4 protein-coding genes (1 of these 4 running past the window's edge) are annotated in these 115,343 nt (G+C 73.0%); all 4 read right to left on the bottom strand.

What is annotated here, in order from left to right:
• The coding region (locus ABEB12_RS35860) for a rhomboid family intramembrane serine protease (protein ID WP_345703437.1) at positions 1 to 70,759 on the bottom strand (70,759 nt) is incomplete at its 3' end.
• 1,003 nt (positions 70,760 to 71,762) lie between these two features.
• Complete coding sequence (locus tag ABEB12_RS35865) at positions 71,763 to 72,374, bottom strand: trypsin-like peptidase domain-containing protein (RefSeq protein ID WP_185063166.1); 612 nt, start codon at positions 72,372 to 72,374, stop codon at positions 71,763 to 71,765.
• Positions 72,374 to 73,036 carry a hypothetical protein gene (locus ABEB12_RS35870; RefSeq protein ID WP_185063165.1) on the bottom strand — a complete coding sequence of 221 codons (663 nt, stop codon included), beginning with the start codon at positions 73,034 to 73,036 and terminating at the stop codon, positions 72,374 to 72,376. The genes ABEB12_RS35865 and ABEB12_RS35870 overlap by 1 nt, the downstream gene beginning before the upstream one ends.
• Before the next feature lie 66 nt (positions 73,037 to 73,102).
• Positions 73,103 to 115,343, bottom strand: the 3' portion of a protein-coding gene (locus ABEB12_RS35875; RefSeq protein ID WP_185063164.1) for a DUF4781 domain-containing protein. The gene runs 9,911 nt beyond the window's last position; only the last 42,241 of its 52,152 coding nucleotides appear in the window; its start codon lies off the right edge, out of view — the gene reads right to left on this strand; its stop codon occupies positions 73,103 to 73,105.

A 115,343-nucleotide genomic window follows, 5' to 3' on the forward strand; every position in this document is an offset into this window, starting at 1 on the left:
CCAGGTCCCGGTCCGCCCAGAAGAACCCGACCAACCGCTGCGGCAGATCGCCCAGCCCGGCCGCCGCCAGCGCGTCCAACACCGGTCCGACCAGGGGAAGCTCCACGAACCCGTCGCGCTCGACCCCGTAGGCGAGCAACTCGGGCATGATCTGCTCGAACGCGGCCAGCTCGCCCGGCCGCTCGTTTTCGAGCACCGCCCCGCTGTGCTTCGAACCGCCCCGCTCAGCCTCGGCCATCCAGCGCAGCTCGGCAATGATCACCGATTCCGGGTGGTAGTACAGGTAGCCGGTCTGCCGGGGGTCGGCCTCGGTGGGGGAGCCGTGCCGGTCGGCGGCGGTGTCCCGGTGCGTCGCGTCGGTGATCACCGAGCGCAGCACCTCGGGCAGGTGCCGCGCCTGCGCCTCGGTCAGCTCGGGGAAGTGGGCCAGGATGTGCCGGACCAGCAGCATCATGGCCAGGCCCTCGGCGAACCGCTCGTTCTCCAGCTCGGTCGCGTCGGTCAGGCTGCCAAGCGGCAGCGCCATCGGCACGGACAGCCCGGCGGCGAAGGCGCCCTCGGCCAGCTGGTCGGGCAGGTCGTAACGGATGAAGTCGAACCCGTCCAGCAGCACGTGGCCGAACTCGTGCCAGAGCACCAGCCGCAGCGCGAAACCGAGCGCCTCGTCCTGCCCGATCGGCCGGCCGAGCAGCTCGAACACCTTGCCGATGTCGGCGGCCACCAGGGGCAGCGGCGCGTCGGCCAGCCACATGCGCATGTCCGGCAGGTCCCGGCCCTCGGCCCGGTCGGCCACCCGCCATGCGCCGCTGGTCAGGCCGGGCACCCAGTAGCTGTGCGCCAGCACCCAGGGCACCTGGTCGTCCAGCACGGCGCGCAGTCTCGGTCCCAGCGGCAGCCCGCGCAGGTGCTCCAGGAACTCCCGGCCGGCCGCGCGCACCCAGCCGCCGCGCGGGTCGTCCGGCTCGATCGGCGTCTCTTCGCCCTCGGGCGTCTCGGCCCCCTCGGGGGCCGGCGCCCCGGCGGTGTCGCCTTCGAGGGCCACCGCCGGACCGCCGTCCACCGGCTCGCGCGCCACCAGCCAGACCACCGTGCCGGCGCGGTCGGCGCGCAGCCCGGGATGTGCCTCGATGGCGTCGCGCACGGCGGCAACCAGTGCCGCCGAACCCAGCTCCTGATGCAGTTCGGCCAGTTCACGGGACTGGTCCGGGCGCTGGCCCAGATCCTCGATGAGCAGCCCGGCGACCTCGAAGGCGACCTGCAACCGGGTGTCCGGGGAGTGCTCGCGGGCGGGGGACACGACGGCGTGCCGGGCCAGCACCTCGGCGATCCGCCGCGCCAGCCCCGGTGGGGCGGACGGGTAGAACTCGTCGAACCAGGCCGGCGCGGTCACCCCGGCGTCCAACAGCGAGGCCACCGCGTCGGGGGTCGCGCCCCGGCCGAAGCGGTCCAGCAGCGCGAGCAGCGCCTCGAGCTGCTCGAGGTGCACCTCGCCCCTGGCCTGTGCGGGCCAGCGGGCCAGCGCGTTCGCCACCGGACCCCATTCGGCGCGCAGCCCGGTGGGGTCGGCCGCCGGGTCCGCCAGCACCGCGCGCGCCCGGTGGACGAAGCCCAGCTCGGGGCGGGCCGCGCCGACCCGCGCGGCGATCTCTGCGCCGGCCAGCCCCGGCCAGCGCCCGGACGGCGCGGCCATCAGCCACTCCAGCACGGCCAGCACCACCGGTTCCGGGTGGTAGTGCAGGTAACCGGGTAGTTCCGGGTCGCTCTGGGTGGGCGAGCCGTGCCGGTCCTCGGCCGACTGGTGGTGCGTGACGTCGGTGGTGACCGAGCGCAGCACGTCCGGCAGGTGCCGGCGCTGTGCCTCGGTGAGCTCGGGGAACCGGGCCAGCACGTGTCGGACCAGCAGCATCATGGCCAGCCCCTCGGCGAACCGTTCGTCCTCCACCGAGGTCGGGCCGGTCAGCGCGTGCAGCGCGGTGATCAGCGGGACGGACAGCCCGGCGGCGAAGGTGTCCCTGGCCAGCTGCTCCGCCTCGCCGTCCCGCGCCTCGTTGTAGATGCCGGCCAGCAGGTGGGTCAGCTCATGCCAGACCCCCAGGCGGACGCTCAGCTCCACCGCCTCGGCGTGGCTGATCGGGTAGTCGAGCAGGTCGAACACCCGCCCTATGTCCTCGGCAATGGCGGTCATGGAGGAGCGGGAGATCCACAGCCTGGGCGGCTCGGTCGGGTCCTCGGCGGGTTGCAGGAAGGTGTAGGCGTTCGGGGACCAGTAGCTGTGCTCCAACACCACCCGGGGCACCAGGTCCAACAGCCCGGCCCGGGCGTCCAGGCTGGTCGGTACTTCGGCGATGAGCTCGAGGAACTCCACGCCCGCCGCGCGCACCGAGGCGCCGAGCGGGTCGGCGGGGTCGATGCGCCGCGCCTGCTCGGGCCGCTGCCGCACGTCCCGCAGCCCGTCCAGGGCGTCCGCCGGGTCCATCGGCTCGACCGGCACCGCCGGGCCGCCGTCCACCGGCTCGCGCGGCACAAGCCAGACCACCGTCCCCGTGCGGTCCGCGCGCAGCCACGGGGAGGTGTCGATCGCCCGGCGCACCAGCTCGGCCTGTGCCGAGTCGAGCACCCGCAACAGCTCGTCCAGCGGGCGGGCCTGGTCCCGCCGCGCGCGCAGGTCATCGGCCAGCGCGGCCGCGACCTGGACGGACATCCGCAGGTCGACGTCCAAGCCCTGGTCGGTGGCGTGCCGCTGCCGCACGTCCTCGATCCGGCCGACCAGCAGCCGGTCCCGCCGGGAGACCGGGCCGAACACCCCGGCCATCGCGTGCGCGACGTGCGGATCACCCAAACCGAACAACGCGGCCAACAGGACGGTGCCGGCCACCACCAGGGCGGTACCGCCGAGGTTCCGGCGCGCCTTCCGCAGGTGGGCCTGGACGAACGCGTCAACCGCCTCGCCGGGCACGGCCACTCTGACCGTCCCGTTCCGCAGCCGGCCCCGGTGCAGCCCCACCAGCACCTCGTCGGCCTGGTCCTCGGCGCCCGGCACCGGAAGCAGTAGCGGGCCGCCGGAGACGCCCGCGCGGGCGGCGACGGCGCCGGTGTGATCGAGGGTGAGCTCTCGCACCCTGGACCCGCGCCCGGTGACGTCACTGATCACCAGGGGCGCCGAGCTGGGGCCGAGCACCGGATAGCCGATCAGGCGCAGCCCGGTCGGTTCCGCCGGCGCGGCGCCGATCGGGATCCGCGGCAGCGCCAGCTGGTTGATCACTGGGTCGGTCAGCTGGCCGATGGCCAGGTCGAGTGTCCGCACGGCGCGCTCGAGCCGCTGCGCGTCGAGCCCCGGCGCGACGTTCCGGGCGGCGAACCAGGCGATCAGTTCCGCCGGGTCCAGCGGATCCCAGGCGGTGGCCCGCATTCTCAGCTGGCCATCGGGGGTGGACAGGTGCGCCCACAGGGTCGCGGTGTCGCCGGCCACGTGATCGTTGGTCAGCCATACCGCGTCCGGGCCGGCGGTGAACAGCACGATGCCGGTGCCGGCGACGAACCGTCCGTCGAGTTTTCTGCCGGTGAACTGCAGGACCCGGTGGGTGTTGGCGGGGACCGCGATCCCCGACTCGCCCGTCTGCCAGCCGCCCAGGCCGTACCGGTCGAAGACCCGGGTGAACGGGCTGGTCAGTTGCCGGTCGCCGACGCCCAGCCACGGCACCGTGAACGACGCGACCAAGGTGGTCCCCAGGGCCGAGTGACCCAGCACGGCGAGCACCAGGACGACCGCGGCCGCCACCAACGCGACCCGCAACCAGGCCGGCGGCGCCCGTGACCCGAGGACGCCGTCGGTATCACCGGAGTCCGCCGCCGGACCCGGGTCATCGGCGAACTCGTCGCCGTTGCGGACCGAGGTGAACCAGGCCGGCGGGTCCGCCCCGGCGCCCAGCAGCTCGGTCACCGTCTGTTCGGTTGCGCCCGGACGGACCAGGTCCAACAGGGCGAACACGGCGTCCAGCTGCATTGTGTGCAGCCAGCTCCTTGCCTCGTCGGGCAACCGGGCCAGAGCCCGCAGCACGGTCCGCAGATTGGCCGCCAGCTCCTCGGTCAGCTCGGCCGGCTGGTCCGCGTGCAGTGCCCACATCCGGTGCACAGAGCCGAGTTCGGGGCGGGCGAGGGCGACCTTGGCGGCGGTTGCCGCGTCGGCCAGCGGGGGCGGCGCCGCGCCGCCCACCGACCTTGCCAGCCACTCCAGGATGGCCAGCAGCACCGGCTCGGCGTGGTAGTACAGGTAGCCGGCGGTCCCGGGACCGGCCTCGGTGGGGGAGCCGTGCCGGTCACCGGCGTAGGCGTGGTGGGTCGAGTCGGTGAGCACCGAGCGAAGCACGTCCGGCAGGTGCCTACGCTGCGTGTCGGTCAGCTCGGGGAACCGGTCGAGGATGTGCCTGACCAGCAACATCGCGGCCAGGCCCTCGGCGAACCGCTCGTTCTCCAGGTAGGTCGCGGTGGCCAGCCCGCGCAGCGGCAGGACCAGCGGAACGGACAACCCGGCGTCGAAGGTGTCCGCGCCCAGCTGCTCCGGGAAGTTGCTCCCGCTGGCCTGGTAGGCCAGCTGCAGCACGTGGGCCAGCTCGTGCCAGGCCAGGAACCGCACCGCCAGGTCGAAGGCCTCGTCGGGGTCGAGCGCCAGCCCGAGCAGCTCGAACACGTCCGCGATGTTCCGCGCGAACCCGGGGACCGAGGACTCGGCGATCCAGAACCGCGCGTCGGGCAGGTCCAGCCCGTCCCGGCCGGCGATCCGCCGCTCGGTCGGGTCGACGAAGCTGGCCCCGGTCCGCGACCGGTAGGTGTTCGCCGGCAGCCGGGCCATGATGTCTTCCAGCGCGGTGAGCGTGCGCGGGTGCAGCGGCAGCCTCCTGGCGTGCGTCAGGAACTCGCCGAACGCCTCCCCGAGCCGGACACCGAACGGATCGCCGGCGAAGTCGATTCGTCGGTCGTCGCTGGCCGGCTGGTGCAGGCCCAGCTCCTCACCGGCAACCTCGGACGGCGGGGCCGAACCGGTCACGAACGGTTCCGCCGGCACCAGCCACAGCACGGTGCCCGCCCGGTCGGTGCGCAGCCGGGGGTGTGCCTTGATCGCCAGCTCCACCGCCATCCACACCGAGGAGTCGCCGAGGGCGCGCCACAGCTCCTCCAGCACGATGGCCTGGTCGCGCCGCCCGCGCAGGTCGGCGGCGAGCACCGCACCCACCGCGAATGCCACCCGCAGGTCCACGTCCGGGGTGTAGTCCTCGGTGAACCGGCCCTGCACCTGCACGATCCGGGCGGCCAGCGACCGGGTGCGCCCCGCCCCCGCGTCCGCCGCCGGGTGGAGCACCGCGCCGAGGACGACGGCGGTCAGCGGGGTCAGGTCGGGCAGCTTGGGCAGCCGGTGGTGGGGTTTGCGCTGGTGGCGGGGGAGTCGGGCGTTGGCCACCTCGGCCAGCTCGTGCTCGAACAGCATGCGCAGCGCCGCCGGCGCCAGCGCGCCCGCCCGCAACGCGGCCAGCACGGCCGCGTCCAGGTACAGCCAGCCGTCCGAGGCGGCGAAGACCACCAGGTCGTCCGGGCCGCCCTTGGCGTGCAGCGCGGCGTTGAACCCGGTGGCCACCCGCACCCCGTGGATGCCGGCGGCGGCGCCGGGGCGCAGCCCGGCGAACCGTTCCAGGTCGGTGGGGGTGAGCGCGACCGTCCAGGTCAGCCGCGCGATGACGCGCAGGATCAGCCCCAGCAACGCGTCGGAAAGGCCGGTCCGGGAGATCAGTGCGGGGCCGCCGCGGCCGTGCTTCGAGCCCTGGCCGGCGGGCGGCAGGGTGGCGTTGACCTCGCCAAGCTCGTTCACCAGGCCCTGGCAGGCCTGGCACTGGGCGACGTGCTCGGTGGCCTTCTGGTGCGCGCGCTGGCGCAGCGTGCCGCGCACCAGGCCGGCCAGGTCGCCCCGGCAGGCCAAGCACTCCTCGGGCGTGCCCTCCTGCCGCGCCGGGAGGTGCATCTCCAGGTAGCCGCGGCGCAGCGCCTCGCGCGCCCGGTAGGCGAGCACCCTGGTCGCGTTCGGGGAGAGACCGAGCAGGTCGGCAGCCTCGGTCGGCGTCATCCCCTCGACCTCGATCAGCCACAACACCGCGCGCTGGCCCTCCGTCAGAAAGCCCCGAGCCCCCGCCGCCAGCTCGGCCTCCAGCCCGGCGACGGTTCGCTCGCCGGGGCCGGGGGCCGGGTCCACGACCTCCGGCTGCCGGTCCAGCGGGGCGTTCCCCGGCTGGGGCGCCGCGCCGGGGAACCGCAGGTGCCGGACGGTGGTGTTCAGGTAGGCGCGGAGGTGCTCGATGTCCCGGCCCTTGCGGACCTGCTTGAGCAGGCCGGCGAACGCCTGGTCCACCAGGTCCTCGGCGTCCTCCTGGTTCCGGGTCAATCCGCGCGCGAAGGCAAGCACCGAGGGCCGGTGGCGCTGGTAGAGCAGTGCGAGCCCGAGCGACTCGCCCGCCGGGTGCCGCCGCATCAGGGCCAGCAGCTCGGCATCGGGCATGTCGGCTCTCGGGGCGGCGCCGAGCAGCGCCAGCCGGTGCTCGAAGCCCACCCCGTGGTCCGCCCAGACGGCCAGCTCGGCACGGTCCGGGTGCCGCACGTGGGTCAGCTCGTGCGCCTCCATGGCCTGCCGGACGTGCAGCGGCAGCGGACGGACCCGCTGGTCGAACAGCTGCCGATCGGCGATCACCAGCCCGGCGCTGGGCAGCACCAGGTAGACGATCACCACCGGATCCAGGTCGGCGGCGGCCAGCCGTCCGGCCAGCGCCGCGTTGAACCGCCCGGCGAACGCGAGCTGCATCCCGCGCTCCGCCCAGTTGCCGGTCGGGCTGGCCGTGTGCAGGTCATCGGCGTCCGCCGGGGTCAGCCGGCCCGCGTCGATGAGCTCCCGCAGCAACCCCCAGATCTGCGTGAACCGGGGCAGATCCAGCTCGACCGGGTCCGCGGTGATCGGGTCCAGCGCGATGGCGTGCGGCCCGTCCGAGGGGCCGTCCCAGTCGCCGTCGAGCTCGCTGGGCAGGCCGAACGCCTCCGCCGGGAACTGGTCGGCCGGGCCGATCCAGGCGTCGCGGCGCTGCTTTTCCCAGGTCTTGCCGGTGATCCGGCCGTGCTCATCGATCTCCCGCAGCCGGGCGACGGCGTCGGCGATCTCGTCCTCGCCGAGCCCGGCCTGGTGGCGCAAGCGAGCGGCCAGTCGGCCCCAGTTCAGCGCGGCGATGTCGGCAAGCTCGTCCTCGGTGAGCGAGGGCGCCCGGAGCTGTTCCGACACGAACTCGGACCGGATGACCTGGCGCTTCAGCTCGGTGGCCAGATCCTTGCCGCTGGGGAAGGTGGCGCCGTGGTCGATCAGCCACAGCTTGATCCGTTTCGGCAGGCGGCCGAAGCCCCGGTAGTTGCCCTTGTTGCGGTCCCGGTTGGCCATGGCGTAGTCGGCGACCGCCGCGCGGCGCCGGTCGCCCGGCCGGTAGACGGTGATGTCGTAGTCGCCCTCGTCGGTGCCGTGCAGCCACTCCTGCGCGGAGCCCTGGCCGCGCTTGCCGGTGTACCCCGCGGTCGGCGGCGCCAGGTCACGCCAGCGCAGCTCGTCGAGCAGGATGTCGGCGGCGATCTCCCGGGCCGGTTCGCCGTCCTGCCACCGCCGGTACGGCGCCAACACCTTGTAGAGCGCGACCCGCCAGCCGAACACCTCGACGGCGTACGGGCTCCCCGCCGGCGGGCCGCCGGTGTGCGCGTCGCGCGGCTGGGCACCCTCGGTGGCCAGGTCCTCGAGCAACTCCCGCTGGTCCCGGTGCAGCGGCCCGGTTTCCGGTGCGGCCGGTGCGGTCGCCGGCTCGAGCTCTCCGGTGAACTCGTCGCTCGGCCGGAACGCCTGGCCCGGGAACCGGTCCGCCGGGCCGGTCCAGGCCGCGCGGCGCTGGTTTTCCCAGGTCTTGCCGGTGATCCGGCCGTGCTCGCCGATCTCCCGCAGCCGGGCGACGGCGTCGGCGATCTCGTCCTCGCCGAGGCCGGCCTGGTGGCGCCAGCGGGCGGCCAGCCGGTCCCGGTTCGACCGGCGCACATCGGCGACCTCGTGTTCGGTCAGCGACGGGGTCCGCAGCTGTTCCCACACGAAGTCCGAGGTGATGACCTGGTGCGCCAGGTCCGCGCGGCGGGGGAAGGTGCCGCCGTGGCCGAGCAGCCGCAGCTTCATCCGGCCCCACAGGCCGCCCACGCTCCGGTACTGCTCGGCGCCCCGGTTCCGGTTGGCCATGGCGTAGTCGAGGGCGGCGGCGCGGCGGCGTTCGCCCGGCCGGTAACCGGTGATGTCGTAGTCGCCCTCGTCGGTGCCGTGCAGCCACCGCTGTGCGACGCCCTGGCCGTGCGGTCCGTCGAATGCCACGGCCGGCGGCAACATGTCGGCCCAGTCCAGCTCGTCGGCCAGGATGTAGGCCGCGAGGTCCCCGTCCGGCTCGCCGACCCGGTACGTGGCGACGCGCCAGCCCCGCGCTTCGACGGCGTATCGGCCGGGCTCGAGTTCCCTATACTCGTGCGGCCCGGCGTTCAGGTCCTCGAGCAGTTCCCGCTGCTCCCGGTTCCACCCCGGCACCACCGCCGCGAGCGCCGCTCCACCGGCGTGCGCCGCGAGCTGCGCGACCCCGATCGGGTGCCCGGCGACGGCCAGGTGCGCGGCGACGGCGAACGCCAGCGCCACCAGCGCGACAACGACGACCCAGACCGGCGGCGCGCGCGCCCACCGCCCGCCGGGCGCTCCCGGCACCACCCTGGCCGCCGCGAGCACCGCCACGACCGCGACCAGAGCAAGCGCCGCCAACGCGGCCCAGCCGGTCAGCAGACCGTGCCCGGCCAGGGCGACCAGCAGCGCCGGCAGCGCCACCGCCAGCGCGCCGTCCGGCCCGGTACCCGGCGTGCCCCCGGTACCCCAGCCGAACGGCGTCCACGGCCCGCCCCGCCGACCTGACCACCCCGGTCCGTCCTGTTCACCCCGCCCGCCCGGCCGGGTCGGCTCGGCGGTGTCGGCCCGGCCGGCGCGGCGGATGACGAGCGCGCGGCCCTCGGAACCCACGGACAGCTCGGAACCCGGCACACCGGTCGCGTCGACCAGCAGCGCTTCGGGCGTCTGGAGGGCCGCGGCAAGCGCGTTCAGCGACATCGACTCGTCGGGGTCGAGCACGCTCAGGACCTCCGCGTACAGCCCGGCGAGCGTTTGGTCGGTGCCTAGCCGACTGATCAACCCGTTGACCCGCTCGCGCAGCGCGGCCAGCTCCGCACCCGCCGAGGCGACCAGCGCGGCTCCGCCGGGCAGTGGGCCGGCGGCCAGTGCGGCGAGCCGTTGGTCCAGCGGCGCCAGCGCGAGGGTCAGCAGCAGGTAGAGGCTGGACCTGGCACCGGCGGACTCCTCGACCGCGACGTACAGCTCGGCCTCTTCCAGCTGTCTGGCTGCGCTGCGCAGGCTCTCCGCGACCTGCTCCTGGGCCTCCGCGAGCCGCCATTGGCCGATCAGCTTCGTCTCCTCGGCGGTGTCCCCGGCGAACTTGCCGTCCGGCCGGTCGGACTCGATGTGCCCGGCCTCGTGCCCGCGCACCTCGTCCCGCCAGTCCGCCGGCAGCCAGCCGCGCTCGATGCGGTGCGCCGAGGTGGTCAAGACCCAGTTCGGCACCAGCACCACGCCGTCGCCCAGGATCAGCGCCAGCACGGGGTCGGCCCAGGCGAAGGCGAGCAGCGGCCTCGGCCCGTTCACCCAGCCGAGGCCCAGCTCGGCCAGCGTCGCCCTGGCCGCCCCGGAATCGGTGTCCCAGGCCAGCACCGGGTAGCCGCCGTACTCGCCGAAGGGGGTCTCCGGGTCGCTCAGGAAGGGCAGCAACTTGCGCAGCCCGGCGAGCAGGTCGGCCAGTTCCCGGTCGGTCATCCCGCCCTCGCGCAGCGGCCCCCCGCGCGCGCCGCCGTCCCCGGGTTGCTCGAGCCGCCGGCCGTAACGACGTTCGGCTTTCGCCAGCAACGCGGCAATGCCGGCGCCGGCCCGCCACAGCCGCCGGTATTGCTCGAGGACCTTCGCCTCGGTCTCCCCGGTGATCATCCGCGCACGCAGCTCGGCGACCGCCTCGGTCAGTTCGAAGCCGACCAGCGCCGACCACAGTGCGCTCTCGAACTCCTCGCGGGCGGTGGCCACCGCGTCTGCAGCCCCGGGCCGCTCGGCCAGTTCCCCGTGCGCGGCGGCCCACAGCTGGTATGCCCGCCACACCGCGGCCCACAGGTCGTCCAACCCGGCAACCAGGTCGGCCGGTGCGGTCGGTGCGGTCGGTGCGGGATCCACCTGGCCCGGCTGTGCGGCCCGCCAGGCCGCCACCAACAACGCCAGCAGCGGTTCCTCCGCGCCCACCACGTGGTGCCGGCGCACCAGCGGGTCCAGCACCTGTCGCGCCGTGTCCAACTCGCCCAGCCATCCACTCAGCTCGGCCGCCAGCTGGTCGGTTCCGGCGTGCGTCACCACCGTCCACAACGCCTCGGTCCACTCGTCGCCACCGGCGCCCTCGACACCCCTGGCCGAGGCGACCCGCCGCAGCAGCTCCAGGTCGGTGAACCATTCCGGCTGCTCCTCGGCCAGATGCCGGTTGGCTCGCAGTACCCGCCACCACACGGCCGGCTCGGACTCCGTCAATCCGGCCGCGCCGGTGGCCTCGCGGGTAGCGACCCGCCGCGCGGCAGCCAGTGCCTCGGATGCCTCGTTGAGGGTGGTCAGCGCCTCGTTCAAGCCACGAACCGCCGCCTTGAACCCGAGCCGCTTCGCCAGCGCGGCGACGCTGGGACCAGGCCGATCCCCGAGCTCGGCCAGCTGTTCTGCGTACTGCCGCTCGGCCCTGCCCAACACCTCGGCGACACCGGCACCGGCCCGCCACAGCCGCCGGTACAGCTCGACCAGTGACGCCTCGGCCGCCACGGTGATCATCCGCGAGCGCAGTTCCTCGACCGCCGCGTTCAGCGCCTGCCTCGGTGCGTCGCCGGTCAGCTCGGGGCCCTCCAACGCGAGCCGGACAGCCACCAGCAGCGGGGTCTCGAACCGCGCGCGGGCAACCGCCACCGCGTCCGCCGCCGAGGACCCCTCGGCCAGCGCCCGCCGCGCCGCGACCAGCTCCTGGTAACTCCGCCACACCGAGATCCACGGCTCACCCAGGCTGGCGATGAACTCGTCCACCGGCGGCGGCGTCGCGTTCGCCCGCGCCGGCCGGTCCGCCCGCCACGCCGCCACCAACAACGCCACCACCAGCGGCTCGTCCGCGTCCGCCGGATGGCGACGCACGACCGGGGTCAACACGAACGCCCCCGCGTGCACCAGCCCCAGCTGGTCGCGCAGCTCGGTGGCCAGCGGATCGGTGCCGGCATGCGCGACCACCGCCCACAGGGCCTCGGCCAGGTCGTTGTGCTCGGTGTCCGCGCTGCCCCCGGAGGCGATCCGGCGCAGCAGGTCCAGGTCGGTGAACCACTCCGGTTGCTGGTCACCTAGGTCCCGGTAGAGCTGAAGCGCTCGCCGCCATGACCACAGTTCGGCGGCTGGTTCCGGCGTGTGCGGCCCAGCCAGCTCATCCGTCGTCAGGTTCCGGCCGGCGATCTTGCCCAGTGCGCGCTGCGCCCCGGCCACAGCCTCCCGCGCCGCGTCGGCCGCCGCTTCGGCTTCGGCCACGGACATCACCTTCGACCCGGTAACCACGCCGGACGGCCACTCGACAACCGGCCCGTGCGCCGGTCCGCCGCTCCCGACGGCGGTCGTTCCGCCGGACCGCTCCGGCTCGGATGCGCCCTCGGTCGCCTCAGTGCCGGCCGATCGAACGTCGCTCGCCTCGACGGTCGCCGCATCGTTCGTGCCGCCATCCGGTGCTTGGGTGTGAGCGGCCCGCTGCGCGGCTCGCAACGTCCCCACAGCCCGGTGGTAGGCGTCCCATGCCCGGTTCAACCGGCCGGCCGCGTGCCGGACGCCGGGCCGCCCGGCCAGTGCCTCGGTGTCACTCCCCCGGAGCTCACGGAGCTGGTCGGCGTGGCGTTCCTCGGCCTTGCTGAGCACCTCGGCGATACCGGCGCCGGCTTGCCACAGCAGCCGGTACTGCTCGACGATCTTCGTCTCGGCCGCCTCGGTGACCATCCCCGCGAGCAGTTGCTCTGCCGCCCTGTCCAGTGCCTGCCTCGGCGCGTCACCACCCAGTTCGGGTCCGGCCAGAGCCAGCCGCAACGCCATCCACAGCGGCGTCTTGAAGCGAGTCCGGGCGGCGGCCACACCGTCCATCGCCGCTGGCCGTTCCGGCAGCTCCCGGTGCGCGGCGACCCACGCCTGGTGCGCCGTCCAGAGGGTGCCCCACGGCTCGCCCAACTGCTTGATCAGGTCGTTGGGCACCGTCGGCGGGGTGGCGTCGGCCCGCTCCGGCCGCGCGGCCCGCCATGCCGCCGCCAACAATCCCATGACCTGTGGTTCCTCCGCGCCGGCGGTCCGGCTCCGGAGCAAGCGGTCCAGCACCTTCCCCTCGGTGTCCAGCTGGCTCAGGTGTTCGCTCAGCTCGGCGGCTAGCGGGTCGGACCCGGCGTGCGCGACCAGCGCCCACAACACCTCGGCCGGTTCGTCGCCCTCGGCGCCCTCGATGCCCCCGGCCGAGGCGATCCGCCGCAGCAGCTCCAGGTCGGTGGACCAGGCGGGTTGTTCCCCGGCGGCCCGTACCTCGGCCAGGTTCCGGTAGACCCGCAACGCCCGCCCCCACGGCCCGGACACCACTTCGGCCGCGCTCGCGGTGAGCCCGCCGGCCCCGGCCTCCGGGCTGGCGACCTCCCCGAACGCGCGCTGTGCCTCGGCGACCTCCGCCAACGCGACCGCCACTGCCTCTTGCGCCTCGGCCACGGGATCCGGCTCACCGGCCGCGCCGGCCGCCGGGCCGGGGCCATCGGCGGGCCGGTTGTCAGCGGGGACCGTCTCGCCGGAGCCACCAGGGCTGGGCGTGCTGGGACCGGACGCGCCCGGGCCGGGGCCGGCGGTGGGGACCGGCGGGGCGTCGTCCGGCGGGGACAGTCGCCAGACCAGCAGCTCGACGGGCTCGTCCCGGGAGTGCCGCTCGCCAAGCAGGTCGGTGTAGGAGCGGCCCAGCTCGGCGCGGTCCGGCAGCAGGTAACTCGCGGTCACCTGCGTGGCGCCCGCGGGGATCGGGATCTGGTGCAGGGGGCCGGAGAGCTCGGTGAACGCGACGCCGATGTCCAGGTTGGCGCGCAGCGCGGCGGCGAGCCGCTTCAGGTAGTCACGGAACAGGTGGCCGAGGGCGAGGTCGGTTCCGGTGTACACCCGGCCGGCGACCAGCAGCGATCCGTCCAGGACGAGGCCGTTGGTGTCCGCGATGGGGGTCCCGCCCCTGGCGCCGTCCACGTCGTCCCAGGCGAACACCACGGGCTGGTCGGGGTCCTGCATGAAGTCCTGGGCGTACTCGCGGTGGCTGCCGGTGATGCAGTGCAGGCAGTTGCCCCGCTCGTTCATGCCCAGCTGGAGGAGCTCCAGCGGGTCGCGGGACATGCCGATCCGGACGCGCCGGCCCACGCCGTTCGGCGTGCGCACCGTGCGCACCAGGTCCGCCGGGGCGAGCTGGAAGACCGCGTCGGCGCGCAAGCCCAACTCGTCGGAGAGCGCCTGCCAGTAGGCGTCGATGCCAGCTTGGCGCCTGCCGGTGCTGTGCCATTCCCGCAGGTAGTCGCCGATCAGGTAGCGGGTGCGGTCGGTGGCAACCGGGTGGTAGGAGATCAGGACCTGCCACAGCCGGTCGCCCGGCCGCACCGGCGGGCGGCCCTGGAAGTCCACGCCGTACAGCAGGCCGAGCTCGTTGGCGCTCCAGCCCAGCCAGCGGGCGGTGAACTCGGCGAGCGGGGCGAGTCGGTCCTGCTCGCCGGGCAGACCGGTGATCCGTTCGGCCAGCTCCGCCAGCTCGCCGAGCAGCCGGTTGTGGTGATCACCCCGCACGACCAGCGGGTGGATCTGCGCGAGCGTGGTGGCCAGTTGCGCCCACTCGCTCCGGAACTGCCCGCGCAGCGCCACCTGCTTGCGCGTGCTCTCCCCGGGCAGGCCCCGGAGCAGGGCGAGCAGCAGCTCCCGGTACTCGTCGGTGCGCGGCCTGGTGCCCATCCCGGTGCCGGGCTGGGGATCGACGAACCAGTGCAGCAGCTCCTGCACCCGGCGTTGGTCACGGAACTGGGTGGGCAGCTCCCGCACCAGATCCTGGTGCTCCGCCCCGACGGCCGCCGCGAACAGCCGGCGCAGTATCAGGTCGATGTTCGACGCCCGGCCGGCCCCGTCGAGCAACCACGCGGGCGGCGCCGGCCCGTGGGCGCCCACCCAGCCGAGCCGGCGCAGGAAGTCCCCCGGTGCCCCGCCGGACCACGGCTGCCGGGCCACCGCGAACGCGTCGCGCAGCAGCTCCCGCTCGAACAGCAGGTGTTCCGCGCGCGGGGTGTTGGCCAGCCGGGGCAGCACCAGCTCGGCCCGCCGCCAGTACTCGGCGTCGTTGCGCCGGTGCGACATCACCCAGCGCGCCAGACCGCTGTGCAGCCCCACCCGCGCCCGGTTCAGATACTTGGCGACACCGTCGTCCAGGGCGATTCCCCAACTTGGCAGGTCGGTCAGCAGCCCGATCAGCATGCCGGCGGTGGCCACCGCGGACTCGGTCCGCCGGGTGTTGTTGCCGCGCAGCCTGCCCAGCGCGTCGGCCACCTCGGCGGCGAACCCGCGCTGCGCCTCCGGGTCGCGCAGCACCGCCAGCAGGCCGGGGTCGCCCGCGATGGCGGCGGCCACCCCGAGCCGCAGCGCGGCGTGCACCAGGGCCGGCGGCCACTGCTCGCCCGGCACCCGCAGCCAGCCCGGCTGGTCCAGGAAGGACCAGTCCTCCCGCTCGTTTACCCAGTGCCGCAACGCCCGCTGGGCCAACCCGACCAGCACGTCCCACTGCGCCGTCGGCAGCTCCACGCCGGTGGCCAGCTCGCCGAGCAGCGGCCACAGCGACCGCCAGAACGCAGCGTCCACCCGGCCCGCCCGCTCGGCCTGGACCAACGCGGTCAGCTCGCGCAACCGGGCCAGCTCGGCGACCAGCCCCGCGTGTTCCTCGGCGAGCAGCTGGTCGTGCCGCAGCAGCTGGCCGCCCGACGGGTCGGGCCGCCGCGCGGCCAGCTCGGCGGCCAGCCCGTCGATCCGGGTGTTCGCCGCCTCGGCGGCCAAGCCGGGCAGCTCGGCGTACACCGCGGCCAGGTCGTCCCGGATCCGCCGCAGCTTGCCGGCCAGCCGCGCCGCCTCCGGATCGGGCAGGCCGGCCATGTGCCGCAACACCCTCCCGTGCGGCAGCGGCAGCGCCGCCAGCACCGCGGCGGAGAGATCGGGGCGCAGCGCCATCAGGTTCTCGTGCACGCCCATCCGGTCCGCCCTGGCCAGCACGTCGGCAAACCGATCGGGCAGTGCCGCGTCGGAGAACACCACCGGGGTCGGGTCCAACGTCCGGATCAGCAGCACCTCGATGCCGTCCAGTCGGTGCGCCAGCGCGTCGCGCAGACCCTGCACCGGCAGGTAGACGACCCGCTGCCGGCCGAACACCAGCCGATAGCCGGGGTGGCTGTGGTCCAGCGGTGCCGGGTCGGTGGCCAGTACCAGCTCGTCGATGGTGTCCCGCACGACGGCCCGCTGCTCGGGGGGCAGCGCCAGCTGGTGGCCGGTGTGCGGGTCGATCGCCACCGCCACCTCGCCGGTCCGCCACCGGCCCGGCGGGAGAAACGCGGCGGCCAGCAGGCCGGTGCCGCCGGTCAGCAGGTGCGGGAACGCCGCCAACCCGAAGTGGAGGGCCAGGCCGGCCGCCACCGCCAGGCCCAGGTAGGCCAGCGCGCGCAGCACCCGGCCTCGGTCCGTGCGCTGGTCCCGTGTGCCGGGAGCGTCAACTCGGTGTGCTGAGACCGCCGACTCGCGGGAAAGAGGAAGGAGGGTGCGGACGGCTTCGTGGGTTTGTTTGCGGTAGAGGGCAGAGTTGGTTTTGAGGAGGGTGGCCAGTTCGGTCAGTTGCGCGTTGGTGGGGGCGGCCAGGGCGGCGAACAGCTCCCTGGCGCCGTGCGCCGGGGCGAACCCGTCGGCGGACTTGACCAAGATGCCAAGGCCGACCAGCACGTTGAGCGTCTTGACCACGGTCTGGCGCTGCTTGCCGGCGGCCCGGTGCAACTCGGTGACCGTCCGTCCGTCGAGCACCCCGATGACCAGGTCGTACAGGTTCAACCCGGCCGCACCGGCCGGCGCGGCGGCCCGCGCGGCGGACCGGGACGGCGCCGCCGGCGCCTTCGGGTCCAACGCCAGCAGCCTGGTAACCGCCTCCGCGAACGGCCGGGAGTCGCCCTCGTCCAGCGGCGACACCACCCGGATCACGTTGCCGAACGCGATCAGCGCCTCGCGCAGCGCCGGCCCGCGCACCTGTTCCGGGTGTTCGGCCAGGTCCAGCCAGTCCAGCACCCGTCCGGCCAGGGTGTGCGGCCGCTTGCCCACCCGGTCGGTGGACTCCAGCATGCCCAGCCCGGCCAACCGGTTCAGCCAGCCGCGCAGCCCGCCCTGACGCAGCGGGAGCAGCCGGACCAGCTCGGGCACAGTCCGGCCCGGGTGCGCCCGCAGCGTGTCCAGCAGGTCCGCGACGGTGAACCTGGCCGCGGCGACCGGCATGCCGAACAGCGGGCTGCCGGTGGTCTTGGTGAGCCGGGTGAAGCCGGCCAGGATCGGCGCCACCGGCCGGTCCAGAGCGAGTTGACCGTGCAGCTTGATGGCATCCCGCAGTTCGACCAGCGCGGCCCGGTAGGCGGGTTCGGCCACCCGCTCCGGGGCGCGCAGGTCGGCACTCACCTGGCGCAGCTCCGGCACGGGCAGGTGGCCGCTCGACATCAGCCGGTGCCGGACGGTCGTGGTCAGGCCCGCCGACTCGAACAGCTCCAGCCACATCCACAGCGCGTCGAACGCCACCGAGTCGGCCCGGGCCAGCTGCGCGCGGACCAGGTGCACCAGCGCAACCTCGGGTTCGGCGAACAGGTCGTCGATCAGCGCCAACACCGTGTAGGGCGGCTCACCCGGCCCGCCCAGGCGCTGCCCGTAGAGCGGGCTGCCCCACAGCCTGCGCAGCCGGTCCACCGCGCGCTTGGTCTCCAATGCGCCTCGGCCCCTGGTCAGGTCGCGGGTGGCGGCCAGCCAATCGGTGAGCTCGATCAGCGCGCCGCCCAGCTCGGTGGCGTCGCTGACCGGCCCTCGGAGCGTGGCCAGCAGACGGGACGCGGCCGGCGTGGTCCGGTAGCGGATCGGCTCGCCACCGCCCCCGTGGCCGGACAGCAGGCCCCAGCGCTCCAGCGGGCGTAGCAACATCCGCACCGAGCCCGGGCGCTGTCCGGTGATCTCTGCCAGCTCCTCGGTGGTGCGCGGCCGGCCGTCCAGCCGGTACAGCAGGTCCAGCGCGAACCAGCCGCGGTCCACCGGCTCGTCCAGGTTGCGGTTGGTGTGCACGGCAAGGGTCATGGCAATCAGCTCTCCTTGGTGATGGGTGTTGGAAAGGTGGAAGGGCACGTGCTGGGCGAGCGCCCAGCCGAGGGCGCCGAAGGCGAGGCCGGCGGCGGCCCAGAGCAGTGGCTGCCCGGCGGGGTTCGCGCGGAGCAGCGCGCCGGCCAATAGCGCGAGCGCTACGCCGGCGCCGGCCAGTGGCAGGCCGGCCACCCCCGCCAGCACGGCGCCCAGCACCGCACCGGCCAGGCCGGCCAGCCATGCGGCGGGTGGCGCGTCCGGCAGCACCAGCCGCCCGGCGTCGCTCGCCCGACCGCCCGGGCTGCCGGGGCCGTCGTCCGGCCGCCGGGGGTCGCCCGCCCGGCTGCCGGGGCCGTTGTCCAGCCGGCGGACCTCGGTCAGGAACGCGCCCACCAGCGCCGGATCGTCGGCGGCGAGCTGGCGGGCGTCATCGGCCGGGTCGGCCGGGTCGGTCCAGGAGGTGACCGGGGCCAGGTAGCCGCCGTCCGCGCCGACCAGCGCGGCACCGGGCGGCGCCACCGGGAAGGCCGCATTGGCGATCAGCTGGGCGGGCAGCCGCAGGCCGGCGAGCGTGTCGCCGGGCACGGCCGGGGCGAGCGGCGCGGCGGTGGCCAGCGCCGTACCCAGCACGAACACCCGGGTGCCCTCGGCGGGGATCGCGCCGGCCAGCGGTGCCCGGCCGAACCCGGCCAGCCCGGGCACCACGAGCACCGCGATGTCCAGGCCGGCGAACTCGTCCAGCCCCGCCGACCCCGGCGTGACGATCCGGGCCACCGGATGGCCGGCGACGGTCAGCGCCCCGGCGGGCAGGTTGCGCACCCATTCGCCCCGGGTGACCACCAGCCGGTCGGCGTACCGGAACCCGTCCTCGGTCCGCCCGCCCGGCCCGGTCACCGGCACCACCCGGCTCCGGGCCGCCGCGAGCGCCGCCGGGTCGGGCCGGGCGCCCGGCTGGGACACCTGGTACAACCCGGTGATCAGGTTGCGCCCGGTCGCCTCGTCCTGGCTGACCACCAGCTCCCACTCGCCGCCGTGGGCCGGCGCCGGGCGGATGCGCAGCAGGGTGACCGGGCCGGTCCGGTCCACCTCGATGTCCGGCCGGGCCAGCGCGCCGGCGAGCAGCTCGGCCAGCTCGAGCACGTCGCTCGCCGCCAGGACGCCCGCCGGCAGATCCTGGTTGAGCTGGACGAGCAGCGAGATCAGCGCCCGCTCCGGGGTGTCCCACACCCGGAACGGCCCGGTCGCCGCGCCGTGCAGCTCCCAGTCCCAGAGCGGGCCGGCCAGCGGGAAGTCCCGGACCATCGCCCGCAGTTCGGCGAACTCGCGCGCGTCGGTCTCCGCGTCGGTGTGCCGCGCCGCGACCGTCGCTGGGATACCGGGGAAGGCGCCGGTGATGCTCAGCTCGCGCAGCTCGGCCGGCAGGCCGGGCGCGGTGAGGGTCAGGTAGGGGATCGGGCCGTCGAGATCCCGGCGCAGCGCCGGGTGCGCCGTACGCAGCCCGAAGATGCCGATCCGGCTGTTCCGCCGCGCCAGGAAGGACGCCGAGTCGACCGCCGCGCCCAGCAGCTCCCGATCCGCCTCGGCCAGCTCGGCGGCGACGGCGGAGGCGGGCAGCACCGGGTGGCCGGAGCGCAGCAGGATCCGGGTGGTCAGGAATGCCACCCGGGCCAGCTCGGCCTCTCGATCGCGCGGTTCGTCCCCGGGTCGGCGCGCGGCCCAGCCGGGCAGCGCCATGGCCAGCGCCGGACCCAGCGCCGGTGCGAGCGCCAGCCAGAACAGCGCGCCGACGCCGATGCCGAGCGCGCCCCAGCGGAGCGGCTTCACCCAGCGTCGGTCGGCGGCCGCCCGCCCGATCAAGGCGCGCAGTGCGCGCAGCGCGTCCGCCAGCACCGCCGGCGGGCCCCGGGCCAGCGCCGCGTCGATGCCGCGCGGCAGTACCGCGAGGAACGGGGGAATCAGTGAGGTGCCGGCGACCATCAGCACCGAGACCCCGGCGATCGGCCAGCCCACGCCGGTGAGCTGGCTGGCCGCCAGCCCCATCGCCACCCCCAACAGCGCCGTGGTCAGCGGCCCGCGCTCGACCCGCCGCCCGGCCCGGCGGAGGGCCTCGTTCAGTTCCCGCTCCGCGTGCTCCTGCTCCTGGCGGGCCGCCGTGACCTCGGCCTGGGCGGGGGCCTGCCCGTCCCGGTACCGGGAGAGCTGGTCGCGGGCGGCCTCGGTGACCGCCAGTTCCTCGGCCCGCTCCCGCAGCAGCCGGTGCCAGCGGTCGGCTTCGCGCAGCGCGCGCACCCGGGTGTTGTGCCTGGCCAGGCCGGTGTGCGGTTCCGGTTGCGCCGGGTTCAGCAGCGCCTCCAGCAGGGCCAGCTCGCGCTCCATGCCGAGGATCTCGACCAGCCGGCGGGCCAGTGCGGCTGGCGCGTCGTCCAGCGGAAGCCAGGCGTTCGCGGCGTCCAGGTCGCGTTCCAGCAAGTCCCGGTGGGCCAGCAACTCGGCCGGGCTCAACGTGCCGAAGGCGTCCAGCGCCAGCACCGCCCGGTGTCCCAGCCAGACCTCCCGAGCCGGCGGTTCCGGGGCCGCGCGGGCAGCAGTGGCTTCGTCGGCTTCGGCCTGCCGGTGCACCGCTTCCAGCAGCACCTCCACCAGCCGCTCCGCGACCAGCCACGGCGCCTGGAACAGCTCGGCCAGCGCCAGGTCCCGCGCCGGATCGGCCAGCTCGGCGCGCAGCTCGCCGGCCAGCTCACCGACCACCCGCCAGGCCTCGTGCGGCTGGAACGGGTGCGTCTCCAGCGCCGCTCCCAGCCGGGTGTCGAGCAGTTCGTGCAACGCGCGCAGCAAGTTCGCTACCCCGGGATGCCAGCGGTTCCGCAGCCGTTGACGCAGGTCGACCAGCATGCGTTGGACCGCCACCACGGCCCACCAGCTCCGGCTGGCCGGTGCGCCCGGCATGGCGTCGTTGGCCGCGTGCACCGCCGCGACCAGCCGCCGTTCCGCCGCATACGAGTCGTCCCCGACCGCCGGTGCATCGGTCACGTCGAGGGCCACGGCGAACGTCGCGTCGACCGCCGCCGCTTCGGCCGCGTCCAGCAGCGCCGCAGCCACCTCCGCGTCGGTCAGGGCCTGGCGCAGCTCCCGGTAGGTGTCGGCCAGCTCGGCCGGCCCGTCCTCGGCGAGCATGCTCAGCAGGTCTCGCACGGCAACCAGCTGCTCGTGATCACGCGCCTGCTCGGCAGACAGCTCGCCGGTACCTCCGATCAGCCGGGGCGCCAGCGGCTCCCGGTGCCAGTCCGGCGTCTCGGCCAGCGCCGCCAGGGCATCGCCCAGCTCGCTCCACAACACGTCCGCGACCCGGTGCGCGTTGATCGCCCCGGCGAGTGCGGCCACGTCGGCCGCCCCGGCGGCCGAGGCCACCTCGGTCAACGACCACAGCCCGGCCAGCCGGTGCTCGGCCAGCCCTGCCACCGCCGCGTCGGTGCGACGCTCCGCCTCGGCCAGCCGGGCCAGCGCGCCGCCCACCTCGGGGTGCCGGTCGGCGGCCTCGGCCAGCCACCGGGCCAGCTGGGCCAGCCGCCGATCCCGTGCCCAGCCCCACCGGGTGTCCGCCGGGTAGCGGCGGGAGATCCGCAGCGCGTCGTCCAGCAGCCCGAATGCCCCGAACGCCCGCGCCGGGTCGATGACCAGGGCTACCCGCCGGGTGCCGTCGGCGTCCCGCCAGCCCACGGCGGTGACCGAAGCGGCGATGCGGGCCGCCCGGTCCACGTCGATCAGCTGGGCCAGCCGGTCGGCCAGCACGGCGGCCGGCACCTGCCGCCAGCCGCCGTTCGCGGGGCCAGCCGAACGATCCGAGCCGTCCGAGCCCCAGGTCCAGCCGCCCAGCCAGTGCAGATCCTCCTCGGCCAGCCCACGCAACGCCCGCGCTGCCAGCTCCAGATCCTCGTTCCGGTCCGGGCCGCGCGGGTCGAGCCAAGGCAGCGCGGCGGCCAGCAGGGTGACCCCGCCGAGTTGGTGGGCTAGCCAGCCGATGAGCAGGTGCAGCAGGGGTTCGAGATGTCCCAGCAGGGCGCCGACCAGCCAGGCCGCAACCACCGCCAGGGCAGCCGCCGCCACCGGGTCGGCCAGGTGCAACCGGAATCGGGGGGCCGGCCCGTCGAGCGCCAGGTATCCGATGTCGGTGAGCCGGTAGCCGGTGTTGGCCTGCTCGTCGCCGAACCGGGTCTCGGTGAGGTCGCCCTGCGCAATCAGTTCGGTGAGCAGCGCAATGATTTCGGCCGCACTGGCGTCCAGCACCAACTCCAGCTGCGCCAGCGTGATGTTCGGCCGCCGGACGGCCTCCCGCAGCACCGTCTGCCGGGTGAGCGGCCGGAGGCCACGCAGGTCACGGAGCGCGGTCTTCGCGACCCAGCGCAGCGCCTCCCGCTCCGCCTGCTCGGTGAGCGCGCCCCGGCCCTCGAGCAGGTCCGCCAGCGCGTTGAGCGTGTTCTGGACCCGCTCGGGGTGGTTGCCGATGTTGTCCAGCGCGTCGGCCAGTTCCTCGGTGTGTGCCGGTACCCGGTAGTGCCACTCCCAGCCACCGGCCGGGGTAGCCACGCGCTCCCGGTGCAGCAGGCCGATGCGCACCAGGCCGATCAGCCGGGTCCGGGTCCAGTCCGGGTTGAGCCCGATCTCCTCGGCGATCTCGGCGCGGATGCGACCGGCCGGGCCGGTGCCGACGGCCCGGATGGTGGCCAGGATGTCCCCGCCCTGGTGCCGCTCGGCCGGCCCGTCCGCCGGCAGCTCCGGGACCAGCTCGCGGGCCTCGGTCAGCAGGTCCCGCATCCGCTCGGTGCGGGTGGAGTCGGGCGCCACGTACGGCGGCCGGTTGAACAGCTGGCCCAGCTCCTCGCGCAGCGTTTCGGGCAGCGCCGAGGCCGGGACGTACAGCTGGTCCAGCAGCGCCTCCGCGCCGGCGCGCGGGGTGTAGACGTGGTTGCCGCCGACGCCCGCCTCGGTCACCCGGCTCTCCCGGTCGGCCAGGCCGAGGTCGAACAGCAGCTGCAGGCGGATCTGCGCCGCCGGCCGCTTGACGCGGAGGTGACCAGCCAGGTCGTTGACCACCACGCCGGCCCGGTTGTCCAGCAGGTACCGCAGCGCGCCGTGCATCGACCTCGGGTTCACCGGCAGCGCGGCGGCCAGCAGGGTGGCCCCGCCGAGCTGGTGGGCCAGCCAGCCGATGAGCAGGTGCAGCAGGGGTTCGAGATGTCCCAGGACGACGCCGAGCAGCCAGGCCGCGACGACCGCCAGCACGGCGGCCGCCATCGGGTCGAGCATGCGCAAACCGTCCCGGCCGTCCTCCGGGTCGACGCCGTCCAGCAGTGCCCGTAGCTGCGCGGCCTGCGCGGCGCCGAAGGCCGCCCGTGCCTCGGCGGTCGCCGCGTCGTAGCGGGCCAGCTCCGCCGCCACCCGCGCGCGGGTTTCCTCGGGCAGCTCGGCCAACAGCGCCTGGCGGTGGTTGACCAGCAGCTCGTGCCGCTGCAGGGTGCCGCGCTCGACCAATTCGGCCAGGTCCACCGGTCCCGCACCGGCCCGTTCCGCCAGCCGCCTGGCCAGCCAGGCTCGGTAGTCGTTGACCTGGGCCGTGGCCAGCAGGTCAACCACCGCGCCCACGGAGAGCCCCGGCTCCATCAGGTCGTTCTGGTTCTCGCGGTAGGCCGCCTCGGCGGCGGCCGGGAGCGCCCGGAGCACGTCCTGGCCGTCGACCCGGACGAGTACCACCGCGGTCCGGTGGTAGGCCACAGCCATGTCCAGCCGGAGGAACCGCTCGACCAACGAGCCGGCGGGCGAGTCGAAATCGGGCAGCTCCTCGAGCAGCCCCACCAGCTGCTCGGCGTGCCAGCCGGACAGTTCGCTCAGGGCCTCGACCAGATCGTCCCCGGCCATGCGCAGGTTGAAGAACGGGTCGGCGAGGTCCCCTTCCTCGGGGGTGTGCTCTGCCAGGTTCGCGACCAGCCTGGCCAGCGCCCCGGCGGACCGGCGGGAAGTCCGGTCGGTGACCGGCACCTCGGCCCCGGAGGCCTCGCGTAGCGCCATGTCCAGGCCGTGCCGAGCGTGGTCCGCGTCGTCGGTGTCGTAGCCGTCCCACTGCACACGAAGCGCCTCGTAGGCGTCCAACAGCGCCTGCCAGGGCTCCCACACCGCCTCGGCCAGCGCCCGGTCCCAGGTGTCCGCGTCGGCGAGCGCGGCCCGGTCCAGGACCAGCACCTCGCGGATGACCTCCAGGTCGGCCCGCAGCGTGGCCTCCGCGCGCGCCGCGTCGACCAGCGCCTGGAACGCCTCCCGGAGCAGCCCGACTTGCGGTCCCTCGGCGGGATCGGGTTTGGCGCGCGCCAGCTCGTGCAGCGCCCGGGCCAGCGCGACGACCCCGTCGACCCCGTCGACCGCCGTCCCGGCCAGCGTCCGGAGCCCGCCGATGTCCGACTCCCACCCGTCGTCGGCGCCGGCGAGTACCCGCCACGCCATCACCACCCGCCATGCGGCGAGCAGCCCGACCTCGTCGGCGCGCAGGCCGTCCCGCCGCAGTTGCTCGGCGGCGGTGCGCAGCTCGTCCAGCAGCGGGTCGGCCGAGCCGATGGCCTTGGCCAGGCCGCCCCGGGGCAGGCCCAGCGGGTCACCGGCGAACGGGTCGGTGACCAGCAGTTCGCGCAGCGCGGCAGGCAGCTCCGCCGTTGCCACCGGCAGGTAGCGGCGCCAGCTCGGGTCCTCGGCGGCCTGCGCCTCGGTGAGCAGCCCGTCCCGGATGGCCTCGAGCACGCCGACGCCGATCACCTCGGCCAGCTGCGGGGGGCCGACGAACCGGCCGCCGCCCAGCTCCTCGGTGGCGGTGTGCACGCCGACCAGCAGCGGCCCCGCGAACAGCGGGGCGCCGGAGTGGCCGGGGCCGGTGACCAGCATCGCCTGCCCGCCGCGCAGCGGGCCGGCGACGTCGTGCATCCGGCCACCGGGGTGGCCCACCTGAAACACCACGGTGCCCTCGGCGGCGGGCACGGTGGCCGCCTCGGCAATCGCCGGACCCTGGCCCTCGCCGTAGAGGTCGTCCAGGTTCGGGTGCACCACCAGCGCGAGGTCCACGGCGTCCTCGCCGTACAGCTCGGCCAGCGCGGCCCGCTCCGGGTCGCTGAACTCGTCCACCCGCAGCGCGACATAGCCGGCCGCCCGGGCATACCAGTGCGGCCCCCGGCCGACCCTCAGGTTCCGCATCGGCCGGCCGTCCGACCGCTGCACGACGTGCAGCGCGGTGAGGGTGAGGTAGCGGCCCACCCGTACCCCGGTCGCGGACATCCCGAGTGTGTGCACGAAACCGTCGTCGTTCGGCGCCGGCTCCTCGGCCACCACGTGCAGCGCGGCTCGCCGCGCCTTCGCCAGCCCGGCCGGGGCGTCCACCGCGGCGCCGGGGTAGAAGTTCTCCACCCGGAGCAGGCCGCCGGCACCACTGCGCACCAGCAGCTCGAGCCCGTCGGGGAACAGGCGCGCCCAGTCCCCGCGCAGGGTCACGTGCCGCAGGAACAGCTGCCCGTCGACCGGCCGGAACTCGCCCAGCTCGCCATGCTCGACGGCGTGTGCCAGCGCGGCGAACACCACCTCGCCGTGCGCCGGACCGGCCCAGCCGGCCGGCGCCGCCCACGGTGTGTTCAGCGCGCGCAGCCGGCGCAGCAGGCTGGCCAGGTTGCCGCCGTGCCGGGTGGGCGCCCAGCCCTCCAGCAGCGTCGGCCGTTCCCCGCCCTGGCCGGGCATGGTCAGCATCGGGCGTCCCCGCACCGTGAGCGGGCTCAGCCCGGCGGCCAGCGCGGCCGGGTCCACCGTCGGCCCCTCGGCCGCGCGGGTCTCGCGCAGCCGGCGCAGCGCGGCCGGTGCGGACTCCGCGTCGAGTGCTGGCGCGCCGGACAGCAGGGCGAAGTCCCGGCGCTGATGTAGGTCGGCGGCGTCGAAAGACCGGTGGGTGGCGGCATCGATCACCAGCCAGTCGCCGATCCGGACGTAGACCAGGCCCTCCGGCACGTAGATCTTGTGGGCGCGCGCCTCGGCGACCAGCCGGTCGTGCAGCCCGTCCATGATCAGCAGGCCACGCAGGCCGGCCGGCGGCTCCGCCAGACCGGCCCAGGCGGCCAACCCGGCCCGGCCCAGCACCCGGGTCACCCGGCTCGCCGCGGCGGCCGCCCGGATCGCCCGCTCCTGCTCCGGCCGCAGCGGTTCCTGATCGGCCTGGGTGATCCACAGGCCGAACACCGGCAGCGCCGGGTTCAGCTCGGGCAGGTAGCCGCGGTGCGGGTCCACCGGGTCGAACCCGGGCATCGCGGCCCGGGCCGCGCGCAGCGTCGCCAACCAGGCCGAGGCCGCCGCCTCCCACTCGCGCTTGCTGCCGAACAAGGTCAGTGCGGGGCCGTCCCCGCTGGTCGCAAGGCCGGCGGCCGCGTCGGTCAGTGCGCCGGACCACAGCGCGGCGGCGTCCACCCCGGTGAGCCGCCCGGCGGCGACGTGCCCGGCCAGCTCCTCCTGCCGCGCCCAGGTGGTGAACGCGACTCCGGCCTCGGCCACCGGCACGTCGAGGTCCCGCCAGCCGTAGACGAACGCCTCGTCCAGCGCAGCGGCCACCTCGGCCAGGCCGGCACCGCCCAATTCGTTGTCCCCGGCCAGCTCGGCCAGCGCCAGCCGCTCGTCCAGCACCAGCAGCCCCGGCACGCTCGGGTGCGTGGTGAAAAGGTGCGCGACCCTGGGCAGCACCCGGCGCAGCGCCTCGGGCGGACCGCGCGGCCCGATGCCGGGCACCAGCGCGGCGGCCACCAGCGCGTGGCCGGCGGAACCGCCGCCGAGCAGCGTGGCGGTCAACCCGCCAAGCAGCGCCACGGCGAGCACGGCGGTCACCACCCGGAAGAAGAACCTGAGGCCGCCGAGCAGCACCCGGTCGTCGGCGGACAGCCGGACCTCACCGATGACCTGCCGGCCGTTGACCCGGGTCACACCGGTGCCGGTGAGCGCGCGCAGGTACCAGCCATCCGGGCGGCGCTCGATCCGGGCGTGCTGGCCGGCGAGCGTCGGCTCCTGGATGGCCAGGCCGCCAACCCGGCCGTAACCGGCCGCCAGGCCGCCGAACGGGTCCCGGCCGACGATCATGGTGTCGGCGTCGATCGGGTACTGGCCCGGGTCGTCGGCGTGGTCCAGCCGCGCGGAACCGGTCACCCCGACAGTGGTGGCCGCCGCCTCCAGCCGCCCGGCCAGCCGCAGGAACTCGGTGGTCTCGTCCCGGGTGTACGGGCTGTCGTAGCCGGGCTCCTGGCCGCGCGCCATCTCCTCGGCCAGCACGGTGATCAGGCGGTCGACCCGGGTGTCGGTAAGGCCGGCCACGGCCGGGCCGAACATCGCCGCGCCGAGCAGTACCCCATGGCCGCCGGGGAGCACCCCGGACAGCCCGGCCAGAGCGAGCACCACCAACATCGCCGGCAGGCCCAACCGGACCAGCAGCTCCCGGGTACCCTGCCGCAGGGGTCCCGGCCCCAGCGCCGACGTCACCGGGTCGGCGGCGCCCCACGGGCTGACATCACCGAGAACCACGCCGGCCAGCTCACCGGCATCGGTGAACACGAACGCGCCCGGCTCGGCGGCCGCCCCGGCCAGCCCGATGTGCAGCTCGCCACCGAGCCCGCCGACCACCAGCCCGGGTACCCAGATCGCCCGGTCGCTGCGCCGCACGATGGGCCAGACCCGCTCCCACGCCGGGTACGCGAAGGAGCGGTGCGTCGGGGGCGGCTCGACGAACGGGTACTGCGGGTTGCGGTGCCACAGCCGCACCCACACCCGCTGGCCCACCCGCACCGAGTCGGCCAGCGCGGCCCGCCCGGCCGGCACCTCCGCCGGCGTTTCCGACTTGCTGAACCGCACGGCGGACAACGACGCGCCGTCCGGTTCGACCCGGACCGTGGCGTACCGCCGGCCGAGTTTGGTCAGCCCGGCGGGGTCGGCCACGGTGAGATTCACCCGCTCGCCGAGCCAGAACCCGGCGGTGGGCACCGTGCTATAGAGCAGCCCGGCGCGCGACGCCACCTCGTCCAGCGCCGCCGGGTCGGCCGGCGCACCGAACGCCGGGTATAGGTTGAGCAGCTCCCGGATGTACCCGTCGCGCAGGATGACCAGCTCCCACTCGACGTCGGAGAGGCCGGGCAGCACGATCCGGTGCACCTCGACGGCGTGCGTACCGTCCTCGGCCACGCTGGCGACCGGGTCGCTCCGGTACCCGGACCACGCGGAGGCGAGCGCGGCCAGCAGTTGCCGCTCGCTCACCGGGTGCTCGACCCAGAACTCCGCCGCGCGGGCCAGCGCCCGCAGCACGGTGCTCAGCGGGGTGCGCTCGTCGGTGGTGAGCAGGTAACGGCCGGTGATGCGCAGCGGCTCGCCGTCCTCCGCCGGCGGTAGCTGGAGGCCGAGCAGCGCCGCCTCCTTGTAGTAGTCCAGGAACGCGGCCTCCGCGCCGGTGCCGGTGGTCCACGCCGGGTCGAGCAGACCGACCCGGCGGCGGTCCGGCCTGAGCAGCAGCTGGTTCGGCCGGCGCCGCACGGCCTGCTCCACCGCGACCCACGTGCCGAGCCTGACCACGTCCCCGGCCGCGTCACCGGTCGGGAGCAGCGCCCGGACCAGCGCCTCGGTGGCCGCCATTTCGCCGCCGGCCGTATGGGCGTCGCCGAGCGTCAGCTCCGCGACGATCGCGTCGGTGACCAGCCGGCGCGCTAGGGCCAGCTCGGCGACGGCCGCTTCGGGGTCTATCGGCAGCCAGGTCAACCAGTCCGCGGCCAGCCGGCCGGCGGCGGCGTGCGCGGCCAGCTCGGTCATCCTCGGCTCGGTGAGGTGGACGGTGACCTCACCGCCGGCCGCCGGGATGGCGATCGGGTCGGCCAGCTCGGCGACGTCCCGTGCGTGCCGGTCGGCGGCCTTGATCAGCTCCGCGACCCGGTGCGGCACCGCGTGCTTGCCGAACGCCTTGCGGTCCAGGTCCTCCGGGTCAGTGACCCCATGGCCGGCGACCCCGGCCTCGCGCAGCCAGTGCGCGCGCAGCGGATCGAGCAGCCCGTCGGCCGAAACCACTCGGACGTCCGGCCGGCGCGCGACCTTCGGCAGCCGCCGCGGCGCGGACTTCCTCGTCGCCTTCGCGCCGGGCAGGACCGCGCGCAGGGCGGCCATCGGGTCCGTCCCGATACCGTCTCGGGCCAGGCGTCGGGAGTCTTGCAGTTCTTGCGCCAGCGCGACCTCGACCTGCTCGCGGGTGCGGCCGTCCAGGGTCGCGGCCCCGTTCACCCGGAAGGCCACCTCGTAGGCCAGCACCCGGTCCAGGTAGGCGGGGCGCATCCGGTCGGCGGCGATGTGTCCGAGGATCTCCGCCACTCGCTGGTCCAGCAGGTACACCGTCTCGTCCACGGTGTAGGCGACGACGTCGTCGAGCACGTTGGCCCAGTTGCCGTAGTGGGTCGGGAGACTGCGGCGGCCGTATCCGTGACCGTCCCCCCTGGTCGGAATGCGCGCCAGCACACTGGCCAGCGAGACCACCTCGACCCGCGCCGCGACCTTCGGCAGCGCGTGTGTGAACCCGCCGACTCGGGACGCTCGCCGCAGGCCCTGCTCCAGCCGCCGCGCGTACAGACCGATATCGCTGAGCGCCAGCGGTCCGTTGTTGGGCTTGCCCGCCTCGGTGCCGGACGCCGCGCCGCGCAGGTGCCGGGACCGCGGCGAAGCGATCGACGGCACCAGTTCGGTGGCGATCTCCCATGCGGCGTGCAGGATCAACAATCCGACGCCGAAGCCGATGACCGGGTCGGCGTAGCGGGCGGTGAGCCCGAGCAGCCCGGCCAGCGCGCCACCGGTGAGTTCGGCGAGTGCCCTGCTGCCCAGCCCGATGCTTGCGGCGGCGATGATCCCCACGCTGGCCAGTGCGTCCGCCGTGGCGTGCTCGCCCTCGTGCTCGAGCTCGGGCACGCCCCACCGGCCACCGGCCCACGTGCGGATCTTGGCGATCCCGAGATTGGCGGCCAGCCCGATCCCGGCGACCAGCAGCACACCCGGTCCGGCGAGTGGCGCGGGGTGGACCAGGTGCTCGCGCGACTCGTAGAACACCCAGCCGGCCGAAGCGACCATCGAGGCGACGATGAACCAGCTCGCGGTCTTGGAGGCCCGCTTGGTGTTCAGCCAGAACCCGATGACCATCGGGAGCGCCGGGGCGACATCACCCAGGTTGTGCAGGATATCGCCCTCGACCGCGGCGCTGTTCAACCGCAACCCGTCGGCCACCCTGGACTGCGACCAGACGGTGGCCAGCAGCGCCAGCGCGGTTCCCGAGGTGACCACCGTGGCCCACCACTTCGCCCCGGACGACAACCGCTGGTGCTCGCCCGCGAGCTCGTCGTCGTTCTCGGGATGCCCGAAGTGGGACGCCCAGAACGCGGCGACCCAGCGCGCTCCGATGACCAGGCCCACCAGCCCGGCGGCGAACAGTGCCCAATGCGTCAGCGGGGTGCCGGCCAGCGTTGGCGAGGGCAGCAGCAGCGCAACCGCGACCACCTCGGTCGCCGTAAGCACCGCCAGCCCGCGCCACAGCACGGTCTGGCCCGGCCAGCCGGTGCGGCTCTTCGGGATCAGCATCGGGATCGGTGCCGACGGGTCCGCCGACGCTGTCAAGCCGTCGAGGGCCGCCGGGCTGGCCGGGTGCGCCGGGCCGCCGCCAGAGGTGCCCGGGGTGCCGGGACCGGCTGGACCAGCGGGGCCGGCGGGGCCGGCGCGGCGGTTGATCACCCAGCGGAGCAGCTTGGGCGTCATGCCGATGGCGATCGCCACGGCGGCGGCGACCCGGAAGTCGACGCCGCCCAGCAGCAGCACCGCGCCGGTGGCCGCACCCACCGAGGTGCCCGCCGTGAAGCCCCGCACGATGAAGGTGTTGATCACCGCGAGCGAGGACAGCGTCACCCACACCAGGTGCGGCGACTGCAGCCACATCAGGCTGGACGCGGCCAGGATCATCACGCCGTCGTCGAACCATCCGGTGAGGTTCGGGCCCGGCATCCGGTAGTTGGGGTCACCCTTGCCGGCGATCTCCCGCCAGTACGCGTGCCACGCCTGGTAGCCGATCGCCGCCGCCATCGAGGTGATCGAGACCAGCGCGAGCAGGTGCGGCAGGCTGCCCGCCGTGGCGGCTGCCAGGAACCCGCCGCCACGGCCGACCGGCAGCGCCAGCCTGATCAGCCAGGACCAGTGGCTCAGGTCGAACAGGGTCAGCGCGAGGAACCTGGTCCAGCGCCGCGCCGGGTTGTTCTTGCTGCGCAGCGGTTCGCTGTCCGCCCAGGCCACCCGGTGCAGGTAGCCGCCATAGATGAACCCGACGTGGGAAAGCGCGAAGCCTACCGTCTCGATCGCGGCCCAGGCCAGGTACGGCGCGCCCGGGATGTTGGCGTGCACGCTCATCACGAAGGTGATCAGCCGCGCGGCCAGCAGCCCGATCATCAGCGATGGGGTGGCCGCCAGCAGCCGCAGCCACGGCGAGGCCTGCAGCGCGCCGATGTAGCCGCGCAGGAGCATCGCCATGTTGCTGGTGTACGGCGAGATCTGCCCGCGCAGCAGCCCGATGCCCACCGCGAGCCCGGTGACCAGCCCGGTCGCCGCGCCGATCGCTGTCCGGGCGAAGCTCCTGGTGAGCCAGCCGGCGATCCGGTTCGGCCCGATCCGCGCGATCCCCGCCAGCGCGGTGAACCCGAGCATGGCGCCGGTTACCGCCCCGAGGAACGTGTGCGGCCCGGCGGTGAGCCAGATGTTGGCCAGCCCGTAGGTGGCCAGACCCACGTTGTCCAGGTTCCGGCCGACGATCTCGGCGACCTTGCCGTAGCCGGTGTAGCGGGGCCACAGGCCGAACTCGTCGTGCAGCGCGTGCCGGACCTGCTCGAGCAGGCCCAGCGTCATCATGACCATCGACCAGAGCACGACCCCGCTGGCCACGGAGGCGTACGGGTCGGCCATGGCCAGGTAGGCGACGAACATGCTTGCGCCGGTGGTGAACACGCTGAGCGCGGTGAACCGGATGACCCGGCGCGCCAGGCTGTCCCTGGTCGCGTCCCGGGCCGGATCGCCGGCGGCCGCCGAGCGCGGGATCGTCGAGCCGATCAGGAACCCGGCGTGTGCGGTGATGAACGCCGCGTTCACCCAGAACCCGAGGGTGTCCGGTGCCCAGGCCAGCGGGGTGCTGTTGTTCAGGTTCACCAGCCAGGTAGCGGAGAGGATCACCGGGATCGCCCCGGTCACCACCGGACCCACCCGCTTCGACCACGGGGTGTCCGCGAACACACCCAGCGCGCCCCGGGTCAAATGGAACAGGTTGTTCACCCAGCCGGCGATCACCACGCCCCACCACGGGCCGCCCAGCAGGGCAAACCCGATGGCCAGGTAGCCGGCGCCCTTCACCAGTACCCGCGCCTTGCCGGTCGGGGTGGCCCAGGCGGCGCGGATCGCGTTCGCGTTGGCGTGCAGCGCGGCCCCGGCCAGGATGGCCACCTCGACGCCGAGCCCGGCGGTCTCCTGCCAGCCCATCCCGGTCAGCCGGGAGGCAAGGAAGCCGACCGCCGCGCCGGCGTATCCACCGGCCGCGAGGGTCAGCAGCCGGGTACGGCCGGACGGGCTGCCCAGCAGGCTGCGCAGCGCCGCGCGCTGTGTCGGGGTGCCGAGCCGCACGGCCAGCACCAGCGCGGCCAGCGGGAGGGCGGTCGCCGCGAACGCCACCGAGTGGTCCAGCCACAGCCGCATCAGGCCGTAGAAGGCCAGCGACTCGAACACCACCCGGCCGGCCAGTGCGGCGCGCGGGCCGACCTTGCCCCGGATGCCGCCTGTGGTCAGGTAGGCCAGGCCGAGGAACAACGTGGCCAGCGGCGCCGCCGCGACCACCGCATGCAGGCCGACCAGCTGCCAGAACAGCAGCGCCACGCCAGTGGTCAGCGCGGGGAAGCCGACCCAGCGCTTCAGCCACGCCACCCGGCTCGCCACCGCCGAGGAGAACCCGCCGAGCGCCACCACGAACAGCGCCACGTCGGCGACGGTGAAGGACCCCATCACCCAGAGCGGGAACGTGCCGAACGCGGCCCAGCCGCCGGCCGCGAGCAGCCCGTACAGGTAGTGGGCGTGCCAGGTCAGGTGCACCAGCCAGCTGCCGGCGATGACCGCCGGCCACCGGTTGAGCGGGCTCAGCACGCCGCGCACGCCGAACCCGGCGAACCCGATCGCGTCCGGCAGCACGACCACCGGCGCCACCGCGTTGCCGACCGCCGCCGCCAGCCCCAGCGCACCGGCCGCGACCACCCCGGTGGTGCGGGCCGTGTCCGCGCCGCTGGAAGCCTTGAACCGCTGCCAGCCGCGCACCGCGAGCACGGCCAGGCCGAACAGCGCCGTGGCGATGCCGCCGAACAGCAGGGCGCCCTGCCCGATGGCCAGCCACCAGGGCGGACCCCGGTTGCCCGGCCCGCCGTCCTCACCCGGGCGGGCACGCCCACCGCTGCCCGGCGACGCGGTGTCGCTCGGCTGCGGCGTCGGGTGGGACTCGCTCGGCGACGGGCCGGCGGAGGGGTTCCCGCCACCGGTCTCGCTCGGCCGGGGCGACGGCTTCCCGGGCTTCCCGGGCTTCCCGGGCTTCTCGGGCTGGCCCGGCTGACCCGGGTTGTTCGGCTGGCCCGGCTGGTTCGGGTTGCCGGGCGTGTTCGGCTGCGCCGGCTTGACGATGATCACTCGCTGGCCGCGGAAGAGCAGGTCGAAGTTGGTCGGGCTCAGGCCGGCGCGGGGGTCCTCGGCCAGGCCCGGGTTCAGCTTGGCCAGCGCCTGCCAGCCGTCCAGCCCGTGCAACGTGGCAATGCCGTCCAGCCCGGCGGCGCCGTCCTCGCGGGTGACCCGGTAGGCCTGGCCGGGTTTGACCGGCACGGCCAGTTCGGTGCCGGCCTCGATCGGCGCGTCGTCCCGTCGGGGGAGCGCGACCCCGGGGTTGGCGGCACGGAGCGCGGTGACGTCCGTCCGGTAGGCCTCGGCGATGCCGGCCAGCGAGTGCCGGCCGTCGGCGGTCAGCGCCCGATACGCCGGTTCGGGGGCCGGGCGCCGTGCCTGTGCACCGGCGACCGCCTCGCGCGCCTCGGCCGAGTGCGCCGAAGTGGCGCCGCCGAACAACGCCAGCCCGGCCAGCCCGGCCGCCGACGCGCCCCGCACCAGGTGTGCCGTCACCCGCGCCGGGCCGGCCTCTCCACGCTCTGCGGGCGGGGTCTGCCGCTCGGCCGAGTACGTGCCGTCGCCGCGCTCCGTCGTCGCTTCCCCGGGCGCCGGCGCACGGGTGAGTTCCAGGCGCTCGAGCACCTCGTCCCGGTCGTAGTAGTACTGGTAACGCGCGGTCGACTGCTCGCTGCCATCCGTCCAGCCGGCGTCGCTGACCAGCTGGATGATCTCCTCCAGGTGCCGGTCCTGTACCTCGGTCAGCTGGTAGTTGGCCCGCAGGTGGTCGGCGAGCAACATCCACCCGCCGCCCTCGGCGAGCCGCTCGGTCTCCACCGATTGCTCGTCGGCCGTGCCCGCTTCGCCGAAGAGCGCGGCGAAGGTGGTCTCGGCGAGCAGCCGCATGTTCGGCTCGCCGTCGCGGTCCATCGCGTAGGCCGCCTGGAGCAGGTGGAACAGCTCGTGCCACACCGCCACCCGCATGGCCAGCGGGACGGCGTCCGCCTCGCCCGCTGTGCCGTTGTCGACCATGCCGAGCGCACGCAGGATCTCCAGCACCTCGTCGGCACTCTGTTCGAGGTGGCTGCGGGAGATCCGGATCCGCACCGCCCAGGTGCCGTCGTCGCGCACGATCGTCTGGGTGACCATCGAGTAGAAGCCCCGCGTGCGCATGCTCCAGGCGTCGCCGAGGCCGGACTTCACCACGCTCAGCTCGCGGGCACCGGGCAGCAGCGCGAGCGCTTCGGCCCGGGTTCCCGCCGCGACGGGCAGGTCCACGAACAGCGTGCCGAACTCGTCCACCGAGGCCTGGAACTGGGCGCCGATCGGGGTTGCCGGGTCGACCCGGGTGCGGGTGGGCGCCGCGGCGCGGGCGAACACCTCGGCCAGCCGGGCGGCCAGCTCTACCACCGGGGCCGGGACCAGCCGTACCAGGCCCAGGCGCGGCCGGGACGACTTCGCCGGCCGCTGGCCACCGGCGGCCCTCCGGAGGTCGCCGAGGTTGCCCAGGACGTCGGCGGCCACCTTGGCCTCGAAGTCCGGGTCGGCGACGCGGCGGGCCTCGGCCAGTTGGGCGCGTACCCGGACCAGCCGCGCGCGGGCGCGCTCGGTGTCCGCCCCGGCCGGGCCGAGCCACCAGTAGTTGTGCAGCCGCAGCCGGGTCTCGGCCCTGTCCAGCAGCTCCTCGGCCGCTACCAGCGCATCCGGCGTGCCGGCGCCGGCCAGCGCCGCCGCCTGGTCGGTCAGCCGCTGGGCCGCCGCGGCCCGACGCTGCTGGCCGCCCGGCCAGCCGAACACGCCCGCCTGCAGCACGCCGGGGTGCCCGCCGGACCCGAGCGCGGCGGCCAGCACCGCCACCCCGCCGAGCAGCGCCACCGCCGCGGCCCCCCAGGCACCGGAGCCGGGCCGCTCATCCGGGCGCCCGATCCGAGCACGCAGGGCATCGGCCTCGGCCCCCACCTGGGTGGCGATGGCGCGGGTGTTCTTGGCCGCGCGCCGGTTCCGCTCCGCCATCTCGGGACTGGAGCTGTAGTAGACGGCCTGGTACACGGACCGAAGCGCCTGCAGCTCGAGGCGTTCCTGCTCAATGACCAGTTCATCGATCCAGCGTCGCGCCGCGTCCTCATCGACAATCTCACTCAGCTCGACGACCCACTCACGCCATTCTTTGTCCCAGCGCACCGTATGACGGGTGAAGGGTGTTCCCGGAATGAATACCAATTCACCTTCGCCCTGGCTCGCGGATAGCGCGGAGATATCGACCCCGTGCGTCGAGTCGATTTCCCACCGCAACGGCGCCCAGTAAAGGCGGTCCTTCTTGGTTGTGCTGATGAAGGCGGGCTCGGTCACGACCTCTAGCTGCTCGTATCGCGAGACCACGTCTTCTGGGCGGGTCGGGTAAGAAATGCGGACATGCCTGCGAACCTTTCCCGGAGAGGGTGGGAGCTGGTTCAGGCCGGAAATAGTGACCCGGAAATATGCGGCATGTTCCGCGAGGGTAGCCGCATCGCTCTGGTATGCGGCCTGATTGATCCAGACCATTTCGCTGGTGGTGTACGCGTAGACGCCGACGAGGTCTTCCTCCGGAATTCCCTGGAGCCGGGGGCTCATGGCGATCTGCCGCCGGATACGGGCTGCCCACTCCTCGTAACGTGGATTGTCGCGGAAGGCCCTTCGGTCGGCCTCGGTCGACCGGAACCCGAAGTCGCGCGGGTGGCCGGCGGTGATCCCCGGGATGACCGCCGCGGCCGCCACAGCGCCACCGGAGTCGGCCATCGCCAGGACCAGGCCCACCCCGAGCACCCCGCCGAGCAGCGCCACCAGGGCGCCCGGCTGGAGGCCGCGCAGCCAGGTCAGCGCTCGCTGCCACCGGGCAGGTGGCGCCCGGGCATGGGCGATGCTCGGCCGCTGCCCGGCGCCCGCCTCGACCCGTCGCTCGACGGCGTCGGCGCTGCCGTGCGGTCCGGCCGGGTCCGCACCCGGCGTGTCCGCCGGGCCCGAGTCACCAGCGGGCCGGCCACCCGAGCCCAGCCCGGCGGCGGTACCACCCGAACCACCCTGGCCCCGGTCATCGTCATCGGTCGGCGTCTCGCCGGCCTGGATGACCAGCGCCTCGTCCCGTTTCTGGTCGATCCTTACGGCGAGCTCGGCCACGTCGGCGGCCAGCTCCGGGTCGTTGCCCGCGCGAGGCAGCAGTGCCTGGGCGTCACGCAGGTAGTCGCCGAGGTAGCCGTCCAGCACCTCCAGTACCTGATCCACGGAGCCCGGCCGCATCATGCCGTCGAACTCCTCGAGCATCGACTCCGCGAACATCAGCGACTCACGGATCCGGTCGGCCGCCTCGGCCTGCTCGGCCTGCTCCGCCGAGGGCTGGGCGGCGGCGCGTGCTTCGCCGGCCTCCGCCGCCCGGGCCAGCGCCAGCTCCACCGCCGCCGGGTGGGCGTTCACCGGCACCACCGGCAGAACCACGACGGTGGCGTTGTCCTTGCTTCCCGCGTCCAGCGCGTGCTGGACCCAGTGGCCGGCGGCCGCGGCCGGATCGGTGAACGCCAGCGCCAGACCGTCGGTGAGCTGCGTGCCGTGGTCGGTGTCGGTCCGGGTCAGGTGCGGGACCAGGGCGTCGGTGGTACCGACCAGCACGCCCGGCCCGTGCAGCAGGAAGGTGACCAGCGAGGGTTCCTGGAGATCACCCACCGCCCTGTCCGGCTGGGCCTTCCCGGTCTGCGGGTCGATGCGCACGTGGTCCTCGGTGAGCTGCACCGCGCCGTCCGGGGTGACCAGGTAGAACCGGCTGTCCCCGATCCAGCCCACGGTCACCCAGGTCTGGTCGCCGTTGCGGGTGATCAGCACGGCCGCCCAGGTGGCGAAGGACTGGCCGACCAGGTCGACCGCCTCGCCCTCGGCGGCCAGGATCGCCTCGCTCATCCGCCGCTCGGCCTCGGCGGTGGCGACCGGGCCGCCACCGAGCAGCAGCCGCACATTGACCTCGGCCACCACCTGTGCGAACTCGGCGGAGTCGGCCTCCGCGTCGGGCGCGTTGCTCACCCCGTCCACCGCCGCAGCGGCGTACCGGCCGATGGCGAACCGATCCTGGTTGCCGCGCTTGCGGCCGGTCCGGCTGTCCGCGCCGGCGCCGAGCACACCCAGCGCCGGCAGACCGGCCGCCGAGCGCCGGCCCTCCTGGTCGGTGCCCAGGGTGACCGGCCCACCCCCGGTCTCGGCGTTGGCGCCGGCCGGCAGCGGGTGGGCCAGGTGGACCGGGGTGCCCGCGCCCAGCTCGTCGACCAACAACCGACGGGCGCCGGCGACCCCGTCCGCCTCGGTCAGCACGCGCACCCAGTTCTCGGTGATCCCGAGGTGCGCGGCCAGTTCGGCGAATGTGGCCGAGCCCCGCCCGCCCAGGTACCGGGCCACCCGGTCGATCAGGTCCCAGTCGGCCGGCGGGATGGCCGCGCCCAGCATCGCCCCGGCGGCCGGGCCGCCCAGCAGCAGCTGCGCCGCCACCAGCACCGCGGCCACACCGACCAGCACGGCCGTCCGGGCCAGGGTTCGGCGGGACGGCAGCCAACGCACGACCCGGTCACCGCTGGAGTTGTCCGGGTCGCGGACGGCGGCGCGCCAGGTGGCGACGGCGGCGGCCGCGCCGGCCACCCCGCCGGCCAGCGCCGCGTCGGCGGCCCCGGCCAGCGGCTCGAGCCCCTGGAACACGGCCAACCCGGACATGACCACCAGGAAGCCGGCGAAGCCGACGAGGCTAACCCGCCCGGTCACGTTGGCCTTGACCCTGGCGGCGGCGGTGCCCGCCGGGAACGACGTGGCCTTGAACTTGCCGCCGAGCAGGCCGGCGATCACCGCCGCCGCCGCGAACGGCCCGATGACCGTCCAGTCCAGCCCGGCCACCAGGCCGGGCCGGGCGGAGAGGCCCGCGGTGGAGGTGATCACGGTGACCGCGAGCACGGTGGCCGCCGCCGCGCTCTCGGTGGCCACGATGCCGGCCGCCAGCAGCGCCGGGATCAGCAGGAACGACCCGCTGATGCCGAACAGCCCGGTGACCGTGCCGGCACCGACGCCGATCACCACGGTGCGGGTCAGCAGCGCCCGCCGGCTCACCGGGGCCGACGTCTTCGCCGCCCCGTCCCGCCAGGCGGTGCGGATCGCGGCCACGGTCATCAGCCCGGCCAGCGCGAACTCGAGCACGCTGCGGTTCAGGGTGACCACCCCGCCGTACATCGCGGTGGGCGCACCGGCCGCGCCGAGCACGGAAATCGTCAGCCAGCCCATCGGCCGGGCGCCGCCGGGGTTGCGCCGGTCGGCGCGCAGCTTCATCACGGTCTTGGCCAGCGCGGTCGCCCCGACGATGAACATTCCGCCGGTGGCGGCGGCCTCCGGCTCCTGGCCGAACAGGTAGGTGAGCATGGGCAGCGCGGTCAGCCCGCCACCGGCGCCGAACACGGCCATCACCAGGCCGACCACCACGCCGGCCCCGGCGGCCAGCGGGTTCGGCAGCCAACCGGTGGCCCAGAACACTCCGGTCAGCCCGGTGCCGACCGCCACGACGAGCAGCGGAGAGCCCCGCCGGGTGAACCAGCCGTGCGCGCCGGGACGGGGGCCGGCCACGGCCTCGAGGCCCGCCCGCAGGTGCTTGGGCAGGGTGGCCGCCAGGGCCGCGGCGGCCAGCCCGGCACGTTCCCTCAGGTTCGTCGTCGCCCGGTGCCGGTCCTCGGCGTCCGGGCCAGCGCTGCCGCCGGTCCGAGGGGCCTGGGCACCTCGGTGCCGCCCGCCCGCGCCGAACAGCAGTGCCCGCACGCCGAGCAGGCCCGCGCCCGCCGCGATCAGCGCGGCCCCGGCGCCCAACGGCCACCACGGGGCGCCGGTGCCGGAGTCGCCGGCCGGCGGGGTGTGGCTCGTCCCCGGCGCCCCGGTCGTCCCGGACGCGCTCGGTTCCGGCTGCGGCGTGCTCGGCTTCGGCGTGCTCGGCTTCGCCGGGGTGCCCGGGTTCGCCGGGAGCTGAACGGTCCGGGTGCCGTAGCCGCCGGCCGGGATGCGCAGGCTCTGGCCGATGTGCAGCTCGTCCTCGTTCTGGTCGGCGAACGTCTCCCGGTTGGCCCGGACCAGCACCCGAGGCTCGGCGTAGCCGTACTCGGTGAACAGGCCGAACCGGGCGAGCAGCACGGTCAGCGACTCGTACCGGTAACCGGTGGCCACGGGCGGCTGGACCTCCCAGCCGCCCCCGGTGCCCTCGGGCAGCAGCAGCCAGGTGCCCGCCGGCAGCGGCGCGTCCAGCCCGCCGGACCAGTCGATGTGGGGGTTGGCCGCCTTCAGCGCGGCCAGCGTGGTGTGCACCGCGTCGATGAACCGGCGCGGGGTGTCGCCCGCCTTGGTGCGCGCCACCCGCAGGGTGACCGTCTCCGGCCGGGGCGCGGTGTGGTGCTCCGGTGCCGGGGCCGAGACGGCGCCCGGCGCGGGTGCCGGCTCCGTCGACCCGGCGACGTCCGAGCCGGACAGGGCGAACAGCCCCACCAGCACGGTCCCCGCAACGCGCACGCCGGTGTTGGCACGCAGCCGCTGCCACCACGGCGGCGCGCGTGCCGGGGCGGTGTGCTCGCTCTGCTCGGTGGCCCCCTGTGCGCCGCGCGTCTCGGGCTCGCCGGCGCCGACCCCGGTCGGGCGCTCCGCGGCCGGCCCGACCGCCGTGCCCGCACCGGTGTGGCCTGCCAGCGCGGCGAGCTCGGCTTCCAGCTCCGCGACCAGGTTGACCAGCGGGCGGCGGCCGGTGCGGGTGAGCGCGTCGTTCACCCAGTCCGCCAGCCGCCACACCACCTCGGCCGGTACGCCCCGATCCGCCATCCCGGCGAGCAGCGCCACCGCGTCGCGCAGCGCGGCCAGCTCGGTGACGTGCAGGTCGCGGGCCGGGCGGTGCACGTTGACCGGCTGGGCGAGCACCCGGTCCCGTTCGGCGGCGAATTCGTCCGCCCGCGTGCGGGCGTGCGCGGCCGCCGACCAGGCCCGTTCGTGGCCGGCCGGGTCGGCGTCCTCCTCGGTGCCGAAAGCGACCCCCTCCCGACGCTCCGCCTCCCGGGTCCACGCGCGGTGTCGCTGGTCCGCGTCGGCGGCCAGGGCGGCGTTGCGCTGGGCCAGCAGGTGGCGCAGGCCGCGCAGCACCGTGGTCAGCTGGTAGCCCGGCAGCGGGGTGTGCCGCCCGGCCTCCCGGCGCGCGGTCCAGGCCGCCGCCACGGCACCGGCCACCCGCCCGAACAGCCGGCCCCGCGCGGCGATCTCGCCCGTGCCGGCCTCGCTTGCGCCGGTCGGCTCGTCGGGGAGCGCGGCGGCGTTCGCCGGGGGGAAGGCGGTGGGCAGTTGGGCCGTGCCGATGCCCCGACCCGGCCGGGGCCGCCCCGCCAGCAATCCGTCGACCTCGGCCAGGTCCGCCTGCACGCCGCCCGCCAGCCGGTACAGCTCCGCCAGGTCGGTGACCCCCCGCAGCTGGACGAGCTGCGCCAGCAACCGGTCGTGCAGCGCGTTCGGGCGGTCGTTGCGCCAGAACGTGCGGCGCACCTTGCGCAGGCCCTCGGTGACGTCTTCGGCCAGTTCGGCGCGCAACCGGGCCAGCTCGGCCCGCTCCCGCTCCGCCTCGGCCAGCTCGGCCTCGGCCCTGGCGGCGAGCGCCTCGCGCTCCGCGTGGGCGCGCTCGGCCGCCGTGACGGCCCGGTCCAGCGCGGCGACGGCCCCGGCCAGCCCGCCCCGGCCGATGCCGCGCAGCCCGTCGTGCACCCGCGCCGCGAGCCGTTCCACCGTCTCCGCCGGCGCGCCCAGCGCGACCAGCCGGCCGAGCAGCTCGACCGCTTCGACCAGTTCCCGCTGGCCGGCGCCGGTGAGCCGTGGCGCGACCGCGTTGTTCCGGCCGAGCAGCGCGTCCAGCTCGGCCAGCGCCTCCTGGGCCGGCGTACGCAGCGGCCGTGCCCAACCGAACGCGGCAGCCAGCAGCGGCCCGGCGTCGACGCCGTGCCCAAGCACGTGCGGCAGCAGTGCCACGCCACCGAACAACGCCACACCTGCCATCGCCAGCCCGCCCGCATCCGGGCCACGCGGCCGCTCGGTGAACCGCGCCCGCAGCTCCTCCGCCGGGACCGCCAGCAGCAGCGCCCGACCTACCACCCTCGGATCCAGGTCCAACCGCTCGGCGATCTCGGAGGCGGTCAGCGCGGGCGCCTCCTGCCACAGACCGACAACCCGTGCGATGACCTGCTGGTTCGCCGCCCGCTCCACCGTGGCGCGCAGCTTGCGCTGCTCAGGCATGGTGCGCATGGGCAAATGCCACTTCTCGAGGTGATAGGCCATGGTGTTGCGCGGTACGCTGAGGTACCGGGAGATCTCCTCCAGACTCCACAGCAGGTCGCGGTACAACCGCCACCAGGTGGCCACCGGCTCGGGCAGCTGACCGAACGAGGCCGCGTTCGGCTCCAGCGTGAGCGTCGGCTCCGCCGCTGCCGGTGCCAGCGCGATCGGCAGCTGGGACGGCGCGGCTGGCAGGGTGGCCCGGTCCGCTTCGGCCAGCCGCCGCATCGCCTCCGGCCAGCTGCCGAACCGGTTGGCCACCCCGTTCGCGGTCATTGGGCCGGGTCGGGTGCTCTTCCGCCACGCCTTGTACCTGGTACTCGTCAGCGGGGCCGGCGCGACCGCGGCCTCGGCAACGGCTAGGTCCGCAAGGATCTCCTCGTCGGTCAGGTTCAGCGGCGGCAGCTCGGCGGCCCGCAGCGCCGCGTCCCAGGTCGGGTACAGGTGGTCGCGCACGTAGGCGTACGACGGCACCCACCCGGTGCGGGTCCACTCCACCGAGGTGGGCGAGCGGCCGAGCTCCACGGCGAGCTCACGCACGCCGGCCAGGAACGCCGAGTCCGAATACTGGTCCCCGTACCCACCGTCCCGCTCGGCGGCCAGCCGGTCACCGGCGATCGGGGTGCGCAGCGCGCCGGCGGCCGCCTGGTCCCGGATCGGCAGCCCCAGCCGCAGGAAGTGGCTGCGCAGTGTAGAGCTGTTGACGCCCACCTGCGCGGCGGCCACGTCGAACGGCAGCGGGGTGCCCTCCGCGCCCCAGTGCAGCCGGTACGCCTCGGTGACCTCCGCCGACGCGCCGGCCTCCGTCAGCGCCGGCAACCGGTCCAGCGGGTGCCGAGGACCGAACGGCAGCGCCATCGCCAGTGCCGGGTGGCCCGTGCCACCGGCCAGCGTCAGCACCAGCGCGATACCGCCGAGCAGCGCCACTCCTGCCACCGCCAGCCCGCCCGCGTCCGGGCCGCGCGGTCGTGCGGCGGTGTCGTCCCCGGTGCCACCCAACCGCTGGCGGACCCGGCGGACCACCGCGCGGGCGACCTGGGTCAGCAGCGCCATGACGACCGCGCCCGCCAGGTAGCCGTATGCGGCCATGGCGGCCAACCGCCATGGCCCGTGTTGGAAGGAGATCATCAGGAAGTTGACGAACTCACCGGCCCGGAACTGGTCGAGGAACGCCGTCCAGGTGATGAACGGGTTGTCCTGGCGGAAGTCCAGCAGCGGCACGGCCAGTGCGAACGGCAGCGCCGCCGCGAGCACCCCGAAGACCCGGGTTCGGGTCTCCGGCCGGACGATGGCCCGGTACCAGGCGTAGCCGATCGCGACCGGCACCGCGTAGCCCAAGGTCATCGCCCAGTCCGGCAGGCCGGCGCCGCCGAACAGCGACGACACCCAACCGACGAACGCGGCCCACACGCCGCGCGGCCAGGACACCGACTCCATGAACCGGGCCGGCCAGGCCAGCCACGAAATCTCCCGCAGCCACGAGCCCACCATGTGCCAGATCGCCGCCAACCCGGCCGACAACATCAGCAACCGGACCGCGTTGGCCACCCGCGCCAGCGCGCCCGCGACCCGCCGGGCGACGGCCCGCGCGCCCTTCGCCGAGGTGGGACCGGTGAACGCCCTCGGCAGCCACTGCCCGGCGGCCACCAACCCCAGCGCTCCGACGGCCAGGCCCGGCCCGCTCGTGACCCCCAGCACGCTCAGCGCCGCGACCGCCGCGTACGACTTCGCCCCGAGCACGAGCATCCGTGAGGCCACCGCGCTCCGGGTACCCGTTGACGCCTGGCCAGCGCCTCGCACCCGCGCGAGGGCAACGACCGCGAGCGCTCCCGAGGCGCCGACCGCGGCGGGCCACCACCAGCGCAGCGCCACCGGGCCGCCACCGAGCGCGACCTGGGCGTCGCCTGCTCCGACGGTCTCCCGGATCCAGTGCAGCTCGTTGGGCACGCTGCCGAACTCGTACCAGGTGCCGGAGTCGTCCGACACGTAGCCGGAGGTCACGCCGACCTGGACGCCGGCGGCGTTGATCATGGGGCCGCCGCTGTCGCCCTTGAACGGCGACCCGTCGAGTCCGAAGGTAACGATCCCTCCACCCGGGTTGCCCGAGGTGGCTGCGTCCACCTGCTTGACCCGCATGGCCGCCGTCTTGAGCAGCGGCGACGGCGGCGCCGACTCGCCCGGTTCGGTCCACCTGGTGCGGCCCCAGCCGTACACCTGGGTCCGCTCGTCAACCCGTGGGTTGCGCACTCCCAGCTTCAGGTAGGTGGTGTCGACCGGCTCCGCCAGACGCAACAGCGCGATGTCCGAGTAGTCGTCGGCGCGGTACACCTTCGCCACCCGGACCATCGCGCCGTGACCCCGGCGGACGTCGCCTACCCGGACGTACATCGCGCCGGCCGGCAGCGGCGGGTCGAGCGACTTGCCGGTCACCGTGGTCACGTGCTCGGCGGTCAGCACCCAGCGGGGGCCGATCAGCGAGCCGGAGCCCCACAGGTCGCGCTGGCCGGTCTGGTAGACCTGCACGCCCCACGGCGCGGAGTCCACCCGGTGGCCGTCGATGATCGCCGACGCCGGGGTCGTCGGGCCGATCAGGCCACCGACACCCAGCGCCACCAGCGCGGCGGCGATCGCGGCCACCCGCTTCAACCAGGCCGGGGGCCCGCGCCGCCAGACCGAGTACTCGAGCTTGTCCGACCGTGCCCGATCGGGCCGGCCGAACGGCAGCGCCATCGCCAGCATCGCGTGACCGCCGCCGCCGGCCAGCGCCAGCAGCAACGCCACCCCACCGAGCAGAGCCACCCCGGCCACGGCGCCGGTCGCCCCTGGTCCGGTGCGGTGCCGCAGCTCGCGGGAGAGCGGGGCGTATTCGGGTCGTTCGCGCACCCATGCGGAGTACGCCGACCAGTCCCACCCGCCGCGGGCGATGTCGGCTGTGGTCAGCTCTCGGGTGTACTCCACCGACGAGTCGGCCAGCCCGATCGCTGCCTGCACCTGCTGCCGGCGCAGCGAGCTGGCGTAGACCCGCAGCTCGAACGTCGCCTCGTTGCTGGTGTTGATCGCCGGCGAGCGTTCCTCACCCGGCGCGCCCTCGGACTTCAGGCCCCGCACGCCCTTGGCGTAGTCCCTGACCTTGCGCCGGTCTGAGTCGGTGAACGCCGCGTATCGGTCGGAGTCCCGCCGTGCCAGGGCGATCACCTGGACCCTGTTGCGGTGCAGCAGCTTCATCCAGCGGTAGACATGCGCTGGCGAGTCGAACCCGGCGCGGCTGATGTGTACGTGCAGGCCGAGGTCCCTTGCATGGGCGCCCTCGTTCCGCAGGTCGGTGAGCATGTCCCACGGGAAGTGCCGGATCGCCCACGAGTAGGACATCGGGTGGGTGACGATCTCGAAACCGTGGCCGATCGAGGTGTCGTGCACCAGGTAGCCCAGGTTTCCCAGGTGTCGGGTGACCAGCTCGATGATCTGCTCAACCGACTCCCGCTGCCTCGGGACGTTGATCTCCAGCTCAACCCCCAGATACACCGGACCCGCCCCGTGAAAGACCGGCTCTGGCCGGTGGTCGGAGGAATGGATGAGGGCGTGCTCTGTCAACCCGGTGTCGGGCGCGCTGACATCCGCCGTCAGCCCGGCGAGCTTCGCCTGGACCCGGTCGAACGCGGAGCTGATGTCGTCCTGAGGCCCGGTGCCCGCGCCCTGTTCGGCAGGCTGTTCCGCCGCCCGCTCGGCCCGGGACCCGGTGGTGTTGCTCGAGACTTCCGACCGAGCGCGGTCTGCACCAGGTGTCTGCGCCCCGTCCAGGAGCCCGCGCAACCAGCCGAAGATCCCGGCGTGCAGCAGGCCGGAGTCGGTCCCGAGCAGCGCCAGCGCGACGGCCGCACCGCCGAGCAGCGCCACCCCGGCCACCGTCAGGCCGAACCCGGCCTCGAGACCACCGGAGTCCGTGCCGTTGGCGGGACCGGAGCTGTCGCTGTTCGTTCGGTGTACCAGCACCTCACGTCCGTCACCGAGCGGAGCACCTGGTGGCACAGGGCTTCCGTTGGCGTCGAGCAGCCGCAGCCGGGGATCGGCCCGTACCAGGTTGGCGAACTGGGTGAGGATGACCCGGCTACCGGCACGCTCAGCGAGGTCGGCGAGCGTGCCGCGGTCGCGGGTGCCCAGCAGCGCCCGGGGTGTCTGCTGGCGAAGTTTCCCCAGCGCGTCGGTCAGGCCCTCGCTGAACCAGCGGACGCCCTGGTTCGGATCCAAGCGCAAGAAGATGCCGAACTCCTCGAGCGCCTCGCGGTAAGCCTCGGGGAAGTTCGGGTTCGAGTTGTTCAGGTGGGCGAGCCACAGTTTGGTCTGCTCCCGCAGGAAGTAGACGTCCTCGTCGCCCTGCCGGCGGACGATGACCAGCTGCCAGCCCTTCGCTTTGACGTTCTTCGTCAGGCGGCCGTTCATGCGGTGACGCACCGTCCCCGCGGTCAGTCCGAGCGCCCGGACCAGCTCACGCTGGGTGATCCCGTTTGGCTCGGCGGCGGCGATAGCCCTGAGCAGCGTTTCGGTCCAGCGCAGCCGGACGTCGGACTCGATGCCGGGGGTGGATGGTTCGGGGCGAGTTGAGGAACGTGGTACGTACACGTTGCGGGGACGGAATGGGTTGTTCGGTAGCGCGTAGACAGCCCGCAGCGTGGTACCGATCTCGCCCGTGAGGGGCGAGTCACCGACGAGGACCACGGAGCTCGTGAACAACTCGGCGAGCCTGCCGAGCAGACGACGGCCTTCGATGTACGGATACGACTCTGGGTCGCGTAGCGCACGCAGGAGCTCAACGGTGTGTGCGGGAAGGAAGTAGAGGCGTTCCCATCGACTCGCGTCCGAGCGGGCGTTGGGCATCCAGTAGACGAGCTTCCACTCCACGAACATGGTGAACGCCTGTCGGATGGCGTCAAGGCTTTCCAACTCGAGCCGGCCCGCGATCTCGTGGACGCCGACCGGGTCGGTAGGAGCAGTGCCCTTCTCGGTGACGGCGGGGACCTCCTCGAGAGCTGCCCAGAGCGAACCCTTCGGGAAGACGCCGGCCAGCGCCGGCCCGGCGTGCCCGCCACCAACCAGCGCCAGCGCGACGGCCACCCCGCCGATCAGCACCACCCCGGCCACGGCGGCAGCACCGCCCCCGCGCAACCATCGCCACGGGCTGGTCGGCCGGCGGTCGGATCCGCTGTCGAGCTGGAATCGGACGTGCCGCTGCATCCTGGCCAGGCCGATCCCGTCACCGGGCTGGAGCAGCCGCTGTTCATCGCGCCCGAGGATCGTGCCATTCAGGTAGGTGGCGTACTTGGATCCCTTGTCGCGCACGACCCACCCGGCGCCGTCGAGATGGCGAATCTCCGCGTGCCAGCGGGAGATCCGCGGCGAGTCATGGATGTGGACAGTGTTGTCCGATGCGCGCCCGATCGAGTAGATCTGGCCGGGCTCCAGTTTGATCTTCTTGCCCGACTCGGGGAATTCCAGCGCGGCCGAGCGCCCGGTGGTGTCGACCAGACCGAAGTCGTCGAGGCTGGACACGACGCGGGAGACACCTTTGTCGTTGGTCCAGTCGATGCGGGTGTTCGCGAAGATCGAGCGCTGCAGGCGCAGTGACGCTTCGTTGCCGGTGAGGACGTCGGCGTTGATCCGCGCGAAACCGAGCTGGGGCAGCCGCTCGCGCAGCTCGCGGTACAGGGCAGTGCCCACTCCTCCGCCCTGCCAGTCGTCCACGACGGCGATCTCGACATACCCGGCCACCCGAGTCCGCCCCCAGAACCAGACGATGCCGATCGTCCGCCACTGGTCAGCACCACCGTCGGGAGCCTCGGCCACCCACGCGACGTTCTTCTGCCCGTCGACGTGCAACGCCAGGTCTTGGATCTCGTCCACGGGCCGGTCGCGGTGCAGCCAGTTGCGCCGGCTGGCTTCGGACATGCCGCGGTAAAGTTCCCCGATCGCCGGGCCGTCCCGCTGGGTCATCTCCCGAATCCGGAACGGCAACGCCATGGCCAGCGCCGGCCCGGCGTGCGCCCCACCGAGCAGCGCCAACGCCCCGCCGATCAGCGCCACGCCCGCCAACGCCATGCCCACCGTCAGGGCGTCGGCACCGCCGTTCGTGGCGCGCTTGACCAACGCCCCGGCGCGGTTCTGCAGCAGGATGTCGCGCCCGGCGTACAGCGGATTGGTGTCGGCCTGGTCGCTGCTGGTGATCGCGTCGAAGCCGTACAGCGTCGCCCACACGCCGAGGTCGTGCTCGATGAGCTCGGCGGCCGCGGTGTGGGGGAGGGCGAGCAGGTCGGCCGCGCGCAGCGCCTCGGTGTCGTCGAAGTGGATCTCGGCGGCGTCCGGGTGCAGGTAGGCGACGATAACCGTGCCGGGCTCGGCGGAGCCCTCGTCCTTCGTGTACAGCCCGCTGGCACGGTCCGGGTTGGTGGTGAAGTTGGTGCCGCTGCCGCTCAGCACGTCACCGTGCCCGACGAAGGGCTTCTCGCCGGTGCGGAACCGCTCGGCGTGCTGTTCGGCGTTGGGCCCGTTGAGGCCGCGGTAGTACGTCACGTACCCGGCGGCGGCCAGCCGGTCCGCCTCGGCGGCGTCGACCGGGGTCGGCCGGCCGGCGAAGCCCTGCGCCGCCCAGATCGCCCGGACCCGATCGGCGTAGTCGGGGACGGCGAGGAACTCCGCCAGCTCCTCCTCCGACCACTGGGCCAGCCCGGCGCGCCGCCCGGCCGGCACCGCGGCGGTCAGGTGAGCGCGCAGCGCGTCGGTCAGCTCGGTCAGCAGCGCCGGAGCCTGCCCGAACTCGGCGTCGGCGAACAGCCGCGCCGGGAAGTCCGGGGCGAGCCGTCTGGCCGCGACCAGATCGTTGATCGTGCGCGCCCAGTAGGCCGGGACGAGGGTCACACCGTCCGGGGCGTGCTCGGGGTGCCGGGCGGTGAATGCAACGGTCGGGTCTCCCATGAGGCTGCCGACGACCACGACCGTCTCCGGGGCGCCGGCCAGCACCGGCAGCCCGGTCTCGCCGCGCGCCCGCGACAAGATCCGTCCCAGCCGACGCAGAGCCTGCTGGGCGGACCAAGTGTCGGTCGCCCCGAGGGTCAGCATCGTGGCGGTGGCGTCCTCGAAGGTGACCCGGTGAACCACCGGCGCCCCGGCCGGGATCTCCGGCCGCTGCCCGAACGGCAGCGTCATCGCCAGCATCGGGTGCCCCGCGCCACCGACCAGTCCCAGTGCCAGCGCCACTCCGCCGGCCAGCGCGACCACAACAGCCCCGGCGGAAGTGAACGGATTGCGCCCACCGGTCCAGCGGACCTGGTCGAGGAACGCCTTGAGCAGCCCCGGCCTGGTCTCGGTCACGCCGACCCCGAGCCGCGCGGGCGTGACGATCCCGGTCAGGTAGGTGTCAGGTCCGGCGGCCGGAACGGACGGCTCGTGCTTGGCCGGCAGAGCGCGGGCAAACCGCATGTACTCCTGAACCAGTTCGGGGGAGACCTCCGCGACGCCGTGGTAGCCGGGAATTGACGCGACGAACCCGCTCAGCCCGCCGGGCACCGCCGGCGTCCCGTCGGCGCTGACCAGCCTGGTCCCGCCGTCCGGCGTCGGCTCGGCCCGCAGTCCGTTCAGCCAGCGGGTCGGGGCGCGCGTGAGAGAAGGCAGCGGCACGGTCACCCGCAGCAGGCCGTTGCCCTGCCGCTGCTCCCGGGCCGTCGCCGGGAACAGCCGCCTGGCCACCGCCATCGTGGCTTCGTTGTTCGACAGGACCAGCCCGTAGAACTCCGTGTAGCCGAGATCGGCGAGGCGCCCAACCATGGCGCGCACCAAGCTGGTCCCTATGCCCATGCCGTGGCGATCGTCGACGACCTCGAAGAAGACCTGGCCGGTTTCCTCGTTGTCAGCCTCGAACCGGACGATCCCGATCGCCCGCCACTCGTCCCCGGCCGGCACCTCGGCGACCAGGGCCACGCGACGGCGGCCATCGATGTTCAGCAGCTCCCGCCGCACCTGCGGCGTCAGCGTCGGGAGGTTCTCGTCGAAGCGGCGGAACCGGCTGGCCAGCGACATGCCGGCGAACACCGTTTCCACCGCGTGGCCGTCGTCACGGGTCATCTCCCGAATCCGGACCTGGTCATGCGGCTCGGCCTGCGGCCGCTGCCCGAACGGCAGCGTCATCGCCAGCATCGGGTGCCCCGCGCCACCGACCAGTCCGAGCACCAGCGTCACCGCGCCGAGCAGCGCCACCCCGGCCACCATCGCGCCGAGCCCCGGCAGACCGAAGCCACCGCGCCGGACGCTGGTGGTGACGAAGGCGCGGACCGCGCCGGCCGGCACCCCGACGCCCAACGCCGAGCCTCGCGGCCCGTAACGGCCGATCGCCAGGCCGACCAGGGCATCCCCACCGTCGCCCTCAATGAACAGCGGGCCACCGGAGCCGCCACCGCTGAACCCGCGCCGCTGGAACACCAGGTCGAAGGCGCCCTCGCCCCGGCGTGCCCCCACCACGATCCGACCGACGACCGGCACGTCGCCGTTGGTCCGCACGCCGGTGCCGTCGGAGCCGGGCCGGGTGCTGTAGCCCTGCACGTACCCGCGGGTACGGTGCGCGGGCCAGCCGGCGACCCGGGGCTCCGGGACGTTCGGCAAACCCGGGTGCTCGATCAACAGCACCGCGACGTCCAGCCCGGCGGCGCCGCTCACGAACGCGGCATCGCTGATCCCGTCCGCGAGGCCTTCGAGGCCCAGCGCGGCCAGCAGCGCACTCATCGACGGGGCGGGCAGCACCGTCGGCACTGCGGTAATCCGGCGATCGGCGGTCCGCAGCATCACCATCAGACCGGGGCGCTGGCGGCCGGTCTCGGGGTCGTAGGCGACGTGCCGGTTAGTGACCACGACGCCGACGCCGTCCTGGGCCTGCCACAGGAAGCCGGAGCCGGAACCGCCGCGGACCTTGACCCGCGCCACCCGACCGGTGCTCGGCGACCGGCCGCCCAACAGCGGGTCCAGCCAGGTCGGCAGCCCTTGCTCGTCGGACACCAGCCGGAACGGGTCGCCCGCCCGGGCTGTGGGCTCGCCGGACGATTCGACCCCGCCGGCCGGTTCGACGCTACCGGTGATGCTGACGACGAGGTCCGCTGCTCCACGCCGCCCGAGGCCGATCGTCATGTCGTTGCGCAGCTCGACCGGCCGGCGGACGCGCTCCCGGCCGAGGTAGGTGCCGTTGGTGGAACCGGCGTCGTGCAGCACCCAGGCGCCCCGGTCGGCGTCGAACTCGATGACGGCGTGCCGGCGGGACACCACCGAGTGGCTCATGTTCACGTCGGCGAGCGGCCAGCGCCCGATGTGCAGCGGCCGTCCGGGGGTCGCGGTGATCTCGCGGCCGTCGTCGGTCCGCAGCGTCAGACTCGGCGCTCCGGCGCTCGGCGCGGGCTCGGAACCGGCCTGGCTCGGCTGGGCGGGCTCGGCACCGGTCCGCTCGCCCCGGGCCCGGGCCAGCCGCTTGCGCAGCCGGTCGTTGTCCGCCCGGTGCGCGAGGTCGTCGAAGCCGGCGTGGGTGCCGTGGTCGGCCCAGCGGCCTTCCCGCAGGTGCTCGCCCTCGTGCCCGGCGATCGCCTCCCAGTCGGCCCTGGTCAGCGGCAGCTCGTTCAGTTCCCGCCAGCGCGGGGCGAACGCGATCGTCTTGCCGTTCGGCGCGAGCACCTCGTGCCACCAGGTGAACAGCTCCAACCGGCCGGGCAGGTCGGCCAGGTGCGCGGGCAGCAGCTCGAGCGCCCGCTTCGGGTCGAGCAGCACCAGCGGGACGCCGGGGAGCAGCCCGTGCGGGAACGTCTGCTCCTCCGGCAGCGCCGCGTGGTACAGCAGCGCCGGCACCAGCGCGGCGAACTCGGCGGCCTCGGCGGCGTTGACGTCGCCCAGCGCGCCGCCGCCGCCGCGGGTGTTCCGGGTGATCATCACGCTGCCCGGGCGGAGGCTGGCCAGCAGGAAGGCCAGGCCGCCGCCGGCCGCCAGGCCGCCCAGGTGCGCGGCGATCGACACGTTCATCACGCCGAGGGCGCTGAGCAGGTAGCCGAATACCAGGTTGGCCGCGATCAGCTTCCAGGTGGCGGTGCGCTCGTTGTTCAGGAACTCGGTCACCGCGAGCGCGCCCTGCACCGCGAACACACCGGCGGAGGCGCCGACCAGTGAGTTGCCGTTCTGCAGGAACCCGGCGCCTTGGTGCGCGAGCCACACGGTAGCCAGCGAGCCGCCGGCGATACCGACCAGGAACGCACCTAGGAACTTCTGCCAGCCCAGCCGCTTGACGGCGAGGCCGCCGATCATCGTCAGGGTGATCAGGTTGCTGGCCAGGTGCAGCGTGCCGCCGTGCAGGAAGCCGCTAGTCAGCGCCTGCCACCAGGCGTGGGCGCCGTACTCGTCGACGTTCAGGGTGAGCCAGTGCGCCAGCCGGTCGGCGGACAGCCAGCGCATGCCGGGCAGCGAAGGCCCGGTGAGCAGGTACATGCCCAGGTCGGTGGCGATCAGCACCTTCACCACGATCGGGATGGAGATCTGACCGAGCAGCTCGAACAGCCTGCCGGCGAAGTGGCCGAGCGTGCGGCTGCCGGTGGCGCCGAACAGCGCGCGCACGGTGTGCCCGATCAGCGTGAGGGTCGCCGCGACCACGGCCGGGGCCACCCCGAAGACCAGCGCGAAGACCGCGCCGGTGACGATCGCGGTCGGCAGGTTGCGCACCGCCGCGAGTAGCACGGTGGTGCTCGGTGGGCCCCGGGTCGACGCGGCGCCCCGCATCGGCGGGATCACCAGCAGGACCAGTGCGGCCGCGACCACACCGAAGAACAGCACCGCCGCGTTGATCGCCAGGCCGGCCGCCAGCAGGCCGCCGGCCGCCACGCCGCCCGTGATCAGGCCGAGCGCCCAGGTGCCGTGGATCAGCGTGCGCCGCCGGTCGCCGCGCGAGCCGGAGCCAGAGCCACCGGAACCGCCGCCACCTCGACCCGGCTCAGGGGCAGGCGCGGGCGTCGGCGTCGGCGCACCCGGGGTCGGCGTGCCGGGCGCCGGCGCACCCGGAGTACCCGGGGTCGGTGTGCCGGGCGTACCGGGCGTCGGCGCACCCGGGGCGCCCGGCGTGCCCAGGGCCGGCGCACCCGGAGTACCCGGGGTGCCGGGGGCCGGGGCGGGGGCGCCGCGCAGGTGGGTGGTCACCGTGTCCAGGGCCAGCAGGGCCGCGTCCCGGGCGTCGTCGGTCAGCCCCGGCATGACCACCGGACCGATGCCCGCGTAGGCCAGCAGCACCGGCAGGTAGTGCGGCCCGTGCGCACCCTCCAGCCGCACCCCGTCCGCGTGCTCGGTCAGCCGGTCCAGCCCCAGGGCGTTGCGCAGCGTCTCCAGCCGCGCCTCGATTACCGGGCCGGGCAGCGTCGGCATGCCCAGCGCCAGGGAGAACGCCGCGAACAGCTCCTGGTGGCCCCACGCGGAGTTCAGCGTGTTGAACAGCGCGTAGCCCCGGTCCACCGACGGACCCCGGGCCGGACCGGAGTCGGCCCCGCGCTCCGCCGTGCCAAGCTCACGCAGCGCGTCCCACAGCATGCTGCGCTGCTCGTCGGTGAACCCGAGGTGGGTCAGCTCGGTGCTGCTCAGCGCCTCGGCCTGGTGCGCCGTGGTGATCCGGTTCTTGATCAGCAGCCGGTACAGCTCGTCGACCTGGTCCGCAGTGACCGACTCGGGCAGCTCGTCGAGCAGGTACTCGATGCTGTCCTCCAGGTTCCACCACAGCTCGGCCTCGATCGGGTGCAGCCCGTTGCGGTACGCCAGCATCCGGCTGTGGATCTCCAGCCACGCCTCCTCGGCGTTCTGGTCGACAACTTCGCGGCGCACCAGGGTGCGGGCCACGTGCTCGGTGAGCACCGACCGGCCGGTGCCGTTGCTGGTGGACAGCGTGCGCAGCGTCTCATCCAGCAGCCATTCGGCGTCGCTGAGGCTGATGCCGAGGGTGCTGGCCAGCGACGCCATGCTGTACCCCTTGGCGTAGTTGACCAGCAGGTACAGCTGCCACTCTTCCAGCTGGGCCAGCCTCAACCCGGCGTCCCGCAGCGACGCGCGCAGGCCCTCGTAGCCCTGGTCCAGCGCGCGCCCGGCCAGCACCAGGGTGGCGATCATGGTGGCCGGGTCCACGCCGCCCCGGTCGATCAGCTCGGCGGTGTTGCGGTAGCTGTCGGCGGAGCGGGCGATCAGCTCGCGCAGCTCCCGGACCTCGGCCTCCATCTTGCTGGTGACGGTGATCGCCAATTCCGGCGGCAACGTGTTCACCAGGTGAGCCAGCCGGTAGAAGGCGTTCTCGTCGTCCATCATGCCGGCCACGTAGTCGGGGTGCTCGGAGGTGCCGCCCGGGGTGGCGCCCATCAGCGCGACGGCGCGCACCGTGGCGATGGCGTTGAGCGCCTCCAGGGCGACCCAGTCCGCGCCGGCCCAGCCCGACCTGCTGATCGTGTCGACCAGCTCGGCGTCGGTGCCGATGCCGTCGAGCAGGGCGATCGCCTCGTCGTAGTGGCCGCTGAGCGCCAGGTTGTGCGCCTCCACCACCTTGGCCACGGTCAGCCGCAGCTCGCGGCCGTCGCCCGGCGTGGCGTCCGGGTCGGCCGTCCGGGCCTTCTCGGCGGCGGCGGCGGCTTCGGCGGCGCCCTCCGGGTCCACCAGCTCCCGGTAGGCGTGCAGCGCGTCGGTCAGCTCCTGCTGCTTGGCGCACATGGCGGTGCAGGTGTCGCCGAGGTTGCCGAGCGACCCCCCGTTCAGCGCGCTGGCCGCCGCGTACGCCGCCTGGGTGTCCTTCAGCTGGTTGTGCGCCCGCTGCGCCCGGGCCGCCGCCTCGTTGATGTCCTTGGCGCGGGCGGCCTCCGGGGTGCCCTCCTTCGGCGCCTGCTTGGTCGTCGTGTGGTAGACGACGTTGGCCGGCTTCTTGAACCACTTCAGGGTGTTCTTCAGGTCCCGCAGCCGCTGCTTGTCGGCGTTGCTCTGGGCCTTCTTGTAGAGCGCCTTGGCGGCGTACCAGTCCTCCGACTTGTACGGGATCTCCCCGTTGCGGTACTTGCCCTGCAGCTCCTCCAGCTGCGCGGCGGGCGCATGGATCACCAGTTCCTCGTCGTGCAGCCCAATGGACTCCCGCCAGCTGCCGCGTTGGCCCTGCCGGCCGAACCGGCCGCCGAACTGCTCCGAGGCCCGCCGGGAACCGAACATATTCAGCATCTCGACGTGCCCGCCGCCCTGGCTGTCCAGCCAGTTGAGCACCTCCTCGGCCTGCGCCTTGGCCAGCTTCTGCAGCCGCAGCGAGGCGTTTTCGGGCAGGCCGAACCTCCAGTCGCCGCCGAGCAGCACGTCAGTGCCCCGGGCCATCTTGCCGGTCACCACGGTGACCGAGTACGGCTCGCCGGCCCGCGCCGTGGCCACCTTCTCGTTCAGCTCGAAGCGGGTGTCGGCGTTGACCAGCCGGGCACTCTTCACCCCGGCCTCGATCAACTGGTTGAAGAACGCGATGCTGTCGATCACATCCCGGATGCCCACGATCCACGGCCGGGGCACCCGCCCGTCGTGCAGCTCCTTGATGTCCTTGATGACCTGGTCCCACAGGTCCTGCTGGTTGCCGAAGAACCGGGGGTCCAGTTCCTGCAGCAGCCGGGGCTTGTTGGTGGGCAGGCTGCGCACGAACAGCCCGTAGACCTTCCCGAACGTCCGCGCGGAGGACTTCGCGGTGCCGGTGACGCCCTGGTAGGAGTGCTGCGCCTTGAGGAACTGGTACAGCGTCTTGCGCGACACGGTGCGCAGGCCCGGCTTGACCGTCTTCAGGTGCATCGCCTCCAGCAGCGGGTGGTGCTCCCACACCTGGCCCTTCTGCCGCTGCCCGCTGTCCCGCTCGATGATGATCACCAAGTCGCCGTCCAGCACGAACTCGCGGCCCAGCCGGTGCCGCCTCGACTCGACGAAGTCGGCGAGGTCCTCGCGCTGCTGCGGGGTCAGCTCGTGGTCCAGCTCGATGCGCTTGGCGAAGTTGTGCGCCTGCTCCTCCGTCATGTACGCCCGGTTGGTCCAGCGGGTGCGGCTGAAGTCGCCCGCCTCCAGCTTCGCGGCCAGCTTGCCGGCCTCGATCAGCTCCGTGGCGTCCCGCGCGGAACCCGGCAGCACGGTGCCCAGCAGGTAGGCGGTGCGCCCCCAGTCGATGGCCAGCATGTCGATCTCGTCCAGGATCATGTGCCGCTTGGGCATGGCCTCGGCCTTGTTGCGCAGGCCGCGCTGCCAGCTGGTCACCCAGTCACGGGCCGAGCCGAACACCACGTCGGCTTCCTGGACGTCCTCCAGGTTCTTCAGCCGCTTTTCGGAGGCCAGGTAGCCGTCCGGGGTGGTGTCGCTGCCCTCGCCCCGGCTGACCTCCGGGCCGGATTCGATCAGTGCCGACTTGGCCCGCAGCGCGGTGAAGAAAGCCAGGGCGTCGTTGTAGGCCTTCTCGGCGAGCGGGTGGGCGTGCGTGGCCACACCGACCTTCTCGCCGGCGCGCACCCGCATACCCGCGGACAGCCGCACCACCAGGGTCTTGCCCTCACCGGTGAGCATCTCCAGCACCAGGCCCTGGGGCATGCGCTTCATCTGTCCGATGAAGGTGACGGTCTCCCGCGCCGTCGCCTTGTTCCGGCTGAGCATCAGCGCGCCGGCCGTCTGCACCTCGTACGGGTCCTCGCCGGTGGTGCGCTTGTGCACCTCGCAGACGTAGGCGCAGCGGACCTCTTCCGGCAGCTTGGCGAACTTCTTGGTGGGCAGCGCGTCCACAGTGCCGAAGTCGTAGCCGTCGTTCTCGTTCCTGCCCGCGTCGTACCGTTCGCGGTAGAGCGTGGCCGCCTCCAGCGTGGCCTGCACGTCCTGGAACTCGGTCGCCATCTTGAGTTCGTGTTCGGCGACGATCTCGTCCCATTTCGCTCGCTCGAGGGCCGCGTCCGCCTTGGGCAGCTCCTCGCGCGGGGCGCGGTTGCGGTTGATCTGCGCCTTGATGTGGGCCGCCCGGGCCGTCTTAGCGGCAGCCTCCGCGCGCTCGAGCCGCGCGGCGCCGGGGTCGGCGGGCTTCGCGGCGGGCGTCGCCGAAGGCCCCTCGGCCACGTGCGGCATCGGAGCGCCGTCGTCGCCGTGCGGCGTGTACGGCAGCGGGCCGTAGTCGCCATCCGGCGTGTGCGGCACCGGAGCGCCGTAGTCGCCATCCGGCGCGTACGGCATTGGTGCGCTGTCGTCGCCCTCGGACAACCAGGGCGGGGAGCCCTCGTCGCCGTCGGACCACCAAGGTGCGCCGTCGTCTTCGAACGACCAGGGCAGTTCGCCCTCGTCGCCGTCGAGCGTGCCGTACGGCGAACCCTCGTCGCCCTCGGACGACCGGGGCCGGGAGCCCTCGTCGGCCGCGGCGGCGGGTCCGTTTTCGAGGTCTGTGGTGGGCCGCGACCCGTCGTGGGTGGACCGCGGTGTGGTGTCGGCGCCCGACACGGCGGTTTCGGGCCGTGACGTGTCGCCGGTGTGGTGAGAAGTAGTGGTTGGGTTCGCGGCGGGATCCGGTGGGCCGTGGATGTCCGTGCCGCTGGTACTGGGCTCCATGGTGTGCGGGTTGTCGCCGTCCACCTGGGGCGCGCGGACCTCGGTCTCGGGTGCGTCGGGGACCAGCTCGCCCTTGCCGGGCTCCGGCTCGGGGCCGACGCCGCCCGAGTCGTCGTGGCCGCGCTGGGTGGTGGCGCCTTCCCGGCCGCCCGCGCCGCGCGGCGGCGCCCACGGGTTCTGCTGGTCATTGCCCGGGTTCGGGGACTGGGGGCGCTCGGGGGCGTGGCCGCTGAGCTCGCCGGAGCCCGAGTGCCCGCCGCTTCCGGCCGCGCCGTCGGCCGAGCCCGCGCCGGTGTCGCCAGGGGGACGCGGGATCTCCGGGGTGGGCGCGGGCGCCGAGTCGGGGCTCGCCGCCGCAGCGAGGGAGTCGGTGCCGGGGCCGGTGTCCGAGCTGCGGGCACTGCCGGCGCCCGGGATGCCGTGCTGCTCGGTGGCCGCGGCGGTGAAGTCGCGCCGAGCACCGGCCGGGCGGACATCGCCACCGACGTTGGCCTCGCCCCTCGGCGCCGCGCCCGGAGCGCCGGTGTCGGCGCCGCCGGTCGCGCGCGGTGCGCCACCGGCGCGAGCCGGGCCGTCCGAGGCCGGCGCGGGGGCGGCACCGGTGTTCTGCGTCGGGCCGGCACCGGTGTTCGGCTGGGCGCCGGAGCCGGTGCCCTGCGAGGCGCCAGCGCCGGTACCGGTGTTCAGCGGCGAAGCCGTACCAGTGGTCTGGCCCGGGACCGGGCCGCCCGCCTGGGCCTGGCCGCCGTTCGGCTGGGCCTGGCCGGCACCGGCCGGGTTCTGGCCGCCCTGGGCCTGGGCCGGTGAGCCGGGGGTGTTGGCGGCGACGGCCGGGCCACCGGCGGCGGCCGTCCCGGGAACCTCGCCCTCCGGCGCGGCCGGGGTCTCGGCGACCGGGTTCTGGCCGGCCCGGCCCTGCTCCGCCGGGGTGGCGAAGGGGCTCTCGCCCCGCGGCTTGGGGGCGCGGAACCGGTTCCACTTGAAGCCGCCGAACGCGTTGTAGCTCTCCGGCTCATCCAGCATCGAGCGGATCTGGTCCAACGTCCCGTCGGTGCGCGCGCCGCGCCCGTTCGTCACGGTGCCGTCCTGGGCGACCTGGAAGTCCGGGTTACCGGCGTTGTTGAGCGCCGTCGCCACGTCCTCCTCGCTCACCCGGATGTGGGACCGGTTGGTCAATTCGGCGGCGATGGAGCTCAGGTGCGGGTCTTCCCCGTGCAGAGCCCGGTAGGCGCGCACGTACTCGAACACCGGGTCGGTGGCGCCGGTGTTCCGGCCGTTCCCGGGGTCGTTGGCGTTGATCGCGCCGGAACCGCCGCCGTACGTGGCGGTCATCTCCGGCCCGGTGCGCCAGTTCGACCTGGCCTGGCGGCCGGGCATCGGGAACATCGGCTCGGGGTTGGTGATCCGGTAGTACGGCGCCCGGAGGGAGAACGGATCCCGGGAGAAGCCGCCGAAGTTGTCCCACTGGCTCGGGTTCGGCCGGGTAGCCGACGACGGGGCGTACCGGGTGATCCAACCGAACTCGGCGCCGACCTGGCCGACGGTCATCGCGGTACCCATGCCCAGGCCGACCCAGCCCATGCCGACCATGACGCCGCCGCTGATCTTGTCGCCCAGGCTCAGGTTGTTCCAGTTGTGGATCAGGTTCCCGGTGGCGTGGTAGTTCTCGTAGCCGAAGATGCCCAGCGCGCCCGCGTTGGCGGTGCTCGCGGCGAGGCTGCCCACCACGGTGGCGGTCCGGGTGCCCACGCCGAGCAGGGACGCCGCGCCGGTGGCCAGCGGCCGCAACCCGGCGCCCACCGCCGGCAGCACCGAGGCACCCATCACCAACCAGTCGGACGCCTGCTGCGGCTGGCCGTGCTTCCAGTGCGAGATGGAACTCTTCGCGGCCTCACCGGCGAAGTACGCGCCACCGACCGTGGCCAGCGCGATCCCCCCGCTCCACAGCGCGGCCGCCAACGGGGTACCCACGCCGGTGGCCGCGGCGATCGTGCCGCCGACGAACATCGCCGCGACACCCACGAAGGTGGCCACGCCCATGGCGCCGTTCTTGAACTTGGTCCAGCCGGAGACATACTTGCCGGACTGGTCGACCAGCTTCAGCCTGCCGCTGGTGGACCCCAGATCCTCCGGCGAGATGATCCGGTCGTGCTCACCGAGGATCTCGTTGTGCTCCCGGAAGTCCTTCAGTGAGCCGTAGTGCGCGCCCTTCGGGTCATAGAACCGGGTGTCGCCACCCTTCTTGACCATGTACATGTCCATCCACTGCCACTTGCCGTCCTTGCGGATCAGCGTGGGCACGCGGTAGACCGCGCCGTCCTTCGACCAGCCCTTGATCTTCTTGCGTAGGTCGACGTCCTCGAGCTGCTTGTCGGCGGCCTTGAGCTGCCCGTCGGTCATCTTGGTGGGCCGGTAGAACCGGTGTTCCAGCTGCTTCGGGTTGCCCAGGGCGGCGAACTGGGCCAGTCGGTCCTTGGCGTCCTTGCCCTCGTAGGGGTCGCCCTTGAAGTGCTTGTGGAAGTAGTCGGCCAGCTTGCCGTCGTACTTGCGCAGCTCGTCGTAGTGCTTGACCGCGTTCTTCGCCCAGAGGAAGTCGGGGCCCTGGCTGGGCAGCTTGTTGGCGCCCAGCGGGCTGGCCTTGCGGCGCAGTGACAGGTCGCGCGCGTCGGCGTTGTAGCCGATCCCGGCCAACCCGGCGAGCGGGTCGATCTGGTTCTTGGCCAGCGCCTTCTCGGTCGTGCGCTTGGTGGCCTTGAGGTCCTTGGAGAAGTCGGTGGCCCGGTTTTCCAGGTCGTTCCACATGCGCAGCCGCTTGTTCAGCACGCTGTCCTTGGACTCGCTGGTGACCTGCATGTCCGCGTTGCGGGTGGCGTCGGTGTTCGGCTTCACCCCGGGCAGGCTGTTCTTCATGCCCTCGACGGTCTCGCCGGCCTTGGTCAGGTTCGACTTTTCGGTCTTGGCGTCCTTCTTGTCCTTGTCCAGGGCCTTCTGCTGGCGGTCCAGCTCTTTCGCGCGGGCGTTCAGCCGGTCGCCCTCGGACTGGCCGCCCTTGCCGGTGCGGTTGAAGGAGTTGATCTCCTTGTTCAGCTTCTCGGACTGGCTGTTCAGCGTCTGCTGCCGGTCACCCAGCCGAATCAGCTTCTCGTCGTTATCCGCCTGCAGCGGGCGCAGCGCCAGCTCGGCGGTCTGCGCGGCGTCGGCCTTGACCTGGTCCTTCTTGGAAAGCTTGCCGCCGGCGTCCTCGAACGTGGTGCCCGGCAGCTGCACCTTGCCGTCCGGACCCAGGCGTGGCTCGTCGAGCTCCTTGCGCTTGAGGCCCATGTCCTTGGCCAGCTGGTCCTGGTCCACGCCGGTGGTGCCCTTGGCCAGTCGCATGTAGTCGTAGTCGACCTTCGGCGTGCCGTCCGGGGTGTAGTTGCTGGGCTTGAACTGGGGGTTGTCGTAGAGCTGGTTGAGGCCGTCCACGATGCCCCAGTCGCGCTGCAGGTCCGAGCTCTGCGCCAACGCCTTGTTGATCGTGTTCGCCTCGTCGGCCAGGCTGCCGCCGGTGACGTTGCCGTCCTTGTCGTAGGTCAGCTCGCTCGGGTCGATGCCGTTCTTGCTGGCCGCCTCGAGCTTGTCCAGCGCCTTGTTCAGACCCGGCACCTTGCCGCTCAGGTCATTGACCTCCTTGCGCAGGTTGCCCTCGGCGGTGACGCCGGCCAGCGTGAACAGCGCGGCATCCGTGTCGGACAGCTTGGTTTCGTTGTCGTATGCCTTGCGGTCCTTCGCGCTCAGCTGGTTGAGCTGCTCCGGCTTGAGCCTGGGCAGCTCGCCGTGCGGCCCCAGCTTCGCCCCGACGTCCTTCAGCGCCGTGGCCAGCTCCTTGTCGACGGCGCTGTTCGTCGGGGTGCGCCAGTAGTCCTTGCCCGCCAGCACCAGCGGGCAGGCCTGGTCGCAGTTGACGTAGTCGTTCAGCTGCGGACCCTTGCCCGTGCAGTTACTGCCGGTCAGGCAGGCCCGGCCTTCGTTGTGGCCGTCCTTGGTCGGGTACAGCAGCACCGTGCCGCAGCCGGCCTTCTCGCAGTTCTGGTACTGGCCCTTCATGTTGCTGCCGTGGCAGTGGCCGCCGGCGGAACCCACCTGGCAGATCGCGCCGCCGCCCTCGCCCTTGGCGTTCGGCATGGTCTGGGTGAAGGTGCAGCCCTTGCCGTCGCAGTTCTGCGTCCCGCCGTTCGCGGTGAGCGAGGTGAACTCGCCGTCGCCGAGCATCTTCACGCGCACGTAGCCGTTCGGCGCCTTGCTGTTGTCCGGGTCGGCGAACTGCTCGTAGATCGAGCAGCGCGCGCTGCAGGCGCGGTACTTCAGCCAGGCGTCGTCGCCGCCCGGCCTGCCGGGCAGCTTGCTGTCGGGGGAGTACCGGGCGCAAGGGCCCACGCAGGCCAGGTGGCCGCCGACGCCGGTGGTAGCGCTCAGGTAGTCGCCGGCGCCGGGCTTCACGACGGTGGTCGAGCCCGGGCCGGCGGCCAGCTTGGTGAGCTCCACGCCCCGGCCGTCGGCCAGCCTGATCGACCCGGTCTGTCCGTAGACGTGGAACTCGCCGGGGCCGTCGATGCCCGGGGTGACCACCGAGCTGGAGTTGGCCAGCGGGTGCTTCTTGGTGGGCTTGCCGTCGCCGTTCGCGGTGATGACGTGGCCCTCGGCGGTGGTGAACTTGCCCTTGCCGTCCCAGGTGGCCTGGGCCGCGTGCCCGGCCGCGTCCCGGGCGACGATGTGCACGTTCTTGGCGTTGTCGAGCTCGACCTTGTCCATCTTCTTGTCGTGGCCGACGGCGCCGGAGCAGCCGTTCGGGCAGCTCGCCTCGAACGAGCTGTGGTGGCTGGCCAGCTTGAAGGAACCGCTGGAGCTGTCCGGCACGTCGATGGTGGAGCCGCTGTAGCCGTCGTGCACGCTGCCGCCGCCGCGCACCTCGGCGGTGTGGTTGCCGGCGCGGTCCTTGGCGATGGCCGCGCGGGTGCCGCCGGTGGCGCGGTCGTCGCTCTTGCTGCCCGGGATGCCCGGGTTGGTCACGGTGACCGAGCGCTTGCCGCCCTTGTCGTGGTAGGTCATGGTCTGGCCGTCGGGGCCGGTGACCTTCTTGCCGTCCGCGCAGTCCCGGCAGACCACGCCGGTGACCGTGTCGTCCTTGCCCTTGGCGCCGGGCGAGGTGAACTGGATCAGGACGTCGTCCTTGCCGTTCTTCTTCAGCTCCGGCGGTGCCGCCATGTCGGTGATCCGGGCGTCCACCCCGGTCTGGCCGTCGCCCAGCTCGTCGGCCGAGACGCGCTTGCCGTCCTTGCCGCTGACGTTCTGGCCCTTCTTGCCGCCGCTCTGTTGCTGTTGCCGCGCGGCGCGTTCCCGGGCGGCGCGCTGCTCGGCCAGCGAGTCCGCGGTCTTGTGGAACACGGCCTTGCCGCCGGCGGTCTGCTTGAAGCCCGAGCAGTCAAGGCCCTTGACGCACTCGGCGCCGCCGCTCTGGTCGTCGGCCCACGCGTGCACCCCGCAGCCGGCGCCGTTGCTGTGGCAGCGGCCGGCGCCGTTGGAGGTGAAGTAGCCGCCGTCCTTGTGCTCGGTCGGCCCGTGGTTGGCGCCCTTGTGGCTGGTCTCGGCGTAGGCGTCGGAGCGGCGGGTGCAGTGCGCCGGGTTGGAGCAGTCGGCCGTGGCCACCGCGTCCACCGATCCGTCCGCGTTGCGGGTGACGCTGGCGTTCGCGGACACCCAGCCGCCGGAGGTGCCCGGGCCGTTGAGGCCGCCGGAGTCGTGCGCGTTGGCCTCGGCCCAGCTCTTCTTCTTGTTCGGGTCACCGGCGAAGTCGTGCGCGTTCACCGACCAGCTGCCGGAGCAGCTGATGCCCCTGCTGCCCTGGCAGCTGATGGACGCGTTCGCGTTCTTGCCGTTGCCGTCGGCCTGGGCGGACACGGTGACCCAGTCGGAACCGAAGGTGCCGGAGGTGCCGCCGTGCACGTTGGCCGATGCGCCGGTGCTTGAGGCGCCCGCGTCCGCGCTGACGGAGTGGTGGCAGTTCGAGCCCTTGCTGCCCTGACAGCTGGAGGAGGCGGAGACCGCGCCACCCTGGACCTGGGCGGTGGCGCTGGTGCCGCACCAGCCGTTGCCGTGGTCGCCGCAGGTGCCGTCGCCCTTGGCCGCGCCGTCGCGGGCGTGGCTGGAGGCGGAGTAGTCGGAGTCGCATTTGCCGCCCTTGGTGGTGTCACACGTGGCGGAAACCTGGGTGCCGGCGGCGCTGGCGGCGACCCGGCTGGAGCCGGCGCACTGGCCCATGGCGCCGGCGGTGCAGTCGGTGCGCGAGTGCGCTGCGTGGGTGGCGTGGGTGGGTCCGTCGGTGGCGCGGGCGTTGCCCGTGGTGTGGGTGTGGCAGCCGGTGCCCGCGCAGCCGGCGTTGATCTCGGCGGTGTCGGCGGCGGTGTAGCCACCGGTGCTGGTCTGGCAGATCCCGGCGGTGGTGCAGTTCGACGTGCCGTTGCCCTTGACCCGCTTGGCGCCGGTGGCGGTGGTCTTGGACTCGGCGTGGGTCTTGCAGCCGGTCTTGGTGCCGTTGTCGCAGGTGGCGCCGACCTGGACGGAGGTGGTTACGAACCGCTGCTGCTTGTTCACGCTCGGCGCGGTGCCGGAGGTGGAGGAGTTGGCGGTGATCTGGGCCTGGCAGGGGCCGGTGCCGTCGCAGGCGGTGTTGCCCTTCGCGTTCGACCGGGTGGCTTGGGTCTTCGGCCCCAGGCCGCCGCTGGTGTTGGCGTTGCCGGTGAGTTTGCCGGTGCAGCCGGCGTCCGGGCAGGCCAGGGTGGAGGTGGCCTGACCGGAACCGGTGTAGCCGGGCAGGTTCTTCGCGTTCTTCTTGGTGCTGGCGGCCTGGCCGGAGTCGCGGCCGGTCTGCGCGAGCACCTCGCTGGCGACGGTGCAGCCGTTCGTGCTGGCGGTGCAGTCGGCCTGGGTGTGTGCCTTGCCGGCGGCGCCGCCGGTGTTGCCGGTGGTGGCGGCCTGGCAGCCGAGCCCCTGGCACTGCGCTGTGGCGGAGGACTGCTCGAGGGTGGCCGGGGCGCCCTTGACCGGCTTGGTCGCGGCCTTGGCGGCGTCCTTCGCGGCCTTCTCGGCCTCGGTGGCTTGCTTGGCGGCCTGGGTGGCTTGCTTGCGCTGCGCGGCGGCGGCGCCGGGCGCGGCGGCGGCCTGCTGGGCCTGGGTGGCGGCCTGCCGGAGCTGCTCGGCCTGTGCGGCGGCGCTCTCGGCGGAGGTCTTCAGGTTTTCGGTGACCACGTCGGCGACGACCTGGCCGGTGGCGGCCGAGGAGTTGGTCTGTGCGACGCAGGCGCTCTGGGCGGTGGTGCAACGTGCGGTGGTTTCGCCGTTGCCCGCCGGGGGGCCGCGGGTCTCTCGTCCGGCGTGCACGTTGCGCGGGCCGTCGGAGCCCTCGGCGTTGCTGCGGGCGGTGCCGGAGCAGCTGGCCTGGCCCTGGCAGTCGAGCAGGGCGGAGGCGATCGACCAGCTGGAGGCGCCCGGCACGGTCGGTCCGCCGGAGTTGGCCGAGGAACCCGGCGCGTTTGTGGGGGCGGTGGCCGGCTGCCCCTGCTGGCCACCGCCGCCCTGCGCCGGGGCACCACCGCTGTTGCCGGAACGGGCGGTCTGGCCTTGCCCGTTGCCGTTGGTGTTGCCCGTGGTCTGGGTGCGGATCGTGGCGTTGGTGGAAGGGGCCTGGATCAGCGGCTTGATGCTGTTGGCGTCCGAGCTGGAGGAGGCGGCGGAGTTGGTGACCGCCTGGCAGGCGCCGCCGGAGGTGCGGTCGCACACGCCGTAGCTGCTGGAGCCGCGCGGGGTGGCCGAGACCGACGGGTTGGTGCCGGTCGCGGAGCTGGTGGCCCGGCCGTTGCACGGTCCGTCGCAGCGCAGCAGCGAACCGGAGACGGACGCTGCGCTCGGGCCGGTGCCGAGGCGCTTGGCGTTCAGCTGCGCGTCGTCACCGGAGATTGCGTAGGCGGCGCCGGGGCCGGTGGTCGCGGTGGACGCCGACTGCACCAGGCAGGACCCGCCGCCAGCTTGGCAGGCCGCGTCGCCGGTGGAGGTGCGCGGCTTGCCGCCGTTGATCGCGCCGTCCCAGGCGGCGGCGGTGGTCTTGATCGAGCCGGAGCAGGTGCTGCTCTGGCAGTCCAGCACGCCGGAGGAGGTCGAGGTGGACGACGGACCCTCGGCCTGCTTGATCACCTTGCCGGTCTTCGGGTCGATCATCACAAAGTCCGGGGCAGAGGAACCGTCCGAGACCGACTGCCCGGAGCAGCCGCCGCCGGTGACGGTGCACTCGAACCCGGAAGACGAGCCGCGCGCGTGCTTCGAGACGGCGGTGTCGAGCGCCTCGGTCTTGGCGTTGGTCTTGCCGCCGCACTTGGTGGAGTCTTCGCACTCGATCACGGCGTTGGCGTGCGAGACGCTCACCGGGCCGGTCTTGGCGTCGCGGTTGGTGACCTCGGTGTTCACGTCGGTGTCGCAGGCTCCGCCGACGCCGTGCACGTCGCAGACGGAGGTGCCGGTGGAGGAGCGGGTGCCCTTGATGTCGCCCGAGGCGGCGCCGGTGGTGACCGTCTTACCGTTGCCCTTGCAGGTCGCGGTGTCGCAGCCGATCCAGGTGTCGCCGGTGCTGTCTGCGGTCAGCGTGTAGGTCACCGTCGGCTCGGCCGGCTTCGCGGCTTTGCCGGTGCTGCCGTTGGCCTCGCCGTCTGCGGTCTTACCGGCGGCGGCCTTGCCCGCAGCGGCCTTACCGGCGGTGGGCTGGCCGTTCGCGCTGGTGGGCTGGGTGTAGGAGGCGAGCTGGGTGGTGGCCGGCTCGGTGATGTGCTGCTCGGCGCGGGCGCGGGAGGTGGAGTTTGCCTGGCACTCGCCGTCGACCATCTTGCAGTCGTTGGTCGAGCCGGTGGTGCGGGTCGCGGTCTTCGCCTTCTTGCCGGAACCGGCGGCGGAGATCTTCGCGGTGGTCTTGGTGGTGCCGCCGCCGGCGCAGTCGGTGCCGCCCTCGCAGTCCACGGTGACGGTGGCAGCCGGCTGGGCGGCAGCGGCGGTCTCGGGCTCGCCGGTGTTGCCGCCCAGCCAACGGGCCAGGTCGTCTCCGTAGTTGTCACTGCCCTGGTCGCGCGCGGCTGTGTCGTCGCTGCCCAGGTTGGTGCTGGCGGTGACCACGCAGCCCCGGTCGTTGCGGGCGTCGCAGTGGCCGACCGCGTCCGTCCCACCGCCGTTCACCGGAGCCTTGGCGCCCTTGCCGGCGATCGGGTTCTGGTTGCCGGTGGCCTCGATGTCGAAGCAGCGGCCGGTGCCGGCGCGGCAGGCGATGTCCGCGTAACCGTCGGTGCGGGCGACCGCGTGGATCGCGCAGTTCTTGGTGCAGTCACCGTCGGCGGTGGTCTTGCGCGCCGCCCCGGCCTGCACGCTGCCCGGCAGCGTCCGGGCGTCGTTGTCGACCTGGCAGCCGTTGACGGCCTGGCAGGTGGTCTCGGTGCCCTCGCTGTTGGCCAGTGCGGTGATGGTGCAGCGCCCGGCCTTGCACTTGTCGGAGGCCTTCTGCTCGTCGTAGACCGCGTTGGTGTTGCAGCCGGTCGCGGTGCACTTCGCGCTGGAGCGGACATCGCCGGAGCCGGCCTTCACGCCACAGCCGGACACTCCGGTCATCGCCACGCAGTGGTGCTCGGTGAGCTCGCCGGTGTCCGGGTCCACCGCGACCGTCGAGCAGGAGGTGAACGCGCCGTCCGCCTGACATCTCGCGCCGGCCCCGTCATCGTTGTTGCTGGCCTGCACCGGCTGGAACCCGATCGCCTCGCGCAGCTCGCCGGACTTCGGGTACACCTTCTGCTGCAACGTCTTGTACGCGGCGGCGTGCTTGTCGTAGGTCGCCTGGGACATGGTGCCGGCGGCGAGGGCCTTCTTGTCCTTGTCCAGCTTGGCGCGGGCGTCCACGACCTGGTACTCGCCCTGGACGGACTCGTTGATCAGCTTGTTGCGCTCGGGGGAGAGGTATGCGGCCTGCGCGTCGACCTCGTCGACCAGCTCGTCGTGTGCCTTGACCCGCTTGGTGTAGGCGGCCTTGGTGAGCGTGCCGGCGGCGACCTTCTTCTTGTCTGCGGCCAGCTTCCGCTCGCTCTGCTCGACCTTCAACCGGCCCTGGAGAACGTCGTTGGTGGTCTGCGCGGAGTCACCACCGAACCAGGTGCTCCACGGGTCTTCCTGGTAGTTGCCGTCGTTGGCGGGGAGCAGCTCCGGGGCACCGGAGGAGGTCACGGCCGCCGGCTTGCGCGTCGCGGTAGCGCCCTGCGCCCGCGAGTCCTGCTGCCCGCCGTTGCCGGTGTTGCCCGCGTTCCCGCCGGTGCCCTGCCCGGTCCCGGTGCCCTGGCCAGTCCCGGTGCCCGTGCCGCCCGTGCCGGTGTTGCCGCCGCCGAGGCCCAGCATCTGCAGCAGCTCCGAGACGAACTGGTTAGTCAGCGCGGTGATCCGGCTCGCCAGATCATTCTGCTGCCCACCGGACTGCTGGCCGCCGCTCTGCTGCCCGCCGGCCTGCTGCCCCGCGCCGGAACCCGACCCACCGGAGCCGCTCGGGCTGCCCCCATCAGCCAGCCCGAGCCGCTCCAGCAGGTCGCCGACGAATCCGTTCGTCAGCTCGCTGATCCGCTCCGCCAGTCCGCTGCCGCCGGAGCCGGAGTTGCCCTGCCCGGAGTTGCCTTGCGAGGCCTGCCCGGCCGAGCCCGTGCCGGAGCCACCGCCCATGCCGAGCTTCTCCAGCAGGTCACCGACGAAGCCGTTGGTCAGCTCGGTGATCTTGCCAGCCAGCCCGCCCTGGTCGCCCTGCGCCCTGCCACCCTGGCCATTGCCGCTCTCGGCATTGCCGCCACCCTGCGCGGCCCCGCCACGCGAGCCACCGCCGTGGCCACCCAGCCCGAGGTCTCCGAACAGATCCTTCAGGAACCCACCGAGCCACCCCAGCAGGCCGCTCTCGTCGTCGCCCTCGTGCCGCCGGTCGCCGTCGTGCTGCCCACGGTCACCGCCCTGGTTCGAACCGGCGGCCGAACCACCGATCTGCTTCACCAGGTCGGACGCGAAGTCGTCGGTCAGCTCGCCGATGTCCTCGGCCAGGTCCTTGCCCCCGGCAACACTCGCCTGCTGCTGCGGCTGGGTTTGCTGGGCGGTGCCGGAACCGGAGTTCGAGCCGCCGCCGAGGCCGAGGGTCTTGAGCAGGTCGGAAACGAAACCCTGGGTCAGGTCGGTGATCGCATCGGCCAGGTCACCGCCAGCGGACTGCTGGCCCTGCGACTGCTGGCTCTGCTGCTGCGGCTGGGTTTGCTGCGCGGCGCCGGAACCGGAGCTCGAGCCACCGCCGAGGCCGAGAGTCTTGAGCAGGTCGGAAACGAAACCCTGGGTCAGGTCAGTGATCTGGCCGGCCAGGTCACCGCCGGCAGACTGCTCCTGGCCCTGCTGCTGAGCGGACTGCTGCTGGCCGGCGGCCTTGGCCTCGGCCATGAAGGTGTCGTAGTAGAGCTTCTCCCAGTAGCCCATGTCCTCCGAGTCAGCGGAGTCTTCGGAGTCGTGCTCCGGGTTCCGGCTGGGGGAGTGCTGGGCGAGCGCGTCGCCGACCTGGTCGAGTGTCTGGTCGAAGGCCTGCTCGAGGATTTCGGGAACGTCTTCGGGGTTCACCGCGGCCTGCGCCTGGTTCTGCGGGGTCTGCGACGCCTGGGGGGCGGAGACGCCGAGCAGCTTGGTCAGCTGGCCGATGAAGTTGTCAACGCTGCTCTGGAGGGTCTCGCGGAGGTTGTTGCCGGCGGCCGGTGGGCCGCGCGCGGCCTGCGCGGTGAGCTCGCTGGACCGGCCCCGGTCGCCGACGTTGCGGCCGAGCTGGCCGGTGAACTCCGGCCGGGTCGGGTCCACGTCGCCGGTGAGGCCGGGCTGGGTGTCGCCGTTGGTGCGCGCCCGCTCGGGCATCGCGGTGAACCGGTCGTCCGAGCCGCCGCCGTTCGCGTTGGTAGGCAGCTTGTTGCTGGCCGCGAGGGCCTGGCTGACCTGGTCGGCGAGGGCAGCGAGGGCCTGGTGAGTCTGGGCGCCGGCCTGCTTGCCGGCGACGGTGGTGACGATGCCGGACACGAGGTCGACCACGCCGCCCATCAGCTGGTCGACCTGCTCGGCCGACGGCGCCTTGGCGCTCGACCGGTTGCTCTGGCTGGTGTTGCCCGGGCTCATATTTGCCTGGCGTGCGTAGGAAGCCGGCTGCGCGGTGTCGCTGTCGGCGGTCTGGTCGGCCAGGCGGCGCAGCTGCTCGACGTCGGTCAGCTGACCGGTCGGCGCCGCCGCCTGGCTGGCTCGCGTGACGGCCTGGTCGGCCCGCGACAGCGCCCGCTCGACGGTCGGCCGCATCTGGGCAACGGCCCGCTGGATCCGTGCGTCGCTCGGGTCGGCCGCACCGTCCCGGGCCACGGCCTGCTTGATCCGCGAGTCGGCACGGTCCACGGCGCGCTCGATCCGGGCGCCGGCGGCGTGCTCGGTGCGGGGCTGGCCGGTGCGTGCGTCCGCGACAGCGTCCCTGATCTGGCTGCCGGCCTTGGCGACCGCGTCCCGCGCGGTGCCGAGCGCCTGGGTCACCTCGCCGGTCGAGCCGGACACGGACTTGCCGATCCGCGCGAGCATGTCCGACACGAACTCGTTCACCGACTTGCCGACCGAGTCGGCCAGCTCGGTGCCGTTCGTCGAGCCGCCCTTCGAACCGGCGGGCGCCGCGGTCGAGCCGGTGGAGGCCGGGGTCGCCTTGCGGGCACGGTCCAGCGCCGACGAGGTCTCCTCCTCGATCCGGCGCTGCACGTCCTCACGGGCCAGGTCCTTCGGAGCCGGGGCGTTCGACGAGCCGTGCGAGTCACCGGAGCGCGAACCCAGACCGGACACGAGGTCCATCACCGGGTCCACGATCGACTCGACCGTCTTGGCCATCGAGTCGGTCAGCGAACCGGCGAACCGCTCCGCCTTCGCGCCGGCGTTGGCCACCGCTGTGGCCACACCCTGCCCGGCCGGCTGCCCACCGTGGCCATTCGCCTGGCCATCGAGCAGTGGCCACTCGGCCTGCTCCGTGACCGGTGCGGTGGCCGCCGATTGGTTGCGCGCCCGGATGTCCGCCAGCGACCGCACCTGAACCGTGGCCATGGTGGCCATCCGGGGGTCGAGGCCGTTGGCCGCCTGGCCGCTGTTGCCGACCTTCGACGGCTTTACATTCCCGCTGCCGAATCCGATCGAGTTGGTCAGATCGGAATCGTCGGCCTCGGTGTCGGAATCCGGCGTGGCGTAATCCACCAATTCGACCGGCGCGGCATTTGCATCGTGCCGCACCGAATTCGAATCAATTGCGCCGGCGCCCATCGAAATGAATGCCGCGGCCATCCACACCAACGCGCCGCCGAGCAAAATCTTCCCGAACGAGAGCGACCCCAGCCCGCGCGCCAACAGCGACACGACGGTGCGCATGCACCGCCTGCCGGCTGAGGTCGCGGTCATCTTCACGGGTGTCGCTCCAAGACGTGGAAGGGCGTGGGGAGTGCCGAGTGAACTGCTGAGGTGATCGGAACCAGCCACGGTCATGGTCACGCGGAGGAACATCCACAGGCGCAGTAGACAGCCTGGTCGATCGATACGTGGGGCTTGCCAACCGGTCGGACGCTGACCACGGTCACATCACGCGGAAGCGCATCCTAAGCCGCCCAAGGCAGCCAGTCGATCAGTTAGCTGACGTCGAGACTAGCAAGCTGATCAGCCCCGCGCCATCATTGTGACCAGCATCACATCATATAAGTTACTCATGAGTAACAATTGAGCACCAAGAGACCTGCCCGCCGACATGCCACTTCACTCACTAAGTTACTTGCCAGTAACATAATCCTAGATCGTCAGAGAGCTTGTCTAAGAAACGCAAAATAATGTTGTCTTGTCTTCGCCGCACACAGGGTGTAAAGAGACGCGCTGGCCCACGACGCGCAATGCGACGGCCATCAACGGTTACCCCGTAAATCCATACCGAGATGTCACCCGGCTTACCTACGGACCGCGGATCCGGCGGTCACGGCAGCCGTCGGTCACTCCGCGCAACCGCGGCCACCGGGCCAGCCAGCGCTGTCCGGCCACCGCGCCGGACGCCGCCGGATGGCCACGGCGCCGCCTTCTTGGATGGCCATTGATATGGCCACTGATATGCCCCCTGATGGCCACGAGCCACCGGACAGTTGGCCACAGCGTGGCCACGGGGTGACCGCGCCAGGCTGAGCTGGCCGCTCCATGTGGCCACCGGCAGCCCGCCTAGCGATTCCGGAAATGGCCGATGAGGCGCCCGTCACCATCGCGCGGCCGGCCCGCCGGTGGCCATTTAAGGACCAGCCGAAAACCCGAAGCCTAAGAGTTCGTAAAGTATGCTTGACCCAGCTCCTCCGGTATGCAGTTCCAAAACATCGTATTAGTACGTGTAAGCGGCGATGGGTCATCCGACCACCGCCTGCAGCTGTTGCAGGAAGGTGGACACCAGTACCGGGCCGATGCACACCGTGGCGGCCTCGTGGTCCAGGGTGACCACACCGGCCAGCCGGTGGTCCCGGTCCAGCGCGGGCGCCCCGCTGGCACCCGGACCGAGCAGCATCTGAACCGCGAAGTCCGCCTCGTCGGCGCCGGTCACCGGCCCCTGGCTGACACACCAGTGTCCGCCCGGATAACCCGGCACGACCAGGTGCTCACCCACCTCGACCGGGGTGGCGCGGGGGGACAGCACCGGGCCGTGCAGTCCGGGCACCGCAAGCAGCACGAGATCCACTGTGCCCAGCGCGACGTCGATGTCGCCGCCGACCAGGCGTTGCGCGCGCCGCTGGGAACGGTGCGCGTGCTCCTGCACCCCGTGGTACTCGGCCACCGGCAGGGTCTCGACCGCGACGACCGGGTAGTTCGAGCCCAGGGACAGCGAGCCCGGACGCTCCGGGGTGATCACATGCAGTGCGGTCAACGCCAGCCCGGGCGCAACCACGGTCGCGGTCCCGATCACGCCGTGCGGATTGCGCACCGGCAGCACGGCCCGGCGCAACGGGCGAGGCGACAGCCGCATCACCGATCACCCCGGCAGGCCGGGATCGGGTAGACGTTGACCAGCTCGTGCCGGTTGGTGACCAACTCCAGCCGGTTCGTCATCGCACCGGCGCTGAACGCGATCGGCGTGTCGAAGCTGGCCCGGTGAATCCCCAACCCGCCCAGGCGCCGGGTGCCCGAAGCGTGCCGCCACGCCTCGGCAACCAGCTCGAACAGATACCTGGCCGGATCGGGGCTGGTAGGCAGCCAGTTTCCCGCCATCAGCGTCAGCCGGCAGACCGTGTACGCCAACTCGCCGGCGCCGATCGTGGTGCCACGCTCGTGAGCCGGGACCGGCCCGACGCGCTGCCCGGACAGCCCCAACGCGGGGCGCAGCCGACACCCGGGCAACCGCAGCAGCATCCGGCCGCCCCGATGCACCGGCACGAAGCCGGCCGCGATCGGCTGCCGGGGCAGGCAGTACAGCACCGGGCCCGTTGGGTCGGGGCAGATGCCCAGGTGTAGCGCGTAGTGCACGGTGGTGCGCAGCTCGGCGGCCGGCACATCGAGGGTGCGGGACAGCCAGACCAACGGCGCGCAGTCGACGCCGTGGTCGGCCAGCGTCTGGCACACCAGGTCGGCCAGCCGCAGGTAGGTCAACGCCAGGTGCAGGTGTACCGGGCGGGCGGTAAAGACGGACATGGGATGTGGTCCTTTCTCGATGGGTTGGGGGAGGACACGCATCGAGAAGGGGCGGGCCTCGGGCGGTCATGGGGTCCTTCCCGCCCGTTGCCGAAGCCGTGCCACGGCGGCGTCGATGTCCTCGAGGGTCTTGGCGCGGCGCAACGGGGAGGGCAGCAGGAACCCCGCGGCAACGGCGGTGAACCCGGCGATGGCGACCGCGGCACCCAGCCTCGGATCCCAGGTGGCCAGCGCCCCGCCCAGCGCGGCGCCGAACGGGACGCCGAAGTCCCCGACCCACCGGTTGGCGGCGAAGACTGAGGTGAGCAGCGGTTTCGGGGCGGTCTGTTGCAGGTAGGTGATCGCGGTGGCCAACCGGACCCGGGTGGCGAACATCGCCACGGTCAGCCCGGCGCCGGCCATGACCACGCCCACCCAGCCGCTCGGCGCGACCGGGTAGAGCAGCAGCATCACCGGGCCGGCCAGGACCGGCGGCACCCAGAGCAACCGGGCGGCGCCGAACCGGTCGGCCAGCCAGTTCGCCCGCCAGGCACCCAGCCAGCCGCCCAGGAACATCGCGGTGGCGACCACCCCGGTGACCCAGGCCGGCGCGTGCAGCTCCCGGATCAGGTACACCACCTGGGTGGCGAAGATCGCGCCGAGGAAGAGCTTCCCGAACCCTTCGAACAGCGCCAGCGCCCGCAGCACCGGATGGCCGAACAGCTCGCGCAACCCGTCCCGGATCGACGCCTTGCGCGCCGGCAGTGGCTGGTCCGGGGTCAGGATGCGGCGCAGCAGCACCACGTTGACCAGGTAGGACACCGCGTCCAGGCCCTGGGTGGCGGCGGCCCCCACCACCTTCCCGGTGGCCGCCCCGAGCGCACCGCCCAGCACGCCGCCCAGCGCGGGACCGGCCGACTGGGCGGTGGACGACCCGACGGTGAGCGATGCGTTGGCCTTCGCCAGCTCGCCGTATCCGACCAGTTCCGGCAGGTAGGCGCCGGACGCGACGGTGTAGAGGATGAACAGCGCACCGGTCGCGCCGGCCACCGCGTACAGCTGCCCGATGCCGAGCACGCCGAACGAGGCGGCCACCGGGATCGAGACGACCAGCACGAACCGGGCCAGGTCGGCCGCGATCATCAGCGGCCGCTTGGCCGCCCGGTTGGCCGCCCAGCCGGCCGGCAGCCCGAACACCAGGCTGGCCCCGTAGGTGAGCGTGGCCAGCAGGCTCACCTGGAACGCCGAGGCACCCAGCCCCTCGGCCGGCAGCGGCAGCACCACGGTGGACACCGCCGACCCGCCGTCACTGATCACCCGGCCCGACCAGAACAGCGGGAAGTCGTGCGCCCGCCAGTACTCGCGCAGCAGCCGCACGATGTCGGCCGCGTCCTCGTCGTGGTCGAAGCCGAGGTCGTTGGCCCGGCCGGCGGTGCGCGCGGCGTCGCGGTGGAAGAACTCCTCGTGCACCAGCAGCCGTTGCCACTGACCGGCCGCCTTCACCCGCCTGGCCATCGGCTCGAACACCACGACCAGGTCGCGTTCGGCCCAGTAGAAGCCGATCATCCGGTTCGGGAGGTCCGCCAGGTCGGCGCCGCGCAGCAGCTTGCGCACCGCCCGGTTGACCGGCAGCTCCAGCACCGAGGGCGGCGTCCTGGCCCGCTTCGGGTCGTGCTCGGCCCGGCGGACCTTCCCGTGCGGCTCTAGCTCGGTCAGCACGCCGTGGAACCGTTCGGCCTCGCCGTCCCGCTCGTCGGCGATCACCCCGCCGGAGTGCGTCCCGGGGTGCGGCGGGGCGACGGTGACGTCCAGCGCCCCGTCCGCGAAGACGTCGTGCAGCCGGACTTCATGGCCGGCCAGGCGCAGGCCGACCACCTCCGCCGGGTCGAGCACGAGCCGCGACCCGCCGGGCAACGGCTCGAGCAACCCGGGGTCGTCCGGCGGTGCCAGCGGCCGGTAGCCGCCCTCCATCGGGTAGCCGACGCGATCCCCCTGTCGCCGTGCGGCTACCAGCGTCCGCGCCACCGCGTCCGGTACCCGTTCGTCGTCGACCACGTCGGCCATCCAGCGCAGCCAGCCGGCCACGTCCGCGCGCAGCCGCTCGTTCGGCATCGCGGCCAGCAGAGGCTCGCGCAGCGCGAGGGCCTGGGCCAGCAACGCCAACACGTGCTCGGCGGTGAGCAGCCCGAACACGGTCGACTGGCTGTTGATCAGAACCGCCGCCTGCTGGGCCGGTGGCAGCGGCCAGTCCTGCATGGTCTTGTCGAAGTCAAACTGCGCAGGCGGGGCCTCGGGGTTCGCCGGGTCGACCAAGAGGTTGTGCTGGCGGGCGCCGTCCCAGTCACGGGCGATCAGCAGCGCGGCGAGCCGCCCGGCGAGGTGGTGGCGCCAGCCCTGCCATTCGTCGTGTTCCGGCGCCCGGCCGGGCAGCACCTCCTGGACCAGCACGAGGTCGCCCTCGCGGACCACCACGTCGGGCCGGTCGGCGCCGGGAACCTGGTACTCCATGTTCCGGGGCGCGATGGCCAGCCACGTCCTCGCCACCGGTATCCCGAACACCCGGAAGACCTGCGCGACCGCGGCCCAGACGACCAACAGGTGCAGCTCGGCGGCGGCCGCCTGCTTCACGTACCGGGGGCGGTTCGCGCCGTCCAGCACGCGCATCAGCTGAGGTTTGCCGTCCACCACCTTCCACGGCTTGACGATCTCCTCGATCCTCCCGACATCCAGCCGCTCCACCGGCAGCCCGGCGAAGCTGTCGGTGGCCGGCGGACCGGGCTGGATGCCCAGGACCAGCCGGACGATGTCGGCGGCGTCCTCGTCGTGGGTCAGCCCCAGCCGGTTGACCCCGCCCCGCTCGTGGTTGCCCTCCCGGTGGAAGAACTCCTCGTGGTACATCAGCCGGTCCCACAGCCCGAACGCGTGCACAAGCCCGGCCATCGGCGTGAACACCACGATCAGGTCCCGCTCCGCCCAGAAGAACCCGACCATCCGCTCGTGGAAGTCCTCCAGACCGGCGTCCGCCAACAGCGCGAGCACCGGCTCGTCCACCGGCAGCTCCAGCACCGCCGGCGGTGCCCTGGTGTGGTTCGCCTTCCTCGGCTGCCCGCGCACCGCGCCGTGCGGCTCCAACGCCGGCAGCACCCCGACGAACCTGTCCCGCTCGCCGTTCCGCTCGTGTGCGATCACCCCGCCGGAGTGCGGCTCGCCCGACCCCGGCTGCCAGCGCGCCAACTTCCAGGTGAACGCCTTGGACAGCGAGACGCTCTCGGTGGGTGCGGCTTCGGAGTAGAACGTGCCGGAGGTAAGGCCACCTTCCGGGAAGTCGATGTCCACCTCGGTCCGGACCGTCGACGCCGGGATGGTCAGCCGGGTCGGCGAGGCGGGCCGCTCGCGGGTCGGCTTGAAGAACTCCGGATAGCCCAGCCACCAGGTCTGGTCCGGGTGGTTGGCCTGTTGGCGCTCCGCCCACCGGTGCAGGTACCGGTCGAACAGCGGCCCGACCGGCCTGTTGTGGTGGTCGAACGGCTGGCTGAGCGGGATCACCACCCGGAGCCGCCGGTGTTGCTGGCTGGTCCGGGGCAGCCACTCGGCGAACACACCGGCATACATGCTGGCCACCGGGTCACCCCGGGAACCGTCCTCGCCGCGCTGCCACACGCGCAGCAGCAGGGTGTTCGGGTGGTGGTAGTCCTGGGCGTGCTCCCGGCGCACGCCGTGCCCGCAGTCCAGGCACTCGCGAGCGGCGAGCAGGATCTCCACCAGGTCCCACTCCACCCCGGCCCACACCGGCACCGGCTCGGGCCGGCCGGGCAGGCGCAACACGGTCCAGAAGTTGGCGGGCGCGTGCTCGCGCGCGAAGTGCTCCGCACCCGGGTAGCGCGCGGCCGAAGCGGCCCGGTTGGCTTCGGCCCGGCTGCCGGTGCGCTGCCAGGTCTCCAGGTAGGTGGCCAGCACCGGCTTGGTCCGCGCGGAGCTGACCTCGTCGTGCGGGACCAGCGCCTCGATCACCTCGGCCATGCCCGGCGGCAGCGGCGGCGCCGGATCCAGCCGAGCACCGAGCAGCTCGGCGAACCGAGGCGGAAGCACCCGGAACCGCAGGTCCTTGGTCGCCTCGTCGATCGCGTCCAGCTGCCGTCCCGGCCGAGCCTTCGGGTTCAGCCCGTCGCGCAGCGCGGTCAGCACGGCCGCCACGTCCCGCCGTGCCTCGGCTTCGTCCAGCACCGGTAGGGCCAGGCTCAGCAGCTGGACCAGCCCCAACATCCGGCCCATGTACTGCGGCCGGAGCCCGCCCTTGGCGGGCGCGCTCGCCAGCAGGTCGCCGACCAGCGTGATCAGTTCGGCGTCGTCGGCCCAGCTCCGCCAGCGCCAGTGGCCGCGCAGCTGCTCGTGCGAGCGGTGGCTGACCGGTAGCTCCACCAACCAGCCCGGTGCGGGCGGCCCCACCGCCGCCACCAGCATGGCCAGCCACCGCACGTCGCGGTGCCCGGCGTGCTTGACGAACCCGGGCAGCCAGGTGGGGGCCGCGCCGTCCGGGCCGGCCAGCGCGTCGGACAGCCAAGCCAGCCGGGCCGTCACGATCTCCCAGCGCACACCGAGCGGGTGGGGGAGACCGAGAGCCTCGGCGATCCAGTCGAGCATGTACGGCGTGCCGGTGTCCCGGTCGGCCACCGGGGTGCGCGCAACTCGCCCCCAGACGTCCGCGGCCCACAACCAGTACGCGGTGTCGTGGTCCCACTGGTCGAGCACGCCGTGCCGCCAGATCAGCTCGAGCAGCCGCTGGCGGGCCACGTGCAGTTCCCGGCGTGAGTCGTGGTCGATGCGCAGCCGCCACACCGGCTGGCCGAGCACCTCCAGCAGCCGGTAGGAGGTGCGCAGCTGATCTTGCGGGCGCACCAGCAATGGGGTCTTGCCCTCGCGCCGCTGCTCGGCGTGCGCCGCCGCTTCGGTGGCGGCCGCCAGCACCGCGGTCAACGCCTCCCGGTCCGGGAGGTTAGCCACGGTGGCCGGGTCGGCCCCCGCCGCCAGCCCGGCGGCCAGCCGCTGCCAGGCGGAAGCGTCCGGCCAACCCTGGAGAACCCAGGGTGCGTGCTCGGCCAGCCAGCCGGGGCCGTCCAGGAAGCTCCAGTCCCCGTCGCCGGCGAGCGGGCGGTCCAGGTTGTCGGACAGCAGCCGGATGATGTCGTCGTGCCCGGCCTTGCGCCACTCCGGGGGCATGATGACCAGGTCGCTGAGCACCGTCCAGGCCAACGCCCAGAACTCAGCGCGCACGGTCGGGTCAGTGTGCGCCGGCGCGAGCCGTTTCAGCTCGCTCAGCTGCCGGGTGGCCCAGTCCCAGGTGGCGATGAAGTGCCCCCGGAGCAGCCGCACGATGTCGGCGGCGTCCTCGGCGTGGGTCAGGCCGAGCGAGTTGCGGCGGTGCTCGTTGCCCTGGCGGTGGAAGAAGTCCTCGTGGTCCATGAGGCGCGGCCACAGCCCGGCCACCCGCACCCGCGCGGCCATCGGCGTGAACACCACGACCAGGTCCCGCTCGGCCCAGAAGAACGCGACCATCCGTTCCGGGAAGTCCGCCAGACCGGCGTCGGCCAGGATGGCCTCGACGGCTTCGTTCACCGGAAGTTCCAGCACCGGCTGCGCCGGCGGTGCCCTGGCCTGGTTCGGGTCCCTCGGTTGCTCGCGCACCGCGCCGTGCGGTGCCAGCTCCGTGAGCACGCCGTGGAACCGGTCCGCCTCGCCGGCCTGCTCGTTCGCGATCACCCCGCCGGAGTGCGGCCCGGACTCATGGTCGCCGTCGTGGAGCAGGCGGCGGATCCGCTGGGGGATGTCGGAGTCCTGCGCCTCGACCAGGGCGTGGGCCAGGGCGTCGGGGGCGATGGTCGCCTGGTCCAGCAGGCCAGCCAACTCGACCCATTCCGGGGTATGCGCCGAGCGCGCCCCGGCCAGCACCGACTCGCCCATCTCGGTCGGCCCGAAGCCGTCCTGGTGGGGTTCGAGCAGGCCGAAGTCCACCAGGACGGCCAGCCGGGCGCCGAGCACGTCGGCCGGAAGGCCGGTCGCCTCGGCCAGCGCGGTGGCGCTCACCGGGCCGGCGGCCTCCCCGATGCGGTTGAGGGTGAACCACCAGGTGTCCGTGCGCGGGACGTTCGCCGGCGCGTCGAGCGGCAAGGCCAGCTCGGACAGCCCGAGGGTCAGGCCGAGCAGCCGGTCCAGCTCCCGCCACCGCCCGTTGCGCCGCCACTGGTCGGCGCCGGCGCCGAGTACGGCGTCCAGCTCGGTGAGCAGCTCGCGCAGCGGACCGGCCGGCAGCCCCGCCCCGGCACCCGCCCGCTGTACCAGCGCGGTCGCCCAGTCCACCGGCCAGAAGTGCTCGCCCTCCGCGTCGGCCCGCACCCAGCCGTGCCCGGCCAGGCGGGCCAGCAGCGCGCCGGCCTGCTCGCCGATGGCCGCGCGCGCCCGGTCGAGGCCGATCCCCGGGTTCCCCGCGACCAGCATCAGCGCCGCACCTATCCCATCCCCGGCGGGTTCAGTGCCCCAGGGGAGCGACCGGGTGATCCGGTGCGCCACGGCCAGCGCCGTGCGAATCTCCGGGTTGCGCTGGGCCGGTGCCGCCGTGCCCGGCCACCCGTCCAGCCCGACCGCCAGCGCACGCAGTGCCTCTCCCTCGGCCCGTGGCTGGCCCGACAACCACAGCACCTGGCGGTGCACCGACCCCCTCTCGGCCGGGTGCTGGTGGAAGTCGATCAGCAACTGGCGGCCCCGCTCGGTGAGGGTCACCCGGCCGTCCTCGGCGACCACCCAGCCGAGCTCGACCAGCAGTTCCAGCCGCCGCCCCGCCGCTGCCTCGGGGAGGCCGGTGATCTCCCGGACGCGCGCCTCGGTGGTGCCGCCGGTGACCTCGAGAACCGTCAGCACGCCCGCGATCGAGCCCGGTTCGGCGTCGAGCACCTCCGCCAGCAGCCACACCGCCCCTCGGTCCTTCATCGGGTCGAAGGGCTCGGTGAGCCGGCCGAGCGCCTCCGCGTAGCCGGGCTGGAGCTCGTCGACCGGGATGGCGAGGTAGGCCAGCAACCGCCGCCCCCGGTCGGTCAGCAGGTAGTAGGAGACCTTGTGCTCGGTGATTCGGTCGACCAGCCCGAGGTCGTGGAGGGCGGCGAGCGGCCGCATCACCCGGGAGTGGTGGACGCCGAGCAGCGCGGCCAGGTCGCTGAGCATGTTCTCCGGGTTCTCGCCGACTACCCGCAGGATCGCCTCGGCCGACGGTTTCCCGGCCGTCGCTGGCATCTGCCGCTGGTAGAGGGGGCTGCCCGGGGTTTCCCGCAGCGCCCTCACCCCGGCGCCGACGGCCGCGAACACGTCGCGCCGCTGGTCGCCGATCGGGGCGCTGAGCAACGCCGGGGCAAGCTCGCGGAGCAGCCGCTGGTAGTCCGACGCCGGCAGGTCCTCCACCCGGTCCAGGTCGTCCAGCAGCGTGTCGACGCCCTCGGCCAGCGTCAGGCTGACGTGCCACCCGTCGGAGGTCTTCACCACCAGGCCCCAGGTTTCGGTCACCCGCTCGAAGTGGGGCCCCACCGAGTACAGCTTTCGGTCCATGAGCCGGGCCAGCTCGCTCGGCCCGATCCCGGGGTTGTCCCGGACCCCCGCGAGCACCGCCACCGTCGACTGGGTCGAGTTCCGGGCGTCGGCCCGCGCCAGTTCCAGCTTGCGCACGATGCGGGCCGCCGCGCGGTCGTGGTCGGGCCAGCCGTGCGCGGGGTGGGTGGCCCACCGGTTGCGGGCGTGCGCGGCCTCGTGGGCATCCAGCTCACGTTTGAAGCTGGGCCGCAGGAAGCCGTGCCGGACGAGCTGGTCGATCTCCTTGCGGACGTGCCCGAACTCGACCCGCCACGGCCGGCCGGCACTGTCGAACACCGTGTAGGCGATGACTTCGTCACCGGCTCCCGGCAGCCGCACGACACGCCCGTCCGGCAACCTGATCTCGGCGAACCGGTCCCGCAGCCGCGACCAGTCGAGCAGCACGGTCCGCCCCCGGCGGCCATCGGGCAGCCGGTCGAGCAGCGGCCGGAGCTCCTGGACGACCCCCCGGTGCTCGTCCGGGGAGTACGGCCGGGTGGTCACCCCACCGCCCGGCTCCCCGGCGTCGAAGCCGGGCGGGCGGTAGCGGACGACCATGCCGCCCGGGGCGTCCTCTGCCAGCTCCAGGAACAGGCCGCCGCCGTCCACCCCGCCGTCGATCGCGGCGAGCAGGTCGGCGAGGTCCACGCGGAGCAGCCACTCTAGGCGGTTCAGCGGAACCGCGCGGTCCTGCTGGCGCAGCAGCACCGCGATCACCCGCCGCGCCAGGATCCGCCCGCCCGCCGGGTCCAACCGGGCGTGTTCGTCGGCGATGCGGACGCGCAGCTCGCCGGCCACCGCGAGCAGGTCGGCCACGCCGGGCAGCCCGCGATGCCGGGTGAGCAGCGGCTCGGCCGCTTCCACCAGCCGCGCCGCCCGGTCCAGCAGGACCAGTGCGTTCGTCGCCGGCCGGTCCGCCCCGAGCAGGGCGGCCGCCTCGGCCAGCCAGCCGTTCGCCCGCTCGATCTCCGCCGCGCCTGGGCGCAGCTGCCCCAGCAGCGCCTGCTCGAACGCGGCCAGCCGCTCCGCGCGGCGCTGTACCTGCTCGTGCAGTCGCTGGAGGGCCTGGTGGGCCGACTCCCACAGCTCGGGGTTCCCGCCCGGGGCGTGGAAGTTCCGGGCGACCAGCTCGGCGGCGTGCTCCAGGAAGACCACCACGGTCGTGCGCAGCCGCTCCGCGCGCAGCTCGTCCAGCCGCCTGCCGAGCTGTCCGGTCGCCTCGTGGGTGGCGTGGGCGCCGAGGGCGATGTCGATCCAGTTCTCCAGGTCGCGCAGCAGGAGACCGCGCAGCGCCCCTTCCAGCCCGCCGGCGCCGGGCTCGGGCGCGCCGGCCAGCCAGCCCTCGAACAGGGCCGCCACCTCCGGCAACACCGCGCGCATCCGAGCCAGGCCGACCTGCTCCGGCGCCGGCCTGCTGGGGTCGGCGACCGCTTGCAAGATCCTGTCCACCAGCCGGCTCAGCCGGACCAGGTGTGCCCGGCGCAGCTCGTTCAGCTCGGCCCGCCGCGTCTCGAGATCGGCCTCGCCACCGGCGTCCAACCCGAGCACGCGGAACAGCAGCTCGTGTTCGGCCACGCCCGCCCAGAAGTCCCGCACCGCCTTGCGCACCAGCTCGGCCTCCTCGCGGGAGACCAGGCCGGCGACCTCGATCATGGCGAGGGTCTCCGCGACCAGTGCCTCGGGCACCACCGTGCGCGGGGAGGATCCGTCGGTGGGCAGCTTGGTGTAGGCGATCTGGTTCGAGGTGCCGTGGCCGGCCGGCCGCACCGCGAACCCGTCCGGCAGCACCGCGCGCTCGGCCTCCGTCGGCTCCCGGAACAGATCCAGCAGCGCGACGATCTGTGCGGCGTCCTCGTCGTGGGTGAGCCCGAGCGGGTTGCGGCCGTGCTCGTTGCCCTGTCGGTGGAAGAAGTCCTCGTGCTCCAGCAACCGGCCCAGCAGTCCGGCCGCGCGCAGCTCGGCCAGCTGTGGCGTGAAGATCACCACGACGCCGTGCTCGGCCCAGAAGAACCCGACCAGCAGTTCGGGCAGGTCGGCCAGGTTCTTCCGCGCCAGCAGCGCGCGGACCTCGGCGTTCAGCGGCAGCTCCAGTATCGGCGGGCCGCGTGGGTAGGCCGGGTCGTGGCCGCGCTCGATGGCGTGCTCGGCCAGCTCGTCCAGCAGCCGGGCGAAGTCGTCCAGCGCCCCGGGTCGGGCGCCGGGCCGCAGCACGGCGCCGCTGTGCGGCCCGGTGTGCCCGGCCGTCCCGTCGCCGGTGGCATCCCGCATGCCCCGGTACTCGTCCCGCAGCCGGCTCGCGGCCTGGGTCAGCTCGGTGACCGAGGCGGTTTCCGGCAGCTCTGTCAGCCGGGCGAGCACCCTGGTCAACTCGTCCACCGCCGTGCCGGGCTCGATGAGGACCTGTTCCCGCAGCTGCTCCGCGCGGGTGGCCGGGTCGCGCGCGGTCAGCAGCTCGAGGGTCCACTCGTTGATCTGCACGAGTTGCTCCGCCCAGCGCAGGATGCCGCGCTGCCGGAGGGTGAGCGGTTGGACCTGGGCGTCGCCGCCGCGCAGCCAGTGGCGGAGGGTGCGCCGGCTGACACCGGCCAGCCGGGCGGCCTCGCGCCGGGTGAGACCGGCGTTCACGGCGGCGAGGGCGGATCGGCGCTGGCTGTCGGACAGGTCTTCGGGGAGGACGGGCAGGTGGCGCAGCTCCCGCCAGTCCAGCCACACCCGGTACGTGTCCACCAGCTCGCCGTCGCGCAGGGCGTAGCGCGGGCTGGCGTGGATGACGGCACGGAAGTCCGCGTTGTTGCGTTCGGCCTCGGTGGTCGGCAGCCGCACGTCGTGGGTCCGCGCGAACCGGAGGTAGACCTTGACCAGGGTGAGCAGCTCCGTCGTCGCCGAGGGGAGGTCCAGCAGTCGGCGGGCCAGCAGCAACGGGAACCCGGGCAGGGCGCGGGCCAGCCGGACCAGGCCGCGCACCGGGTGGCGGAGTTCGACCGGCAGGTCGGCGACGGCCGTGAGCCCGATGCCGACGGTGAGCACACCGGCGCCGGCCGCGATGGTGAGTCCGGGCGCCGGTGCCCCGAGGAGGGTCCCGGCGCCGGCCACCACCATGCCGAGCCCGACCAGGGCGCCGCCCGTCGCGTGCCGGGCCAGGGCGCGGCCCATTACGTGGTGATGCGCCTGGTAGAGCTGGGCGGTGACGCCGTAGGCGACCACGCTGATCGCGCCGACCCCGACCGTCGCCCAGGGCAGCGCGGTGTACAGCTGACCGAAGCCGATCACCATGACCGTGAACACGGTGCCCACGCCGACGGTAGTCAGGCCGATCCCCACGCTCAGCCGGGTCAGCAGGCGATGGGTGGACACCCGGGCCGCGCTGATCGCCACCAGGCTCGGCCCCATTCCGGCGCCAGTGGTGCGCAGCAGCCCGCCGACACTGGGCATCACCCCGCTTCCGACCACCAGGAGCAGGGCCTCCAGGTAGTCCAGCTTGTGCATCCCGTCGGCCGGAACGGCGGCCTGGAGCTGCCGGAAAACCTGGTACTCGACGATCGCGAAGCTGACCAGCGCGGCACCCCCCAACACCGCGAGCACGACCCGTGCGGTGCGAGCGGCCAGCAGGCGTGGCCACTGCCGGGCGAGCGGGGTACCCACCAGCGCCGCCGGGACCTGGGCGGCGGAGTCGTCGGAGGCGTCATCCGCCGCCACGCCGGCCGGCGCCGCCGGACCGGCCAGTGTGCGGCGCTCGACCAGGCGCAACCCGCCCTCGGTGAGCGCCACCGCGACCACCACCGCGCCGAACGGCACCGCCGCCGAGCCGACCAGTGCCACCACGGCGGTCCCGGCCAGCGCGGAGATGCCCGCCGAGGCCAGCGCGACCACCACCGGAACCCGCGCCGCACGGACCGGACTGGCCGCGTCGGCGACCCGCACCGCGTGCGCGGTCAGCGCCACCAGCACCATCACACCGCTGCCCACCAACACACCGGCGAACGCCCTCGGCGTGGGGCCGGCCATCGGCGACGACGCCCCCTGCCGCATGGACACGACCAGGCTGAGCAGGTTGACCCCGACCAGGCCGCCGAACAGCGCCATCGCGACCACCTGCCGGGCGTCCACCACCAGCAGGTCCCGCAGCGCGGCCTTCACCCGGTTCACCGACCCGGGACGCACCAGCTCGAGCTCACCCGGCGGGGACCGCCCCCGGAGCCGGTAGCTGATCACCCACGTGACCGCCACCGCCGCCGCTCCGACCAGTTCGAACACACCCGGCTGCCCCGCGCCCCCACCCGCCGCGCGCACCCCCGCCAGTACCGACGCGGACGCCGGCGTGGCCGTCGCAACGACCACCCCCACGGCGGCCACCACCCCACCCAGCCACCGGAGCACCGCCCGCCACACCCCGCGAGTCGGCGTTCCTGGCACACCGAGTTGACAGTCTCGGCACACCGAGTCCTCGTCCAACGCGGCGGCCGGCCGCTCGGTCGCCCCCGTACCGGACCGTTCCATGGCGTCCGGCCCGACCGAGCCCTCGTCCGGTCCGGCGCCCGCAGTCTCCCGACCGGCGGCACGTGAATCGGCGGCGGCGCCGGGGCCGTTCCTACGGTCCTCCTTGTCCTCGGTCTGCTGACGGTTCGGGTAGGAGCGGTGCACCCGCAGCTGGAACTCTGTGTCCAGCCGGCGGGTCAGGTCCGCGTCGTGGTTCGGTGCGAGCGCGTCGGCCCGGATGTCCTTGGCGGCGCCGTCGGAAACCAGGCGGTAGGTCACGGTGCGGGTTTCGCCGCTGTCCCCGGGCACCAGCTGCCGAGGCAGCCGGTAGGTGTCGGCGCCCTCCAGCGGGGTGTCCAGCACCCGGTCGCGGTCGTCGCGCCACTGTTCGAGGTACCGGCGGGCGGCTGCGTCGAAGCCCCGGCCGGCGGGGTGGCCGGTGCGCAGCACCAGCTCGCCGTCCGCGTAGACGTCGGAGGCGGCGCGGCTCTGGCCCCTGTCGTCCTTCACCGCGGCCACCGCCAGCCGAGGCACGAACAGGTAGGTCTGGGCGTCCACCCGGTAGTGGCCCCGCTGCACGCACATACAGGACTCGTCCAGATGGAAGTTCATGTGCAGGATCTCGATCGGATCGGTCAGCACGCCGATCGTGTACCGCCTGCCGTCGACCCAGAACTCCATCGCCGGCGGCGCCTCTTCGCGGGCGATGACCGAGGGCGGAACGCCGTCGTTGAGCTCGGTCAGCCACCACAGCCAGTCCTCCCAGAAGGCGTCGGCAGCGGCGGCCCTGTCCCCGCCGGTCTCCAGCCACACCTCGGCCCAGCCGCTGAGCAGGATCTTCAGCTCCGGTCGGGCCACCGGGAAGTAGCCGACCAACACGTTCCACACCTGCGGGTCGGTGTCCGGGCGCAACGTGACCGGGCCGTCGTACTCCACGCCGAGCATGCGCAGCACCGCCGGCCCGACCTCGCCGGTGACTTCGCCGATCGTGCGGTCCAGCAGCGAGGTTCGCCCGCTCTCCGGCAGGCCCGCCAGGTTGCCGGGCAGCTCGAGCACTCGCTGGAGGAACATCCGCTCGAGTTCGGCGAGGCCGTTGCGTTCGGCGTCGGTCAGGTACTCGGTGCCGGGGCCGCGTCCCTTTGCGGCAAAGAAGATCGGGTAGACCTCGATCACCATCTTGACCAGGCGCACCCACACGCCGGCGAAACCGTCCCGCATCCGCTCGGGCTGCTCGCCGCGGGTGGCGACGTCGGGCGCCTTGCGAAGCGCGTCCACCAAGGGCCGCAGCAGCGGAGCGAACGCCGGGTCGGACCACGCCGCCAGCAGGACCCGCAGTTGACGCTCCGAGCCGATCACTCGCTTGGAGAGCAGCCCGAGCCATTCGGCGTCGTCGGTGAGCACCCTAAGCAGCACCAGCGAGAGTTGGTCCCGAAGGGTCGCGCCGTGCACACGGTCGGCCAGCCAGGGCCGCAGGTACTCGTGCACCGAACCGAAGTCGGCGCCCCGCTGGAACGCCCGGCCGACCGCCCCGACCAGGGCGCGCAGCACCGCCTGCGCCAACGGGTCCGCCCGTCGCTCGGTGAGCTCCGGCAGCAGGCCGAGCGCGGAGCGCCAGAACCGCGGCGTGCCCTGGTGGCCCTCCTCTGGGCCGAGCAACAGCCAGTGGGCCGCCCGCATCCAGCGGTGTTCGGCCGCCAGCAGCTCCAATGCGCCGGCCGCCTCGTCCCGCGTCCGCGCGTCCCAGCCCGCCTCGTCGGCCACCCGGTCCGCCGCCTCGGTGAGCGCCCGGTGCACGTCGGCCAGCGCCTTTGCCGCCGACTCGCCGTTGTTGCGCCAGGCGGCCTGGGCCTGCCGGAGCGAGCGCGCCGCGTCGGCGAGCGCGCCGGCCGCCGGGTTGGCGGGGGCCAGCCCGTGCCGGGCGGCCATCGCGAACAGCTCGATGGCCAGCATCGCGGCGTGCCGGTCGTGATGGCGGCCGGTGTGCTGGTGGCCGGCGATGTGGAACTCCCACTCGTGCCGCAGCAGCTCCGCCCACCAGGACAGGAACGTCGGGTCCAGCTCGATCAGCCGGTCGATCAGCACCGCGATGTGCCTGGGCACCAGGATCACCGGCGTGCCGTCCGGGGCACGAAGGCCGAAGGCGATCAGCATGCCGCCCAGCGGCGCCTCGTCGACGATGCGCACGTATCCGACCAGCTCGGGCGTGCCCCGCGCGAGGTTCGGGAACTCCTCGCCATCCATCGGCTGTCCGTGGTGGGCCAGGCGGTTCGCCTCGGCGGGCGGCAGCTCCCGCTGTACCTCGGCGCCGGTCATGCCGAAGACCACGCCGCCGCCGTGCGGGATCTCCACCACCGCCTCGGCGCCGCCCGCCGCGCCGTTGCGCAACGTCACCGTGCCGCCGAGCTGCTGGACCTCGCTGAGCATCGAGGCGTAGCCCCAGCCGTGCCCTCCCTCGAGCACCGCTCGCAGCTGGAAGCCGTCCGGCAGCCCGACGCCGTCGTCCGCGACCACAAGAAGCGGGCCGCGCGGCCCGAAGTCCAGGGTGATCACCACGGCGCCGGCCCTGGCGTGCCGCAACAGCTGGTCGAGCCGGTCCCGCCACTCGGCCGCCCCGGCCGCGACCCATATCGTCTGACCGGCCGGCGCGACCATCAGGAACGCGATCGGCAGGGCACGGTAGTGCCCCCGCACCGTCACTGAGAGATCCTCGAACCGCTCGGCCAGCACCCACCCGACTTGCGGGAGGAACCCGTCCGGGAGCCGGCCGAGCAATCCCCATCCGCGTGCCTCCAACAAACCGAGCCAGTCGGCGAGCCAGTGCATCGGGCGAATCAGGAACAACGCACTACCGACCAGGCCGTACGTGACGCCCGAGGTGCTCTTGTGGGCACGGTCGGTGGCTGGCCGGGCGGGCTGCTCCGCCGCGTGGCCCGAGGTCCCCACCGGCCGTCGGCCTTGGGCCGGGGCAACGGTCGCCAGCCAACGGCCGTCGCCGACGTAGTCGTGCACCCAGACCTGGCGGCCGGCCGCGACGAACCGGCGAAGCTGCTCACCGTTGGCGTCGACCAGCACACCGGACGCGCCGTGGCCGGCCAGGAAGGCTTCGGTCCAGGGGTCGCCGACGGTGCTGGGCAGCCGGAAGCCTTCGGCCGGGCGCTGGTGGTCGGGGTTGTCCCGCGCGAAGTCCGCCCGGATGCGGTCGAGCGACGCCCGCACCTGCTTCGGCAGCGCGTCGGCGGCCATCGCTTCCGCCATCCAGTCCAGCCGCTCCCGGGCGATCTGGCGCACCTGGCCGTTGGGCAGCACGCTCAGCACCCGGTCCCGCTGTGCGACCAGGTCGGCGAACTGCGCGAGGATGTCCTGCTCGGTGAGCCGGCCGAAGATCCGCGCTCCGGCGTTCAGCGTGGCCACGAAGGCCACCCAGGGCGCCTTCGGCCGGAAACCCTTCTCGAAGTCGACCGCGCGGATCACGTCGCCGTCCAGGATCAGGTTGATCGGCAGCAGCCCGTCCACCTCGCCGACCAGGACGAAAACCCCGAGCTGCCGGGCGAACCGGTCCATCGGCCCGGTGCTGGTCCGCGCGAGGTCGGGCATGTCACCCGGCACCAGCTCGTTGACCTCGACCACCTGGCCGGCCCGCAGCAACAGTGGCCCGTTGCGGTCGGCGCCCTCGCGCATGTCCTCGAGCACCACGGCCAGGCTCGCGGTCGCCGCGTCCGTCCCGGCGACCGCGTGCACCGCGGCCGTGCTCAAGGTCGGGACCAGCGCCGACCGGTCCTGGGGCAGCTTCACCGCGATGTCCCTGGCGCGCAGCACGAGCAGGCGGCCGGCCTGGTCCCGGCCCGTCAGCACCTGCCAGTCGTCGTTCGGCAGCTTCTTCACCGGGTCCAGCACCTTCAGCCCGGTCAGCCCGGCCAGCCCGCGCAACGGCAACCCCACCCGTTGCCGGTCGCCCAGCGGCACACCGATCACCGCTGCCGCCGTGATCCCCGGCGCATGCCAGAGCTGGCCGAGTGCGAACAGCCCGAGGCCGAGGACGACCACGGCCACCGTCTGCCGGGCCGCGCTCGCGGTCAGCCAGCGGTGGGCCGCCGCCGGCACCGCGAACAGAGCCAGCACCAGGCGACGGATCCGGTCCCGGACCCGCTGCCACGGTCCGCGCGATGTACTGCCCTCCTCGGCGGCCGCCCGGAACTCAGCCGTCCCACCCTCCGGAGTCTCCGTGCCGTCCGGAGGACGGTTGGCTGTCGCGCCGGAATCGCCGGCACCCGTCGAAGCGCGCGCGCCCGTGCCCGGACCGCCTGGGCTGTCGCGGTGGTCGCCACCGTCGTCGTCCCGCTGTGCCTCGGCCAGCCAGCGGCGCAGCGCATCCACCCGGTCGGCGACCGCCGCCCGGTCGTTCCAGGTGAGCAACCGAACAGTGTTGAGCGTCCGGGTGACATCCGCGATCACGCGCAGGCGGGCGTCCCGGTCACCACCCGACTGTGTGTCGGCGATCAGGCCCTCCAGCCGCATCAAGTGCCAGTTCGCGGCGGCCAGCGCGTGCGTACGTGCCCAGTGCGGGAGGATCGAGGAGCTCCAGCTCGGCGCGATGAGCAGCCGGTACGCGTTGTCCACAAGCGCGGTGACCTGCTCGTTCGAGCGATCGGGCAACCTGCGTGCCAGCCAGGAGGCCACGGTGAGCAACTGCTCGACGTTCCACCGGGTCGCCGGCTCGCCGAGCTGGGCGCGCATCTGCGCCAGGTTCGGCAGTTCGCCGATGGCGTGCAGCACCTCGACCACTTGCTCGGGGGAGAGGTCGTCTCCCGCGGCGAGACCGTCGGCGAGCTGCGAGATCACCGCCCACGCCTCGGACTGTTCGGCCCCGGCGCGGTCCGTCTCGTCGCGCCCGAACACCTGATACAGGTCGCTGAGCATCTGCTGGTAACCGGTGCCAGCGGGCCAGAACAGCACCACCGCGTCGGCCCCGATCAGCCACTTGATCAGCAGCTCCCGGTTGTTGTAGCCCCAGTCACCGAGGTCTGGGGCGAACTGCCGGACGTTGTCCGGGATGTGCACGCTGTCCGAGATGTCGGCCACCTCATCGGTGATCTTGCTCAGGTCGATCACCAGGTAGCCGTAGCCGCCTTGCTGGGTGTCGGTGTTGCCCTCCCCGTACCGGTAGTACATGACCTCCGTCTCGCGGGTGACGGAGATCCACGGCGAGTTGGGGTCGGCGAGCAAGTGCGCCCAGGGCTCGACGTTCGGGTCCGCGCCGTGACGGCTGGCGCCGGCCGCGGACTCGCCCTCGCGCAGCGCCCGGAACGCCAGCGGGGGCATCCGATCGCGCGCGCCTTCCTCCGCCCGCAGCCAGCGGACCAGGAAGTTGTTGTGTTCGTCGTGGTGGCGGCCGTCGTGCTTGCCGCCGTCGATGTGGAAGTTCCACTCGTGCCCGAGGAACTCCACCCACCAGTCCCAGAACGCCGGGTTGGCCGCGACCAGCCGGTCCACCAGGGCCGCCACGTGCGCCGGCACCAGGATCACCGGTCGGCCGGTGTCGTCCCGCCAGCCGAAGCCGATCAACCGGCCGCCGAGCAGCGGCTTGTCGGTGATCAGCACGAAGTCGTTCAGGTTGATCCACGGCGCACCCGGTGCCGGTACCGGGCGCCGGGTCAGGTTCGAGAACCCGGCTCCGCGCAACGGCTGCGCCTCACGCACCAGCCGCGGCATCTGTGGCAGCAGCACCAGGCGGGCCAGCCAGGAGCGCACCCCGTCCGCCACCGGCCCGGCACGCCCTTCGTCGCGCATGAACACCGCCAGGGCGACCAGTGCGCCGAAACCGACGCTGTAAATCAGGTCGAGGGTGCGGGGCACGCTCGGCGAGGCACCGGGGTCGCGGAACTGGTTGAGGATGTGCTCGACGCCCCACGCGGTCTCGGTGACCGCGTTGCCCGCCGCGGTGAGCAGCAGCAGGGCGGGGAACCAACGCGTGTAGAACCCGCGCAGTTGCTGGCCGGTGAGATGGTCCCGGCCGGTCCGGTGCGTCTCGAGCTTGTGCTTGGTCCACGCCACGGCGAGCGCGAGCAGCGCGGCGCCCAGGAAGTTCCCCAGGTGGTCGAACACGTCGAACGGTTCCGGCAGCAGGTTGCGCAGCCCGGGTGCTTCCTTCACCACGAAACGGAGTGCGATCGAGCCGAACACGATCCAGACGGACGAGCGGTAGTCGAACACGTAGCGCTCGTTGTCCCGGATCGTGCGCAGCCGCGTGTGGTACAGCCAGCCCAGCCCGCCGACGCCGATGATCGCGCCGACGGTGTACAGCGCCACGCTGGTCCAGTTGATGCCGGTCGCTTCGTTGCCGGAAGCGGCGAGTACCGGCGTGGCGCCCAGCAGCACCAGCACCACCGCGGCGGCGCCCGCTGTGGCCAGCTTCCGCCAACCCAGGGCGTCCGCGAGCCGGTTCAGGATCCGCTGCCACAGCGGAGGCGCGCGGATCGAGATGCTGGTCTCCCGCGTCTGCTCCCGCTCCGCGCGCAGCTCGGCGACGCCGTTGCCGTCCGCCGTGCCGGTCGTGCCCTGCCCCGGCTGGTCGGCGGCCGGCCCAGCACTACCGGCGGTGTTCCCGTCACCGGACGCGGTCGGCCCGCCCCGGTCGGTCGGCTCGTCCTCGCGGCGCCGGGACGCGTCGTGCATCCGCTGGTACTCGGCGTGCAACCGGTCGACGGCCCGGGTCAGCTCGGGGTCCCGCGCCGTCTCCGGCAGCGCGGCCAGCTCGGTGAGCAGCCCGGCGAGCTCCTCGGCGATGGGGCCGGGCTCGAGGTCCATCAGGTCGCCGAGCTGCGCGGCGCGGGCGGCGGGCGTGGTGCCGGTCAGTGCGTCCAGGAACTCCTGGTTGATCTCCACGGACACCGCGGCCTGGTCCAACACCGCCTGCTCTTCGGCCGTCAGCCCGGTGTCCGGGCGGGCGGCGGCCAGCGCGTCCTGCATCCGCTGGTACTCGGCGCGCAGCTGGTCGGCGGTGGTGTACAGGTCGCGGACCAGCGGCGTGGTCGGCAGCATGACCAGCTCGTCGAGCGCCATGCCGAGCTCGTCGACGATCGGACCGGGCTCGAGGTCCTGGAGGTTGCCCAGCTGCTCGGCGCGGCCGAGCGGGTCGCCGGCGGTCAACCTGTCGAACATCTCCTGGTCGTTCGACACGATGCCTTCGATCCGCCGCACGACCTCCTGTTCCGAACGGTCCAGGCCGTCGTAACGGCTCAGCGCCTCCTCGACCAAGCCGAATCGGGTGCGCAGCTCCGCGAGCCGCCACCGCGCGGCCGTGTAGTGGGACCGCAGCTCGTTGGCGAGGTAGCTGCCCGCCTGCTCGACGAAGGCACCGATCTCGTCCAGTGTCGCCTCGATCTCGGCCAGGTTGTGGGCCACCCGCTCGGTGGTGGCCGGGTCTGCCGACCCGCCCGCCTGGACCAGCTGCTCGATCACCTCACCCCAGCCGTGCAGCTGCGTGGTCACCCGGATGTACAGCCGGCCCAGCTGCAACCCGACGAACACCTCCACCGGGTGCCGCCCCTCCCACAGCCGGTCCGTGCCGAAGGTGTGGTCACGGAACTGATCGGCGACCACCTGCTCGAGCACCAGCCGGGCCAGCTCGGTGCCCGCGCTGTCCATCACGTCACCGCCGACCCGCAGCGGAACGATCACCCGGTTGTTGGGGAGGTCCAGGAGGAAGACGACGTACGCCTGGTCGTGGCCGGCCGCGCGCAGCAGTTCCCCGATCTCCGCGTCCCGGTCGACCACCAGGTACTCCACGCCCAGCCCTCGCCACACCCCGGTCGGGCTGGCCTTGTTCAGGTGCGAGTCGTTGGGGCTGATCAGGCCGAGCCGTTCCCACCGGTCGATCAGCTCGCGCAGCAGAGCCAGCGTCCTCGCGTCGAACCGGACCGGCCGCCCGGTCCGCTTGTCGAACGCGACCACCCGGACGCCACCGTCCCGACCGAGGCCGAGGCCACCGCCCGCCACGGCCATCGCCATGGCCGCACCGCCGCCGAGCGCACCCGTGCCGGAAAGCAGCAGCCCGGCCGACGCCCCGACGGCCAGCGCAACGCCGTACTGCCTGACCAGCCACAACGTCGCGGACACGGAGGAATGCGCGGCGAACTTCGGCGCGTACTGCCGAACCACGACCCCGGCGACCACCAGCGCCAGCGGTCCGGCCACCAGCGCGGTCGCCCCGACCACCGGCCACCCGCCCAGCAGCAACCCGCCGGCAAGGCCGAAGGCACCCACGGCCCACTGCTCGACGCCGACCCGCTTGGCCTGGCCGAACGCCCACCCGGCCAGCTCGGTGAGTGCCCACCCGATCGGGCCGCGCCAGTGCACCAGCGCCCAGATCACGCCCACCGCCGCCGCCGGGGTGAGCGCGCCGAACAGTGCGGTACTGAGGGACAGGTCGGTCAGCCACACCCCGGCGCCGAACGCGATCCCGGTACCGATCAGCACGTACAGCGGCGGACCCCGCGCCGTCTTGCCGTCGCCCTCGTACCGGACTGGCTCCACGCCGAACACCCGCAAGACCAGGTTCTTGCCCGCCAGCACCAGCCCGCCCCAGAGCACCAACCCGGCCAGCACCGGGTGACCGCCCCAATCGGCCAGCACGTACCCGACCCCACCCACCGCGACCAGCTGGAGGCCGATGCCAACCATCCGGGAAACCCACGCGGTGAACCGCGCCCACAACCTGGTCGTGGCCGCACCCATCGCGGTCGCCAGCTTCTCCAACGCGACCGCGCCCAACCACGCGCCGGCCAGCAGGGCCAGGCCGTTCAGCGCGGACCCGCCGCCTGGGGTGGTCCCCTCGCCGTCGTCGGCGTGCGCCGGGATGGCGGCCACCACCAGCGTGATGACCACCAGCGCGCCGATGACCAGGAGCGACCGGAGCAGCAGCGGATGTCCGCGCAGCCAGTCGATCGGCTTGCGCAGGCTGATCACCAGGGTGAGGGCGACCGCTAGCGTGGCTGCGGCGGTGACCGCGATCTGCGGGGACAACGCCGACCAGTGCGCCAGCGCCCAGGTGCCGGTGGCGATCAGCGGGCTGACGAACTTGCCCACCGCGCCGGCGAAGCTGTTCGCGGTGTCCGCCAGGCCGACCTTCGACGGCTCACCTTTGCGGCCGAAGTACCACTCCAGGGCCGCCAGGGTGCCGATGCTGATCCCGGTGGACGCCGCCTCGCCCGCGGTGCCCTGCACCAGGATCCCGGTCGACGTGGCGCCGAACAGGTGGGCGAGGACCACCGCGAGACCACTCACCGCCATCAGGCCGGCCATCGCGATGACGAAGCCGCGGGGCGCGTTCTTCACGAAGTCGTCGCGGCCCTTGAAGTGCGCGAGCAGGTCGTTGACGAAGAACACCCCGACCATCACCAGGCCACCTGCGACCAGCCCGAACGCGGTGACCAGGTGCAGCCAGTGCGGCGCGGTGTGCGGCAGCGCGAGCTCCCAGAACGCGTCGAACACCGAGATCGTCGCCTGGGTCAGCGCGGAGACCAGCGCGATGGTGCGCACGAACGGGTCGCCGAGCATCTTCAGCGGACCGGAGAACGGCTTGTGCGTGGGCTTCGTCGGCGTCTCGGACGGCACTGTCAACGCCATGCCGATCGCCGCGACGACGGCCAGCCCGGCGGTGGCGGCGGCGGCCGCCTGCATCGAGTAGGTCTCCCGCAGCCAGTCCTGCGCGGTCACGATGCCCGGCACGAAGATCGTCACGCCCAGCGCGAGCAGCCCGACCAGGGTGGTGCGCATGATCACCGTCTGGCCGGCGGCCTCCCGCCGCTGCGTGGTGTCCTCCATCCAGCCGAAGGCCAGCCCCATGACCTTGCCGAATGCGCTCGCGGCGAGCCCGAGCACGAACGCGCCGACCAGTGCCCCGGCGGCGCCCAGCGGCAGCGCGAACAGCCCGTAGCCGACCCCGGCGCCCAGCAACGTGGCCACGAACAGCCCCCGGCGCGGGAAGTAGCTGAACCAGGTGGCCACCGCGAAGAACCCGATCAGGAACCCGGCGAACGCGGTGGTGAACAGCCAGCCGTCCGGCAGCGCGGGCACGCCCTTGGCCAGCGCGCGGGCGCTGTAGAGCCCGCTCATCAGCGTCGCCATGCCGAGCGCGCCGGTGAACAGGAACGCCACGCGGTGCGTCCAGTGCGTCCCACCGGCCCAGTTGCGGTTGCCGGGTCCGGGCAGCGTGCCCGCCCAGGCGTACAGGGTCGGCGCCCGAACCCGGATCGGCGACCACACCAACCGCAGCAGCGCGGCGACCCCGGCGGCCGCGCCGATGATCCCGGCGATGCGGGTCGGGACGTTACCGCCGGTGAACGCGACCAGTTCCAGGCTGACCATGCCGGCGGCCAGCACCGTGGAGGCCAAGCTCGCGCGGCGATGGCTGGTCAGTGGCGAGGTCCAGTCGCGGAAGATCTCCCGCATGCCTGTCACGACAGTGGCGGCCGCGCCCTTGAGCTGCGCCCACACACCCGGCGGGCCGCGTTTGAGGATGTAGCCGATCACGAACGCGGCCACGGCGGCGAGGGTGGTGCCGGTGATGATGGTGGCGGTAGGGGAGACCAGCCACATCAGGCCGCCACCCACGACGATCATTGCCCCGTCGTCGAACCACGTCGTCATCCGCGGACCCGGCGTGGCGTGCGAGGGGGCCTTGAGCTCGGTGCGGAACGCGTTGTACGCCTGCCACCCGATCGACACGGCCATCGAGGTGATCGTGATCAGAATCGCGCCCTTCAGCGCATCCCCGCCCAGGGCGTCGCCGAGGAAGTTCGACCCGCCCCAGCTGGCCGGCACCGACAGGCGGACCAGCCAGGACCAGTGGGCGATGTCGAAGATGGTGATCGCCAAGAACCGACCCCACCGCCGCGCGGGGCTGCTCACCGACGGGTCGTTCGCGTCCTGATCACCCGCCGCGAGACGCGGCAGCTTCCCGGCATACAGGAACCCGAAGTGCGAAACGGCGAACCCGACCGTCTCGATGAACGCCCACGCCGCACCCCACGCGGTCGGAATGTTCGCATGCAGAGAGACCACAAACGTCGCCGTGTGCGCCGCCAACAGCCCCAGGTGCAACCAACGCGTGTCCCGGATCCGCTGACCGAGGTCACCGGGCAGAGCGTTACGCAGAGTGGAGACAACGGCACGCACGAACATGCCCATCGTGGATGTCAAGCCCCACACCAGGCCCCACACCGGCCCGGCGGTGATCGCCAGAACACCGGCCACCACACCGAGGAACAGCACCGTGGTGCCGAACCCACCCGGCCCCGGGCTCGGCGTAACCGGCCCGCCCGGGGTGCTGCCCGGCGGAGCGTTGCGGCTCCGCCACCACAGGACCAGCACCGTGGCGCCCCACACCTGCGCCGCGACCGCCACGCCCGCGACCAGCCCCATTCCGGCGACCCCGGCCACCACATCTGCCACCGCACCGACGCCGGCGCCGATCCCGGCGATCCACCGATCACGGGCGCTGGTGGGCCGCCGCATCCCGGTGAATGCCGACGGCTTCGTCGCGATGGTGAACGCCGCCAACACACCGGCGGTGGCGACGAACCAGTCGAGGTGTCCGAGCCACAGCCGCTCGAACCCGTAGAAGGCCAGGGACGCGAACACCACCCGGCCAGCCAGGGCTGTCAGCGGCGCGGCCGGTGCCGGCTGGCCCCGCTTCGCCGCCAACCAACCGGCCCACTCCACGCGCGCCAGCAGATAGCCCAGTGCCACACCGAGGCTGACCAGCGGCGCCACCGCGACCGGCAACCACACCCCACCCGCCACGCCGACCGGCAGCGCCAGCTGCGCACCCAACACCCAGACGGCGGCGAACAGCGTGGTGAAGCCCCAGCGCTTCAACGTCGGTACCTGCGCCGACAGCACGTACTTCGCGCCGACCACCGGCGCGAGCGCCACCGCGAACAGCAGCACGTCGGTGACCGTGAGCAGCCCGTTGGCCCAGAACCCGAGGTTCCCGAACGCGGCCCAACCGGCCTGGTCGACGACCGTCGCCACGGCGGGCGCGTGGATGTACAGGTTCACCAGCCAGGACCCGGCAATGCTCAACACCGCGGCCCTGGTCCAGCCCTGGGACAGCCCCAGCGCGTTGATCCGCGACAGCACACCGCGCCCGGCGAACATCGCCGCCCCCGCCGCCATGGTCAGCGGCCACACCGAGCCCAGCCACAACGCGGTCGCCGCGAGCGCCGGCAAGCCGACAACTAGCGCGAGGGTCGGCGCGCGGGCCTGGATCGGCGACCACAACAACCGCAGCAGCGCCGCCACCCCTGCGGCCGCGACGGCCAGGCCGGCGATCCGGGCCGGGAGGTTCCCGCCGGTGAACGCGATCAGCTCCAGGCTGACCATCCCGGCGGCCAGCGCGGTGGAGGCGAGGCTGGCGCGGCGGTGGCTGCTGAGCGGCGCGGTCCAGTTGCGGAAGATCCCCCGCGCTCCGCTGACGAGCCCGGTGATCGCGTCCTTGATCTGTGCCCATGCGCCCGGTGGGCCGCGTTTGAGGATGTAGCCGATCACGAACGCGGCCACGGCGGCGAGGGTGGTGCCGGTGATGATGGTGGCGGTGGGGGAGACCAGCCACATCAGGCCGCCACCCACGACGATCATCGCCCCGTCGTCGAACCAGGTGGTCATCCGCGGCCCCGGCGTCGCATGCGAAGGGTTGTTGCGGGCTTCCTTGCGGAACGCGTTGATCGACTGCCACCCGATCGACACGGCCATCGAGGTGATCGTGATCAGGATCGCGCCCTTCAGCGCATCCCCGCCCAGGGCGTCGCCGAGGAAGTTCGACCCGCCCCAGCTGACCGGCACCGACAACCGGACCAGCCACGACCAGTGCGCGACATCGAAGATCGTGATCGCCAAGAACCGGCCCCACCGCCGCAACGGCTTGTTCACACTCGGGTCGTTGGCGTCCTGATCACCCGCCGCGAGACGGGGGAGCTTGCCGGCGTAGAGGAACCCGAAGTGCGACGCGGCGAACCCGACCGTCTCGATGAACGCCCACGCCGCACCCCACGCGGTCGGGATGTTCGCGTGCAACGACACCACAAACGTCGCCGTGTGCGCGGACAGCAAGCTCAGGTGCAGCCACCGGGTATTCTCGATCCGCTGCCCCAGATCACCCGGCAGAGCATTGCGCAGCGTGGACACCACGGCCCGGACGAACATGCCCATCGTCGAGGCCAGACCCCACACCAGACCCCACACCGGACCAGCGGTCATCGCCAGCACACCCGCGACCACCCCGAGGAACAGCACGGTCGTGCCGAAACCACCCGAACCCGGACTCGGCGCCACCGGACCCCCCGGCGTCCCCGGCGGACCGTTCCGGTTGAACCACCACAGGGCGAGCACGGTCGCGCCCCACACCTGCGCCGCCACCGCCACCCCGGCCACTAGACCCATGCCGGCCACATCCGCAACCACCCCGGCGACCACACCGAGACCGGTACCAATCACCGCGATTCGCCGATCACGAAGGCTGGTGGGCAGGCCCATATTGGTGAGCACGGAGGGCTTCGCGGCGATCACGAACGCGAGCAGGACACCAGTGGTGGCGACGAACCAGTCGAAATGCCCCAGCCACAGGCGTTCGAACCCGTAGAACGCCAGCGAGGCAAACACCACCCGACCGGCCAACGGCATCAGCGGGAACACCGGGGAGGTCCCGCCCTGCTTGGCCGCGATCCGCGCACCCCACGCGGTGACGTGATTCGCCCACTCCGTGCGCACCAGGTAACCCAGGCCCACACCCAGTGCCACCAACGGCGCCACCGCCACCGGCAACCACGCCCCACCCAACACACCCACCGGCAACGCCAGCTGCACAGCCAGCACCCACACCGCGGTCATCAGCGCGGTGAACCCGTAGCGCTTGAGCGTCGGCACCCGCGCCGAGAGCAGGTAGCCCTTGCCGAACGCCGCCATCACCGGCGCCATCGCCACCGCGAACAACAACACATCCGCCGTGGCAAATAGCGTGTTGGCCCAGAATCCGAGCTGCCCGAACCCAGCCCAGCCCGAGGCCTGCAGGATGTCCAACGCGCCCGGCGCGTGCAGATACAGGTTCAGCAGCCAGGAGCCGGCGATCCCGATTACCGCGGTCTTCGTCCACCCAGCCGACAGGCCCAGCGCGTTGAGCCGCGACACCGTGCCCCGCCCGGAGAACATCGCGAACCCGGCCGCGATGGTCAGCGGCCACGCCGAACCCAGCCACAACGCCACACCCGCCAGCGCCGGCAAACCAACAACCAACGCCAGAGTCGGCGCCCGCGCCTGAATCGGCGACCACAACAGCCGCAGCAGCGCCGCCACCCCAGCCGCCGCGACAGCCACCCCGGCAATCCGCGCCGGGAGGTTCCCACCGGTGAACGCGACCAGCTCCAGCGTCACCATCCCGGCCGCCAGCACCCCGGACACCAAGCTGGCGCGGCGGTGGCTGCTCAGCGGCGCGGTCCAGTGGGTGAACACATCGCGTGCCGCGCTGATGAACGTGGCGAACCCGCCCTTGAGCTGAGCCCACGCGCCCGGGCCACCCGGCACTCCGGGACCCCCAGGTCCACCAGGGCCACCGGGGACACCGGGACCACCGGGAGTGCTGCCCGGAGGCCCGCGCTTGAGGATGTAGCCGATCACGAACGCGGCCACCGCCGCCAAGCCGGTGCCGGTGATGATCGTGGCGGTCGGGGAGACCAGCCACATCAGACCGCTACCCACCACGATCATCGCGCCGTCGTCGAACCAGGTGGTCATCCGCGGACCCGGCGTCGCATGCGAGGGGTTGTTGCGGGCTTCCTTGCGCAAGGCGTTGTAGGACTGCCAACCGATCGACACCGCCATCGACGTGATCGTGATCAAAATTGCGCCCTTGAGAGCGTCGCCGGCCAGCGCGTCGCCGAGGAAGTTCGACCCACCCCAGCCGGCCGGCACCGACAACCGGACCAGCCAGGACCAGTGCGCGACATCGAAGATCGTGATCGCCAAGAACCGGCCCCACCGCCGCGGCGGGCTGTTCACCGACGGGTCGTTCGCGTCCTGATCACCCGCCGCCAGACGCGGAAGCTTCCCGGCATACAGGAACCCGAAGTGCGAAGCGGCGAACCCGACCGTCTCGATGAACGCCCACGCGGTACCCCACGCGGTGGGAATGTTCGCGTGTAGGGAGATCACGAACGTGGCGGTGTGCGCGGCCAACAACGCCAGATGCAGCCACCGGGTGTTCTCGATCCGCGTGCCCAGGTCACCAGGCAGCGCGTTGCGCAGGGTGGACACCACCGCGCGGACGAACATGCCCATCGTCGAGGCCAAGCCCCACACCAAGCCCCACACCGGCCCGGCGGTCATCGCCAGCACACCAGCCACCACACCCAGGAACAACACGGTCGTGCCGAACCCACCCGGACCAGGACTCGGCGCAACCGGCCCACCCGGAGTGCTACCCGGCGAGGCGTTGCGGTTCAGCCACCACAGGACGAGCACCGTCGCGCCCCACACCTGCGCCGCCACCGCAACACCGGCCACCAGACCCATACCGGCAACCCCGGCCACCACCCCGGCGACCACACCGAGCCCGGCGCCGACACCGGCGATCCACCGATCCCGCGTCGTCGCCGGCAGCCGCATCCCGGTGAACACCGACGGCTTCGCGGCGACCACGAACGCGGTCAGCACACCGGCCGTGGCGACAAACCAGTCGAGGTGCCCCAACCACAGCCGCTCGAACCCGTAGAACGCCAACGAGGCAAACACCACCCGACCGGCCAGACCCGCCAACGGGAACACCGGACTCGCGCCGCCCTGCTTGGCCGCGATCCGAGCACCCCACGCGGAAACGTGACTCGCCCACTCGGCCCGCACCAGATAAGCCAGCCCGACACTTAGTGCCACCAGCGGTGCCACCGCCACCGGCAGCGCCGCGCCAGCCAGCACCCCGACCGGCAGGGCCAGCTGCACGGCCAGCACCCACACCGCCGTCGCCAATGCGGTAAACCCGTAGCGCTTCAACGTCGGCAACTGCGCCGACAACAGGTAGCCCCTGCCGAACGCGCCCATCACCGGCGCCATGGCCACCGCGAACAGCAACACATCCGCCGTCGCGAACAGCGTGTTGGCCCAGAACCCGAGCTGACCCAACCCAGCCCAACCCGACGCCTGCACCACATCCAACGCACCCGGCGCGTGCAGATACAGGTTCACCAACCACGACCCGGCAATCCCGACCAGCGCCGCGCGCGCCCAACCCGCCGAGAGGCCCAGCGCGTTGAGCCGCGAGAGCGTGCCCCGACCGGAGAACATGGCGAACCCGGCCGCGATCGTCAGCGGCCACGCCGAACCCAGCCACAACGCCACACCAGCCAGCGCCGGCAGACCAACAACCAACGCCAAGGTCGGCGCGCGGGCCTGGATCGGTGACCACAACAACCGCAGCAGCGCCGCCACCCCAGCCGCGGCGGCGATCACGCCAGCGATCCGAGCCGGGATGTTGCCGCCGGTGAACGCGATCAGTTCCAGGCTGACCATCCCGGCGGCCAGCGCGGTAGAGGCCAGGCTGGCCTGGCGGTGCGCGGTCAGCGGTGCGGTCCAGTGGGTGAACACATCGCGCGCCGCGTTGAACAGGCCGGTGATCGCGTTCTTGAGTTGCGTCCATGCGCCCGGGCCACCCGGGGGACCGCGCTTGAGGATGTAGCCGATCACGAACGCGGCCACCGCCGCCAAGCTGGTGCCGGTGATCACCGTGGCGGTGGGGGAGACCAGCCACATCAGGCCGCCACCCACGACGATCATCGCCCCGTCGTCGAACCAGGTCGTCATGCGTGGACCGGCGGTGGCGTGTGAGGGGTTGTTCAAGACCTCCTTGCGGAAGGCGTTGTAGGCCTGCCACCCGATGGAGACAGCCATCGACGTGATGGTGATCAGGATGGCGCCCTTCAGGGCGTCGCCCGCGAGCGCGTCGCCGAGGAAGCCCGACCCACCCCAGCTGGCCGGCACCGACAGACGGACCAGCCAGGACCAGTGCGCGATGTCGAAGATGGTGATCGCCAGGAACCGGCCCCACCGCCGCGGCGGGCTGTTCACCGACGGGTCGTTCGCGTCCTGATCACCTGCGGCGAGACGGGGGAGTTTCCCGGCGTAGAGGAACCCGAAGTGCGAGGCCGCGAACCCGACGGTTTCGATGAACGCCCACGCCGCACCCCATGCGGTCGGGATGTTCGCGTGCAGGGAGATCACAAACGTCGACGTGTGCGCGGCCAACAGGGCCAGGTGCAGCCAGCGGGTGTTCTCGATCCGCGCGCCCAGATCACCCGGCAGCGCATTGCGCAGAGTGGACACCACGGCACGCACGAACATGCCCATCGTCGAGGCCAGCCCCCACACCAGACCCCACACCGGACCGGCGGTCATCGCCAGCACACCCGCGACCACACCGAGGAACAGCACGGTGGTGCCGAACCCACCCGGACCCGGACTCGGCGCCACCGGACCACCCGGAGTCCCCGGGGGGCCGCCGCGGTTGAACCACCACAACGCCAACACGGTGGCGCCCCACACCTGCGCGGCGACGGCAACACCGGCCACCAGGCCCATACCGGCCACACCCGCAGCCACCCCGGCGACCACACCCAACCCGGCACCCACACCGGCGATCCACCGGTCCCGAGCCGTGGCCGGCAGCTGCATGCCGGTGAACACCGACGGCTTCGCCGCGATCACAAATGCCACCAACACACCGGCGGTCGCGGTGAACCAGTCGAAATGCCCCAACCACAGCCGCTCGAACCCGTAGAACGCCAACGATGCGAACACCACCCGGCCGGCCAGACCAGCCAACGGGAACACCGGGGAGGTGCCGCCCTGCTTGGCCGCGATCCGAGCACCCCACGCACCGATGTGACCCGCCCACTCGGCCCGCACCAGGTAGCCCAGCCCGACACCCAAAGCCACCAGCGGCGCGACCGCGATCGGCAACGCGGCGCCACCCAGCACCCCGACCGGCAGCGCCAGCTGCACAGCCAGCACCCACACCGCGGTCATCAGCGCGGTGAACCCGTAGCGCTTGAGCGTCGGCACCTGGCTCGACAGCACATAGCCCTTGCCGAACGCCGCCATCACCGGCGCCATCGCCACCGCGAACAGCAGGACATCCGCCGTGGCAAACAGCGTGTTCGCCCAGAACCCGAGCTGACCAAACCCGGCCCAGCCCGAGGCCTGCAGGATGTCCAAGGCGCCAGGTGCGTGCAGGTAGAGGTTCACCAACCAGGAGCCGGCGATCCCGACCAGCACGGTCCTGGCCCACCCGGCCGACAGGCCGAGCGCGTTGAGCCGCGACACCGTCCCCCGACCGGAGAACATCGCAAACCCAGCCGCACCCACCAACGGCCACGCCGAACCCAGCCACAACGCCACACCAGCCAGCGCCGGCAAACCAACAACCAACGCGAGGGTCGGCGCCCGTGCCTGGATCGGCGACCACAACAACCGCAGCAGCGCCGCCACCCCAGCAGCCGCAACCACCACACCAGCGATCCGAGCCGGCACGCTTCCGCCGGTGAACGCCAGCAACTCCAGGCTCACCATTCCAGCCGCCAGCACAGTGGAGGCCAGGCTGGCCCGGCGATGGCTGGTCAGCGGCGCGGTCCAGTGGGTGAACACGTCGCGTGCCGCGTTGATGAAGGTGGCGAGCCCGGCCTTGATCTGCGCCCACACACCCGGACCACCCGGCGGGCCGCGCTTGAGGATGTAACCGATCACAAACGCGGCCACCGCCGCCAACGCGGTCCCAGTGATGACGGTGGCGGTGGGGGAGACCAGCCACATCAGGCCGCCACCCACGACGATCATCGCCCCGTCGTCGAACCACGTGGTCATGCGCGGACCCGGCGTCGCGTGCGAGGGGTTGTTCAAGACCTCCTTACGGAAGGTGTTGTAGGCCTGCCAGCCGATGGACACCGCCATCGATGTAATCGTGATCAGGATCGCGCCCTTGAGCGCGTCACCCGCGAGGGCGTCACCGAGGAACCCCGACCCACCCCACGCGGTCGGAACCGACAACCGCACCAGCCAAGACCAGTGCGCGATGTCGAAGATCGTGATCGCCAGGAACCGGCCCCACCGCCGCAGCGGGCTGTTCACGCTCGGGTCGTTCGCGTCCTGACCACCCGCGGCCAGACGCGGGAGCTTCCCGGCATAGAGGAACCCGAAGTGCGACGCGGCGAACCCGACGGTTTCGATGAACGCCCACGCCGTACCCCACGCGGTCGGGATGTTCGCGTGCAGGGACACCACGAACGTCGCCGTGTGCGCCGCCAACAGACCCAGGTGCAACCAGCGAGTGTTCTCGATCCGCTGCCCCAGATCCCCCGGCAACGCGTTACGCAGGGTGGAGACCACGGCGCGCACGAACATGCCCATCGTGGAGGCCAAGCCCCACACCAGACCCCACACCGGTCCGGCGGTGATCGCCAGAACACCGGCGACCACGCCGAGGAACAGCACCGTGGTGCCGAACCCACCTGGGCCGGGGCTCGGCGCGACCGGGCCACCGGGCGTCCCTGGGGGACCGTTGCGGTTGAACCACCACAGAGCGAGCACGGTGGCGCCCCATACCTGCGCGGCCACCGCAACACCGGCCACCAGACCCATACCGGCCGCACCCGCCACCACCCCGGCGACCACACCCAGACCGGCACCGACACCCGCGATCCACCGATCACGGACGCTGCTGGGCAGCCGCATACCCGTGAGCACCGACGGCTTCGCGGCGATCACGAACGCGGTCAGCACGCCGGCGGTGCCGACGAACCAGTCGAAGTGCCCCAGCCACAGGCGCTCGAACCCGTAGAAGGCCAGCGACGCGAACACGACCCGGCCGGCGAGCGCGGCCAGCGGCGCGGCCGGTGCCGGCTGACCCCGCTTCGCGGCCAACCAACCAGTCCACTCGGCCCGCACCAGGTAAGCCAGCCCGACACCCAGGACCACCAGCGGCGCCACCGCGACCGGCAACGCGGCCCCACCCAGCACCCCGACCGGCAGAGCCAGCTGCACGGCCAGCACCCAGACCGCGGTCATCAGCGCGGTGAACCCGTACCGCTTGAGCGTCGGCACCTGAGCCGACAGCAGGTAGCCCTTGCCGAACGCGGCCATCACCGGCGCCAACGCCACCGCGAACAGGAGCACGTCGGCGGTGGCGAACAGGGTGTTGGCCCAGAACCCGAGCTGACCAAACCCAGCCCAACCCGACGCCTGCACCACATCCAACGCACCCGGCGCGTGCAGGTACAGGTTCACCAACCACGACCCGGCAATCCCGACCAACGCGGTCCTGGCCCACCCGGCCGAGAGACCGAGTGCGTTGAGCCGCGACAACGTGCCCCGACCGGAGAACATCGCAAACCCGGCCGCACCCACCAACGGCCACGCCGAACCCAGCCACAACGCCACACCAGCCAGCGCCGGCAAACCAACAACCAACGCCACAGTCGGCGCACGCGCCTGAATCGGCGACCACAACAACCGCAGCAGCGCGGCCACCGCCACACCGCCGGCCACCACACCGGCGATCGTGGGCAGCACACCCGAGCCGCCGCGCAGGAACGCGACCGCCGTCAGCGACGCGATCACCGCGGTCGCCGCCAGCCCGTTGCGCCAGCGCGCGGGCAGCGGCGTCGACCCCTTGGTGAACATGCCCCACACCTGGCCGGCGAAGGTCCTCACCCGGGTCCACGCACCGGACCAGCCACCGCCGGATCCACCGGACCCACCCGGACCGCCGGGCACGCCCGGGCCGCCGCGGTTGAGGAACCAGATGACCAGCGCGGTCGCACCCCAGACCTGGGCGGTGACCGCAACACCGGCGACCAGGCCCATACCGGCAACCCCGGCCAGCACGCCCGCGCCCACACCGACCAGCCCGCCGACCAGCGCGATCACCTGGTCGCGAACCCCGGTGACCCGGATGCCGGTGATCGCGGTCGGCTTGGCCGCGAACACGAACGCGGTCAGCACGGCCGCCGTGCCGATGAACCAGTCGAGGTGCCCCAGCCACAGCCGCTCGAAGCCGTAGAACGCCAGCGAGGCGAACACGACCCGGCCGGCCAGCGGCGCCAGCGCACCGGAAGGCCTGGCCCAACCGAACCTGGTCGCCCAGTCCGCGGCGGCCAGGTAGGTCAGCCCGACGCCCAGCGTCACCAGCGGCGCCACCGCCACCGGCAGCGCCGCACCACCCAGGACGCCCACCGGCAGGGCCAGCTGCACGGCCAGCACCCACACCGCCGCGCCCAGCACGGTGAAGCCCCACCGCTTGAACGTCGGCACGTGCGCGGCCAGCGAGTACGTCCGGCCGAACGCCTTGGCCACCGCGTCCAGCGCGAAGCCGAACAGCAGCACGTCCGCCGCCGCGAACAACCCGTTGGCCCAGAACCCGAGCTGACCGAACCCGGCCCAACCCGACGCCTCGAGCACGTGCCACGCACCCGGCCCGTGCAGGTACAGGTTCACCAGCCACGACGCCGCGATGCCGATCGTGGCGACGCGTTTCCACCCGTCCGAGAGGCCGAGCGCGTTGAGCCGCGACAGCGTCCCCCGGCCGGAGAACATCGCAAAGCCGGCCGCGATCGTCAGTGGCAACCAGGCACCCACCGCCAGCCCGAGGGCGGCCAGTGAGAGCCCACCGACGACCAGCGCGTAGGTCGGCGCGCGCGGCTGGATCGGCGACCACAGCGCCCGCAGCATGGCCAGCACGGACAGCGAGGCGGCGATCACGCCGGCCACCGAGGCACCCACGCCCGAGCCGAAGACCAGCAGCCCGAACGCCGTGCCCGCGCCGACCCCGGTGGCGGTGACCAGCCCGGCGATCCAGCGCGAGGACGGGGCGGTGGACCAGTCGGTGAACACCTTCCGCGCGTCGCCGAGGAAGCCGCGCACCCTGCCCCAGTTCCGCCAGGCCAGGATGCCGGCGACCAGCCCGGTCAGCGCGCCACCCAGGCCGAGCAGCCAACCCAACGGGCTGCCGCCGGTGGAGGGCTGGCCGTGGCCGGGCGGCGCGGTTTGGCTGGTGCTCGGCCGCGGCGTGTGCGTGCTCTCACTCGGCGACGGCGAGCTCTCGCTCGGCCGCGGGGACTGCGAACTCTCGCTCGGCTGGGGCGACTGCGAGCCCGGCGGAGGAGTCTGCGAGCCCGGGGGCGGGGTCTGCTGGCCCGGGGGCGGGGTCTGCTGACCCGGGGGAGGAGTCTGCTGACCCGGCGGCGGGGTCTCGCCGGGCAGGGTGACCTTCTTGGTGCCGTAGCCACCGGCCGGAATGTTCAGCACCTCACCCGGCACGACGTCGTCGGCGCTGTGGTGCGCGAACACGCTCCCGTTGGCGTCGACGATGACCGCCGGGTCGGTGTAGCCGTACCTGGTGAACAGGCCGAACCGGGCGATCACCAAGGTGACCGAGTCGTAGCGGTGACCGGTCTTGACCCTGCTGGTGATGACCCAGACCGGGGCGGCGTCCTCGGGCAGGTAAAGCTCGGTACCCGGGGCGAACGCCTCGTCCAGGCTGGACGGCCAGTTCTCGACGTGCCCGTTGACCGCGCGCAGCTGCGCCTCGGTGAAGCGTGCGCCGTCGCGGTTGCGCAGGCCCTCGAGCCAGCGGCGCAGCGTGTCGCCCTTCTGCGTGTGCGCGACCCGCAGCTCCACCGTCTTGCCCTGCTGCTGCACCACGACCGTCTGCGTACCGGCGTAGGCGTGCGCGTCCGTCGGGGTGAAGCCGATGCCCAGCCCGGCGACGAGCGCGAGCAGCCCACCGGCGACCCACTGGGTCCAGGTGCCGCGCGGCGCCACCGCGTGCGCTCCGACCAGCACGGTCAGGCCGGCGAGGAACCCGGCGCCGGCCACCACGATGAACGGTGCGGTCGCGCCGGCCAGCGCGAGCAGCGGGGCGGCGCCGGTGAAGAAGGTGCCCAGCAGGCCCGGGGGACCGCGCGCCTGCTGGAAGTACCGCAGCATACGCAGCGCGCCCCAGGCGGCCACCGCCGCGCTTGCGCCGATCAGCAGCGGCACCGCCGCGCCGAAGCCGAGGACCGCGAACCCGCCGCCGATCAGGCCACCCGCGACCAGCGCGATGGCCAGCACCCGCGCCCGGGGCCGGCTGATCCGGAACCGCGGGCCCGGGGTGGTGCCGGACGGGCCGGTCGGCAGGTTGCCGCCGTTGCGGTCGCCGCCGTTCGCCTGGACGGGCAGCGGGCCCGCGATGCCGATCGCGTAGAGCCCGCCGACCACGCCGAGGCCGAAGATGACCAGCGCCGGCACGGTGCCTACGACCACCGCGGCCACCACGGCGCTGAACATGGCCGGCAGGAAGCCGTGCAGGAAGATCGTCAGCCGGGTCGGCAGGCCGCGGCTGCGGGTCGCCGCGTCGCGCAGCAGGGTGGCGACCAGGCCGCCGGCCACTGCGACCGCGCCGAACAGCATCGGCATGGTGACCTCGAACCCGCCCACTGTCACCGGGGCGCCGATGGTGGCCAGCCCCATGACGCCGGCGCCCAGCACGGTCATCAGGCCGACCTGGATGAAGGTGGCGCCGCGGCCGAAGCCACCGGACCGGGTCCACCAGTTGTTGCCCTCGCCGCCGCGGATTTCCCGTCCGACCCAGACGATCGGCCGGCCGCCCAGCCGGGACAGCACCCAGCTCGCGGTGGCGATGTCGTCCTCGCTCCAGCGGAAGCCGTGGTTGTCGGCGGAGTTCCGCAGCGCCTCGGCGCCGGCCGCCCTGGACACCCGGGCCGACCTCAGCAGGCCCATCAGCTCGACGTGCAGCTGGTGCACGGCCACCCGGTCGGTGGTGTGGTACGCGGTGTAGCGCAGGTGGGCCAGGTCTCGCGCGATCTGCTCCGGCATCCCGTTCGCCCGCCACCAGGCGATCAGCAGCGCGGTGCGGATCAACGCGCGGTTGGTGGCTGGGTCGGCCCGGAGGAACGGACGGTTCAGCAGGACCATCCGCTGCGCGGCGGCGCGCAGGTCGCGCTCGGCCTGCTTCAGATCGGCCTCGGCCCGCTTCAGGTCGGCCCGCGCCTGCTTCAGCGCGGCCCGTGCCCGGTCCAGCGCGGCCTTGTTCTCTTCGGTCTGCTCGCGCTTGTACTGGAGCTCGGCGCTCCGCAGGTTCTGCTCCGCGTGCCGCACCGTCCATCCGGCCGTGCGGACCTCATCGCGGTGGTACTGGAGCTGCCGCTCGGCGTCCTCCCGCGCTTGGCGGGCGTCCGCGCGCGCCTTGAGGATGGCCGCACGCTGGGCCTTGCGGTCCTTGGCGTCGGCGATCGCGGCTTCCAGCGCGTCGATCCGGGCCTGGATCTGCGCGACCACCGCGTCGGCGCGCTCAGCCAGTGCCTCCAGCCGGGCCTGCTCGGCCGGGTCGCTGGTCTGCCCGGCCAGCTGCCGGAAGTGGTCGGCCAGGTCGCTCGCGTGCTGCTGCCGCTGCTGGATACCCCACACGCCGTTCGCGTGCAGCCGCGCCTGGATATCAGCCGCGATCTTCTCGGCCTTCTGGGCCATTGCTTCCAGCCTGGCCCGCTCGGCCGGGTCGCTCTCCTGCGCGGCCCTTGCCCGGAGCCTCTCGGCCACGTCGGTGGCCTGCTGGTACCGGCTGCCGGTAGCCGTGTCGCCCCGCGCGATCAGTGCGTCGTCGGCCGCGGCCTGGGCGAAGAACTCCCGCTGCTCGCGCGCGTTCTCCCGGTTCTTCTGGTAGTAGGCCGACCACTGCTCGCTGCGCTTGTCGTACGCCCACTTACCGAACCGCGATTCGGCGCTGAACTTGTCGCCCACCCACACGAGCGGGTTGACCATCTGTCCGGGCGGCGCGACCCGCTCGTACATGTTCCTGCGGCCGCGACCGCCACCGCCGCCACCGCCGCCACCGAACTCCATCGGGTCCATGAACGGCGTGGTCTCGACCGGCAGCAGTACAGGACCGCGCGGACCAATGGGGTTGCTCGGGCCACCCGCGCCACCCAGGTTGGTGGTGACACCACCGGTGAGGGGCGAGCCGCCCGCGTTGTGCGTGCCATTCGAGCCACCCAGGAAGCCGAAGCCGGTCGGGCCGCTCGTGGTGTTCAGGTCACTCGTGTTGGCGTTCTGGTTGTACGGGCTCCTCGTGTTGTTGGTCGTGGGGTCGTACGTCGTGGTCCGCGAGCCGGAGTCGTGCTGCCCGGTCGCCGACCTGGTCTGTCCAGTCGTCACCTCGCCGGTCGTCGGGTTGCCGTTGCCGTTCTTGGCACCGAGCTGCTGCCCGGCACCGGGTGCCTCGACGACCTGCGCGGCGGCGGGCCTCGAAGCCTGTTCCGACATTGGGGCTTCGACCGGGACTGGTCGAACGGTCGCCCCGGTGAGGAACACGACCAGCACGGCCGTCGTCATGGCCCGCTTGGTGCCGTTCCACACCTTGCCCAACGCCTGCCGCCACTGGGACGGGGTGTTGGACGTGTTCTCCGCGGTGGCGGGCGCCTCGGCCTGCTGCCGTGCACCGCCGTGCGGAGCTTGAGAGGTGGTGCCGGCACCCGGCGGGTCGGTACCGGAGACGTTGCCGTTCTCCTTCGATCGCTCGGGTGCGAAGCCACTGGTCCGGCTACCACCGGACTGGCTGGTGTCGGTCGTGCCGGTCTGCTTCGGGGAGCCCGCCAGGTCGCCACCGCTGCCGTGCTCGACCGGGCCCTGACGTCCGGCGCCGGTCGGGCTGGTCGGGTTGGTCGGCGGGGCCGGGTCGGGGTTGGGGTTGGCTGGGTTCGGGTTACCCCGGCCGCCCGGACGGCTTGCGCCGGTCCCGGTGCCGGTCCCCGTGCCGGTGTCACCGGTCGAGACGGGCCGGTAGGTCACCGTGTAGGCGGGGCCGCTTTCGCCCTGCCCGGGCACGGAGGCTGGGCCGGGCTGCGGGTTGCTCGGGGTCGAGGTGCCGCCGGTACCACCGCCGGAGCCGCCACCGGTACCACCGCCGGAGCCGCCGCCGGACCGGCCACCGGTGCCGCCGCCGGACCCACCACCCGAGCCGCCGCCCTGCTGGCCGCCTTGACCGCCCTGGCCGCCGCCCTGGCCCGAGCCACCCCGGCTGCCGAACAGGCTCTCGTGCAGGGCGAGCACAGCGTCGAGGCTGATCTCCTTGAACGCCTGCAGCGCCTGGGCCGGTGTGCTCTGCTCACCGGGGTTGGGGGCGCCAGGCTCGCTGCCGCCCCGGGGCGCCGGTGCCTGGTAGCTGGCGACCATTCCGGTGGGCTGCGGGCCGGCCTCGGTGCGGACGATGCCGGCGCGGCCCGGGATGCCCATGTAGTTGATGCCGTTGATGCCGTTGATGGCCTCGATGACCGCGGTCTCGCTGGCGTTGATGCCCCGCTGGTTCAGGGCGCTCATGACGTCCGCCATGGTCATGATCCGGCCGCCGGTGGCGTTCTGTCCGCCCAGCTCGTCGACGATCGAGCGCACCTGGTTGCCGAGGCTGAAGTCGCCGCCGCTCCTGAAGTTGCCCCGCTCCACGAAGGTGTTGCCGTTGCGGTCGGTGACGATCCGGAACTCGGCGTTGTTCCGGGAGTTCACCGGCGCGTTCTCCACGGCCTCGCGGATCTGCCGCTCGCTCAGCCCGGTCGCCGCCCTGACCTGGTCCATGGTGGCCGAGCTACGCCGAGGCATGGAGTCGGTCAGCACGTCGTAGGCCGGCCGGTTCTCCGTGTCGGTCGGGACGCGCAGCGCCCGGAAGGCACCGGACTCCACAGTCGGGTTGCCCTCGTAGTCGCGGATGATCCGGAACGGCGCCTCGCCCCGGCCGTTCAGCGGCGCGGTGGCGATCGCCTCACGGACCTGCGCCTCGGTCAGCCCGGTGCGCTGCATCAGCTGCTCGATGGTGGCGGTCCGCTCGCCGCCGGCCAGCGCCTCGCTCACCAGGTCGACCGCCGAACGGCCCCTGGTGTTGCCCAGCGCCGGGTCATTGCCGGCCCACACCCGGCCCGGGACCATGCCCTCCTGGTAGAAGGCGCCCCGGATGCCGCGCGCGGCCAGCGGCGTCAGCAGCATCAGGCCACCGGTGGTCAGGCCCCACATGGCCTCGTTCTGCTGGCCCGGGGTCATCTTGTCCCAGTTGGCCCAGGTGGTGTAGGCGGAGTGCCCGTACATCAGGCCGAACGCGGCCATACCGCTACCTCGCGCAATGGCCCCGACTGCCGTTGTCGCAATGGGCCGCACCACCGAACCTACACCTATTAGGGCAGATGCACCCAGGGTGACGTAGTCGGCCACGGCCGCGGGATTGTCGAAGCCGTTCGACTGGCCGTGCTGCGCCCGCACGATGATGTTGCCGACGGCCTTGCCGACGAAGTAGCCGGTGCCGAAGGCGACACCACCCCAGCCGACCCCGGCCACGACCGGCGCCGCCGGACCGGTTAGCGGGCTGACCACGATGGCCAGGCCACCGAGGATGATCGCGCCCGGCGCGACCACGTAGTCCATCACCTTTTCGAACGTGGTGGTGTGGTGGGCGGAGGTCATGCTCAGCGGACTGTTTTCCTTACCCCAGTCCTCGCGGGTGATGATGTCCGAGTCGTCCGGCAGCGTGTTGTTGTCCCGGAAGTCCTGCAGGTCGTCGAAGTGCGCCCCGGTGGCGTCCACGTAGCCGACGACGTTGCCGTCGGAGTCCTTGACGCGGTACACCAGCATCGGCTGCCACTCGTCCTGGCCGCCCTTCCGGTAGAGCATCCGCTCCGCGTCGTAGGTGTAGCCGTCGCCGCCGAGGTCCTTCATGGCCTTGAAGACCTTGTCGCCGTCCTCGCGGTCCTCGAAGTCCTTCGGGTCCTCGCCCTTCTCCACGTTCCGGTCCCGGATCATCCCGTCGAAGCCGCTCACCGACATCTGGGAGGCCAGGTTGGCCAGCTCGTCCCGGGACAGGCTCTTGAAATACTCCTTCAGGTCGCCGGAGTAGTTGTCGAACTCCGGCAGGTTCTTGCCGGCCTTCATGGCGTAGTAGAAGTCCGACTTGCCGGTGGACGGCAGGGACAGCCGGCCCAGTGGGTTGTTGTCCGCGCGCAGGTCCAGGTTGCGGGTGATGCCGGTGTAGTTCAGCGCCGCCATGGTGCTGAACGGGGACAGCCGGTCCTTCCAGTCCTTCTGCTGCTTGTCCTTCTCGTCCAGGCTGCCCTGGATCTCCTGGACCCGTTCCAGCTGCGCCCTGGCCTTGGTGATCTGGTCGGACCACGGCTTGTCGCCGGTGGCCGCGCCGACCGCCTCGTCCATGGCCCGCAGCCGCTCCTGCTTGGCCTCGTCCTCCGGACCCTTGAGGTTCTTGGTCGCCTCGGTGAGGAGGTTCCGCTCGGCCTTGATGTCCGCGTCCTGCTTGTCCAGGCGGTCCTTCCAGTCGATCAGCCGCTGCCGGTCCTCTTCCGAGCCGCCGTTCTTCTCGAACGCCTTGGCCTGCTTGTTGTAGTCGGTGACCTCGCGCATGTAGCCGGCCGTGGTCCGGTCCAGCTCGATCTGCCGGGGCTTGAACGCCAGCAGGGCGTTCTGGTTCATGCTGTACACCGCGTTCGGGTCGGGCTTGCCCCCGTCGGTGACGCCCAGGTCGGTGCGCACGTTCTCCAGCGCGCGCTCCATCGCGGTCTTGCCGTAGCCGGGCTGGGCGGGGTTGACCGGCTCCGGGCCGGCCAGCCGCTCGACCATCTCCGGGTTCGCGCCGAGCTTGGCCTCGACCTCCTTGATGTCCGGCCGGACCCAGGTGGCGTCGTCGATGCCGTCCAGCACGCCCCGGGCGGCGGACCACTCGTAGACCATGCCCTGGTCGAGGTCGCCCAGCCCTTCGAACTTCTTCTGCAGGTCGGCGCGCTCCGCGGCGGTCAGGTTGTGGTCGGCGTTGGCCGCTTCGTAGGCGTCCAGCACCGGCTTGATCCGCTCGTCGTAGAGCGTGCCGTACTTCTCCCGCAGGCGCTTGTCGGTGACCTGCGACTGCAGGTAGGTGAAGCCCATGTCGGCCTGCTCGCCCTGCGAAAGCATGGGCAGCATGGACTTGTACTGCTCGGCGTAGTTGGTGCCGTTCTTGGCGTCCTGGGCCTCCAACTGGGCCAGCGCATCCGCGGTCAGCGGCGGCAGCGGGTCGTTCGGATCCACGCCGAGCGCCTTGGCCAGGTCCTTGTCCATCTGCGCGCCGGTAGGGTCGCGCTTGTAGTTCGGGTCCAGAACCAGCGCCCACTTCTCGTCCGGGTCGCCCTTCCAGTCGAACCTCAGGTCTGGGCGGTTGCCGCAGGAGTCCTTGTTCTCCGCGCAGGACCAGCCCTCGCTGCCGTCCGCGTTGCGGTAGGCGTGCCGCAGGCCCTGGTTGTCGGAAACCTCGGTGCCCTCGCGGGAGACCGACTTGCAGGCCGTGCCGTCGCCGCCGGCGGCCATGCCGGAGCAGACCACGCCACCGCCGTTGCCGTTCTTGTCCCGGTTGTACTGGGTGAAGCTGCAGCCGTCACAGATCACCTTGTCCCCGGTGGGGTTCTGCCAGGTGACCGGCCCGCCCGCCATGTTGGTGACCTCGCGGTAGCCGGCGGGGTGCGGGCCGGTACCGCTGGCCAGGTACTCCGCCCAGATGCACCGCTCACAGGTGGTGTTCTGCTCGGGAAGACCCGGCCCGGTGATCGTGCAGTGGCCGCCGCACTCCAGCACGCCGCCCTTGCCGTCCGCGTTCGGGGTGGAGGCGCGCAGCACGTCCGTGTAGTGGCTGAAGTTGTAGGCATCCGGATTGTCCGCGTCCGGCCGGTCGTCGCTGCGGTTGTCCAGTACGTAGCCCTCTTTGAGCTCGATGCGGCCGGTCTGGCCGGTGGGCAGCGCGTAGTAGCCGGAGTCGCCCGCCTTGTTCCGGGTGACGATCAAGGTGGTGTCGTCGGCCGCGTCCTGGCGGCCGCTGTCCGGCAACTCGTTGTTCGGGTCGTAGGCGGTCTCGGTCAGGTCGGCCCACACCTTGTCGCCCTCGGCGCTGACGTAGTGGCCCTTGCCGGCCCACATGATCTGTCCGCGCCCGCCGTCAGCGGTCCGCGCGTTGATCATCACGTTGGTCGAGTCTTTGAGCTCGATGTGGTCCATCCGGTCGCCGAAGCCGACGTCGCCGGTGCAGCCGTCCTTGCAGGTGGCGCTGAACGGTACGTCCTTGGTGTTGGCGAAGGTGCCGCCCTGCTTGGTGTTCGCGCCGCTGTCGGTGTAGTTGACCGTGGAGCCAGAGGTGCCG

Origin of the sequence: Actinospineispora eucalypti (assembly GCF_039543365.1) — a bacterium.
GTDB lineage: Bacteria > Actinomycetota > Actinomycetes > Mycobacteriales > Pseudonocardiaceae > Pseudonocardia > Pseudonocardia eucalypti.

Coding starts and splice junctions, on each gene's coding strand:
- ABEB12_RS35865 (WP_185063166.1), bottom strand. CDS start 72,374: ATGCGGCTGTCGCCTCGCCCGTTGCGCCGGGCCGTGCTGCCGGTGCGC.
- ABEB12_RS35870 (WP_185063165.1), bottom strand. CDS start 73,036: ATGTCCGTCTTTACCGCCCGCCCGGTACACCTGCACCTGGCGTTGACC.